115 protein-coding genes (2 of these 115 cut by a window edge) are annotated in these 112,722 nt (G+C 65.8%); 62 read left to right on the top strand and 53 right to left on the bottom strand.

The genetic code is table 11. The annotated features are described in order from the left end of the window. Positions 1 to 652 carry the 5' portion of an acyl-CoA dehydrogenase family protein gene (locus tag SLQ30_RS19235; protein ID WP_319447789.1) on the bottom strand. The gene continues 287 nt to the left of window position 1, outside the view, so the window shows 652 of its 939 coding nt (coding positions 1-652); its start codon is at positions 650 to 652; the stop codon falls past the left edge of the window. Then, a complete protein-coding gene (locus tag SLQ30_RS19230) occupies positions 649 to 1,815 on the bottom strand; it encodes an acyl-CoA dehydrogenase family protein (RefSeq protein ID WP_319447790.1) in 1,167 nt (388 codons plus the stop codon). Before SLQ30_RS19230 ends, SLQ30_RS19235 begins: the two co-directional genes overlap by 4 nt. 46 nt (positions 1,816 to 1,861) lie before the next feature. Here SLQ30_RS19230 and SLQ30_RS19225 point away from each other — a divergent pair, with 46 nt between their 5' ends. Beyond that, positions 1,862 to 2,644 carry a FadR/GntR family transcriptional regulator gene (locus SLQ30_RS19225; RefSeq protein ID WP_319447791.1) on the top strand — a complete coding sequence of 261 codons (783 nt, stop codon included), beginning with the start codon at positions 1,862 to 1,864 and terminating at the stop codon, positions 2,642 to 2,644. On the opposite strand, the gene SLQ30_RS19220 is transcribed toward SLQ30_RS19225, so the two are convergent. Beyond that, complete coding sequence (locus SLQ30_RS19220; RefSeq protein WP_319447792.1) at positions 2,641 to 3,294, bottom strand: DedA family protein; 654 nt, start codon at positions 3,292 to 3,294, stop codon at positions 2,641 to 2,643. The genes SLQ30_RS19225 and SLQ30_RS19220 overlap by 4 nt on opposite strands. A gap of 124 nt (positions 3,295 to 3,418) precedes the next feature. Here SLQ30_RS19220 and SLQ30_RS19215 point away from each other — a divergent pair, with 124 nt between their 5' ends. After that, the gene (locus SLQ30_RS19215; RefSeq protein WP_319447793.1) at positions 3,419 to 4,063 is read left to right on the top strand and encodes a dihydrofolate reductase family protein; all 645 of its coding nucleotides are present in this window, start codon (positions 3,419 to 3,421) and stop codon (positions 4,061 to 4,063) included. Between the two features lie 18 nt (positions 4,064 to 4,081). On the opposite strand, the gene SLQ30_RS19210 is transcribed toward SLQ30_RS19215, so the two are convergent. Genes SLQ30_RS19210 through SLQ30_RS19200 form a run of 3 tightly spaced genes read right to left on the bottom strand, consistent with a single transcriptional unit; the run spans position 4,082 to position 6,710 of the window. Continuing rightward, positions 4,082 to 4,384, bottom strand: a complete 303-nt coding sequence (locus SLQ30_RS19210) for a hypothetical protein (protein WP_319447794.1) — start codon at positions 4,382 to 4,384, stop codon at positions 4,082 to 4,084. After that, positions 4,381 to 5,883 (bottom strand): fatty acid--CoA ligase family protein, encoded by a 1,503-nt coding sequence (locus tag SLQ30_RS19205; RefSeq protein ID WP_319447795.1) that lies wholly within the window; start codon positions 5,881 to 5,883, stop codon positions 4,381 to 4,383. The genes SLQ30_RS19210 and SLQ30_RS19205 overlap by 4 nt, the downstream gene beginning before the upstream one ends. Next, a complete protein-coding gene (locus SLQ30_RS19200) occupies positions 5,880 to 6,710 on the bottom strand; it encodes an NAD(P)-dependent oxidoreductase (RefSeq protein ID WP_319447796.1) in 831 nt (276 codons plus the stop codon). Before SLQ30_RS19200 ends, SLQ30_RS19205 begins: the two co-directional genes overlap by 4 nt. Positions 6,711 to 6,926: 216 nt before the next feature. Between SLQ30_RS19200 and SLQ30_RS19195 the strand changes: the two genes are divergently transcribed. The 4 genes from SLQ30_RS19195 to SLQ30_RS19180 all read left to right on the top strand — a co-directional run bounded on the left by SLQ30_RS19195 (position 6,927) and on the right by SLQ30_RS19180 (position 11,011). Beyond that, positions 6,927 to 8,516, top strand: coding sequence for a methylmalonyl-CoA mutase family protein (locus SLQ30_RS19195; protein WP_319447797.1), 1,590 nt, complete (start codon positions 6,927 to 6,929; stop codon positions 8,514 to 8,516). Beyond that, entirely contained in the window at positions 8,516 to 8,914 is a 399-nt protein-coding gene (locus SLQ30_RS19190; RefSeq protein ID WP_319447798.1) for a cobalamin B12-binding domain-containing protein, read from the top strand. The genes SLQ30_RS19195 and SLQ30_RS19190 overlap by 1 nt, the downstream gene beginning before the upstream one ends. A 91-nt stretch (positions 8,915 to 9,005) precedes the next feature. Next, entirely contained in the window at positions 9,006 to 9,962 is a 957-nt protein-coding gene (locus SLQ30_RS19185; protein ID WP_319447799.1) for an LLM class F420-dependent oxidoreductase, read from the top strand. Then, positions 9,959 to 11,011, top strand: a complete 1,053-nt coding sequence (locus SLQ30_RS19180) for a CoA transferase (RefSeq protein ID WP_319447800.1) — start codon at positions 9,959 to 9,961, stop codon at positions 11,009 to 11,011. The genes SLQ30_RS19185 and SLQ30_RS19180 overlap by 4 nt, the downstream gene beginning before the upstream one ends. Here the strand turns inward: SLQ30_RS19180 and SLQ30_RS19175 are convergent. After that, complete coding sequence (locus SLQ30_RS19175; RefSeq protein ID WP_319447801.1) at positions 10,999 to 11,307, bottom strand: 2Fe-2S iron-sulfur cluster-binding protein; 309 nt, start codon at positions 11,305 to 11,307, stop codon at positions 10,999 to 11,001. The genes SLQ30_RS19180 and SLQ30_RS19175 overlap by 13 nt on opposite strands. A 115-nt stretch (positions 11,308 to 11,422) precedes the next feature. Here SLQ30_RS19175 and SLQ30_RS19170 point away from each other — a divergent pair, with 115 nt between their 5' ends. The 9 genes from SLQ30_RS19170 to SLQ30_RS19130 all read left to right on the top strand — a co-directional run bounded on the left by SLQ30_RS19170 (position 11,423) and on the right by SLQ30_RS19130 (position 20,213). Continuing rightward, positions 11,423 to 12,838: a class I adenylate-forming enzyme family protein gene (locus tag SLQ30_RS19170; protein WP_319447802.1), complete on the top strand. Its 1,416-nt coding sequence runs from the start codon at positions 11,423 to 11,425 to the stop codon at positions 12,836 to 12,838. Then, positions 12,838 to 13,653, top strand: a complete 816-nt coding sequence (locus SLQ30_RS19165) for an acyl-CoA dehydrogenase family protein (protein ID WP_319447803.1) — start codon at positions 12,838 to 12,840, stop codon at positions 13,651 to 13,653. The genes SLQ30_RS19170 and SLQ30_RS19165 overlap by 1 nt, the downstream gene beginning before the upstream one ends. Beyond that, positions 13,640 to 14,731, top strand: coding sequence for an acyl-CoA dehydrogenase family protein (locus SLQ30_RS19160; RefSeq protein ID WP_319447804.1), 1,092 nt, complete (start codon positions 13,640 to 13,642; stop codon positions 14,729 to 14,731). Before SLQ30_RS19165 ends, SLQ30_RS19160 begins: the two co-directional genes overlap by 14 nt. Positions 14,732 to 14,761: 30 nt before the next feature. Continuing rightward, positions 14,762 to 15,526, top strand: coding sequence for an enoyl-CoA hydratase/isomerase family protein (locus tag SLQ30_RS19155; RefSeq protein WP_319447805.1), 765 nt, complete (start codon positions 14,762 to 14,764; stop codon positions 15,524 to 15,526). Between the two features lie 131 nt (positions 15,527 to 15,657). Further along, positions 15,658 to 16,596 carry a TauD/TfdA dioxygenase family protein gene (locus tag SLQ30_RS19150; RefSeq protein WP_319447806.1) on the top strand — a complete coding sequence of 313 codons (939 nt, stop codon included), beginning with the start codon at positions 15,658 to 15,660 and terminating at the stop codon, positions 16,594 to 16,596. Next, complete coding sequence (locus tag SLQ30_RS19145) at positions 16,571 to 17,461, top strand: ABC transporter permease (RefSeq protein ID WP_319447807.1); 891 nt, start codon at positions 16,571 to 16,573, stop codon at positions 17,459 to 17,461. The genes SLQ30_RS19150 and SLQ30_RS19145 overlap by 26 nt, the downstream gene beginning before the upstream one ends. Beyond that, positions 17,448 to 18,179, top strand: coding sequence for an ABC transporter ATP-binding protein (locus SLQ30_RS19140; RefSeq protein ID WP_319447808.1), 732 nt, complete (start codon positions 17,448 to 17,450; stop codon positions 18,177 to 18,179). Before SLQ30_RS19145 ends, SLQ30_RS19140 begins: the two co-directional genes overlap by 14 nt. A 35-nt stretch (positions 18,180 to 18,214) precedes the next feature. Continuing rightward, positions 18,215 to 19,276, top strand: coding sequence for a PhnD/SsuA/transferrin family substrate-binding protein (locus SLQ30_RS19135; protein ID WP_319447809.1), 1,062 nt, complete (start codon positions 18,215 to 18,217; stop codon positions 19,274 to 19,276). Positions 19,277 to 19,295: 19 nt separating this feature from the next. Next, positions 19,296 to 20,213, top strand: coding sequence for a TauD/TfdA dioxygenase family protein (locus tag SLQ30_RS19130; RefSeq protein WP_319447810.1), 918 nt, complete (start codon positions 19,296 to 19,298; stop codon positions 20,211 to 20,213). A gap of 146 nt (positions 20,214 to 20,359) precedes the next feature. Here SLQ30_RS19130 and SLQ30_RS19125 read toward each other — a convergent pair whose 3' ends face one another. The 3 genes from SLQ30_RS19125 to SLQ30_RS19115 form a co-directional block, all read right to left on the bottom strand. Then, a complete protein-coding gene (locus tag SLQ30_RS19125) occupies positions 20,360 to 20,593 on the bottom strand; it encodes a hypothetical protein (protein WP_319447811.1) in 234 nt (77 codons plus the stop codon). Between the two features lie 236 nt (positions 20,594 to 20,829). Next, on the bottom strand, positions 20,830 to 21,579 hold the full coding sequence (locus SLQ30_RS19120) for an SDR family NAD(P)-dependent oxidoreductase (protein ID WP_319447812.1): 750 nt from the start codon (positions 21,577 to 21,579) through the stop codon (positions 20,830 to 20,832). Next, positions 21,576 to 22,340, bottom strand: a complete 765-nt coding sequence (locus SLQ30_RS19115) for an SDR family NAD(P)-dependent oxidoreductase (protein ID WP_319447813.1) — start codon at positions 22,338 to 22,340, stop codon at positions 21,576 to 21,578. Before SLQ30_RS19115 ends, SLQ30_RS19120 begins: the two co-directional genes overlap by 4 nt. A 78-nt stretch (positions 22,341 to 22,418) precedes the next feature. Between SLQ30_RS19115 and SLQ30_RS19110 the strand changes: the two genes are divergently transcribed. From SLQ30_RS19110 to SLQ30_RS19090, 5 genes are all read left to right on the top strand, one after another. After that, the gene (locus SLQ30_RS19110; RefSeq protein WP_319447814.1) at positions 22,419 to 23,594 is read left to right on the top strand and encodes a thiolase family protein; all 1,176 of its coding nucleotides are present in this window, start codon (positions 22,419 to 22,421) and stop codon (positions 23,592 to 23,594) included. Positions 23,595 to 23,615: 21 nt separating this feature from the next. Further along, positions 23,616 to 24,512 carry a methylmalonyl Co-A mutase-associated GTPase MeaB gene (meaB, locus tag SLQ30_RS19105; protein WP_319447815.1) on the top strand — a complete coding sequence of 299 codons (897 nt, stop codon included), beginning with the start codon at positions 23,616 to 23,618 and terminating at the stop codon, positions 24,510 to 24,512. A gap of 61 nt (positions 24,513 to 24,573) precedes the next feature. Next, positions 24,574 to 24,987: a Zn-ribbon domain-containing OB-fold protein gene (locus tag SLQ30_RS19100; protein ID WP_319447816.1), complete on the top strand. Its 414-nt coding sequence runs from the start codon at positions 24,574 to 24,576 to the stop codon at positions 24,985 to 24,987. Positions 24,988 to 25,000: 13 nt separating this feature from the next. Then, entirely contained in the window at positions 25,001 to 26,146 is a 1,146-nt protein-coding gene (locus SLQ30_RS19095) for a thiolase family protein (RefSeq protein ID WP_319447817.1), read from the top strand. A gap of 57 nt (positions 26,147 to 26,203) precedes the next feature. Beyond that, complete coding sequence (locus SLQ30_RS19090) at positions 26,204 to 27,112, top strand: enoyl-CoA hydratase (protein WP_319447818.1); 909 nt, start codon at positions 26,204 to 26,206, stop codon at positions 27,110 to 27,112. Positions 27,113 to 27,128: 16 nt separating this feature from the next. On the opposite strand, the gene SLQ30_RS19085 is transcribed toward SLQ30_RS19090, so the two are convergent. Together SLQ30_RS19085 and SLQ30_RS19080 are read right to left on the bottom strand one after the other, a co-directional pair. After that, entirely contained in the window at positions 27,129 to 28,742 is a 1,614-nt protein-coding gene (locus SLQ30_RS19085; protein ID WP_319447819.1) for an FAD-dependent oxidoreductase, read from the bottom strand. A 17-nt stretch (positions 28,743 to 28,759) separates the two neighbouring features. Next, complete coding sequence (locus SLQ30_RS19080) at positions 28,760 to 29,479, bottom strand: IclR family transcriptional regulator (protein ID WP_319447820.1); 720 nt, start codon at positions 29,477 to 29,479, stop codon at positions 28,760 to 28,762. Positions 29,480 to 29,587: 108 nt separating this feature from the next. On the opposite strand from SLQ30_RS19080, the gene SLQ30_RS19075 reads away from it, so the two are divergent. The 8 genes from SLQ30_RS19075 to SLQ30_RS19040 are packed head-to-tail and all read left to right on the top strand — an operon-like array spanning position 29,588 to position 38,530. Beyond that, positions 29,588 to 30,466 (top strand): alpha/beta hydrolase, encoded by an 879-nt coding sequence (locus SLQ30_RS19075; protein WP_319447821.1) that lies wholly within the window; start codon positions 29,588 to 29,590, stop codon positions 30,464 to 30,466. Next, entirely contained in the window at positions 30,466 to 32,178 is a 1,713-nt protein-coding gene (locus tag SLQ30_RS19070) for a bifunctional 3-(3-hydroxy-phenyl)propionate/3-hydroxycinnamic acid hydroxylase (RefSeq protein ID WP_319447822.1), read from the top strand. Before SLQ30_RS19075 ends, SLQ30_RS19070 begins: the two co-directional genes overlap by 1 nt. Then, on the top strand, positions 32,126 to 33,043 hold the full coding sequence (locus SLQ30_RS19065) for a 3-carboxyethylcatechol 2,3-dioxygenase (protein WP_319447992.1): 918 nt from the start codon (positions 32,126 to 32,128) through the stop codon (positions 33,041 to 33,043). The genes SLQ30_RS19070 and SLQ30_RS19065 overlap by 53 nt, the downstream gene beginning before the upstream one ends. Continuing rightward, positions 33,040 to 34,800: an FAD-binding protein gene (locus tag SLQ30_RS19060; RefSeq protein WP_319447823.1), complete on the top strand. Its 1,761-nt coding sequence runs from the start codon at positions 33,040 to 33,042 to the stop codon at positions 34,798 to 34,800. The genes SLQ30_RS19065 and SLQ30_RS19060 overlap by 4 nt, the downstream gene beginning before the upstream one ends. Further along, entirely contained in the window at positions 34,800 to 36,134 is a 1,335-nt protein-coding gene (locus tag SLQ30_RS19055; RefSeq protein WP_319447824.1) for an LLM class flavin-dependent oxidoreductase, read from the top strand. Before SLQ30_RS19060 ends, SLQ30_RS19055 begins: the two co-directional genes overlap by 1 nt. Before the next feature lie 4 nt (positions 36,135 to 36,138). After that, positions 36,139 to 36,966 carry a coniferyl-alcohol dehydrogenase gene (locus SLQ30_RS19050; protein WP_319447825.1) on the top strand — a complete coding sequence of 276 codons (828 nt, stop codon included), beginning with the start codon at positions 36,139 to 36,141 and terminating at the stop codon, positions 36,964 to 36,966. After that, positions 36,963 to 37,949, top strand: coding sequence for a cyclase family protein (locus SLQ30_RS19045; RefSeq protein ID WP_319447826.1), 987 nt, complete (start codon positions 36,963 to 36,965; stop codon positions 37,947 to 37,949). The genes SLQ30_RS19050 and SLQ30_RS19045 overlap by 4 nt, the downstream gene beginning before the upstream one ends. After that, complete coding sequence (locus tag SLQ30_RS19040; RefSeq protein ID WP_319447827.1) at positions 37,946 to 38,530, top strand: NADPH-dependent FMN reductase; 585 nt, start codon at positions 37,946 to 37,948, stop codon at positions 38,528 to 38,530. Before SLQ30_RS19045 ends, SLQ30_RS19040 begins: the two co-directional genes overlap by 4 nt. A gap of 12 nt (positions 38,531 to 38,542) precedes the next feature. Here SLQ30_RS19040 and SLQ30_RS19035 read toward each other — a convergent pair whose 3' ends face one another. Further along, positions 38,543 to 39,295 carry an SDR family NAD(P)-dependent oxidoreductase gene (locus SLQ30_RS19035; protein WP_319447828.1) on the bottom strand — a complete coding sequence of 251 codons (753 nt, stop codon included), beginning with the start codon at positions 39,293 to 39,295 and terminating at the stop codon, positions 38,543 to 38,545. A gap of 99 nt (positions 39,296 to 39,394) precedes the next feature. Here SLQ30_RS19035 and SLQ30_RS19030 point away from each other — a divergent pair, with 99 nt between their 5' ends. Further along, complete coding sequence (locus tag SLQ30_RS19030) at positions 39,395 to 39,688, top strand: hypothetical protein (RefSeq protein ID WP_319447829.1); 294 nt, start codon at positions 39,395 to 39,397, stop codon at positions 39,686 to 39,688. Between the two features lie 155 nt (positions 39,689 to 39,843). Here SLQ30_RS19030 and SLQ30_RS19025 read toward each other — a convergent pair whose 3' ends face one another. The 3 genes from SLQ30_RS19025 to SLQ30_RS19015 are packed head-to-tail and all read right to left on the bottom strand — an operon-like array spanning position 39,844 to position 42,488. After that, on the bottom strand, positions 39,844 to 40,806 hold the full coding sequence (locus SLQ30_RS19025; RefSeq protein ID WP_319447830.1) for a TIGR03564 family F420-dependent LLM class oxidoreductase: 963 nt from the start codon (positions 40,804 to 40,806) through the stop codon (positions 39,844 to 39,846). 12 nt (positions 40,807 to 40,818) lie between these two features. Then, positions 40,819 to 41,562: a hypothetical protein gene (locus SLQ30_RS19020; protein WP_319447831.1), complete on the bottom strand. Its 744-nt coding sequence runs from the start codon at positions 41,560 to 41,562 to the stop codon at positions 40,819 to 40,821. Next, positions 41,562 to 42,488, bottom strand: coding sequence for an NAD(P)-dependent oxidoreductase (locus SLQ30_RS19015; RefSeq protein ID WP_319447832.1), 927 nt, complete (start codon positions 42,486 to 42,488; stop codon positions 41,562 to 41,564). Before SLQ30_RS19015 ends, SLQ30_RS19020 begins: the two co-directional genes overlap by 1 nt. 76 nt (positions 42,489 to 42,564) lie before the next feature. On the opposite strand from SLQ30_RS19015, the gene SLQ30_RS19010 reads away from it, so the two are divergent. The 11 genes from SLQ30_RS19010 (at position 42,565) to SLQ30_RS18960 (ending at position 54,693) form a co-directional block, all read left to right on the top strand. Beyond that, complete coding sequence (locus tag SLQ30_RS19010; RefSeq protein ID WP_319447833.1) at positions 42,565 to 43,737, top strand: acyl-CoA dehydrogenase family protein; 1,173 nt, start codon at positions 42,565 to 42,567, stop codon at positions 43,735 to 43,737. Positions 43,738 to 43,794: 57 nt separating this feature from the next. After that, positions 43,795 to 44,625 carry an alpha/beta fold hydrolase gene (locus tag SLQ30_RS19005; protein WP_319447834.1) on the top strand — a complete coding sequence of 277 codons (831 nt, stop codon included), beginning with the start codon at positions 43,795 to 43,797 and terminating at the stop codon, positions 44,623 to 44,625. Further along, entirely contained in the window at positions 44,622 to 45,428 is an 807-nt protein-coding gene (locus SLQ30_RS19000) for an SDR family oxidoreductase (RefSeq protein WP_319447835.1), read from the top strand. The genes SLQ30_RS19005 and SLQ30_RS19000 overlap by 4 nt, the downstream gene beginning before the upstream one ends. Positions 45,429 to 45,489: 61 nt before the next feature. Then, positions 45,490 to 46,161, top strand: coding sequence for a TetR family transcriptional regulator (locus SLQ30_RS18995; protein WP_413468085.1), 672 nt, complete (start codon positions 45,490 to 45,492; stop codon positions 46,159 to 46,161). After that, positions 46,158 to 46,352 (top strand): ferredoxin, encoded by a 195-nt coding sequence (locus SLQ30_RS18990; protein WP_319447836.1) that lies wholly within the window; start codon positions 46,158 to 46,160, stop codon positions 46,350 to 46,352. The genes SLQ30_RS18995 and SLQ30_RS18990 overlap by 4 nt, the downstream gene beginning before the upstream one ends. A gap of 10 nt (positions 46,353 to 46,362) precedes the next feature. After that, positions 46,363 to 47,598, top strand: a complete 1,236-nt coding sequence (locus SLQ30_RS18985; RefSeq protein ID WP_319447837.1) for a cytochrome P450 — start codon at positions 46,363 to 46,365, stop codon at positions 47,596 to 47,598. A 74-nt stretch (positions 47,599 to 47,672) separates the two neighbouring features. Further along, complete coding sequence (locus SLQ30_RS18980) at positions 47,673 to 48,878, top strand: amidohydrolase family protein (RefSeq protein ID WP_319447838.1); 1,206 nt, start codon at positions 47,673 to 47,675, stop codon at positions 48,876 to 48,878. Beyond that, entirely contained in the window at positions 48,875 to 50,119 is a 1,245-nt protein-coding gene (locus SLQ30_RS18975) for a Xaa-Pro peptidase family protein (protein WP_319447839.1), read from the top strand. The genes SLQ30_RS18980 and SLQ30_RS18975 overlap by 4 nt, the downstream gene beginning before the upstream one ends. Further along, positions 50,119 to 51,267, top strand: a complete 1,149-nt coding sequence (locus SLQ30_RS18970) for a M24 family metallopeptidase (RefSeq protein ID WP_319447840.1) — start codon at positions 50,119 to 50,121, stop codon at positions 51,265 to 51,267. Before SLQ30_RS18975 ends, SLQ30_RS18970 begins: the two co-directional genes overlap by 1 nt. 10 nt (positions 51,268 to 51,277) lie before the next feature. After that, complete coding sequence (locus tag SLQ30_RS18965; RefSeq protein ID WP_319447841.1) at positions 51,278 to 52,252, top strand: enoyl-CoA hydratase/isomerase family protein; 975 nt, start codon at positions 51,278 to 51,280, stop codon at positions 52,250 to 52,252. Beyond that, complete coding sequence (locus SLQ30_RS18960; RefSeq protein WP_319447842.1) at positions 52,252 to 54,693, top strand: CoA transferase; 2,442 nt, start codon at positions 52,252 to 52,254, stop codon at positions 54,691 to 54,693. The genes SLQ30_RS18965 and SLQ30_RS18960 overlap by 1 nt, the downstream gene beginning before the upstream one ends. A gap of 20 nt (positions 54,694 to 54,713) precedes the next feature. Here the strand turns inward: SLQ30_RS18960 and SLQ30_RS18955 are convergent, their stop codons facing one another. Continuing rightward, on the bottom strand, positions 54,714 to 55,667 hold the full coding sequence (locus SLQ30_RS18955; RefSeq protein ID WP_319447994.1) for a LysR family transcriptional regulator: 954 nt from the start codon (positions 55,665 to 55,667) through the stop codon (positions 54,714 to 54,716). Positions 55,668 to 55,803: 136 nt separating this feature from the next. Here SLQ30_RS18955 and SLQ30_RS18950 point away from each other — a divergent pair, with 136 nt between their 5' ends. Genes SLQ30_RS18950 through SLQ30_RS18930 form a run of 5 tightly spaced genes read left to right on the top strand, consistent with a single transcriptional unit; the run spans position 55,804 to position 60,565 of the window. After that, the gene (locus SLQ30_RS18950; protein WP_319447843.1) at positions 55,804 to 56,682 is read left to right on the top strand and encodes an SDR family NAD(P)-dependent oxidoreductase; all 879 of its coding nucleotides are present in this window, start codon (positions 55,804 to 55,806) and stop codon (positions 56,680 to 56,682) included. Continuing rightward, the gene (locus SLQ30_RS18945; protein ID WP_319447995.1) at positions 56,679 to 57,809 is read left to right on the top strand and encodes a sulfotransferase; all 1,131 of its coding nucleotides are present in this window, start codon (positions 56,679 to 56,681) and stop codon (positions 57,807 to 57,809) included. Before SLQ30_RS18950 ends, SLQ30_RS18945 begins: the two co-directional genes overlap by 4 nt. A gap of 17 nt (positions 57,810 to 57,826) precedes the next feature. Further along, positions 57,827 to 58,894 (top strand): hypothetical protein, encoded by a 1,068-nt coding sequence (locus SLQ30_RS18940; RefSeq protein ID WP_319447844.1) that lies wholly within the window; start codon positions 57,827 to 57,829, stop codon positions 58,892 to 58,894. A gap of 42 nt (positions 58,895 to 58,936) precedes the next feature. Further along, positions 58,937 to 59,758: a mycofactocin-coupled SDR family oxidoreductase gene (locus SLQ30_RS18935; RefSeq protein WP_319447845.1), complete on the top strand. Its 822-nt coding sequence runs from the start codon at positions 58,937 to 58,939 to the stop codon at positions 59,756 to 59,758. A gap of 36 nt (positions 59,759 to 59,794) precedes the next feature. Next, positions 59,795 to 60,565 carry an SDR family oxidoreductase gene (locus SLQ30_RS18930; RefSeq protein ID WP_319447846.1) on the top strand — a complete coding sequence of 257 codons (771 nt, stop codon included), beginning with the start codon at positions 59,795 to 59,797 and terminating at the stop codon, positions 60,563 to 60,565. Here SLQ30_RS18930 and SLQ30_RS18925 read toward each other — a convergent pair whose 3' ends face one another. From SLQ30_RS18925 to SLQ30_RS18905, 5 genes are all read right to left on the bottom strand, one after another. Next, positions 60,566 to 61,870, bottom strand: coding sequence for a hypothetical protein (locus SLQ30_RS18925; RefSeq protein WP_319447996.1), 1,305 nt, complete (start codon positions 61,868 to 61,870; stop codon positions 60,566 to 60,568). Beyond that, a complete protein-coding gene (locus SLQ30_RS18920; protein ID WP_319447847.1) occupies positions 61,858 to 62,697 on the bottom strand; it encodes a mycofactocin-coupled SDR family oxidoreductase in 840 nt (279 codons plus the stop codon). The genes SLQ30_RS18925 and SLQ30_RS18920 overlap by 13 nt, the downstream gene beginning before the upstream one ends. A 132-nt stretch (positions 62,698 to 62,829) precedes the next feature. After that, positions 62,830 to 63,885 carry a dihydrodipicolinate reductase gene (locus tag SLQ30_RS18915; protein WP_319447848.1) on the bottom strand — a complete coding sequence of 352 codons (1,056 nt, stop codon included), beginning with the start codon at positions 63,883 to 63,885 and terminating at the stop codon, positions 62,830 to 62,832. A 3-nt stretch (positions 63,886 to 63,888) separates the two neighbouring features. Further along, positions 63,889 to 64,689 carry an acyl-CoA thioesterase gene (locus SLQ30_RS18910; protein ID WP_319447849.1) on the bottom strand — a complete coding sequence of 267 codons (801 nt, stop codon included), beginning with the start codon at positions 64,687 to 64,689 and terminating at the stop codon, positions 63,889 to 63,891. Between the two features lie 48 nt (positions 64,690 to 64,737). After that, entirely contained in the window at positions 64,738 to 65,454 is a 717-nt protein-coding gene (locus tag SLQ30_RS18905) for a TetR/AcrR family transcriptional regulator (protein ID WP_319447850.1), read from the bottom strand. 163 nt (positions 65,455 to 65,617) lie between these two features. On the opposite strand from SLQ30_RS18905, the gene SLQ30_RS18900 reads away from it, so the two are divergent. Beyond that, positions 65,618 to 66,793 carry an acyl-CoA dehydrogenase family protein gene (locus SLQ30_RS18900; RefSeq protein WP_319447851.1) on the top strand — a complete coding sequence of 392 codons (1,176 nt, stop codon included), beginning with the start codon at positions 65,618 to 65,620 and terminating at the stop codon, positions 66,791 to 66,793. Between the two features lie 16 nt (positions 66,794 to 66,809). Here SLQ30_RS18900 and SLQ30_RS18895 read toward each other — a convergent pair whose 3' ends face one another. From SLQ30_RS18895 to SLQ30_RS18865, 7 genes are read right to left on the bottom strand one after another with little or no spacing between them, the layout of a single operon-like run. Beyond that, positions 66,810 to 67,607: an acyl-CoA dehydrogenase family protein gene (locus SLQ30_RS18895; protein ID WP_319447852.1), complete on the bottom strand. Its 798-nt coding sequence runs from the start codon at positions 67,605 to 67,607 to the stop codon at positions 66,810 to 66,812. Next, complete coding sequence (locus SLQ30_RS18890) at positions 67,604 to 68,722, bottom strand: acyl-CoA dehydrogenase family protein (protein WP_319447853.1); 1,119 nt, start codon at positions 68,720 to 68,722, stop codon at positions 67,604 to 67,606. Before SLQ30_RS18890 ends, SLQ30_RS18895 begins: the two co-directional genes overlap by 4 nt. Next, the gene (locus tag SLQ30_RS18885) at positions 68,719 to 69,150 is read right to left on the bottom strand and encodes a nuclear transport factor 2 family protein (RefSeq protein WP_319447854.1); all 432 of its coding nucleotides are present in this window, start codon (positions 69,148 to 69,150) and stop codon (positions 68,719 to 68,721) included. Before SLQ30_RS18885 ends, SLQ30_RS18890 begins: the two co-directional genes overlap by 4 nt. Then, on the bottom strand, positions 69,134 to 70,366 hold the full coding sequence (locus tag SLQ30_RS18880; protein ID WP_319447855.1) for a metal-dependent hydrolase family protein: 1,233 nt from the start codon (positions 70,364 to 70,366) through the stop codon (positions 69,134 to 69,136). The genes SLQ30_RS18885 and SLQ30_RS18880 overlap by 17 nt, the downstream gene beginning before the upstream one ends. 2 nt (positions 70,367 to 70,368) lie before the next feature. Continuing rightward, the gene (locus SLQ30_RS18875; protein ID WP_319447856.1) at positions 70,369 to 70,698 is read right to left on the bottom strand and encodes a hypothetical protein; all 330 of its coding nucleotides are present in this window, start codon (positions 70,696 to 70,698) and stop codon (positions 70,369 to 70,371) included. Continuing rightward, entirely contained in the window at positions 70,691 to 72,046 is a 1,356-nt protein-coding gene (locus SLQ30_RS18870) for an aromatic ring-hydroxylating dioxygenase subunit alpha (RefSeq protein ID WP_319447857.1), read from the bottom strand. The genes SLQ30_RS18875 and SLQ30_RS18870 overlap by 8 nt, the downstream gene beginning before the upstream one ends. Before the next feature lie 4 nt (positions 72,047 to 72,050). Further along, the gene (locus SLQ30_RS18865; protein WP_319447858.1) at positions 72,051 to 72,578 is read right to left on the bottom strand and encodes a carboxymuconolactone decarboxylase family protein; all 528 of its coding nucleotides are present in this window, start codon (positions 72,576 to 72,578) and stop codon (positions 72,051 to 72,053) included. A gap of 297 nt (positions 72,579 to 72,875) precedes the next feature. Between SLQ30_RS18865 and SLQ30_RS18860 the strand changes: the two genes are divergently transcribed. From SLQ30_RS18860 to SLQ30_RS18835, 6 genes are all read left to right on the top strand, one after another. Continuing rightward, positions 72,876 to 74,168, top strand: a complete 1,293-nt coding sequence (locus SLQ30_RS18860) for an amidohydrolase family protein (protein WP_319447859.1) — start codon at positions 72,876 to 72,878, stop codon at positions 74,166 to 74,168. A 116-nt stretch (positions 74,169 to 74,284) separates the two neighbouring features. After that, on the top strand, positions 74,285 to 75,451 hold the full coding sequence (locus tag SLQ30_RS18855) for an acyl-CoA dehydrogenase family protein (protein ID WP_319447997.1): 1,167 nt from the start codon (positions 74,285 to 74,287) through the stop codon (positions 75,449 to 75,451). Beyond that, entirely contained in the window at positions 75,451 to 76,668 is a 1,218-nt protein-coding gene (locus SLQ30_RS18850) for a CaiB/BaiF CoA-transferase family protein (RefSeq protein WP_319447860.1), read from the top strand. The genes SLQ30_RS18855 and SLQ30_RS18850 overlap by 1 nt, the downstream gene beginning before the upstream one ends. After that, positions 76,665 to 77,483 (top strand): enoyl-CoA hydratase/isomerase family protein, encoded by an 819-nt coding sequence (locus tag SLQ30_RS18845; protein WP_319447861.1) that lies wholly within the window; start codon positions 76,665 to 76,667, stop codon positions 77,481 to 77,483. The genes SLQ30_RS18850 and SLQ30_RS18845 overlap by 4 nt, the downstream gene beginning before the upstream one ends. Continuing rightward, a complete protein-coding gene (locus SLQ30_RS18840) occupies positions 77,483 to 78,628 on the top strand; it encodes a thiolase family protein (RefSeq protein ID WP_319447862.1) in 1,146 nt (381 codons plus the stop codon). The genes SLQ30_RS18845 and SLQ30_RS18840 overlap by 1 nt, the downstream gene beginning before the upstream one ends. Positions 78,629 to 78,643: 15 nt before the next feature. Then, the gene (locus SLQ30_RS18835; RefSeq protein WP_319447863.1) at positions 78,644 to 79,792 is read left to right on the top strand and encodes an acyl-CoA dehydrogenase family protein; all 1,149 of its coding nucleotides are present in this window, start codon (positions 78,644 to 78,646) and stop codon (positions 79,790 to 79,792) included. Here the strand turns inward: SLQ30_RS18835 and SLQ30_RS18830 are convergent. The 3 genes from SLQ30_RS18830 to SLQ30_RS18820 all read right to left on the bottom strand — a co-directional run bounded on the left by SLQ30_RS18830 (position 79,755) and on the right by SLQ30_RS18820 (position 83,467). Then, positions 79,755 to 81,218 carry an NtaA/DmoA family FMN-dependent monooxygenase gene (locus SLQ30_RS18830; protein ID WP_319447864.1) on the bottom strand — a complete coding sequence of 488 codons (1,464 nt, stop codon included), beginning with the start codon at positions 81,216 to 81,218 and terminating at the stop codon, positions 79,755 to 79,757. The two genes, SLQ30_RS18835 and SLQ30_RS18830, sit on opposite strands and share 38 nt — an antisense overlap. Positions 81,219 to 81,345: 127 nt before the next feature. Continuing rightward, entirely contained in the window at positions 81,346 to 82,260 is a 915-nt protein-coding gene (locus SLQ30_RS18825) for a LysR family transcriptional regulator (RefSeq protein WP_319447865.1), read from the bottom strand. Between the two features lie 259 nt (positions 82,261 to 82,519). Then, a complete protein-coding gene (locus SLQ30_RS18820; RefSeq protein ID WP_319447866.1) occupies positions 82,520 to 83,467 on the bottom strand; it encodes an aldo/keto reductase in 948 nt (315 codons plus the stop codon). 242 nt (positions 83,468 to 83,709) lie between these two features. Here SLQ30_RS18820 and SLQ30_RS18815 point away from each other — a divergent pair, with 242 nt between their 5' ends. Both SLQ30_RS18815 and SLQ30_RS18810 read left to right on the top strand, forming a co-directional pair. Further along, the gene (locus SLQ30_RS18815) at positions 83,710 to 84,717 is read left to right on the top strand and encodes an aldo/keto reductase (RefSeq protein ID WP_319447867.1); all 1,008 of its coding nucleotides are present in this window, start codon (positions 83,710 to 83,712) and stop codon (positions 84,715 to 84,717) included. Further along, positions 84,714 to 84,971 (top strand): hypothetical protein, encoded by a 258-nt coding sequence (locus tag SLQ30_RS18810; RefSeq protein ID WP_319447868.1) that lies wholly within the window; start codon positions 84,714 to 84,716, stop codon positions 84,969 to 84,971. The genes SLQ30_RS18815 and SLQ30_RS18810 overlap by 4 nt, the downstream gene beginning before the upstream one ends. Here SLQ30_RS18810 and SLQ30_RS18805 read toward each other — a convergent pair. The 5 genes from SLQ30_RS18805 to SLQ30_RS18785 are packed head-to-tail and all read right to left on the bottom strand — an operon-like array spanning position 84,902 to position 91,212. Then, positions 84,902 to 86,110 (bottom strand): acyl-CoA dehydrogenase, encoded by a 1,209-nt coding sequence (locus SLQ30_RS18805; RefSeq protein WP_319447998.1) that lies wholly within the window; start codon positions 86,108 to 86,110, stop codon positions 84,902 to 84,904. The genes SLQ30_RS18810 and SLQ30_RS18805 overlap by 70 nt on opposite strands. A 12-nt stretch (positions 86,111 to 86,122) precedes the next feature. Beyond that, positions 86,123 to 87,760, bottom strand: coding sequence for an ABC transporter substrate-binding protein (locus SLQ30_RS18800; RefSeq protein ID WP_319447869.1), 1,638 nt, complete (start codon positions 87,758 to 87,760; stop codon positions 86,123 to 86,125). After that, positions 87,757 to 89,379: an ABC transporter ATP-binding protein gene (locus SLQ30_RS18795; protein WP_319447870.1), complete on the bottom strand. Its 1,623-nt coding sequence runs from the start codon at positions 89,377 to 89,379 to the stop codon at positions 87,757 to 87,759. Before SLQ30_RS18795 ends, SLQ30_RS18800 begins: the two co-directional genes overlap by 4 nt. Position 89,380: 1 nt before the next feature. Then, on the bottom strand, positions 89,381 to 90,229 hold the full coding sequence (locus SLQ30_RS18790) for an ABC transporter permease (protein WP_319447871.1): 849 nt from the start codon (positions 90,227 to 90,229) through the stop codon (positions 89,381 to 89,383). Further along, on the bottom strand, positions 90,226 to 91,212 hold the full coding sequence (locus tag SLQ30_RS18785; protein ID WP_319447872.1) for an ABC transporter permease: 987 nt from the start codon (positions 91,210 to 91,212) through the stop codon (positions 90,226 to 90,228). Before SLQ30_RS18785 ends, SLQ30_RS18790 begins: the two co-directional genes overlap by 4 nt. Before the next feature lie 163 nt (positions 91,213 to 91,375). Here SLQ30_RS18785 and SLQ30_RS18780 point away from each other — a divergent pair, with 163 nt between their 5' ends. Both SLQ30_RS18780 and SLQ30_RS18775 read left to right on the top strand, forming a co-directional pair. Next, entirely contained in the window at positions 91,376 to 92,347 is a 972-nt protein-coding gene (locus SLQ30_RS18780) for an LLM class flavin-dependent oxidoreductase (protein ID WP_319447873.1), read from the top strand. A 35-nt stretch (positions 92,348 to 92,382) separates the two neighbouring features. Continuing rightward, positions 92,383 to 93,648: an NtaA/DmoA family FMN-dependent monooxygenase gene (locus SLQ30_RS18775; RefSeq protein WP_319447999.1), complete on the top strand. Its 1,266-nt coding sequence runs from the start codon at positions 92,383 to 92,385 to the stop codon at positions 93,646 to 93,648. 80 nt (positions 93,649 to 93,728) lie between these two features. Here SLQ30_RS18775 and SLQ30_RS18770 read toward each other — a convergent pair whose 3' ends face one another. Genes SLQ30_RS18770 through SLQ30_RS18760 form a run of 3 tightly spaced genes read right to left on the bottom strand, consistent with a single transcriptional unit; the run spans position 93,729 to position 97,400 of the window. Then, positions 93,729 to 95,411 carry a nitric oxide reductase activation protein NorD gene (locus SLQ30_RS18770; RefSeq protein ID WP_319447874.1) on the bottom strand — a complete coding sequence of 561 codons (1,683 nt, stop codon included), beginning with the start codon at positions 95,409 to 95,411 and terminating at the stop codon, positions 93,729 to 93,731. Further along, on the bottom strand, positions 95,411 to 96,226 hold the full coding sequence (locus SLQ30_RS18765; RefSeq protein ID WP_319447875.1) for a CbbQ/NirQ/NorQ/GpvN family protein: 816 nt from the start codon (positions 96,224 to 96,226) through the stop codon (positions 95,411 to 95,413). Before SLQ30_RS18765 ends, SLQ30_RS18770 begins: the two co-directional genes overlap by 1 nt. A 4-nt stretch (positions 96,227 to 96,230) precedes the next feature. After that, positions 96,231 to 97,400 (bottom strand): spirocyclase AveC family protein, encoded by a 1,170-nt coding sequence (locus SLQ30_RS18760; protein ID WP_319447876.1) that lies wholly within the window; start codon positions 97,398 to 97,400, stop codon positions 96,231 to 96,233. A gap of 97 nt (positions 97,401 to 97,497) precedes the next feature. Between SLQ30_RS18760 and SLQ30_RS18755 the strand changes: the two genes are divergently transcribed. The 3 genes from SLQ30_RS18755 (at position 97,498) to SLQ30_RS18745 (ending at position 99,396) form a co-directional block, all read left to right on the top strand. Further along, on the top strand, positions 97,498 to 98,100 hold the full coding sequence (locus SLQ30_RS18755) for a helix-turn-helix domain-containing protein (RefSeq protein WP_319447877.1): 603 nt from the start codon (positions 97,498 to 97,500) through the stop codon (positions 98,098 to 98,100). A 151-nt stretch (positions 98,101 to 98,251) separates the two neighbouring features. After that, entirely contained in the window at positions 98,252 to 98,890 is a 639-nt protein-coding gene (locus tag SLQ30_RS18750) for a TetR/AcrR family transcriptional regulator (RefSeq protein ID WP_319447878.1), read from the top strand. After that, positions 98,887 to 99,396, top strand: a complete 510-nt coding sequence (locus SLQ30_RS18745) for a hypothetical protein (protein ID WP_319447879.1) — start codon at positions 98,887 to 98,889, stop codon at positions 99,394 to 99,396. Before SLQ30_RS18750 ends, SLQ30_RS18745 begins: the two co-directional genes overlap by 4 nt. On the opposite strand, the gene SLQ30_RS18740 is transcribed toward SLQ30_RS18745, so the two are convergent. From SLQ30_RS18740 to SLQ30_RS18720, 5 genes are read right to left on the bottom strand one after another with little or no spacing between them, the layout of a single operon-like run. Further along, positions 99,389 to 100,354, bottom strand: coding sequence for an NADPH:quinone oxidoreductase family protein (locus SLQ30_RS18740; protein WP_319447880.1), 966 nt, complete (start codon positions 100,352 to 100,354; stop codon positions 99,389 to 99,391). The genes SLQ30_RS18745 and SLQ30_RS18740 overlap by 8 nt on opposite strands. 7 nt (positions 100,355 to 100,361) lie before the next feature. After that, positions 100,362 to 101,354: a phosphotransferase family protein gene (locus SLQ30_RS18735; RefSeq protein ID WP_319448000.1), complete on the bottom strand. Its 993-nt coding sequence runs from the start codon at positions 101,352 to 101,354 to the stop codon at positions 100,362 to 100,364. A 35-nt stretch (positions 101,355 to 101,389) separates the two neighbouring features. Further along, positions 101,390 to 102,688 carry an acyl-CoA dehydrogenase family protein gene (locus tag SLQ30_RS18730; RefSeq protein WP_319447881.1) on the bottom strand — a complete coding sequence of 433 codons (1,299 nt, stop codon included), beginning with the start codon at positions 102,686 to 102,688 and terminating at the stop codon, positions 101,390 to 101,392. A 14-nt stretch (positions 102,689 to 102,702) separates the two neighbouring features. Further along, on the bottom strand, positions 102,703 to 103,350 hold the full coding sequence (locus SLQ30_RS18725) for a TetR/AcrR family transcriptional regulator (RefSeq protein WP_413468081.1): 648 nt from the start codon (positions 103,348 to 103,350) through the stop codon (positions 102,703 to 102,705). A 49-nt stretch (positions 103,351 to 103,399) separates the two neighbouring features. Further along, positions 103,400 to 104,185 carry an emopamil-binding protein gene (locus tag SLQ30_RS18720; RefSeq protein ID WP_319447882.1) on the bottom strand — a complete coding sequence of 262 codons (786 nt, stop codon included), beginning with the start codon at positions 104,183 to 104,185 and terminating at the stop codon, positions 103,400 to 103,402. A gap of 227 nt (positions 104,186 to 104,412) precedes the next feature. On the opposite strand from SLQ30_RS18720, the gene SLQ30_RS18715 reads away from it, so the two are divergent. The 3 genes from SLQ30_RS18715 to SLQ30_RS18705 are packed head-to-tail and all read left to right on the top strand — an operon-like array spanning position 104,413 to position 106,208. After that, positions 104,413 to 105,702, top strand: coding sequence for a cytochrome P450 (locus SLQ30_RS18715; protein WP_319447883.1), 1,290 nt, complete (start codon positions 104,413 to 104,415; stop codon positions 105,700 to 105,702). Then, positions 105,702 to 105,890 carry a ferredoxin gene (locus tag SLQ30_RS18710; protein WP_319447884.1) on the top strand — a complete coding sequence of 63 codons (189 nt, stop codon included), beginning with the start codon at positions 105,702 to 105,704 and terminating at the stop codon, positions 105,888 to 105,890. Before SLQ30_RS18715 ends, SLQ30_RS18710 begins: the two co-directional genes overlap by 1 nt. Positions 105,891 to 105,923: 33 nt before the next feature. Next, a complete protein-coding gene (locus SLQ30_RS18705) occupies positions 105,924 to 106,208 on the top strand; it encodes a DUF1330 domain-containing protein (protein ID WP_319447885.1) in 285 nt (94 codons plus the stop codon). 17 nt (positions 106,209 to 106,225) lie between these two features. Here SLQ30_RS18705 and SLQ30_RS18700 read toward each other — a convergent pair whose 3' ends face one another. From SLQ30_RS18700 to SLQ30_RS18665, 8 genes are all read right to left on the bottom strand, one after another. Further along, positions 106,226 to 106,690, bottom strand: coding sequence for a hypothetical protein (locus tag SLQ30_RS18700; protein ID WP_319448002.1), 465 nt, complete (start codon positions 106,688 to 106,690; stop codon positions 106,226 to 106,228). 74 nt (positions 106,691 to 106,764) lie between these two features. Beyond that, positions 106,765 to 107,532 (bottom strand): alpha/beta fold hydrolase, encoded by a 768-nt coding sequence (locus SLQ30_RS18695; protein WP_319447886.1) that lies wholly within the window; start codon positions 107,530 to 107,532, stop codon positions 106,765 to 106,767. Between the two features lie 10 nt (positions 107,533 to 107,542). Then, on the bottom strand, positions 107,543 to 107,743 hold the full coding sequence (locus tag SLQ30_RS18690; protein ID WP_319447887.1) for a ferredoxin: 201 nt from the start codon (positions 107,741 to 107,743) through the stop codon (positions 107,543 to 107,545). A 31-nt stretch (positions 107,744 to 107,774) separates the two neighbouring features. Beyond that, positions 107,775 to 108,977: a cytochrome P450 gene (locus SLQ30_RS18685; RefSeq protein WP_319447888.1), complete on the bottom strand. Its 1,203-nt coding sequence runs from the start codon at positions 108,975 to 108,977 to the stop codon at positions 107,775 to 107,777. 113 nt (positions 108,978 to 109,090) lie between these two features. Continuing rightward, entirely contained in the window at positions 109,091 to 109,879 is a 789-nt protein-coding gene (locus SLQ30_RS18680; RefSeq protein WP_319447889.1) for an NAD(P)-dependent oxidoreductase, read from the bottom strand. Then, the gene (locus tag SLQ30_RS18675; RefSeq protein WP_319447890.1) at positions 109,876 to 110,694 is read right to left on the bottom strand and encodes an NAD(P)-dependent oxidoreductase; all 819 of its coding nucleotides are present in this window, start codon (positions 110,692 to 110,694) and stop codon (positions 109,876 to 109,878) included. Before SLQ30_RS18675 ends, SLQ30_RS18680 begins: the two co-directional genes overlap by 4 nt. Beyond that, positions 110,694 to 111,581 (bottom strand): alpha/beta hydrolase, encoded by an 888-nt coding sequence (locus SLQ30_RS18670; protein WP_319447891.1) that lies wholly within the window; start codon positions 111,579 to 111,581, stop codon positions 110,694 to 110,696. The genes SLQ30_RS18675 and SLQ30_RS18670 overlap by 1 nt, the downstream gene beginning before the upstream one ends. Beyond that, positions 111,578 to 112,722 carry the 3' portion of a thiolase C-terminal domain-containing protein gene (locus SLQ30_RS18665; protein ID WP_319447892.1) on the bottom strand. The gene runs 502 nt beyond the window's last position, so only the last 1,145 of its 1,647 coding nucleotides appear in the window; its start codon lies off the right edge, out of view; it ends in the stop codon at positions 111,578 to 111,580. The genes SLQ30_RS18670 and SLQ30_RS18665 overlap by 4 nt, the downstream gene beginning before the upstream one ends.

The raw sequence follows: 112,722 nt of genomic DNA, 5'->3' as shown, positions 1-112,722 counted from the left end.
ATTTGGCGAGCATCTCGAGTCCTGCGCGCTCGACCTCGCCGTCGGTCAGCTGGAATTGCACGCTTTGGAACCCCGACAGCGGCTGCCCGAACTGGTGGCGGGACTGGACGTGAGCGATGGTGAGTGCCAGCGCCCGGTCGAGCATGCCGAGCAATGTCCAGCAGGGCAGTACCAGGGCGAGCGCGAGGTCGGGACCACCGCTCTGGTCGAGCGGCGCTAGCTCGAGTTGTGAGACGAACGCAGGCCCGGCGCTGGCCAGACCCGATACCGTGCTACGCCGTCCATCCAAGGTGACTGCGGCCCAGTCGATGTCGATACCGCTGATGGCCGCTGCCGGTCGGGTGTCGGCGACGACGACCAACCCGTCGGCAGCCGTGTCGGCCGGCCGGGACAGCCGCTCGGCGACGGGGTAGGGCAATGCCCAATAACCCGCGCTGCGGCACAGCACCGCCGCGGCCTCGAGCGAGTCGGTGTCACTGCGCGGTTCGAGCTCCCACGCGCCGAGCTCGGCCAGCACCTTGCCCGTCAGCGCCTCCCGTGCTGCCGGGTCGGCTTCGGCGCGCTGTATCAGATCGTCGCCGCCGGCCGCCTCGAACGCCCGAAGGGCTTGCTGTCCATACTCCTTGGCTTCGGCGGAGAACTCGGTGATCATCGTGCCGCCAACATCGAGCGTGACAGCAGGATGCGCTGCATCTCGATGCTGCCCGACGAGACCGTCGCGGCCTGGGAGTAGCGCCAGTGGTCCTCCACCTCGCGGCGAAACAATGCTCCAGCATCGGTTTCGGCGTCGGGTAACTCGGCCGCGAGTTCCATGAGCACCTCCGCGCTGTCCTGGTCGAGCTTGGTGACCGCGATCCGGTACGCGGCGACGTCGGTGGGCGTAACCCTGCCCTCGCTTTGCAGCGACACCAGCCGGTAGGCCAGCAGCCGTGCCCGCCGACAGTGCACGAGCATGCGGGCCCAGCGCCCACGCAGTTCCGCCGGTAGGTCGTCCCACCGCGCTCCGAGCACGGCGGTAGCCATGTGCAGCAACCGTTCACAGCGCGCGTAGCGGGCGATGCCCAGCCGCTCGAACGACAGCACGTCGGCCACGATGGACCAGCCGTCATCGACGGTGCCGAGTACGTCGGCCTCGGTGACGCGAAGGTCGTCGAAGAAGACCTCGTTGAGGTGGTGCGGCCCCATCATGCAGCGGATCGGGCGCACGGTGATGGCGGGATCGTCCATCGGCACCAGGAAGATCGTCAGGCCTTGTTGTTTTCTTTGAGTTGCACCCTGTCCCACCTTGGTGGTTCGCGCCAGCAGGAAGCACCACTGCGCCATCGTCGCGTAGGACGTCCAGATCTTCTGGCCGTTGATGAGCCAACCGTCGTCGTCGGGGGTAGCCGTGGTGCGAAGCGACGCGAGGTCCGACCCCGCCTCCGGTTCGCTGAAGCCCTGACACCAGATCACCTCACCGCGCGCGATGGGCGGTAGGTGCTTGCGCTGTTGCTCGGGCGTGCCGTGGCGCATGATCGTCGGCCCGACCCAATTCACGCCCATGTACTGCGCGCCGCGCGGCTCGTGGTGGGCCCACATCTCCTCGCGCACGACGGTCTGCTCCCACGCCGACGACGCGCGGCCGCCGAACTCCTCCGGCCACGACATGCACAGCAGGCCCTGCTCGGCGAGCAGCCGACAGAACGACTGGGCCAACTCGAGGTCGGCCGGGTCGTCGGTGAAGGCCCCGAGAAATTCGTCGGGCACGTTCGCCTTCACCAGTTCACGAAGCTCCTGGCGCAGCGCGGTGGCCGCTCTTCCCAACTCGAAGTCCACCACCCGATCCTAGAACAATCCTTATAAGGATTGCTAGTATTGATTCATGAATGCGGTGCCTGGCGGACGCGTGCCACAGCGTCGCATCGCCGAGACGGTCGCCGCGGAATTGCGCCAGCGCATTCTCGGAGCTGGCTTCGACCGGCTGCCCACGCAGGACCAGCTGGTTAAGGAGTTTGGCGTCAGCTATCCGTCCGTGCGCGAAGCGCTGCGCATCCTGGAGACCGAGGGGCTGGTGACGGTACGCCGCGGCAGCGTCGGCGGCGCCGAGGTGCACCGGCCGGATCAGTCCTCGGGCGCCTATCACCTCGGCCTGGTGTTACAGGGCGCAGGCGTGACACTCGGCGATCTCGCCGAGGGGCTGCGGCAGCTCGAACCGCTGTGCGCCGGTGAGGTGGCCCGCCGCGCCGACCGCATGACGGCCGTCGTCCCAGCGCTCATCGCAAACGTCGACGCGGCCGCCGAAGCGGTGTCCGATGGCGTCACCTTCACCCGCATCGCGCGCGAATTCCACGACCTGGTTGTCGTTTTCACGCCCAACGACACCATCCGGCACGTGGTGCGCAGTCTCGTCGCGCTGTGGTCGGCGCAGGAACAGCAGTGGGCTGCGGCGGTCACCAGGCGCGGGGAGTACCCGTCCGCGACCGACGCCAGAGCCGCGGTGCGGACGCACCGCAGGCTCGTCGACGAAATCGCCGCAGGGCGAGCCGAGGAAGCCGAGCGCATCGCCCGCCGTCACTTGGCCGCTACGCAGGGCCTCTTACTCGAACGGTTCACCGACGATGTCGTCAACGCCGCGCCTGCGCGGGCCGGGTGGGGCGCCGGCTAGGCCTCTCGCAGTGTGTCCCAATCGTGTTCGCCCTCCAACTTGGCGATTGCGTGGGCGGTGCGTTCCCTCATCACCAGCGTGAAGATCACGCCGATCACCACGGCGACGACGAGGGCGATCCAGGAGAACCGGGACAACCACTTCTCGGCGGCGAGCCCGAGGTAGTAGACGACGGCGGTGGTGCCGCCCGCCCAGAACACTGCCCCAGTTGCGTTGGCGGCCAAGAAGTGTCGATATGGCATCTTCAGGGCGCCCGCGAGTGGTCCCGCGAAGATGCGCAGCAGCGCGATGAACCGGCCGAAGAACACCGCCCACACGCCCCACCGGGAGAAGATCTGCTTCGCCAAGGCAACGTGGCCGGTGCCGAAGTGCTTCGGGAATCGCCTACCCAGACGTTCGAACAGCCCCATGCCATAGCGGTGGCCGATGCTGTACCCGATGGTGTCGCCGACGATGGCCCCGATGGTGGCCGCGGCGCCGACGCCCACCGGGCTGATGTCCAGGGTGTGGCGCGAGGCCAGCAACGCAGCGGCGACGAGCGCGATCTCGCCGGGTAACGGAATGCCCAGGCTCTCCAAGCCGATGATTACACCGACCACGAGATACACCGCCCACGGCGGAATGGTCTGCAGCAGGGATTCCACGTTCACGCGCTAAGAATGCCTGATGGATTCGGCGGTGTGGGTACTGGGATGGGTCGCGATGAGTTCCGTCGGCGCGCGAAGTCCAATCATCAAGTCCAATCATCATTAGTCGGCGAACCAGGAGGAACGAATGGCCCAGATGCTCCGAGTCCAGAACTTCAACGTCTCGCGGGACGGTTTCGGCGCCGGTGAGAACCAGAGTTTCGAGCGCCCGTTCGGTCACGCCGAGCCCGCTGAGATGTTCGCGTGGGCGGGAGCCACTGCCAGCTGGCCCAATCGGACCGACCCCGGCGGGACTCGCGGCCTCGACGACTACCTCACCCGCGACTTCGCCAACAATATCGGGGCGGAGATCATGGGCCGCAACAAGTTCGGCCCGCAGCGAGGTCCTTGGCGTGACCACGAATGGCAGGGCTGGTGGGGCGACGAGCCACCGTTCCACACCCCGGTGTTCGTCATGACCCACCATGTGCGTCCGTCGTTCACCTTGTCCGACACCACGTTCCACTTCGTCGACGACGATCCCGCCGCAGTCGCCGAGCAGGCCAAGAGCGCCGCCGAGGGCAAGGACGTCAGGCTGGGTGGCGGGGCGACCGTCATCCGACAGTTCCTCGACGCCAACCTCGTCGACGCCCTCCACGTGGCGGTCTCCCCGTTGGAGCTCGGAGCCGGATCGCGCCTGTGGGAGTCGCCAGACGAGCTACACGATCGATTTCACTGTGACGTCGTGCCCAGCCCGAGCGGGGTGACCCACCACTTGTTCTGGCGGCGATGACGAGGCGGTGCGCAGGCGTCAGTCGCTGGCAGGCAGCGGCTTGGCTTCCTTGATCTCCAGCGGCGTCGATCCGACGGACAGCGAGCCCTTGCCGGCCTTGGTTACCAACACCTCGGCGCCCGCGTCGTCGACGTAGCGCTTGCCCATCAGGGTGCCGCCGGAGAAGGCGTCGTCCAGCGCCAGGCTGGCGTCCGGATCGGTGCCGACGGGCACCATCGGCGCGCCGCCGGCCCGCAGGTCGTCGAGGCTGTCCGCGCTGCGCACCACGATGACCTGGGTGTCGCAGACCTGGCTCTGCAGGCGGGTCCCGTTCTTGATCATGCTGGCTCCTTCGTGGCGTTCAGCTCGCTGACGAGTTCGCGGCGCAGCACCTTGCCGGTCGCGTTGGTGGGGAGTTCGGTGCGGAACACCACCTGGTCGGGGGTGCGGGATCCGCGCAACTGCGCGCGCACGAAGCTGCGGAGGTCCTCGGGGTCGGGTTCGGTGCCCGCGGCGGGCACGACGACCGCGACGATGATCTGGCCCCACTCGGGGTCCTCGGCGCCGACGACCGCGCAGTCGTGCACGTGCGGGTGCTCGACGAGCACGTCCTCGATCTCGGCGGGGGCGATGTTCTCGCCGCCCCGGATGATGGTGTCGTCCGAGCGGCCGCCGATGAAGAGGTAACCCTCGTCGTCGAGGAACGCGACGTCCTTGGTGGGGAACCAGCCCTCGGCGTCGAGCACCGAGCCGATGCCGGTGTACTTGCCGGACACCTGTTCGCCGCGGACGAAGAGCTCACCGGTTTCGTTCGGGCCGAGCACCTTTCCGTCGTCGGCGCGGATCTGTACCTCGATGCTCGGCACCGGCTGGCCCACGGATCCGAGTCTGCGGGTGACGGCCTCGTCGTCCGCGCTCAGCGCGACCCGATGATCGTCGGGGGTGAGCACGGCGATGGTGGAACTGGTCTCGGTGAGCCCGTACGCGTTGACGAAACCGACATCGGGCAGCAGCGACAGGGCCTTGCGCACCAGAGGTAGCGCCACTTTCGACCCGCCGTAGGCCAGTGTGCGCAACGTCGGCAGCGCGGTCCCGGCAGTCTCGAGCACCGCGACGATGCGGTCGAGCATCGTCGGTACCACGGTGGCCGAGGTGACACCTTCGGCTTCGATGAGGCGCACCCACTCGGCCGCGTCGAAACTGGTCAGGTAGACCATCTTTCGACCTGCATACAGGTTCGACATGGCGGCCGAGAGCCCGGCTATGTGGTACGGCGGAACGCAGATCAGCGCCGCGTCACCCGGATCGGCGGAGTCGAACTCGACCGTGCCGGTGATGTAACTGGTGAGGTTGTTGTGCGTCAGCTCAACGGCTTTCGGCGCAGAGGTGGTGCCGGAGGTGAACAGCACCACCGCCACCGCGTCGGGATCGGCGAATGCTGGAATGTCAGGGGCGGGTTCGATTACTCGTGCCGCCTCGATGAACTCACGCGACCCGAGCACCCGGTAGCCGTCACCGACGGCGTCCCGATACTCGTCGTCGACGACGACAAGCGGGTCGGGCAATCGGTCGATCAAGGCGCGCAAGCCGTCGGTGCTCAATCGGTAGTTCAGCGGCGTGAACGCTACGTCGGCGCGGGCGGACGAGAACAGCAGCAGCGGGAGCATCGCTCCACCGGTGCCGACATACGCGACGTGCTGTGCGCCGGACGCGGCGATGACGCCTGCGCCGCCGTCGGCCAGTGTGCTCAGTTCGCCTGCCGTGAGCCGCAGCTCGCCAGACACGATGGCCGTCCGGTCCGGGTTGGCGGACGCCATCTCCAGCAGCAGCGAGATACTCATGATTTGTCCACGAAGATATCCCACATCGGGTCGTCGCCACCTCCATAGCGCGACAGGTCGGTGACCCCTGCCGCGATCAGGACGTCGGAGTCGATGTAGGTCTTTCCGTTGGCCTCCGCGGCGGGCCGGGTCAGGATCTGTGCCGCAGCGTCGGCCATGATGTCGGTGCTGCGCGACCTTTGTACGAGGTCGCCGCCCGCGGCCAAGTTGGTGACCGCCGACGTCGCGATGTAGGTCTCGGGCCACAGGCAGCTGAATCCGATTCCGGCGTCGGCATATTCCGCGGCCCAGCCCAGGGACAACAGCGTCATCCCGTACTTGGACAAGGTGTAGGACGGGTGCGCCCCGAGCCAGTGGGGATTCATGTTCAGCGGCGGCGCGAGGGTGATGACGTGTGCGTTCGACGACTCACGCAGGTGGGGCAGGGCTGCCTTGGTGAGCAAGAACGTGCCGCGCACGTTGATGTCCATCATGAGGTCGAACTTCTTGGCCGACAGCTGCTCGGTCGGATCGGTCGCGATGGCGCTGGCGTTGTTCACGACGATGTCGATTCCGCCGAAGCGCTCGACGGCCGCGTCGACCGCGCGCTGCACGTCCTCTTCCTTGCGGACGTCGCCGACCACGGCTAGCCCCTTGCCCCCGGCGGCTTCGACCTCGGCGACCGCGGTGTGCACGGTGCCGGGCAGCTTCGGGTGTGGCTCGCTGGTCTTGGCGAGCAGGACGGCGTTGGCGCCGAGCCTGGCTGCGCCGAGCGCGATGGCCAGGCCGATGCCACGGCTACCGCCCGACACCACCAGGGTGCGGTTGGCGAGCGGGTGCTGGGACATGAGCCTCCTAGGTCAGTGGCGTCGATGGTAGCCGAATGGTAGGGACGTTCTCATTTTCTGCAAGTCTCATGCTCCCATACTGCGGGGGTGGCCTGGCTAGGTGTAATGAGCTGCGCAGCCATCAGCCCGCTGACCGGCTACGGCAGGCCGTGCCCGTCCGCCATTTCCGCCCGGCGGTATTGGCATTCTCATTTTTAGCAAGTACGTTATCCCTCGATGAGTGACCAAGCCATACCCCGCGTAGAGACCCCGTCTGGGCTCCCGCTGGAGCCTGTGTACGGCCCGGGTGACCGCGCGGGGGACCCGCCTGCACCGGGCGAGTACCCGTTCACCCGTGGCAACTTTGCGTCCGGCTATCGCGGCAAGACGTGGACCTTCCGGCAGTATTCGGGATTCGGCACCGCTGAGGAGTCCAACCAGCGGTATCGGTATCTGCTCGGCCAGGGCGGCACCGGGCTGTCGGTCGCACTCGACCTGCCCACCCAGTGCGGCTACGACTCCGACGACATCGAGTACGGCGAGGAGGTCGGCCGCGTCGGGGTCGCCGTCGACACCCTGGCCGACGCCGAGGTGCTCTTCGACGGCATCCCGTTGGACAAGATCAGCACCAGCTTCACCATCAACGGCACTGCCGCGATCCTGCTGGCGTTCTACGTCGCCGCCGCCGAGAAGAAGGGTGTGCCGCGCGAGAAGCTGACCGGCACCATCCAGAACGACATCCTCAAGGAGTACGCGTCGCGCGGCACCTGGATCTGGCCGCCGGAGCCGTCGCTTCGGCTGATCGCGGACACCATCGAGTTCTGCGCCGCTGAGGTGCCGCGGTTCAATGCCATCTCGGTGGCCGGTGCGCATTTCCGTGACGCCGGTGCCAACGCGGTGCAGGAAATGGCGTTCACCCTCGCCGACGGCGTCACCTACTGCGACACCGTCGTCGAACGCGGCCGCATGAGCATCGACAAGTTCGCCCCGCAGATCTCGTTCTTCTTCTACACGCACGGCGACTTCTTCGAGGAGATCGCGAAGTATCGGGCCGGCCGCCGCCGGTGGGCGACCATCGTGCGCGAACGCTACGGCGCCACCACCGACAAGGCGTCGATGTTCCGCTTCGGCTGCGTGGCGGGAGGTGCGTCGCTGTACGCGCCGCAGGCCCAGAACAACCTCGTCCGGGTGGCCTACGAGTCGTTGGCCGCGGTGCTCGGCGGCGTTCAGTCGATGTTCACCGCTGCGTGGGACGAGCCGTTCGCCCTGCCCAGTGAGGAGTCGGCCACGCTGGCGCTGCGTACCCAGCAGATCCTCGCCTACGAGACGGGCGTGACGAAGGTGGCTGATCCGCTTGGCGGTTCGTACTTCGTCGAAGCGCTCACCGATGCCACCGAGGCCAAAATCATCGAGATCATGGACGACCTCGAGAAGCACGGCGGCATGGTGCGCTGCATCGAGGACGGCTACCTCCAGGGCCTGATTGCCGACGAGGCGTTCAAGATCCACCACGAGGTGGAATCCGGGGAACGGCCCGTCGTCGGCGTGAACAGGTTCGTCACCGACGAGCCGCCACCCGACATCGCCACCTACGAGCTAGACGCCCAGGGGCGCGACCTTCAGCTGAAGCGACTGGCCAAGGTGAAGGCCGAACGCAGTGACGTGGCTGTTAAAGAGGCTTTGGCAGCCCTGTCGAAAGCGGCGGAGGGCGATGACAATCTCATGCACAAGCTGATCGACTGCGCAGGAGCGTACTGCACCGTGGGCGAGATGGTGTCGACGCTGAAGTCGGTATGGGGCGAGTTCCAGCAACCGGTGGTGTTCTGATGGCGACGCGCGTATTGGTGGCCAAGCCGGGCCTCGATGGACATGACCGCGGTGCCAAGATCGTCGCGCGCACCCTGCGCGATGCGGGCTTCGAGGTCATCTACACCGGTATCCGTCAGCGCATCGAGGACATCGTGTCGATTGCGTTGCAGGAAGACGTTGCCCTGGTGGGGCTTTCGATACTCTCCGGCGCGCATCTGGGGCTGACGGCTCGGGTGGTGGACGGACTGCGGGCCGCCGACGCCGGGGACATCGCCGTCGTCGTCGGTGGCACCATCCCCGAGTCCGACGTGCAGAAGTTGTTGGATGCGGGCGCCGCTGCGGTGTTCCCGACCGGTACGCCGCTGGACACCCTTGTCCGCGACGTCCGCGCGCTGACCGAGAAGGTGGGGGAGTGACCCCGGGTTCACCGAACGTGAGTCCACTGCGAGGATTCGACGGTTTTCTCGCAGTGGCTGCACGCTCGGCGATTAAGCGACTGGAGTGCGCATGAGGTTAGGCGTGATGATCGGGGCCGAGCGCGGCGACATGGCGCGCAAGGTTTCGAAGTTGGTGTCCGACATCGAGTGGGCCGAGTCGGCCGGCATGGACACCGCCTGGATGCCGCAGGTGCCCAACGACTTCGACTGTCTCACCATGGTGGCGCTGATGGCGGCGCACACCTCGCGCATCGAACTCGGCACGGCAGTGGTTCCGCTTCAGGCGCAGCATCCCATTGCGCTTGCTCGCCAAGCACTTTCGGTGCACGCGATGTCGGGTGGGCGCTTGGCGCTCGGCGTCGGCCCTTCGCACCACTGGATCGTCCGCGACATGCTCGGGCTGCCTTACGAGAAGCCTGCCGGATACACCCGCGACTACCTCGAGGTGCTCAACGCCGCGCTCGGCGGGCCCGGTGACGTCGACGTGGAGAACGACACGTTCACCGTGCACAACCCCACCGTGCTGGGCGCTGAGCCGCCGATGCCGGTGCTCGTTGCCGCGCTCGGTCCGGTGATGCTGCAGATCGCAGGCGAGCGCGCCGACGGGACGGTGCTCTGGATGGCCGACGAGAAGGCCATCGGCGACCACATCGCGCCGAAGCTCAACAAGGCCGCCGCCGAGGCGGGCCGGCCTGCGCCGCGCATCGTCGCAGGCATCCCGGTGTGCGTATGCGCCAACTCCGAGATCGACGCGGCCAAGGATCGGGCGAACCGGATCCTGGCCGAAGCCGAGACCTCGCCCAACTACCAGAAGCTGCTGGACCGCGGCGATGCGCGCAGCGTCGGCGACCTGTGTGCGGCGGGTGATGAGGACTCGATCCTGGCGCGGTTCAAGCAGTTTGCCGATGCAGGCGTGACCGATCTGTCCGTGCGGTTGCTGCCCATCGGGGATACCCGTGACGAACTCATCGCGTCCAAGTACCGCACGCGCGAGGTGATCGCGGAGCTCGGTAGGCGCCTGCGATGAGCGAGGGCCCACTTGCAGGCATCCGCATCCTCGAGGTCGGCGTCATGCTGGCCGGCCCGTACGCCACGATGCTGCTGGCCGATCTCGGCGCCGAGGTCATCAAAATCGAGCCGCCGACCGGCGAGATCTCCCGCCAGGTCGCCGACAGCTACTTCGCCAGCCTGAACCGCAACAAGCGCAGTCTGTGTCTGGACCTGAACTCCGAAGCCGGGCAACGCAGGCTCGGAGAGCTCGTCGCGAATTCCCATGCGCTGCTGGTGAACATGAAGCCGTCGGTCATCCGCAAGCTCGGGCTCACCTACGAGGCCTTGCGGATTCACAACGAGAAGATCGTGTGCGTGGCGCTGACGGGCTACGGGCTCGACGGGGGCGACGATCCGTCGTTCGACTACGTGGTTCAGGCTGCCACCGGCGTTGCCGCGATGACGGGCGACCCCGCCGGCCCGCCAACGCTGCCTGGATACTCATCGGCCGACAACTCCACCGGACTGACGGCGGCGCTGGGGTTGCTTGCGCAGATCGTCTCGGGACGGGGCGGCCAGGTCGAGGTATCGCTGAGCGACGTCATGCTGTCGCAGCTGAATTACCGAGCGTCGGCATACCTCAACGACGGCACCGAGCCGAAGCGGCATCCATTCGGCGCCCACTCGTACTACGTTCCCGCGCAGTTGTTTTCGACGGCTGACGGCTACCTGGCGCTGTTCATCACGCATGACGGCTTCTGGCGATCCTTCGCGGGGGAGGCAGGCATCGACGGGTTCGAGACCATGGCCGAGCGCGCCGCGCGCCGTACCGAAGTGCTCGACCTGGTCGCGGCGAAGCTGTCCACCGACTCCGCGGCGGGTTGGGAGGCGCGACTGCGTCCGCTCGGCATTCCCGCGGCGGCGGTCCGGTCACTGCCCGAGGCCCTTGAGGCGACGCCGGAGGCGATCGTCACTGCAGGCGATCAACGCTTGATCGGCAGCCCCATCAAGATCGCGGGCTACCAACCGTCATATCGCGCGGCGCCGCAACTCGACGAGTACGCGCGCGACCCTCACTCCTCGTAGTCGACGGTGACGTTCTCCTCATCCGGCACGGCCTGACACGTCAGCACATAGCCGTCTGCGACCTCGTCGTCGTCGAGTGCATCGTTGACCCGCATCTTGGCGCTGCCCTCGGTGAGTTTGGCCATGCAGGTGCCACAGTTGCCGGCTTCACAGGAGAACGGCGGGGTCAGGCCTGCCCGTCGCGCTGTCTCGAGCAGGGTTTCGCCGGGCCTGCGCGGGACCGTCGTCTTCTTTCGGTCGAGGAGGATCGTCACCTCGCCACCGGCCGCTTCGGTCGGTACGGGGGCTGCGGTCATCGGGCTGCTCCTGGCATTGAGATTCTGTCTGTACGAGAATACTATTCTCCATTATCGATAGGGTATTCTCAACATGCATCGTAGGGCAGTCTGAGCAGCCAGGAGGGGTCGAGACGTGACTGATCCCGTCCGGCTCGCGTACGCCGATCGGCAGTACACCCTGGCTGAACTCGACGCACTGACCAGCGGTATGGCGACCTCGCTCGAGCAGCGCGGAGTGCGGCCCGGAGACCGCATCGCGCTGATGTCGTCCAACCGCCCCGAGTTCGTCATCGCGCTGCGCGCAACCTGGAACGTGGGCGCCGCCGTCGTCCTGCTGAGCTCGGCATGGAAGCGGGGCGAAGTCGAGCACGCCCTCGCGGTGACCAAACCCAGCCACGCCGTCGGTGACCATCCAGTGCTCGCCGAAGCGATGCCCATGCTGCACCTGGACGAACCGATTACGCCCAGCGCCCGCGAGTTCGCGGCGCCGGACCCCGACGCAGACGCGCTGTTCGTCTTCAGTTCCGGTACGACGGGCCTGCCGAAGGCGGCCAGGCACACCCATCGCGCCTTCGCGGTGGCAGTCGCCCACTGGCGGGCCGCACTGGAGCTGTCCTCGACCGACCGCATGCAGATCATGACGCCGCCCTCGCACATCCTCGGGCTGCTGAACATCGCGACCGCACTTGACGCCGGAGCATGGATCCGGCTGCATCCCAGGTTCGACATCGACACGATGCTGCGTCACGTCGAGTCGGACCGCATCACCGTCGAGATGGCCGTCGCGCCCATCGCGCTGGCGCTGGCCGCGCACCCCACGCTGGAGTCCTACGACCTGTCGTCACTGCGCTACGTCATGTGGTGCGCGACGCCCGTTGCGCAGACCGTCGCGGAAACGGTCACCCGACGGGCAGGCGTGCGTTGGGTAACTGCTTACGGGGCAAGTGAATTGCCCGTCATCGCGTGTTGCCCGATCGATGATGCGAGGCTGGATACCGTGGGTCGCCCAGTGCCCGGGGTGGACGTGCGGATCGCGTCGCTCGAGGACGGCCGACCGGTCGGGCCAGGCGCGGACGGCGAAATCCAGGTGCGCTCGGACTCGGTGATGACCGGCTATCTGCCCGACGACGCGACGGCCGAGGTGTTCAACGACGGGTACTACTGCACCGGCGACGTTGGAAACCTCGACGCCGATGGCTATCTGCGGATCACCGACCGGTCCAAGGAGATGATCAAGGTACGTGGCTTCCAAGTGGCGCCCGCCGAGGTCGAGGCGGTGCTCCACGGACATCCGGCGGTGGCTGACTGTGCAGTGTTCGGCGTGCCCGATGCGGCCGACGGCGAGGCGATCATCGCAGCCGTCGCCCGCGTGGGCCCCGTCGACGAGGCCGAACTGATCGCGCTGGTAGGCGATCGGCTTGCGTCCTACAAGCGTCCTCGCCAGGTCGCATTCGTCGAGGAGATCCCAAGGCTCCCTTCTGGAAAGGTGTTACGTCGAGTGTTGAAGGAGCAAGTGATGAGCGCCTGCGCGAAGAGCAGAGCACTCTAGTGGACGTCCGTCTGACCGCCGAACAACGGGAATTGCGGGACGCCGCCGCGCGGTTGGCGTCTGACCTCGGACCTGGGTCGGTTGCCGACCTGGACGACGACGGCCGCATCGCCCGGCTGGAGAAGACGGTCGATGCGACTGGCTGGCGCGCGCTGCGCTCGGACGAAGCGTCCGGAGTCGAAGTCGCCATCGTCGCAGAGGAATTCGCTCGCGGACTGGTAGACGTGCCGTTCACCGGCCCGGTGCTCGTCGACGATCTCGCGCGCCGACTCGGGCGTGCCGTGCCTGCGCCGACGTCGGAGCCCGAGACCGTGGATCTGACGAGAAGCCTTGCGGGAGTGGTCGAGTCGCTGGCTGAACTTGCTGAGCTCGGCGACGAGGACGCGAGCCGCTGGTACGCGCTGGCGCTGACTGCAACGACTGCGGAGCTGGTCGGTTCGGCCCGCGGCACGCTCGCGCTGGCTACGGAGTACGCGAAGGTGCGCGAACAGTACGGTGCGACCATCGGGTCCTACCAAGCCGTCGGGCACTTGCTGGCCGAGAGTCTGGCCTTGATCGAGGGCTGTGTCAGCGTGCTGCGCCATGCCGCGTGGGCCGTCGACGAGCTCCCCGTCAAGGAAGCCGTCGAGGCCGCCCGAGTGGCCAAGATCTACTGTGCGCGTTCGGCACTGACCGTCTGTGAGACGTCGATTCAGGTACACGGTGGGATCGGCAACACATGGGAATGCCTCGCGCACGTGTACCTGCGCCGGGTGCTGGCCGCCACGGAGCGGTGGCCGGTGAAGCTGGAGGAGTTGAGCATTGGACTTTCGTGATTCCCCGGAGGAAGCCGCGTTTCGGGACAAGCTGCGCGGCTGGCTGACCGAACAGAAGGGCAAGTTCCCGACCTCGGGTGACGAGTACTGGGCCAAGGCCGGTGAGTGGCACGTCGCGCTGTACGAGGCCGGCTTCTTCGGCACCTCGTGGCCGAAGGCCTATGGCGGCCAGGAGTTGCCGCCCGTGTATGACGTCATCGTGGACGAGGAGATCGCGAAGGCCGGTGCGCCTGCCCGACCCGGGTTGGGTTACCTCGTCGTCGGCCTGAGTCATCACGGCGATGAGGAACTGCGGCAACGCTTTTTGCCGGGCATGATCAACGGCACCGAGCGTTGGTGCCAGGGGTTCAGCGAGCCCGGTGCCGGTTCGGACCTTGCGTCGTTGACCACCACCGCCACCCGCGACGGGGACGAATGGGTCATTCACGGACACAAGATCTGGACAAGCTACTCCGACGTCGCCGACTGGTGTCTGGTGCTGGCGCGCACGGACAAGGACGTCCCGAAACACAAGGGCATCTCGGCGTTCATCATCTCGATGCATCAACCGGGCATCGTGCAGCGCCCGCTGAAGATGATCAGCGGCGTCACGAAGGAGTTCGGTCAGGTCGAGTTCGACGGCGCCCGCGTTCCGGTCGAGAACATGGTCGGTGCGCCTGGTGACGGTTGGAAGCTCGCGATGACGGTGGTCAGCCATGAGCGCGAACCGTCGACGCTGGGCTTCTCGGCTCGCTACGGAAAGCTGGTGCGCCAGTTGGCCGGTCGCGTCGACGGTCCTGCACCCGATGAGTTGTCGTGGGCGTGGGTGCAAACGGAGATGCTGCGACTACACGTGCGTAGGCGGCTGTCCGAGCAGCTTGACGGCATCACGCACGGGCCTCAGGGTTCGTTGGACAAGCTGCTGATGACGTGGGTCGAGCAGTCCGTAGGACACGCGACGCTGGCTACGCTCGGCACCAAGGATCCCGAGTTGTTCGGGGCGTACATGTACAGCCGCGCGCAGAGCGTGATGGGCGGTACCAGCCAGATTCAGAAGAACATCATTGCGCAGCGGATTTTGGGATTGGGCGGGCGATGAGCGCCTGCGCGAAGAGCAGAAGGATCTGAAATGTACGACATGCCAGCGGAAATCGACGTCAAGGCCGAGGGCGACCTGCGCATTATCACGCTCAACCGCCCCGACGAGCTCAACGCGGTCAACGACAACCTGCACGTCGGGCTGGCCAAGATCTGGGATGCCCTGAACGAGGACCCCGGAGCGCGGGCGGCAGTGATCACCGGGGCTGGCCGGGCGTTCTCCGCCGGCGGTGACTTCAACTACCTCGACGAATTGCGTAACGACGAAGCTCTGCGTCAGAAGACGATCAAGCATGGTCGCGACCTCGTCATCGGCATGGTGCGGTGCCGCATCCCGGTGGTGGCCGCCGTCAACGGTCCGGCCGTCGGACTCGGCTGCAGCCTGGCCGCACTCTCGGACATCGTCTACATCGCCGAGACCGCGTTCTTCGCCGACCCGCACGTGTCGATCGGCCTGGTGGCCGCCGATGGTGGGCCGCTGGTGTGGGGCTCGCAGATCAGCTTGTTGCAGGCCAAAGAGTTCGCGCTGACCGGGGTGCGCATCAAAGCTCAGCGGGCCGTCGAATTGGGGCTGGCCAACCACGTCGTCGAGGATCCGCTGGCCGAGGCCATCGCGTGCGCCAACAAGCTGCTGACGCTGCCCCAACAGGCGGTCGAAGCCACCAAGCGATTGATGAACATCCAACTCGAGAAGTCGGTCATGGCGTCGTTGGATTACGCGAATCTTGCGGAGTACGTGTCCTTCGGGACCGCCGACTTCAACAAGATCGTGGACGGGCTGATCTCCAAGAGCTGACCCCACCCCCGCCGCTCACCCCCGCGAGGTCGCGTCGTTCTTTTCACGCCGATTCAAACGGGTAACTCGTAGCTGATTCGCAGTTAGCGTCGAAAGACCGATACTGCAATCACTTTCGAGGGGGCGTGTTGATGACCGCTGCGACCAGCACCGAATTGCACGTACAGCCGCTGTCCGGGTGGACCGGGGCGTTGATCACCGGCGTGGACCTGTCCGCGCCGCTGTCCGAAGCCGACCAGGCGGTGATCCGCGCGGCGTTGCACCAGTGGAAGGTGGTGTTCTTCCGCGATCAGACGCTCGATCACGCCGCCCAAATCGCCTTCGGGGCCCAGTTCGGCGACGTCACCCCGGGCCACCCCTACGAAGGGGACTCGGCACCACCCGAATTCCCGCAGATCCATACCGTCTCACCTGCGGCGTACGACCACCGCTACGGCACCAAGTACCGGAAGAAGCAGAGCCCGAACGGTCCAGGCTGGCACGCGGACGTGACCCCGCTGATCAATCCGCCGTCGCACTCGATTCTGCGCGCGGACGTGGTGCCGCCCTATGGCGGGGACACGCAGTTCGTCAACGTCGCCGCGGTCTACCAGGGCTTGTCGGCATCGATACGGGCCTTCATCGACGACCTGCGCGCCGAACACCGTTTCGGGGCCAGCGTTTCCGCCGATCGCAGCTCGGAGAAGATCGGCGACCTGGTTCGCGCCAACCCGCTGGCCTCGGTGCATCCGGTGGTCCGGATCCATCCGGAGACCAAGGAACGGGTGGTGTACGTCAATCCGTCGTTCACGCGCGAGATCGTCGACCTCTCGCCTCGCGAGAGCCGGCACGTGCTCGACCTGCTGTTCGAGGAGATCGCGCGTCCCGAGTACGCCGTGCGGTTCAAGTGGGAACCGGGCAGCGTGGCGTTCTGGGACAACCGTGCTGCCCTGCACCTCGCACCACGCGATTTCGAACACCTTGACGGAGACCGGGTACTGCATCGCATCACCCTGGTCGGCGACGTCCCGGTAGGCCCGGACGGTCGCGAATCCGACTCGCTCGATGGCGATTTCTTCGGGCGCGCCTGACATGGCCACCGTGCTCTCCCGCGCGCGGGCGGAGGCTCGGGTCACACCGAGCACCGCCCTCGTCGACCCGCGTGCGCTCGCGGGCAAGCGGGAGCGCAGGCAGTTCGTCCCGCGCCCGTTGCAGCGTCTGCTCGGCCCGGTGCTGCTCGTTGCGCTGTGGCAGTTGCTCTCCAGCACTGGGGTATTCAACGACCGGACGGTGCCGCCTCCGACCAGAGTCGTCCAAGCAGCGGTCCACCTGATCGCCGACGGGTCGCTGCAGGAGCACCTGCTCACCAGCTTGTTGCGGGTGGGGTACGGGGCGACGTTCGGGATCGCATTGGGCCTGGTGCTGGCGTTGGTGTCGGGGCTGTCGCGGGTGGGTGAGAACTTCGTCGACGCGAACATGGAAGTGCTGCGTGCGGTTCCGAACTTCGCACTGGTGCCGTTGCTGATCGTCTGGTTCGGCATCAGCGAGGTACCCAAGATCACGCTGATCACGCTCGCGGTGGCGGTGGCGATCTACATCAACACCTTCAGCGCAATCCGCAGCGTCGACGCCGGTCTCGTCGAAGCGGCGCGGTCGTTCGGAGTCGGCCGCGCCGAGCTCATTTACCGGGTGATCATCCCCGGCTCGTTGCCTGGCTTCCTAGTGGGGCTGCGCCTCGCGCTGACCGCGTCGTGGCTGTCGCTGATCTTCGCCGAGACCATCAATGCGAAGCGAGGGCTCGGCCGGATGATGACCGACGCCCGCGAGTACTTCCAGATCGACGTGGTCTTCGTGCTGATCGGGGTCTACGCGATCCTCGGGCTCACATCGGTGCTCATCGTGCGGTTCCTGGAAGGCCGGCTGCTCACCTGGAGGCGGTCCTATGACGGTGACTGAGACGGCGACCGACACCGTCGTCGTAGCGCGAGGAGTACGAAAGACATTCGGCGACAACGTCGTTATTAACGAGCTGAACCTCGAGATCCGCAGCGGCGAGTTCGTTGCGCTGCTGGGCCGGAGCGGCTCGGGCAAGAGCACGTTCCTGCGTGCGCTGGGGGCACTCGACGGTGACTTCGAAGGCTACGTCCGGGTGCCGGAGCGGCGCGCCATCGTGTTTCAGGAGCCCCGGCTGTTGCCGTGGCAGCGGGTGTTGACCAACGTGACCGTCGGCCTGCCCGCGACCGCCGCGGTGCGGGAGCAGGGGCGTGCCGCACTGGGCGAGGTCAACCTCGCCGCGAAGGCCAAGGCATGGCCAAGGACCCTGTCCGGGGGAGAAGCGCAGCGGGTGGCGCTCGCAAGGGCGCTGGTGCGTGAGCCCGAACTGCTGCTGCTCGACGAGCCGTTCGGTGCGCTCGACGCGCTCACCCGCATCAAGATGCACGGGCTGCTGGTGGCGCTGTGCCGTCGACACGAACCCGCCGTTCTACTGGTGACCCACGACGTCGACGAGGCAATTCTGTTGGCCGACAGGGTGATCGTCCTAACCGATGGCGTCATATCGCTAGACGTCGAGGTGGAGGTGGCCAAGCCGCGGGCCAGGGATTCGCACGACTTCGCGACGTTGCGGCGCCGACTCCTTGCCGAACTGGGCGTCACCGGCGAACTCGAGCTCTGAACCGTGTCCACGGACACTTGACGAAGGACCTGAACATGTTCACTGCATCACGGTGGAAAGTCGTTGCACTGCTGATGAGTTCGCTGGTGTTGGCCGCCTGTGGGCTGTCCGACGACGAGGCGAGCACCGCGATCGACTCCGTGAAGATCGCCAACAAGGTCGACGTGCCAGCCGGTACGAAGCTCGTCATTGCGGAGCAGAACGGCACGCAGTCGCTGCCGTGGAACCTTGCCAACGCGGGGAAGGACACGCCGTATTCGGTGGAGTTCGCCGACTTCAGCGGCGGGTCCGCCGTCATCGAGGCGCTGCGCTCGGGGGCGGCCGACGTGGGGTCAATCGGCGAGGCGCCGGTGCCCATCGCGGTCGACAGCGGCGTCACGGATCTGGTGACGATCGGCCTGCAAGCCAATCCGGGCACCAGCGGCGGCTACTTCCTGGTGGCCAAGCCCGGTGGCGTCACGAAGATCGAGGACCTTCGTGGCAAGCGTGTCGCCTACCCACCGGGTTCCGGACGCCACATGATCACTGCGGCGCTGCTCAAGCAGCACGGCCTGGATCTGAAGACCGACGTGCAACCCGTGGAACTTGCTGGGGCCGAGGTGGTTCCGACGTTTGCAGCCGGCGCGGTCGACGCTGCCATCGTACTTGGCAACCAGTACTACCAGTTGGGCTCGCCGCCGATCCTCGGTGACGGCACCGGGATCAACACGGGTATCCAGAGCCTGATCGTGCGCAAGGAGATCCTCGACGATCCGGTCAAGGCGGCGGCCATCGGCGACTACGTCGGTCGGGCCATCGCTGCCAACAACTGGAAGGACAGCCACGCCGAGCAATGGATCAACGAGTACTACGTCAAACAGCAGGGCATCACGGCCGAACAGGGCAAGAAACTCTACGACGAGGACGGCCTCGCCGCCTACTATCCGATCGACCCGGCTTCGACGAAGTTGTTCCAGAGCGTCGCGGACGGCCTTTACGGCACCGGGACGACCAAGACGCACGTCGACCTCAAACCGTACGTCGACGGCCGCTACAACGACATCGTCACCGCCCAGAACCAACTCGACGGTGTGACACCAAAGCCCATCAATTCCTGACGAGAAAGGAAGTACCGCAATGACACAGGTAGTTCAGGCGATCGACGTGCGGCCGCAATCGGGCTGGACCGGAGCCGAAATTCACGGCGCCGACCTGACCAAGCCGCTGGATGGGCAGCAGGTCGCCGAAATCCGTGCGGCACTGTTGAAGTGGAAGGTGGTGTTCTTCCGCGACCAGTTCATCGACCACGACGACCACCTGCGGTTCGCCTCGGCGTTCGGGGCGCCGACGCCCGCCCACCCGCTCTTCGACTCGATCGCGGATCCGAACTACCCGACGATCTATCCGATCTTTCGCGACCGGTTCAAGGCGCGGTACGCCGACAGCCGCGGCTTTGACAAGCCGAACTGGCATGCCGACGTCACGGCCGCCGTCAACCCGCCAGCGGCTTCCATCCTGCGCGCCGAGGTGATTCCGCCGTACGGCGGTGACACCCACTGGTCGAACACCGTCGCCGCGTACGCCGGTCTGTCTGCGCCGTTGCAACGATTGGCCGACGGACTCCGTGCGGTGCACCGTTTCTCGCCACCGGAGGGCACCGCCGCCACCGAGGACTACGAGCGGAGAGTACGCCGACGGCCGCTGATCACCGAACACCCCGTCGTCCGCGTGCACCCAGAGACCGGCGAGAAGGCGCTCTACGTCAACCCGGGATTCACCACGCACATCGAGGGCGTGTCAGCACACGAGAGCCGGCGGCTGCTCGGGCTGTTCTACGACGAACTGACCCGCCCCGAGTACACCGTGCGCTTCAAGTGGGAGCCGGGCAGCATCGCTTTCTGGGACAACCGTTCCACTGTGCACCTGGCACCTACCGACCTGACCACCGATCATGACCGACGGTTGTATCGCGTGACGCTGGTGGGCGACGTTCCGCAGGGACCCGATGGCAGGCCGTCCGTCGCGCTCGACGGCGAGCCCTTCGAGGCGATCTGACCCCGGTCCCGTCGACATAGCGCTCATGGCGAGGGTCACTCGCAACTTCTCGCCGTGAGTGCTACCTCAACGGTTGGTAGATCGGCCCACGACGAACACCAGGCCCTCCCCGGGGATGTTCGGGAGAGCCTGGTGGGTTCGTGGGGTCAGCGACCCATTTGGCGATTCAGGTCGGCGATGTGGTGGGCGCCGTGGTGCGCACGCCAGCCCGGGGTGGCCGACGGGGCCGGGTGCGCCTTGACCTGCGGGCTGTACGAGTAGCCGGGGCCGGTGGGCGCCTGGGCAGCGGCGTTGGCGGTGCCAGCCAGTCCGAGGGCGGCGCCGCCGATGATGCCTGCGGAGATGATGGGCAGTGCGAATAGCCGGGTGGTCTTGGTCATTTCTTCAATCCTTCTGTCTGAGTTTGCGTTTCGTTTCTCTGCCGGGTGCGTTCCGGCGATGAGATAACTATGTCGCGAATCCAAAAGGACGTCTGTCGGGTAACTGGTGGAGCGACCGGGTGAATCCGTTGTCCACCGATCGGGGGATGCCAGGCGAGGGACTCGCGAGTGCTACACCAGCGTCGTGGTTACGGTCGCGCGAACGACACCGGTGTAGAACTCGTGAACCGTCGGCGTCAGCGGGCGATGAGCTCTTCGGAGCGCTGGACGGTGCCGGTGATCCCACTCGCGTCCTGCTGGGCCAGCAGTACCGCGGCGTTGCCCATGGCTTCGGGTGGCTCGACCATTTCCGGTGGAATCTCGAAGCCACCGCCGCCGGCCTGCCAACCCTCGGTGAGTACCACCCGCGACGGGCTGAGGCAGTTGACCGCGATGTTGTCGGGCTTCAAGTCGGCGGCGAGTCCGAGGTATAGCCGCTCGGCGGCGGCCTTGGACACCCAGTACGCGTTAGCGCCCTGGTCGATCATCGTGACGCCAGTGGTGGTGATGGCCATCAGCGAGCCGCCGCCGCGCGCCCGGACGTGGGGGATGACGGCCTTGGTGACGAGAAAGACGCCGGTGAGGTTCACGTCGAGGCAGAGCTGCCAGCGCTTCAACGGGGTGGATTCGATTGGGCCGAGCCACAATACGCCCGCGTTCGCAACGAGGATGTCGATGCCGCCGAACTCGGCGACCCCCGCCTCAACGGCCGCGTTGACCGATTCCTCACTGGTCACGTCGCACGCCACCGGCAGCGCTCGTCCGCCCGCGGCGGTGATGGCATCGGCGACCGATCCGATGGTGCCTGGCAACTTGCCCTGCTGCTCGGACCGGGCCGCGACGACGACGTCTGCGCCCGCACCAGCAAGCGACGCGGCGACCGTTGCCCCGATGCCGCGGCTGGCCCCTGCGACGAAGGCGACCTTCCCCTTCAGCGAGGCGGTCACTTGGGCGGGAACCGCAGTGCGCCATCCAGGCGGATGATCTCGCCGTTGAGGTAATCGTTTTCGATGATGCTCTGGGCGAGTTGGGCGTACTCGGTAGACCGGCCCATGCGCTTGGGGAATGGCACCTGCGGGCCCCAGTACTGCTCAAGTTGGTCGCCGGCCTTGCCGTAGGCCGGGGTGTTGATGGTGCCGGGAGCGATGGTGCATACGCGGATGCCCAACGGCGACAGGTCGCGCGCCGCGACCAGCGTCATGCCGAGCACCCCGCCCTTGGCCGCAGAGTAGGGCAGCTGGCCGATCTGCCCTTCGTAGCCAGCAATCGAAGCAGTGTTGACGATGACGCCGCGGCCGCCCTCTTCGAGCGGCTCGCTCTTGGCGATGGCGGCGGCAGAGAGTCGCATGACGTTGAACACCGCGGTCAGGTAGAACTCGATGGTCTTCTTGAAGCCGTCGAGATCCAGTGGCGACCCATCCTTGCCGATCAGTCGGCCGCCGCTTGCGGGACCGCCGTGGGTGTCCACCGAAATCCGCAGCGGCGCAAGGGCAACCGCTTCAGCTATCGCAGCGTTGACGGACTCCTCGGACGTCGCATCGGTGGGCACGTAGCGCACGCCGAGCTCGCTCTCGAGCGCCTTGCCCTTGTCGTCGGCCAGATCGGCGACGACGACCTTCGCGCCCGCATCGTGCAGCCGGCGAACGGTCGCTTCGCCCAACCCGCCCGCTCCGCCGACGACGATCGCTGAGCTTCCCGCAATCTGCATGTTGTTCCCCTTCTTGCAACTGACGCTCTCTGACTGAGAGAATAGCATTCTCATATCTGGTTGAAATGGAGTCCGCCCATGCCCGAAGCCGTCATCGTCTCCGCACTGCGCACGCCGATCGGTACCGCCAACAAGGGCACGTTGCGAGACACCGATGCCTACACGCTGGCCGACCACGTAGTTGGGGCGGCCGCTGCCGACCTGGACGTACCGGCGGGCAGGAGCGCAGCGACCGGGGAATCAACCCTGCGCGTCGACGACGTCATCCTCGGGGAGGGGTTGTACGGCGGCGGCGTCGTCGCCCGTCATGCCGCGATCACCGCCGGGCTGCAGACCGTGCCCGGCCTCGCCGTGAACCGGCACTGCGCAGCGGGTCAATCGGCAGTGCAGAGCGCGGCGGCCAGCATCCGGGCAGGCATGGACCAGCTGATCATCGCCGGTGGGGTGAATTCCGCGTCGACGTCACCACGGTTCTCCCGCATCGTCGACGGCGAGCCGGTGGGCTGGTTCCCGCCCACGCACCCCAACACCGCCGAGGCGCCGAACATGGACATGTCGATCACCGTGGGCTGGAACGCTGCGGTCACGGCGGGCGTGACGCGCGAAGAGATGGACGAGTGGGCGCTCGGGTCGCACCGCAAGGCCATCGCCGCCATCGACGAGGGTCGCTTCAAGGAGGAGCTCGTCCCCATCGAGACGCCGCACGGACTCTTCGACACCGACGAACATCCGCGCCGCGACACCACGATCGAGAAGCTCGCGTCACTGAAGGTCCTGCACCCGGAGATCGAGGGGTTCTCGATCACCGCGGGCAACGCGTGCGGCGCCAACGACGGGGCCGCAGTGCTGACCATCGCCAGTGATCGGCTCGGACTGCCCGCGCTCGGGACCGTCAAGGCCTGGGCATCGGTCGGCGTCGATCCCGCATTCACGGGGCTCGCCCCGGTCGAGGCCATCCCGAAAGCGCTAAAGCGGGCCGGTCTTTCGGTGTCCGACGTCGACCTCTTCGAAATCAACGAGGCGTTCGCGGCGATGTGCGTGGCGACCGTCAAGCTGTTGAACATCAATCCCGACATCGTCAACGTCAGCGGAAGCGGTTGCTCGCTCGGCCACCCCGTCGCTGCCAGCGGTGCGCGCATGCTGGTCACGCTGGTGCACGAATTGCGTCGCCGCGGAGGCGGAATCGGCGTCGCGGCCATGTGCGCGGGCGGCGGAATGGGCTCAGCCACGGTCATCGAGGTTCCGGCCCCATAAGCCGTAGACTCAGCGCACCTGATGACCATCGAAGAGCTCATAACCGCGGCGCGCAACGGTTCTACCCGGGCCGCCGGTCGGCTGCTGAGCCTGGCCGAGAGTGCGCGCCGCAGTGAGGTGCTGGCCGCCCTCGGCACCGACACGGCCCGCGTCATCGGCATCACCGGCCCTCCTGGGGCGGGGAAGTCGACCACGATTGCGGTGCTCGTCACGGCCTATCGGGAGCGTGGGCTACGCGTGGCGGTGCTCGCCGTCGACCCGTCCTCGCCGTACAGCGGAGGCGCACTGCTCGGTGACCGCATCCGGATGGCCGCCCACATCAACGATGACGACGTGCTCATTCGATCGGTCGCCACCCGCGGCCACCTCGGGGGATTGGCCGAGGCGGTGCCCGCCGCCATCCGGGTACTCGCGGCGCTGCGTTATGACGTCGTGCTGATCGAGACCGTCGGCGTCGGGCAGTCCGAGATCGAGATCGCCGCCGTCGCCGACCCGACCATCGTCGTGCTCAATCCCGGTGCGGGCGACGCGATTCAGGCGGCCAAGGCGGGGTTGTTGGAAGTCGCCGACATCGTTGCGATCAACAAGGCGGATCGCGACGGCGCCGACCAGACGATGCGTGACCTGCACGCGGAGACGAATGCCCCGATCCTGAAGATCGTGGCCGCGCGGAACGAAGGCATCGGCGAACTGGTGGATGCGATCGAGGCGCATCACCGCGCCGACGGCCCGGAACGGCGCGCAGCAAGGGCGCGCGCCCAGATCCTGTCGTTGGCCCAGAGCGTGCTGCGCACGCGGCCGGAGCTGGGCGCCCTCGCCGCGGAGGTGGCAGAAGGCCGGCTCGACGTCTATGCCGCGGCCGCATCCCTGTTCACCAGCACCGATGAAAAAGAGAATCACCTTTCCACTTTCCAGTAATGATGTTGTACGATTCCGTGAACGTATTCTTGTGTGTTTCAACGCTGCCTGAGGAGCCTCAATGCAGAAGGCCATCGACCCCGCAATCTCCACGTGGCCCGAGGAGAATCCCCAGCTGATCGGCAGTGGCTGCGCCGCATGCGGAGCCACGGTGTTTCCCGTGCAGTCGCACTGCCCCAAATGCAGCAAGGCCGAGATGAGTGACGTGCTCTTGCCGCGGCGCGGCACGGTGATCGCCTGGACGACGCAAGGTTTCCCGCCAGGGGCGCCCTACGCCGGACCCACCGGCAAGGACTTCGTCCCATTCGGAGTCGGGCTCGTTCAGCTAGGTGACGTGGTGCGCGTCGAGGGTCGACTCACCGAGAATGATCCTGAGAAGCTGAAGTTCGGCATGGAGGTCGAGCTCACCATGATTCCGTTCACCACCGATGCCGAAGGCAACGAGATCGTCACCTTCGCCTTCCAGCCGGTCTAGAAAGGGCTGTCCAATGAGCAATGACGTAGCCATCATCGGTGTCGGACTGCACCCATTCGGCCGGTTCGAAAAGTCGGCCGTCGAGATGGGCGCCGATGCCATTCAGCTGGCGCTCACTGACGCCGGATTGAGTTGGCAGGACATCCAATTCGGTTTTGGTGGCAGCTACGAGGTGTCCAACCCCGACTCGGTGACGCGGCTCGTCGGGCTCACCGGCATCACGTTCACCAACGTGTTCAACGCGTGCGCCACATCGGCCAGTGCCATCCAGCAGACGGCCGACACCATCCGGCTTGGCAAGTACGACATCGGCATCGCCATCGGACTCGACAAGCACCCCCGCGGCGCCTTCACCGACGACCCGGCCAAGCTGGCGCTTCCGCAGTGGTACGCGGAGAACGGACAGTTCGTCACCACCAAGTTCTTCGGCATCAAGGCCAACCACTACCTGCACGAGCACGGGATCTCAGAGGAGACGTTGGCACGGGTAGCCAACAAGAACTTCCGCAACGGCGCGAAGAACCCGAATGCGTTCCGCCGCAAGGAAATATCCGTCGAAGACATCATGGCGTCGCCGGTGCTGAACTACCCGTTGCGGCAATTCATGTTCTGCGCGCCCGACGAGGGCGCGGCAGCTGTCATCATGTGTCGCGCCGACCTGGCACACAAGTACACCGACAAGCCGGTCTACGTGCGGGCCAGCGAGATTCGGACGCGGACGTTCGGAGCGTACGAGGTGCACGCGACGTCGGCGCCGCCCGAAGCGGACGTGTCTCCAACCGTGTACGCCGCCAAGGCCGCGTACGAGGTGGCCGGCATCGGACCCGAGGACGTCGACATCGCGCAGTTGCAGGACACCGACGCGGGCGCCGAGGTCATCCACATGGCCGAGACCGGTCTGTGCGCCGACGGCGACCAGGAGAAGCTGATCGCCGACGGCGCCACCGAGATCGGCGGCGAATTGCCGATCAACACCGACGGCGGGTTGATCGCCAACGGCGAGCCCATCGGGGCGTCCGGCCTTCGCCAGATGCACGAACTGGTGCGGCAGCTGCGGGGCGAGGCAGGCGACCGTCAGGTTCCCGGCGCCCCGCGGGTCGGATTGGCACAGGTCTACGGCGCGCCGGGCACTGCGTCGGCGACCATCCTGTCGCTGTAATCACCGCGGCAGTACCCGCTGCGGTAATGCCATTCTCATGGGAATAGAGTGCGATTCATGGCTGACTTCCGCTTCGTGACGTACGAGACCCTCGACGAGGGCACGATCGCCCGCATCATGCTGAACCGACCGAACCAGCGCAACGCCCAGCAGCGCGGACTGCTCGTCGAGTTGAACGAGGCCTTCCTCAAGGCGGAGGCCGACGACAACGTCCGCGTCGTCATCCTCGGCGGAAACGGGCCGATGTTCTCCTCCGGCCACGACCTCGGGTCGAAGGACATGATGGCGGAGTACACGCCCGGACCCGACCAGCACCCGAGCTTCCGGGAGAACGGTGCGACGCGCGAAGGCGCCGAGAAACTCATCCTCCAGGAGTGGCACTACTTCTTCGAGAACACCCGCCGCTGGCGCAACCTGCGCAAGATCACCGTCGCCCAGGTGCACGGTGACGTGTACGCCGCGGCGCTCATGCTGATGTGGGCCTGCGACTTGATCGTGGCCGCGGACAACACCACGTTCGCCGACGTCGTCGGCACCCGGCTCGGCATGTGTGGTGTCGAATACTTCGCTCATCCATGGGAATTCGGGGCGCGCAAGACCAAGGAGCTCATGCTCACCGGCGACTCGCTCTCCGTCGAGGAGGCCCATGCGCTCGGCATGGTCTCCAAGATCTTCCCCGCCGACGAGTTGGCCGACAAGACGCTGGAGTTCGCCCGCCGCATCGCCAAGGTGCCGACGATGGCCGCGCTGCTGATCAAGGAATCGGTCAACCAGACGCAGGACAACCAGGGCTTCTACAACTCGCTGAACGCGTGCTTCACCATGCACCAGCTCAACCACAGCCACTGGGCCTGGGTGCACCAGGGTGGCTTCCCGGTCGCCAACGAGACTGACGGGCTTCCGAATTGGCGCGAGGCGCCGCCGGTGGTGCCCGCCGTCAAGGACAAGGTCCACTTCAACGACTGACGTCGTTCGGCGAGGGTTAAGCCTTCGTGAGCGCTCGGCCTGCACGATAGCCGAAGACCATTGCGGGGCCTAGGGTTCCGCCCGCTCCGCCGTAGGCCTTGCCGGTCACGCCCGCCATGGCGTTGCCCGCCGCGTAGAGCCCGGGGATTGGCTCACCGCTGACGTGCAATACCTGCCCGTCGGCATCGGTGCGAGGTCCACCCTTGGTACCCATCGCCCCGACGGTGACCGGGACGGCGTAGTACGGTGCCGTGTCGATGGGCCCCAGCGTCTGCAAGGCCGGGGTGGCCGCGTTGGGGTCGCCCCAGTATCCGTCGTAAGCGCTTGCGCCACGGTCGAAGTCGGGATCGACCTCGTGCTCGACGTTGTGGTTCCACGCTTCGACGGTGCGCGCCAGACCCTCGGTGTCGATGCCGGTCTGCGCGCTCAGTTCGGCGAGGTCGGCCGACCTGCGGTACCAATCGGGCGCGGGGCCGTCGGGTTCGACGCCGAGGAACCCGTACTTCTTGAGGTGTAGGGAATCGAAGACGATCCACGCCGGATCGTTGAGATAGCCGAAGCGGGGATCGAGGTGGTGGAACGGACCCGCCATCGAGTTGTACTCACCGGCCTCGTTGAGAAATCGCTTGCCCGCCCTGTTGACGATGATGCTGCGCGGACGGGTGCGCTCGAGGCGCACGCTGCGGCTGCGTTGATGCCCGTCGATGGTGTCGCCTGGCAACTGCACGATGGGTACCCACCACGCCTCGCCCATGTTCGCGAGATCGGCGCCGTGTGCCATCGCCATCCGCAGTCCGTCGCCTGTGTTGTTCGGTGGCGAGACGGGACCGTGCATGGGTCCGCGCAGGTACGCCTCGACGAGCGCCGGGTCCCATTCGAAGCCGCCGGTGCCGAGCACCACGCCGCGCCGGGCACGCACCCGGACATCCTTGCCGCCGTGGCTTATTCGGACGCCCACGATCCGGCCGTCAGCGGCGATCAGTTCGAGCGCGCGAGCCTCGGTGGTCGGCACCACGCCGAGGTCCAGCAGCCCCTTGAGTAGTCCGGCGACGAGCGCGGTGCCCGCCACGCAGTAGTCACCGTCCATGTCGTCGACGGATGCGTGGATGCGCGCCCTGGTCTCGGCGTCGATGCCGACGTTGCTGAAGTCCACTGGGAACGAGGTGATCCGGTCGCTCCACTCGCCGAGTCGCGCCAGGTCGAATGGCTTGGCGTTGTGCGAGCGCCCGCCGCTGGGCCGTCCGCCGGGCAGTTCGGGCTTGTAATCGGGGAAGCCGGCAGCAATTTCGAATTGCAGTTCACTGTGCGCCTCGACGAACTCCAACACCTCCGGCCCGGTGCGGACGAACGTCTCGACGAGTTCGGTATCCATCGCACCGAGCGACTGCGCCTCGAGGTAGCGCATGGCGTCGGCGACGGTGAGCTCGCCGTCGGGGGAGCGGTGATGTGCAGGGATCCACACGATGCCACCGGATACCGCGGTGGTCCCGCCCACCGTCTCGGCCTTCTCGTAGACCGCCACCGAGGCGCCGCCGACCGCTGCGGTGAGCGCTGCGGTAAGCCCCGCTCCTCCAGTTCCGAGCACGACGACGTCGACTTCTTCGTCCCATTCGTCGACCGAATTGACCACGCTGTCAGTCCCTTTCGCTAGCCGAGGATGTCGGACAGCCGCTTGGCCGCCGCGATGACCGCATCGCGACCGTCGAGCAGCGCGTCCTTGCGGTGTGAGATGAGGTTGATGCACGTGGGTGGCGATGGCGCCTTGCGCCGCACCGGCGCCGCCAGACCGTAGGTGTCCGGCTCGATCTCGCCGTGAGTGATCACCCAGCCCTGTTCGCGGGTGAGTGGCACCAGGTCCCGCTCTCCGGGGCGCGGCGGCATGCTGGCCAGCAGCGCGATGCCCGCCGAACCCCGCTCCAGCGGGTACCGGCTGCCCTCGTGGAAAGACAACTGATAGAAGACGAGCGTCGGCACGATCACCGCGATCGCCACCTGCTGATCGCCCTCGGCGACGAGCAGTGACACCGTCGCGCCGAGGTCGTCGGCCAACGTGCGCAGCGTCGGCACGCTGAGTGCCCGCAGGTTGTTGTCGAACGAGGCGCCGAGTACCGCCAGCGCGGCGGCCGGCCGGTACTTGCCATCCTCGCCCTTCACCACGTAGCGGGCCTGCGCGAGCGTCGACAGCAGTCGATACGCAATGGTGCGATGCACTCCGACGTGGTCGGCGACCTGTTGGGCGGTCATGCCGGACGGGGAAGCCGACACGGCCTGCAGCGCCGACAACCCCCTGGCCAGCGTCTGTGAGCCCGCCGCGAGCCGGTCGGGGGTGGGATCGACGGGGCTGCCGTTCTCCTTGACAGACGTCATCGCGAGAGTGATGCTCTATACATAGTGCACATTAGTGTGCGATATTAGCACACATTGCTTGCATGGAAAGAGAATGAGATTTCCATCACCGACGGGAAAAGGGAACGAATGGCAGCGTCATCCCCCGTGTTCGAGAGCGTCTGGAGTGACCTCCAGGGCGTCCCGTGCTCGCAGGGCTATCTCGACGTGGGCGGAGTGCGCACGCGGTACCTGCACGCCGGCGATACGAGCAAGCCGACGCTGGTTTTGCTCCATGGCTCCGGCGGTCATGCCGAGGCCTACGTCCGCAATCTCGAGTCGCACGCCGAGCACTTCTCGACGTGGTCCATCGACATGCTCGGCCACGGTTACACCGACAAGCCCGGCCATCCGCTCGAGATCGCGCACTACCTCGACCATCTGCTCGCCTTCTTCGACACGATCGGCGTCGACCGCGTGCACCTGTCCGGCGAGTCACTCGGCGGCTGGGTGGCCGCGCGGGCCGCGTCCGACCACCCCGACCGCATCGACCGACTGGTGCTCAACACCGCTGGTGGATCGCAGGCCGACCCCGAGGTGATGAAACGCATCATCGCGCTGTCCATGGCAGCCGCCGAGGACCCGACCTGGGAGACCGTCCAGGCCCGCATCAAGTGGCTGATGGCCGACAAGTCCAAGGACTACGACGACATCGTCGCCAGCCGTCAACGCATCTACCGCCAGCCCGGCTTCGTCGCGGCGATGAGCGACATCATGGCGCTGCAGGATCCCGAGATACGCGCCCGAAACCTACTGGGGCCAAAGGAATACGGAGCGATCAAGGCGCCGACGCTGGTGCTGTGGACCAGTGACGACCCCACCGCCGACGTCAGCGAGGGCAGCCGCATCGCATCGATGATCCCCGGTGCGCGCTTCGAGGTGATGCCCGACTGCGGGCACTGGCCGCAGTACGAGGACGCCAAGACGTTCAACGCCTTGCACATCGACTTCCTGCTGGGCCGCGTGTGATGGAGTCGTCGTCGAAGGGCACGGTAGACGTGTTGATCGTCGGCGCGGGTCCGGTCGGTCTCACACTGGCGAATATCCTTGGACAGCAAGGAATCCGCACGCTCGTCGTCGACGAACGCGAATCGTTGATCGACTATCCCCGCGGAGTCGGGCTCGACGACGAGGCGTTGCGAACGTTCCAGTCGATCGGTGTGGTGGAGCACGTGCTGCCGCACACCGTGCCCAATCAGATTCTGCGGTTCTATGACGGCAATCGGCGCCTGCTCGCCGAGATGGCCCCGCCCGACGCACGATTCGGCTGGCCCAAGCGCAACGGGTTCGTCCAGCCGATGGTCGACGCCGAACTGCTACGCGGCCTCGAGCGGTTCGACTGCGTCGACGTCAACTGGAACGCCCGGATGGAATCCTGCCAACAGACCGCCGACGGCGTCACCGTCGACATCGCGGACGGGCCGTCCGTCACCGCCAGGTACGTGGTCGGCTGCGACGGTGGGCGTAGCGCGACGCGCGGCCTGATGGGCGTGTCCTTCGAAGGAACGACGTCCGCTACGCGCTGGTTGGTCATCGACGTCGCGACGGATCCGTTGGGTCACCCCAACAGCGAGGTCGGCGCCGATCCCGCCCGCCCGTACGCGTCGATCTCGATCGCCCACGGAATTCGGCGCTTCGAGTTCATGATTCATGCCGACGAGACCGATGAGCAGGTCGAGCAACCCGACTTCATCGCGGCGATGTTGAAGCCCTTCGTGCCGCACCCCGACCGCGTCGAGGTCATCCGCCACCGCGTCTACACCCACCACTCCCGGATCGCAGGCGCATTCCGCAAGGGCCGGATGTTCGTCGCCGGTGACGCCGCGCACCTGATGCCGGTCTGGCAGGGCCAGGGCTACAACAGCGGTATCCGCGACTCGGCCAACCTCGGATGGAAGCTCGCCGCGGTCGTCACCGGTCAGGCGGGTGACGCGCTGCTGGACACCTACGACGTCGAACGCCGCAAGCACGCCAGGGCGATGATCGATCTTTCGACGATGGTCGGCCGGGTCATATCGCCGACCAACCGCCGAGTCGCGACGTTGCGCGACGGGCTCATTCGAGCCGCCTCGGTGGTACCCACTTTGAAGCGCTACGTGTTGGAGATGCGTTTCAAGCCGATGCCACGCTACGACCAAGGTGCGATCGCCCGGCTCGGAAACGATGTGGCGCCGCGCTCCGCGACGTCGCCGACCGGCACGCTGTTCATCCAGCCACGCATCGACACCAGGGCGGCTCAGAACGTCCTGCTCGATGACGCCATCGGCACCGGCTTCGCGGTGTTGGCGTGGAACAACAACCCGCGCAAGCTGCTTGGCGACGTCGCGTTCGCCCGGTGGAAGGCGTTGGGTGCCACATTCGTGTCTTTGCGACCGCTGACCCAGCTGAACTGGACCGGGCACGATGACGAAGAGGTCGTCATCGTTGGCGACCGTACCGGCGCGTTGAAGGCTTTCTTCGACGCTCACACCGAGTCCGTGCTGTTCGTGCGGCCGGACCGATGCATCGCGGGCGCGTGCATCGCGCAACTCGCACCCGAGTTGAGCGCCGCGCTGTTCGACGTGCTCTGTCTGACGGAAGGAGGAGACGCTACCCATGACGGCGAAAGCAACACTGGCGCTGTGCTGCATGTCGCACAGTCCGCTGCTGAATCTGCCGGGGCCATCACCAGAGCTCCTTGAAGACATCGACTCTGCGCTGACCGACGCGCGCGAATTCGTGCGCGACTTCGACCCCGAACTCGTGGTGATCTTCTCGCCCGATCACTACAACGGATTCTTCTACCGGCTGATGCCGCCCTTCTGCATCGGCACTGCGGCGACCGGCGTCGGCGACTACGGCACCCATGCCGGCCCGCTCACCGTGCCCGCCGACCTTGCGACAGCATGCGCGGAAGCGGTGTGGGAAGCCGGCGTCGACGTGTCGATCTCCGCGAGCATGGACGTCGATCACGGCACGGTACAACCACTGGAAGTCATTTTCGGGGCGGCGGATTCGATTCCGGTGATCCCGATCTTCATCAACTCGGTGGCTACCCCGTTGGGTCCGATCAAGCGCTCGAGGGCGCTCGGCGGTGCCGTCGGCGACTTCCTGGCGACGCTCGGCAAGCGCGTGCTGGTGATGGGATCCGGTGGGCTGTCCCATGATCCACCCGTGCCGACGTTGGCGACCGCGCCTGCTGCGGCACTCGGCCGCATCGTGCACGGCGAGGCGATGTCCGCCGAGCAACGCGCCGCCCGCCAGAGCGCGGTGATGACCGCTGCGCACGACTTCGCGCACGGCGCCAGTCCGTTGCAGCCGCTCAACCCCGATTGGGATCACGCGCTGCTGGAACTGCTCGACACCAACCGCATCGCCGACGTCGACGCGTGGTCGAACGAATGGATTGCCGCGCAAGCGGGCAATTCCGCCCACGAGGTACGCACGTGGATAGCGGCTTTCGCCGCGCTGGCCACGCAGGGTCGATACGAGACGGGACAGCGCTACTACCGGGCTGCGCCCGAGTTGATCGCGGGCTTCGCGATCAGGACGGCGGTGTTGACATGAACGAGTTCACCTTCGACCACGAGGTCGACGTGCTGGTGGTCGGGTCCGGCGGCGGCGGGATGACCGCCGCACTCAAGGCCGACGCCGAAGGCCTCGACACCCTGGTCGTCGAGAAGTCGGCCCAGTTCGGAGGCTCCACGGCGTTGTCTGGCGGCGGCATCTGGGTACCCGGCGCGCCGTCGCAACGCCGTGCCGGTTACGTGCCCGACCCGGACGACACGTTCGAATACCTGAAGCAGATCACCGACGGGCTGGTCAGCGACGCACGGCTGCGGCAATACGTCGACGCCGCACCGGAGATGATGGACTTCCTGGAGAAGTCGAGTTCGTGGTTCGAGTTCGTCTGGAAGCCCGGCTACGCCGACTACTACCCCGAACTGCCCGGCGGTTCGGAGCGCGGGAGCACCATCAACGTCCCCGAGATCGACCTGCGCAAGCTGGGCGCCGAGGAGCGAAACCTGCTCACTCCGTTGGCGCTCGCTCCCAAGGGAATCTGGTTCGCACCCAAGGATCTGCGGCTCTTCTACCAAGTGCGCCAGAACTGGCGGGGCAAGGCCATCCTGGTCAAGCTCATCTGGCGGATGTTCCGCGCGCGGGCGTTCGGCGAGCGGATGGCCGCCATCGGGCAGTCTTTGACGGCCCGGATGCGGCTGGCGCTCAAGGACCACGACATCCCCCTGTGGCTGAACGCACCCCTGACCGAGTTGCTGACCGACGTGGACGGGCAGGTCGTCGGCGCGGTGGTCGAACGCGACGGGGTAGCTCAGCGCATCGGGACGCGCCGCGGGGTGATCTTGGCCGCCGGTGGCTTCGACCATGACATGGAGTGGCGGCGCCAGCATCTTCCCGAGCTCGAGAAGGATTGGAGCTTCGGCAATCCCGCCGCCATGGGCGACGGTATTCGCGCGGGGGAGAAGGTGGGCGCAGCCACCGACCTGCTCGACGAGGCGTGGTGGTTCCCCGCGATGTGCTGGCCCGACGGCAGGCTGCAGTTCATGCTCAACGAGCGAATGATGCCGTCGCAGTTCGTCGTGAACGGTGACGGCAAGCGTTTCATCAACGAGGCGGCGCCGTACATGGACTTCGCCCACGCGATGATCGAAGGGCAGCGCTCCGGCATCTCCCACATTCCGTGCTGGCTCGTCACCGACATCCGTTCGTTCCATCGTTACGTCGTCGGTGGACACCTGCCGATTCCGAAGATTCCGTTCGCTCCCGTCCCGACCGGGTGGAAGGTTCCCAAGGCTTGGTTGGAGTCCGGGATCGTCAAGGAGGGCAACACCTTCGAGGAGCTGGCCGCGGCCATCGGGGTGCCTGCGTCCAATTTGCGCCAGACCGCCGAGCGGTTCAACGAGTTGGCCAGGGGCGGCCACGACGACGACTTCGACCGCGGTGACAGCGCGTACGACAACTACTACGGCGATCCCACGTTGCCGAACCCGAACCTGTATCCCATCGGCGAGCCGCCCTACTACGCGTTTCAGATCATCCTCGGCGATTTGGGCACCTCGGGCGGGTTGCGCACCGACGAGTACGCCAGAGTGCTTCGGGAAGACGACTCCGTCATCGCGGGCCTGTACGCGACGGGCAACGTGACCGCTGCCGTCATGGGCCGCAGCTACGCGGGCGCGGGTGCCACCATCGGACCCGCCATGGCCTTCGGCTATGTGGCCGCCAAGCACCTCGCTCAGACTCGAATAACCAGCCCTACTACAGATTCCGACGAACCGACGCTCAACACCACCGGAGGTAATTGATGAAGATTTCGCTGTTCTACGAGTTCGCCCTGCCCCGGCCGTGGTCCGACGGTGACGAGCACGAGTTGTTCCAGGACGGCCTCGACGAGGTCGAGTTGGCCGACAAGGCCGGCTTCTCGACGGTCTGGTTGACCGAGCACCACTTCCTCGAAGAGTACTGTCACTCGACCGCGCCCGAGATGTTCCTGGCCGCAGCGAGCCAGCGTACCAAGGACATTCGGCTCGGATTCGGCATCATGCACCTGCCGCCCGCCGTCAACCATCCGGCCCGCGTCGCCGAGCGCATCTCAACCCTTGACCTGATCTCCAACGGGCGCGTCGAGTTCGGCACGGGTGAGTCGTCGTCGGTCGGCGAGCTCGGTGGGTTCAACATCGACCCTGCCGACAAGCGCGGCCAATGGGAAGAAGCACTCGAGGTCGCCATCCGCTGCATGATTGAAGAGCCCTTCACCGGTTTCAAGGGCCAGCACATCGAGATGCCTGCGCGCAACGTCATTCCGAAGCCGATGCAGCGGCCGCATCCTCCGGTCTGGGTGGCCTGCACGCGACCGTCTTCGGTGCAGATGGCAGCCCAGAAGGCAATCGGCGCACTGAGTTTCGCCTACACCGGCCCCGGGCCGCTGAAGGAGCGCGTCGACGGTTACTACAAGGAGCTCGAGGAGAACGGTTCGCCGGTCACCCCGGTGATGAACCCCAACATCCTCGCGATCGGTGGCGACCTGTCGATGATGGTGGCCAAGACCGATGAGCAGGCCGTGCAACGGCTGGGCGTCGGCGGCGGGTTCTTCTCGTTCGGCATCATGCACTACTACATGACCGGGATGCACACGCCGGGTCGTACCGGGGTCTGGGACCGTTACCTCGAAGAGGTCGACGCCGACCCGACGCTGGCGTACGGCCCGGGCCGCGGCGCCATCGGGTCGCCCGACACCGTGCGAGAGTTCCTGCGCGGCTACGAGGAGAGCGGCGTCGACGAGATCATCCTGCTGCTCAACCCGCGTAGCCACGAAGGCACCATGGAGTCCATCGAGTTGATGGGCAAGGAGGTGCTGCCCGAGTTCATCGAGCGTGACGAGAAGCACGTTGCGGCCAAGAACAAGCGCTTGGAGCCCGTGCTCGAGAAGTTGGAGAAGCGCCGGGAGGCGTCGTTGGCCCCCGGGTTCGACGAGAGCTACTCGTTCGGCGGACTGCCGACCGGCCAGGGCGGCAAATTCACGTCGAGCGAGATCCCCGAGGCCATGGCCGAGATCAACGAGGGCCGCGTTCAAGCGGCGCAGTTGGAGAAGGAGCAGCGGGCTTTGAAGGACGGTGAAGCTGAGAAGACCGGAGCCTGAGCCGGTGACTCGATTCGGCGAGCTGGTCGACTACACCGGTCGTCGGGTGGTGGTGACCGGCTGCGCGTCGGGAATCGGCGCGGCGCTGGTGGGTCAATTGGCAGACCTGGGCGCCGACGTCGTCGGTCTGGATGTGCGTCCACCCCCGTTTGGGCTCAACGACTTTCACGAACTCGACCTCTCCGATCCGGCATCGATTGATGCCGCCGTCGCATCGGTCGATGGGCAGGTCGATGCGGTGTTCAACGTAGCCGGTGTGTCGTCTGGGATCGGCAACCCGCTGTTGGTCGTCAAGATCAACTTCCTCGGCACGCGACACCTGACCGAGGCATTGGCACCGCGCATGCCGTCGGGGTCGTCGATCGTCAGTGTGTCGTCATTGGCGGCATCGAACTACTTGGAGAACATGGGCGAGGTGGCCGGCCTGCTCAACACCCGGACCTTTGCCGAGGGAGAAAAATGGTGCGGTGAACACCCCGATGCGCTCGCCGACGGTGGCTACCGATTGTCCAAGGAGGCGATCATCCTGTACGGCATGAAGAACGCCGTGCCCTTGGGCGCCCGCGGAATCCGCATCAACTGCACCGGACCCGGTGTCACGGAGACGCCGATCCTCGACCAGTTGAGGAGCAAGTACGGGCAGGCCTATCTCGACGACATCCCCAAACCTCTCGGGCGGGTGTCGACCCCCGAGGAGCAGGCCGCCGTGTTGGTGTTCCTCAACTCCTCGGCCGCGGGCTACCTCACCGGACAGGTGCTGTGGGTCGACGGCGGAAACCTGGCCAGTCGGGTCGCCGCCACTCTGGAAGGATCCGCATTGTGGCCAGCATGAACGACTTTCGCCGCGTCGCCGACGACGTGCGCAACTGGGGCCGATGGGGTGACGACGACGAGATCGGGACCTTGAACTTCATCACCGCGGAGAATGTCGCGACGGCCGCCGGATGCGTCAAGAAGGGGAAGGTCATCCCACTCGGCGGCGACTTCGGGTCCGCGGGCCCGCAAGGGGCCTTCCAATTCCGGCAGAACCCGGTGCACGTGATGACGGTGGACGGTGGCGATGCCAACACCCTCAGCCGGTATGCGCCGCAGTGGCTGCGCAATTCCGTGGCGCAGGAACTCAGTTCGTTCTTTGTCGACAACATCTTCCGGTTCAACGACGACATGATCGTCATGCCGTTGCAGGCTGCCACTCAATGGGATGCGCTGTCGCACGTGTACTACGAGGACAAGCTGTACAACGGATTTCCTGCGGACTCGGTGACCAGTTTTGGAGCCTTCCACTGCGGCATCGACAAGGTCGACGTCAAGGGCATCGTCTCCCGCGGCGTGCTGCTCGACGTGGTGGCGCACCGCGGTGAAGAGGTCTTCTGCAGACCCGGAAACCCCATCACACCAGCCGAACTCGACGAGATCGCCGCCAAGCAGGGTGTGACGATTGGTCGCGGTGACATCGTCGTCGTGCACACCGGATGGTGGACGCGGTTCCTGTCCGCTGGCGACGGTGCCGAGCCCGGTTCGGGGCTGGACTGGACGTGCGCCTCTTGGCTGCACGACCACGAAGTGGCCGCGGTCGCGGCCGACAACCTCATGGTGGAGGACCCCGACCCGGCCAACGGCATCGACGGCACGTTCCTGCCGATGCACATGCTGTGTCTGCGCGACATGGGTCTGATGCTCGGCGAGTACTGGGACCTTGGCCGCCTCGCCGCCGACTGTGCCGAAGACGGCGTCTACGAATTCCAGCTGATCGCGCCTCCACTGAAGGTGGTCGGCGCGGTCGGAGCCCCTGTCAGCCCCATCGCGATCAAGTGAGCAACCCCGTGACCCCCAACAAGTCCCAACCGCTCGTCGTCGGGCTAGGCGGCACGCTCCGCTCCAATTCCTCGACGGAACGGGCACTGCGACATTGCCTTTCGGCCGTGGAGCGCCAAGGTGGGCGCACGATGCTGTTCTGTGGCGAAGACATCGACCTGCCGATGTACAACCCGCACGAAGCGAGCCGCACCGACAAGGCCGCCGCGTTGGTCGCGGCGTTGCGCGACGCCGACGCGGTCGTCGTCGCGTCACCCGGCTACCACGGTGGAGTGTCTGGCTTGGTCAAGAATGCGGTGGACTACATCGAAGACCTCCGCGAGGACCCGCGCGTCTACCTCGACAACACGCCATGGGGCTGCATCAGCTGTGCGTATGGGTGGCAGGCCGCCGTCGGCACGCTCGGGCAGTTGCGGGTCATCGGCCATGCGTTGCGCGCGTGGCCGACTCCGCTTGGCGTGGCGATCAATTCGGCCGACAAGATCTGGGATGAGGGTGGTGCGCTGGTGGACACCGCCGTCCAGGGGCAGTTGGAGATGCTGGCCACCCAGTTGTTGACGGGTGCGCTGCGCGCGGCCTAGCGACTCCCGCGCTCAGGCTCCGAGCATCATCAAGCCACCGTCGACGGCGAGCAGTTGACCGGTGATGAACCTGGACCCGTCGCCGGCCAGGAACACCAGCATCGGACCGACGTCGCTCACCGGGTCACCCAGCTTGCCGCCGATGGGGATGCTCATCTGTAGCTGTTGTTCGATGACGGGCATCAAGTCCGGGCCGAGGAAGTCGCGAAGTCGCTGCGCACCTGGTGTTTCCACGGCAGGTGCTAGCGCGTTGACCGTGATGCCCTGTGAGGCCCAGCACTTGGCCGCCGACCGTGTCCACGACGCCACCGCGGACTTCGAAGCGGCGTAAATCGCCGACATCGGACTTCCCATCACACCCTCGCTGGAGCCGAAGTTGATGATCCGTCCGCCTGCGGGCCCCATGGCGGCCGCCGCGGCCTGATTGGTGAGCACCGTCGAGGTGAAGTTGGTGTCCATGACGTGGCGGATGTCGTTGATGCCCAGCTGTCCTGGCACGCCGGGATGCCACAGTCCGGCAGCGTGGACCAGCACGTCCAGGCCATGGAGCGCGTCGGCGGCAGCGCGCGTGGTCTCGTCGACCGAGGCGGGGTCGGTTGCGTCGCACTGCAGCCACGTCAGATCGGAGTGGGCAGGGGGAGCGGTGTGGTGAAACGTCGCGGCGACGCTGGCACCCGCCGCATGCAGCACCTGGACGGCGGCCGCCCCAATGCCGGTGGCGCCGCCGGTCACCAGGATCCGCTTGCCCTTCAGTTCTCCAGTCATGCCAGGGAACCTTACGACGCCGAGTTAAGTTGAAGGGCGCCGTTGCTCGAACGGTGTCCGTTCATGCGGTGGTGAGCCCACCGACGAGGAGGCCTTGACGTGTCGAGCCAACTGCACCACCACGTGGTGATGCGGAGTCACTCGGCGGAGCAGTTCATCAAATTCCTCACCGATGTCGCAGGCATGAGCGTGCAGGCGGCGTTCCGCGTGCCCGGCGAAGTGCTGGAGACGACGCTGAAGTGGCCGCCGTCGGACGGTGCGGACATCACCATTCTCGGCAGCGGTACGGCCGGCTTGGTCGAAGTGATCGACGTGCCAGAACATCTGCGCACCGTGGCACCGGAGGGGTTGGCCGCGCTGTCTTTCATGACGGACGACTTCGCGAGCACGTAGGACAAGGCCCGCGCGTTTGCCAACGACGTCACCGTCTTCGACGCCGGAGGCTCGGGCGTCGACCTCTTCTTTTGCACCATGGAGGGCGTACCCATCGAGTTCATGGGCGGTTACGCGGTGGATGCCGCTACCGGCGAAAAGGGTTGATACCGAGGTCAAGTGCCGAGTTCGGAGCCGATCGACGCGAGGAATTCCTGCGTCCGGCGCAGTGAGGCTGCGCGGGCCTGCGCGTCGACGCCGAGCGGGACGACTCGCGCAGCGAGGTCGGTGACACCCGCGTCGCGGTAGCGGCGCAGCCGCTCGGTGATGGCCGCTTCGTCGCCCGCAGCCATGGTGTCGCCGACGTCCTCGGCGTCGCCGTGCTCGAGCAGACGCACGTAGTTGGGGGAGAAGTCGGCGTGCCCAAGCACCTCGCTGGCATGGGTGCGGGCGTGGTCGACCTCACTGGCTTGGCACAGGGCGACTGGCACACCGGCGACGACACGCGGCGCCGGTCGCCCCGCGGCCTCGGCCGCGGTGGTGAGGCGGGGCACGACGTGTGCGTCGATGGCCTTCTCGTCCGCCATCCAGAGAATGGTGCCCGATGCCTGCTCACCCGCGATGCGCAGCATCGTCGGCCCAAGCGCCGCAAGGAGAATGGGCACCGAGCCGTGGTCGGCGACATCCATCGGGCTGTGCACCCGGTAGGTGTCGTTCTCCACGTCGACCGGCCCTGGCCCGGCGAACGCCTCATTCAGAACTTCGAGATAGTCGCGCACCAGGCGGGCCGGCCGGTCATACGCGAGGCCGAGTTGACCGTCGATGATCCAGTGGTGCGACGGTCCAACGCCGAGCGCGAAGCGGCCCCCACTTGCCGCGTTCGTCGTGACGGCCTGCTGGGCGAGTGCGATCGGATGTCGAGGCTGGAGCGGCACGATGGCGGTCCCGAGCTCGATCCGTTCGGTGACCGCTCCGATGAGCGCGACGGCTGTCATGGCGTCGAGGTAGCCCGGCACCTGCGGGATCCAGAACGACGCGAAGCCGGCCCGTTCGGCGGCCTTGCCGTCGGCGATCAGCCCCGACAGCCGGTCCGCGCGCGCCCGCTCCTTGTCCGTACCGACCATCAATCCGATTCGCACATGGCCTCCTGGCTACGGAACATAGCGATCCCACTCGTGCGGGGCTATCGGATGGAAGGGAGCGGCCAGCAGTGGTTCGATACCGGTTGCTTCCCAACGCTTTTCGAGTGCAGGACGCAGGCGTGCCGCCGTCGCCACCGGATCGTCGTCGAGAAAGCAGTAGGTCAGCTGCTGGCCCGCGCGGGCCGACGCCAGCCGCGCATCGACGTCGAGTGCCGTCGTCGACCACACCCCGGCGACGCCGTCGACTTCGACGAGGTCTGCCGCTGAACCTTCGCGATCTTCCAGCAGCAGATAGCACCCGCGAACCGGCCACCAGGGCAGCACGTCGGCGCCCACCTTGACGCGCGGCGCAGCGACCTTGCCGCGCACCCCGTAGACACCGCGTTCGACGTGCGGAAGCAGCGGCAGCTTGCGGCCCGCCCCGCCGAGCGCCTTGGACAGCGTCAGGAATCCATCCATGCCCGCGACGTCGGAGAAGAAGTACGTCATCACGTGGTCGATCGCATCGAACGATCCGGTGCTAGCCGCCCGCGCCGACCGGCATGCCGGCGTCGACACCAGCCGCAACGAGGCGCGCACCGCCGATAACCGATGCTGCTCGGGACGGTGGTCGAGCGTATGCCATTGCAGGTAGTCGGCATCCGTCCCGTCGGGATGGCGAGTCGCCATCGACACGAACAATGTCGTGACGTCGCCCCGTCCGGTAGCGAGCACGTCGGGGACGTCGTCTGAAGGGGTGCCGGGCAGTAGCATCAGCGGGGCTCCGTCGTCGAATGTCGTTCGGCCAGCCTGAGTTCGGGATGACGGGCCTCGACCATGCGCCTAAAGCCCTCGCGCCACGGCACTTTCGTACGGCCGAGCACCTCGTGCATGTGGGTGACGTCGGGCCACAGCGGAGTATGGGCGGCCGAGGTGTACTCGAAGATGGGCTCGATGCCGACGAGTTCGCCCAAGTAGGCGCAGTAGTCCTCGACGCTGACCGTCTCGCTGCCCGCCCAGTTCACCACCACCGGCGGTACGCCTGCCACTTCCATGGCGCGGATGCCGAGTTCGACGTAGTCATCCTCGTAGATGGGGTTGTAGTTGTTCGGTTTGTCGGGGTGCAGTCGAATGGCCTTGCGCGCCAATATCAGATCCAACCTGTCGGCCGGTGTCCCACCCTCGGGTCCGTACGTGGAGCAGATCCGGATGATGGTGAGCGGAATTCGGTGCTGCCTGGCGATCCAGGTGCAGACGGCCTCGGCGGCCACCTTCGAGAAGCTGTAGTTCGGGCGCAGTGGTACACCGGGAGGGTCTGTCTCGGTCAACGGCCGCTGCCCTTGATAACCGTAGATCGAGCCCGTCGAGCAGAACACGAATCCGCTTGCGGTGCGGCAGTGAAAGAGCAGTTGCCCGGAGTTCTGCGCGTTCGTCTCGACGCAGCTTGCCCAGTCGCCCGAACCGGGATCCACCGCCGCGTGGAAGACGTAGGTGAAGTCGTCCGGAAGCTCGGAGAAGTCGCCCCTACTGACGTCGAGCGCCACCGGTTTGATTCCGGCGGACGCGAGCTTCGCTTCGTCGCCTGGCCGTTGCAGCCTGGCGGCGCCCCAGACTTCGTTGCGTTCGGCCAGCGTGCGTGCGATCGGAAACGCGATCTTCCCCGTCGCACCGGTGATCAGAATCTTCTCTCCGTCGAGCACCGTTACAGTGAATATCAATAACTTGATATCTTCAAGTAGGCCGCTGATAGGCCGACACCGTCACGCGAGGAGTGCCGTGCAACTCACCTTCGACGCGGACGTCGAGGACTTCCGGAAAGAGTTCATCGCGTTCCTGGACGAACACCTGCCAGTTCAGGCCGCTGCACAGGAGCGCTCTCGGTCCACCTCCCATGTGCCCGAATGGGCGCGGCACTGGCAGCAGTTGCAGTTCGACCACGGTTGGCTGTTGCCAGGCAATCCACCCGAGTTCGGCGGTCGCAACGCAGGTGTACTGCAGCAGTACGTGCACCGCGAGGAATTGTCGCGACGGCGGATCTATCACTGCTTCAACCCGCAGGGCGTGGGGATCATCGCGGCGTCGCTGCTGAGCTTCGGAACCGTCGAGCAGAAACAGCGCTGGGCGGTACCGATCCTGCGCGCGGAGCTCACGGCTTCGCTCGGGATGAGCGAACCCGGCGCGGGTTCGGATCTGGCCGGGCTGCGCACCCAGGCGGTGCTTGAGGACGGCCATTTCGTGGTCAACGGGCAGAAAGTCTGGACGTCGGGCGCCCACGACGCGGACGTCGTGCTCACGTTCGTCCGTACCGACTCCGACGAAAAGCACGGGGGCATCAGCGCGTTGCTGATCCCGACCGACACCCCTGGGGTCTCTTGCCGGCCGTTTCCCGTGGTCTACGACCGCCATCACTTCGACTTCAACGAGGTCTTCTTCACCGACGTGCGAGTGCCCGCCGAGAACCTTGTCGGCCCGCTTGGCGGCGGCTGGACGGTGGCCAACGGTTCGCTGGGCCACGAACGCGCCATGATGTGGACGAGTTTCGCCAACCGGTTGGAGGACCTCCTAGAGGATTTTGCCCCCGTCGGCCCGATCGACCGTGACCACTACGCCACGATCGCGATGGACTCCCAGGCGTTGCGACTGCTGGGCTCGGCGGCACTCGCCCGCGCCGCACGCGGGGAGACCGATGCCGCCGCGATCTCAGTGCTGAAGGTGCTGGGTTCCGAAGCCGAGCAGAACGCCGCGAGGCATGCGCTGAATGCAGCGGGGGGCGACGGGCTCGTTGACCCGGCATTCACCGCCCCGTTCAACCCGTACAGTCCAGATCTGTTCGCCGCCAGCTGGTTTGCCCGATATCTTGGGACGTTTGCCGGCACCATCGCAGGCGGAACATCGGAGATCCAGCGCAACATCATCGCCCAGCGCGCGCTCGGGCTGCCCCGACGCTGACGCCGTCGTTGCACGCTAAGCACTTTGGCTATTCGGACACATCTATCGTTGGCTCCCATGCAGTTCGAACGGAAGTCCGTTGTCGTGGATGGGCTCGCCACTGGATATCTGGACGCGGGCCACGGTGACCCCGTCGTGCTCCTGCACGGTGGTGAGTTCGGCGCAGGTGCTGAGCTTGGCTGGGAGCGGACCATCGGCGCGCTCTCCGCGCACTACAGAGTGCTGGCCCCGGACATGCTCGGGTACGGAGACTCCGCGAAGGTCGTGGACTTCGTCGACGGGCGCGGCTTGCGGATCAGGCACGTCGCGCACTTCTGCGACGTCATGGGAATCGGCTCGGCACACTTCGTCGGCAACTCGATGGGGGCCATCAACCTGCTCGTCGACACCACCTCCGATGCGCCGGTGCTGCCGGTCCGAAGCCTTGTGTTGATCTGCGGTGGCGGCGAAATCCAACGCAATGAGCACGCCGACGCGCTCTACGACTACGACGGCAGCGTCGAGGCGATGCGCCGCATCGTCACGGCATTGTTCTTCGACTCTGTCTACCCGGACGACGACGAGTACGTGAATCGGCGCCACGCCTCGAGCACGGCGCCCGGCGCGTGGGAGGCGATCGCCGCAGCGCGTTTCCGTCGGCCCGGCGCGACCCCGCCCGCGGCTCCGTCGGCGCAGCGGGCCTACGAACGCATCACCGTACCGACCTTGGTCATCGAGGGGGCGGGCGACAAACTTCTGCCCGCGGGGTGGGCCGCCGACATCGCGGGCCGGGTCGCGGTCGGCCGGTCGGCCGTCGTGGAGGATGCAGGGCACTGCCCACAGCTGGAGCGACCCGAAGTCGTGAACGAACTACTGCTGAATTTCTTCGAAGGGATTGCTGCGCAATGAGCTACGAACTCGAAGGCAAGGTCGCGATCGTCACCGGCGGTGCGTCCGGCATCGGTCGCGGCATCGTGGAGCGATTCGTCGCCGAGGGCGCCAAAGTCGTGATCGCCGACGTGCAGGACGAACTCGGCGCGACGTTCGCCGCGGACCTGGGTTCCGACGCGCGCTTTCTCCACACGGATGTCAGTGACCAGGCCCAGGTCGGTCAACTGGTCGCCGCGGCCATCGAGACGTTCGGCGGCCTGCACGTCATGGTCAACAATGCCGGTAGGTCCAGCCCGATGAAGAAGGGTCTGTTCCACGACGACTTCGCCGAATTCGACAGCGTCATGCGGACCAACCTGCTCGGCGTGATGGCGGGTACGCGCGATGCGGGACGCCACATGGCCGAGCACGGCGGCGGCGCGATCATCAACATCTCGTCGATCGGTGGGATCCTGGCCGGCGGTGGGGTCGCCACCTACCGCGCGTCGAAGGCGGCCGTCATCCAGTTCACGAAGTCGGCGGCGATCGAGCTGGCACAGTACGAGGTGCGCGTGAACTGCATTGCGCCAGGGAGCATTCCGACGCCGATCCTCAAATCGTCCGCCAGCGACGAAGACCGGGAGAAGTTGGAGAAGTTCGAGGCCAGAATCCGTCAGCAGATGCGTGACGACCGTCCGTTGAAGCGCGAGGGCACCCCCGGCGACGTCGCCGAAGCGGTGCTGTACTTCGCCACCGACCGGTCGCGCTACGTAACGGGCACCGTGCTGCCGGTTGACGGCGGCACCGTCGCGGGCAAGGTCATCGCGCCCCGCAAGCCGTAGGCGTGGTCATGAATTAAATCAATCGCTTGACTTAATTGACCCGGCCGCGTTGACTGAGCGAGTGACCGCGGCCAGACCCCTGCGGACCGACCGGGCGAGCACCACCCGCGAGGCCATCCTTACCGCCGCCGAACGGCTATACGCCGAACACGGCGTCTTCGCCGTGTCCAACCGCCAGGTCAGTGAGGCCGCGGGGCAGGGCAACAACGCCGCCGTCGGCTACCACTTCGGCACCAAGACCGACCTGGTTCGGGCCATCGAGGAGCGCAGGCGAGCACCCATCGAAGAACTCCGCGAGCGGATGGTGACCCAGACCGACGAGTCCACCGATCTGCGCGGGTGGGTGTCGTGCCTGGTGCGACCGTTGACCGATCACCTGGCCGAGCTCGGCAACCCGACCTGGTATGCGCGTTTCGCCGCCCAGGCCATGACCGACCCTGCGTACCACGGGTTCGTGGTCAAGGACGCCCTGAGCTCGCCGTCGCTGGTCGAGGTCGTCGACGGCATCAACCGGTGCCTGCCCGACCTGCCGCTGGACAACCGTTACGACCGGAACATCATGGCCCGCAACCTGTTGATGCACAGCTGCGCGGATCGTGAACGGGCGCTCGCCAAGGGGGTAGGCCCGGCGACCCGAACGTCGTGGCAGGCGGCGGGCACGGGCCTGATCGATGCGATCGTCGGAATGTGGTTGGCGCCCGTGACGCCCGTACCCGGTGGGGGTGCGCCGTGAAGGTGACCGTCGACCAGGACAAGTGCGTGTCGTCGGGAATGTGCGTGATGAATGCCGCGGACGTATTCGACCAGCGGGATGACGACGGTGTCGTCGAGTTACTGGTCGAAAACCCCGGCCCCGATCAGGCCGAAGAAGCACGTAAGGCCGCGGCCGCCTGCCCAGCCCTGGCCATCCACCTCGAGGAATGACGGAGTATTGATGTCAGAAACGCTTGCCGCCGAGAAGGTTTCGGCCGATGTGCCCGAGTACCCGATGGAGCGCGCCGCCCGGTGCCCGTTCGCCCCGCCACCGCAGATGCTGGAAATGGGCGAGGTCAAGCCGCTGTCGCGGGTACGGATCTGGAACGGGAGCACGCCGTGGCTGATCACCGGCCACGAGGTCGCGCGGGCACTGTTCGCTGACTCGAGGGTCAGCGTCGACGATCGCATCGACGGATTTCCGCACTGGAATGAGCACATGCTCTCCACGGTCGACAAGCGGCCGCGTTCGGTGTTCACCTCAGATGCCGAGGAGCACACCCGCTTTCGCCGGATGCTGTCCAAGCCGTTCACGTTCAAGCGCGTCGAGGCCCTGCGTACGACCATCCAGCAGGTCACCGACGAGTGCATCGACGCGATCCTGGCCGGACCGCAGCCTGCCGACATCGTGTCGAAGCTGGCCCTGCCGGTGCCGACCAAGGTGATCAGCGACATGCTGGGCGTGCCCTACGAGGATCACGAGTTCTTCCAGCACCACGCGAACGTCGGCCTCGCCCGCTACGCGTCAGCGGAGGAAGGCCAGAAGGGGGCGATGAGTCTGCACAAGTACCTCATCAACCTCGTCGAGCAGAAGATGGCCAACCCGGCGGAGGACGCGGTGTCCGACCTCGCCGAGCGCGTCACCGCCGGTGAGATCAGCGTGAAGGAGGCCGCGCAGCTGGGCACCGGGTTGCTCATCGCGGGCCATGAGACCACGGCGAACATGATCGGCATCGGCGTGCTGGCTCTGCTCGAGAATCCCGAACAGGCTGCGCTGCTTCGTGATTCCGATGATCCCAAGTTCGTCGCCAACGCGGCCGAGGAACTGATGCGCTATCTGTCGATCATCCAGAACGGGCAGCGCCGGGTCGCCATCGACGACATCGAGATCGGCGGCGAGACCATCCGTGCCGGCGAGGGCATCATCATCGACCTCGCGCCCGCGAACTGGGACGCCGCGGCGTACCCGAATCCCGACAAGCTCGACTTCACGCGCGACGCCAGCCAGGAACTCGGCTTCGGATACGGCCGCCACCAGTGCGTCGGCCAGCAGCTTGCCCGTGCCGAACTGCAGATCGTCTTCCAGACGCTGCTCAAGCGCATCCCGACGTTAAAACTGGCGATCCCGTTCGACGAGGTGCCGTTCAAGCACGACCGGCTCGCCTACGGAGTCTACGAACTTCCGGTGACCTGGTAACCCAACGACTCAACACCCCGCGTGGCCGGAGGCCACCAGAAGACCCAAGCCACAGCCCGATTGGAGTGCCACCGATGTCAACCCCAACGACAACATCAGCGACCCTATATCCGCCCGAAGGGTGGGGCGCGCCGAAGGACCGCCACGGTCACGCTTCTGCGGACGCAAAGAGCAAAGGCGGGGTGGCGGCGGCCGTGGGACTCCCTGCCGGAACCGAGGTCTTCTCGGCCGACAACCACATCTCGGTGGCAGAGGACATCTTCTTCGAACGCTTCCCCGACGACCTCAAGGGCGCTGCCCCGCGGATCTGGTACGAGGACGGCGCTTACATGGTGGGCGTCAACGGCCGCTCCTTCGTCGCGGGTGACTTCGGCCGCGTGCTCATGCAGTACGACGACCTGGCCGGGGCCGCCACCAACAACATCGAGGCCCGCATCCGCGAGCTCGGCGAGGATGGCATCGACAGGGAGCTGGCGTTCCCGAACGCCGTGCTCGCCCTGTTCCACTATCCGGACAAGGCGCTGCGCGAGCGGGTCTTTCGCATCTACAACGAGCACATCGCCGATCTGCAGGAACAGAGCAACGGTCGCTTCTACGGGGTCGGGCTGATCAACTGGTGGGACCCCAAGGGCACCAGGAGCACGTTGGCTGAACTGAAGTCGTTGGGGCTCAAGACGTTCCTGATGCCGCTCAACCCCGGCAAGGACGACGAGGGCAAGATCTACGACTACGGCAGCGCGGCGATGGATCCGGTATGGGACGAGATCGAGGAGGCCGGCCTGCCGGTCACCCACCACATCGGCGAAACGCCACCGAAGACGCCGTGCGAGAACAACAGCGTGGTGGTCGGCATGATGATCAACGTCGACTCGTTCCGCGAGCAGTTCGCCAAGTACGTGTTCTCGGGCATCCTGGACCGGCACCCGACATTGCGCGTCGGCTGGTTCGAAGGCGGCATCGCTTGGGTCCCAACGGCATTGCAGGACGCCGAGCACCTGCTGGCCTCCTACCGGCACATGTTCAACCACCAACTCTCCCATGACGTCCGCTACTACTGGGACAACCACATGTCCGCGTCGTTCATGGTGGATCCACTTGGGCTGCGGCTCATCGACCAGATCGGCGTCGACAAGGTGATGTGGTCGTCGGACTACCCGCACAACGAGAGTACGTTCGGCTACTCCGAGAAGTCGTTGGCCGCCGTCGTCGAGGCCGTCGGGCCCGAGGACGCGGTGAAGATCGTCAGCACCAACATCAAGAAGTTCCTGGGCATCTCATGACGACGTTTGCGACTGCTTCCGGGTCAGCGCTGCTCGACATCCCGGACACTCCCGACCGCGCGCGGATGTACCGCGAGTGCAGCGCGCGCCTGCGGGCCTCCATGAAGGACAAGGGCGTTGACGCTCTGGTGCTGCTGGGCAATGGCAACGTCGTGTACGCCACCGGCGCGAGTTGGCCGCTGCTCGACGCTGGGCTGTCGCACGTCGAGCGCCCGGTGGCCGTGGTGCTCGCCGACGATGAACATCCCCACCTGTACATGCCGTTCAGCGAGGGCAGCGCCTTCGATTCGGAGCTGCCCGCGGACCACGTCCACGGGCCGCTGTATCTCGAATTCGACGAAGGGGTAGAGCATTTCGGCAAGGTGCTGTTCGGTCTGGTGCGCTCGGATGCCAAGGTGGCGGTCGACGAACTGACGGGCGCGATGCGGCGGGCGGCGGGTCAGCTGTTTCCCGGCGGACCGCCGTCGGACGCGGCACTGGTGATCGGTCCGGCCAAGCTGGTGAAGACGGTAGACCAGATCTCCTGCGTCCGAAAGGCTTGTCGCATCACCGAACAGGCCGTCGTCGAGGTCCAGAAGTCGCTGGCCCCCGGCGTGCGGCAGATCGACCTGTCGGCCGCATTCGTCCGGCGCGCCTTCGAGCTTGGCGCCACCACGAACATGATCGAGGCCATCTGGCAGGTGATGCCAACGACCAGGAGCAGCGGTGCGGTCTGGACGACCACCGGCGACCTTGCGCTGCCGCTGCTGCCCACGGAGAAGGAGCTGAACAAGGGCGACGTGCTGTGGACGGACGTCAGCATCACCTACGAGGGGTACTGCTCGGACTTCGGTCGGACGTGGCTGGTCGGCGAGCAGCCGACGTCACGGCAGGAAGCCCAGTTTGCGAAATGGCGTCAGATCCTCGACGCCGTGCTCGCGGTCACTAAGGCCGGGGCCACCAGCGGTGATCTGGCCCGAGCGGCCATCGCCGCGAACGGCGGCACCAAACCCTGGCTGCCGCACTTCTATCTTGGTCACGGCATCGGCACCAATGCGGCCGAGATGCCGATGATCGGAACGGATCTGGGTCAGGAGTTCGACGACAACTTCGTGTTCCCGGCTGGCATGCTGCTCGTGCTCGAACCCGTCGTCTGGGAGGACGGCACCGGCGGATACCGCAGCGAGGAGATCGTGATCATCACCGAAGACGGCTATCAATCGATAACCGATTACCCCTACGCGCCGTACGGGAGCATCTAGTGGCTGAAGAGATCGTCCCCGACGACTTGGTGCTGCGCACCGGGCGGCGTGAGCGGGTGCTCGCGCAGATGGAGGCCGCCGACCTCGACGTCCTGGTACTCGGGCGCCAGGCCAACGTCCGCTATGTCACTGGGGCACCGCAACTCTGGGTCGCGGGTACCCGCCCGTTCGCACCGATCTGCGTATTGGTCCGCGCCACCGGTGAGATTCACCTCAACAGCAGCTGGGACGAGGGCATCCCCGAGGAGATCGGGCACGACCACCTCTACGGGTTGGCGTGGAACCCGGTGACGAACATCGAGGTGCTCAAGCACATCAATGGTGCAGCTGGCGCTAAACGCGTCGGTACCGACGCCATGTCGCCGTCGTTCGCACAATTGCTACCCGTGGCGTTCCCCAACGCGGAGCTCGTCGACGGTGAGGTGGCGATGAAGGCGGCGCGCCGTACCAAGACCGCCGATGAGCTACGGATACTTCGCGGCGCGCTCGGGGTCGCCGAGCGCGGACTCGCCGCGGCGGTGTCCGAACTCGCGGTCGGTACCACCGAGCAGGCGTTGAACGGCGTACTGATGGAGGCGATGGCCGCCGGTGGGTTCAGTACCTCAGCCACCCAGGACGGGGCGTGGATCACCTCCCGCGAGCATTCGTGGCGGGTCGGACGCCGAGACGGTCGGATCGCCGAGGGCGATCTCGTCGCCTTCGCCGCCGGTGCCCTGGCCGACGGCTACGTGGGTGAGGTGGGCCGCACCTGGCCGGTTGGCGATGTGAGCGGTGCCCCGAAAGTCGAAGCGCTGTACCGTCGCTCGAATGACCTGTGGGAGCGGCTCGTTGACGCGTGCCGCCCTGGCGTGGCGGGCAGCGACCTGCTCACCGCCTACGAAGCCGCTGGGGAGCCATTGCCGCCGGTGCCGGTGGCCCACGGGCTCGGGCTTGGCTTCGATCCGCCGGTGATCTCGCCGGAGCTACCGAAGACCTCTGCCGAAGAGCGGCTCGATCCCGGCACGGTGCTGGCCGTCACGGCGTACGTGTGGGAGCCCGGCGTCGGCGCGGTGTTCAGCCGTGACGCCGTATTGATCACCGACGACGGGCCAGAGGTCCTGACGTCGAGTCCGTCATTCCGCGGCAGCGCTGCCGTCGGATCCAACTGAGAGCGCGGGAATGTCGAAGAAGAAGCGGCCAGCAAGACCCGGGCCCGAGGAGATCATCCGCTACGAGAAGGACAAGAAGACCAAGATCGCGACGATCACCTTCGACCGCCCCGACTTCCTCAATGCGCCGACGTCGGACGCCCGGTTGCGGTACGCGGACGTGGTGCGGGCGGCGAGCGTCGACAACGACGTGAAGGTCGTCATCATCCGCGGGGTCGGCGACAATCTCGGCAGTGGTGCCGACCTCCCGGAGTTCATGGAGGGCGTCGACGAGCCGGAGAAGCGGCTGCGCGAGTTGAAGGTTGACGACCCGAGCCTCGGTGACGTCAGCTACCCGCCGAAGGGCACGTTCCGCAACGGCGCGACCATCAGCGGCTGGTACGCCAACGTGCAGGCAGGCAACCGGCCGTTGCAGGAACTGAAGAAGATCAGCATCGTCGAAGCCAAGGGCTATTGCTACGGCTGGCACTTCTATCAGTGCGCCGATGCGGATCTGGTGATCTCGTCCGACGATGCGCTGTTCGGGCACCCGTCGTTCCGCTACTACGGATGGGGTCCGCGCATGTGGACCTGGGTGCAGATGATGGGGCTGCGCAAGTTCCAGGAGATGGTCTTCACGGGTCGCCCGTTCACCGCCGAGGACATGGACAAATGCAACTTCCTCAACAAGGTGGTGCCTCGGGATCAGCTGGAAGCCGAGACGCAGAAGTACGCGTTGGCCTGTGCGCGCAACCGGCCCGTCGACACGGTGTTCATGCAGAAGCTCTTCTTCGAGGTGTACAAGCAGCATCAGGGTGAGTACATGGGCAGCCTGTTGTCGGCGTTCTTCGAGTCGATGGGCAGTGGCGTCCAGAACGACAGCAACGACGACCTCGACATGGGCGAGGCCATCGACAGCGGCCTCGCTGCCGCAGTCAACGACAACGACGACAAGTTCCCTCCCGACTTCAGATTGAGCAAGAAGAACCGGGCGAAGAAGAACTGATGGAGCCCAGCCCGCCACCGTTGGACGGGTACGTCGTCGTCGACCTGTCGAGCGGCATCGCAGGCGCCTACTGCACCAAGCTGCTCGCCGACGGCGGCGCCGACGTGATCAAAGCCGAGTCCCCCGAAGGTGATTCACTACGTCGCTGGTCGGCGTCGGGTGCCACCATCGAAGCAGGCGACGACGGCGCGCTGTTCAGCTTCCTGGCCTGTTCCAAGCGCAGCGTCGTGGTGGACACAGATCGAGCCGCTGACGGCGAACACCTCGAGCGGCTCTTGGCTTCTGCGGACGCCGTCGTCTGGTCGCGCGGTTCGACGGTCGCCGAGATGGAAACGCTTGCCCCAGAGGAGCTTCACCGGCGGTACCCGCACCTGATCATTACCGCGATCACACCGTTCGGACTCGATGGAGCGTGGCACGACCGACCGGCGACCGAGTTCACCCTGCAAGCCTGGTCGGGTGGGGCCATCGGCATCGGGCGTGGCACGCAGGACCGCGCGCCAGTACACGTCGGTGGCCGGGTGGGGGACTGGGTGTCCGGCGCTTACGCGGCCGCGATGACACTGGCCTTTCGTGGCCGTGCGCTCCGCGACGGCTTCGGTGAACTCATCGACCTGTCGATGTTGGAAGCGCAGATCCTCTGTCTCACTTACTATCCCGTCACTTACTTCGAGATGTTGGGCAGGCCGTGGCGCACGGAGCGCAAGCCCACCGTGCCCGGGGTTGCGCAGGCCGCCGATGGTCTGGTCGCGCTCGGATGTGGTACCGCCCAACAGTGGTTCGACCTGTGCGCGATGTCGGGCCATGACGAGTGGATCGACGAGCAGTCGACGCTCACCATCACCGAGCAGGCTAACTTGCACGCCGAAGAGCTCTACGAATGGCTGCGCGACCAGCGGGTCGACGACGTTCGCGACCTGGCGTCGGCGTTCCGGATACCGAATTCGCCAGTGGGCAACGGGGAGAACGTCACGGCGATGGACCACTTCGTCGAGCGCGGGGTCTTCGTCCAAAATCCGCGCGACGGATTCACCCAACCCGGTCATCCGTACCGGCTGAGCGGCGTCTCGCTGCGCGCCCCCGCCGCGGCGCCGCGGCTGGGTGAACACACCGACCTACTGCGCAGCGCCGCACTGCCCCCGCGGCCCAGCCCGGCCGGGTCGGCGGACCGTGATCGGTTGCCCTTCAGCGGTCTTCGCGTGCTCGACATGACGACGTTCTGGGCGGGACCGTCGTGCACGCACGTGCTCGCGATGCTTGGCGCCGAACTCATCCACCTCGAGTCGACCCCGCGTCCGGATGGCACCCGGCTGATCGCAGGCATTCCCGCCACGGAGCCTCAGTGGTGGGAACGTTCACCGATCTTCTCGGCGCTGAACACCAACAAGAAGAGCTTGACGCTGGACTTCCAGACCGAGCGCGGGCGCGAACTGCTGCGTCAGCTGATCCCCACGTGCGACGTCATCGTCGAGAATTTCACCCCACGCGTGATCGACCAACTCGGGTTGGACTTCGCCACCGTGCAGGGGTTGCGCGAAGACATCGTCATGCTGCGGATGCCGGGCTTCGGGCTGGACGGCCCGTGGCGCGACAACCCGGCCTTCGCCTACATCATCGAGGATGCCTCCGGATTGAGTTGGCTCACCGGCTATCCCGACCGCAACCCGTATGAGCCGTATTCGGTCGGCGATCCCAACGCGGGTGTGCACGCACTCAACGCGCTGCTCCTCGCGCTTGAGCACCGGCGCCAGACCGGCCAGGGCGTGCGGGTGGAGGCAGCGATGGTCGACGCGGCGCTGAACATCGCTGCCGAGCAGGTGCTCGAGCACTCCGCCTACGGGACTCTGTTGCAGCGCAACGGAAACCGTGGACCGACCGCCGCGCCTCAGAACATCTACCGATGTGAAGGGCTCGACGAGTTCGGCCGCGCCGACTGTTGGGTGGCGCTCGCTGTCGAGAACGATCAGCAGTGGGCGGCGTTGCGCGAGGCCCTGGGCGGCCCGGCCTGGGCATTGGATCCGCAATTGGCGACCGAGCAGGGGCGCAGAGCTCAGCACGACCTCATCGACGAACATCTGAGTCAGTGGTGCGCCGCGCGCACGGGCGACCAGGTCGTTGAATTGCTATGGACGGCTGGTGTTCCCGTCGCCAAGGTGATGCAACCTCACCGCCAGATGGAGCTGGACCAGTTGCGCTACCGGGGTTTCTTCGAGCAGGTGGACCACCCCGTGAACATCGCGGCGCCGCACAGCACGCTGCCCGTCCGATTGGCCACCGGCCCGGAGACGTTCCACCGAACCCCGGCGCCGATGCTGGGGCAGCACAACCACGAACTGCTTAGTTCACTTGGCCTTACCGACGACGAAATCGCCGCGCTGGAGCACGATGGCGTCATTGGTACGGCGCCGGCGATGGGCGGCCGCAAGAAGGCCACTCGCTGACGCGTAGGCCCGGTATCAGATCAGGCAAGACTCGGGTTCCATGGTTCCGCAGATAGGAATCTTGCCGGCCAGCGGCCTGACCTGGTCAGCCGAGACACTTCCTCGCGCAACGTGTTTCCCACCGTAGCAACGAACTCCCGCGGGAGGTCCAGCTGCGCGGTCGCGGCCACGCCAAGCTGCTGAGTCAGCACTGGGTCCGTCGATGGGGCGTACCGTAACCGGCCGTCCTCTATCTCGTTGCGGCAGGACGACAAAGGCAGGACGGCATAAGCGAGATCAGCGCCGATGAGGCTCTTGGTGACCTGAAGGGAGTCGGTCGTCGTCCGGAAATCGATGTTGACCTTCTTGCGCAGCGCGGCGTTCTCGAGCGCTTTGCCGATGCCGGTGGGCGAACGCGGGACGACGAGCGGCAAGTCGACTAGTTCGAGGAACGTCATGGGCCGATGCGGTTCCAGGGCGGAGGTCGGTCCTCCCACGACGACCAGATCCTCGGCAACGAGCTCGCGGTAGAACACCCGGTCGTCGGGTATCGGATTGATTAGGGCGACATCCACTTCGCCCTTGAGCATGGCTGCGACCAACTGATCCGTACTCCCCACGGTCACTGAGAATCCCACATTGGGGAACACCGCGGCCAGACTGCTGATCAGCGGCGCGGCCAGGACTTCGACTGCGCTTTCCGGCATGCCAAGAAGCATGTTGCGGTCCAACCGCGCCAACGGGGACGCCACGTATTGAACGGCGAGTTCGAGCTGACGCAGCGGCGCGGCCGTCGAGCCACGCAGCCGTTCGCCTTCGTCGGTGAGCTCCACCCCGCGTCGCGTCCGGCGAAAGAGCGCGACGCCGAGATCCTCTTCGAGCAGCTGGATCTGTCTGCTCAAAGCGGGCTGGGCGATGCTCAGCACCTTGGCCGCGCGGGTGATCGAACCTTCCTCTGCGACGCGGAGGAAGTACTTGAGCCGGTGGGTGTCCATCGCTGCCCACATATACCAGCCATATCGAATAAGCATGACTGAACCCCGAGATCGGCATTACCTCCCAGGTCGCGACGCGCCATAGTGTCGAAATTCGATGGCTGACGTTGTGGCCGTGAAACATGAGGAGAGTTTGATGACTCTGCAGCAGGACGACGAGGCCGCAATAAGGGCACTCAACTTGGATCGGCTGCCCACCCACATCGTGGACAAACGGCTCAGTGAGCTCCTGGATCTGACCGGCAAGAAGGCGTTCGTCACCGGCGCGGGCGGCGACGGTCTTGGCCATGCGATCGCCAACCGACTGGCCGGCTCCGGTGCCGACATCGCGTTGGTCGGTCGGACGTTGGAGCCGCTCGAGCGCCGAGCGAAGGAGATCGCGGCGCGCTGGGGTGTCGCCACGGTGCCGGTCCAAGCGGACATGTCGGACTGGGATCAGATTCATCGGGCGGTCGGCGAAGCGCACGCGACACTGGGTGGGCTGGACATCATGATCAACAACCCGGTGATGGTGGCAGCCGGGCCGTTCGAGAAGCACACCAAGGACGAGATCGATCTCACCGTCCTCGGCAGTCTCACCATGATGATGTACGGCGCGCACGCTGCGCTGGAGTACCTGCTGCCGCAGGCCTCGGGAACGATCATCAACATCGGGTCCGTCGGAGGCCGCGTTCAGCAGCGCGGGCTGGTCGCCTACAACGCGTGCAAGTCGGGCGTTATCGGGTTCACCCGCAACCTCGCGCACGAGGTGGCGCCGCGCGGGGTGAACGTATTCTGCGTCGCGCCCGGCATCATGATCAAAGAGCAGATGAAGCAGTACCTCTTCGATCCGCAGACTCCCGCGCACCACGCAGGCCGCAACGCCATCATCGAATCGATCACCCACCAAGTGCAGCTTGGCCGCGCCTCGCTCCCAGAGGAGGCCGCTAACATGGTCGCCTACTTGGCCTCCGAAGCCGCGAGCTACATGTGCGGTCAGACCATCGACGTGGCCGGTGGCCAGTGGATGGGTTGATCGAGGCCGCGCTCGAGAAAGCGGTCGCCCAAACGGGATTGACCGACTTCGGCGACGACTCATTCCGTGAAGGCCTCGGGATCTTGCTGGCGTCCTTGCGAGACGAGGCACGTTTGAACGCCCGCGGCGAGGGATTCGTCGTGCACCGCATCGTCGGGCATCTGGCGCAGCGGCTGCATGTGGAGGATTGGTACCGCCGCCATCCGGAGATCGCCGACGTGCCAACTGACGCGCCGCTGATCGCGATGGGGCTACCCCGCACCGGGTCGACGGCACTGTCGATGCTGCTCGCTCAGGATCCGGATGTACGGTACCTGCGCCAGTGGGAGTCGAATCAGCCGTGTCCGCCACCGTCGACGGTAGCGGGGCCCGACCCACGCATTCCGCAGGACAAGGGCGAGCAAGTCGGCACTCGCCGCCACGTACCCGGCGACATCCACGGTCCGATGGAGTGCCACGAATTGATGGCGTTGGACTTCAAGTCCCACATCTTCCAGGCGTACGCCCAAATCCCCTCGTACTCCACGTGGTTGGTGGATCAAGCCGACCTGACCTCGACCTACGAGTATGAGCGCCGCGTCTTGAAACTGCTGCAATGGGGCGAGCCCACGAAGCCCTGGCGGCTAAAGTGTCCGTCCCACGTACTGTTCCTCGAACACCTCGACAACGTATTTCCTGACGCGCGGTACGTCATGACGCATCGAGACCCCACAGACGTCATCCTCTCGGTGGCGGAACTGTACGCCGACATCATCGGCGGGTTCACCGATGATGTCGACCGCTCGTACATCGGGAAGCTCAACGTCGAGCACTGGTCGCTGGGCATGGATCGCGCGCTCCAATTTCGCGCGGGTGCGGCCGACGATCGGTTCTACGACATCGACTTTCGTGCCATGCAGGCCGACCCCATCGGCGAGGTTACAGGGCTGTATTCCTGGCTGGGCGAGCCGGTCGGTGAGGAGTTCGAGACCCGGATGGACGCCTGGTGGACACGGGCGGCCGCCGAACGCGAACCCAGCCTGCGCGCCGATCCGGCGGAGTATGGGATCGACCTCGACCGGGTGCGGCCGTTGTTTGTGCGGTATGTCGACAGCGCGGCCCGGTGGACCGCGCATCAGAATGCCTAGTAGACAAGGAGATCGGCATGACCATTGACCTCACTGGTGATATCGATCCGTCGCGCGAGTACGTGTTCGCTTCGCGGCCCGAAGACCCCGAGATGCGAGACTCGGTGAGCTTCTGGACCGTCGACGACAGCGGCGAAGTCGGACTTCCCCGCATCGGCATCGAAGCGGTCGCCGCCAACTGGGACAACCACGACATCCAGGTCAATGTCGCCTTTCCCGACGGCCGCGTGTACCGGCTACGGGCGAACGGCCCGTCGCTGCCCGCGGAGGGGCCCGACGGGGAGCCCACGGTGCTGGGTGCGGGTGGCTTGGTGTTCCGATGCATCAACCCCTTCGACACGTGGACGATGACCTACGACGGGAAGGCCGTGCAGACCTCGTCCGCAGACCTCGTAGCGGGCACCAAGGGCGGTCCGCTCGTCGACGTCAGCTTCAACGTCGAAGCGACGATGGCCGTGCCGCCATGGGTGCAGGGTGCGCTCCAGGCCGACGCCGCCACCCAATTGAAGACGTCGGTCGAGGGTGACCTCATGGGCGGACCCCGCTACGAACAGCTTTACCGTGCAAAGGGATCGATCACGATCGACGGTGGCACGACACACGACTTCACCGGCAGCGGACTTCGAATCCGCAGGCAGGGTGTCCGCAAGCTCGCGGGATTCTGGGGCCACTGCTGGCAATCGGCAGTGTTCCCCAGCGGGAAGGGTTTTGGGTACATCGCCTATCCGCCCCGGCCCGACGGGCAGCCCACCTTCAACGAGGGCTACGTATTCACCGGCGACGGTGGGCTGATTCCGGCCCGCGTGGTGGAGGCGCCGTGGCTGACGCGACTTCAGGCGCTCGGGGAGGACGTGTCCCTTGTCCTCGAAACCGTGGACGGCGCAGTGCGCATCGCGGGGGAGACGGTGTTCTCGACCCACGACATTCACCACGACGACGACATGTATTCCATGCACGCGCTCAGGAAGGAGATGCCCAGTTTCCCCGCGCTTCAGCAGGCGGGCGTGCGCTATCGCTGGGACGGTGAGCAGACGTACGGGATGCTCGAACGCTCGAACCCACTCGACAAGATAACCAGAGCCTAAGCGCGCGAAAGCACGCTCTTGGGAAAGGATTTCGACACAGTCATGATTTCAGGTCTGTCGGGCAAGGTCGCCCTGGTGACGGGTGCGGCCCGGGGACAGGGCCGAGCGCACGCGGTCCGACTTTCCGCCGAGGGCGCCGACATCATCGCCGTAGACATAGCGGGTCCGCTACCAGCGAGCGTGCCCTACGATTCGCCGACGCCCGCCGAACTCGCCGAAACGGCCAGGATGGTGCTCGCCAACGGGAGGCAGGTCGTCGCCGTAGCGGTCGACGTCCGCAATCGCGAGGCCCTGACCGCGGCCGTCGATGCCGGTGTCGCGGAACTCGGAAGGCTCGACGTCGTCGTCGCCAACGCCGGGATCTGTTGCCCGTCGCCCTGGGACCGGATCACCTCTCAGGCCTTCCGAGACACCATCGACACCAACGTGATCGGCACATGGAACACGGTGATGGCGGGTGCACAGCACGTGATCGACGGAGCCCGCGGCGGCTCGATCATTCTGGTGGGGTCGGCGGCCGGGGTGAAGATGCAGGCCTTTATGGTGCACTACACCGCCAGCAAGCACGCCATCACCGGAATGGCGCGGGCCTTTGCCGCCGAACTGGGCAGACACCACATCCGGGTCAACAGCCTGCACCCGGGCGCGGTCGCCACGCCGATGGGGACCGGACGCATGCGCGACGCTCTGCAGGCTGGCGACGCCAGCTACCCATACCTCGCCGGAAGGAACAAGCCGCTGCTCCCCGAGGGTATCGCGCAGCCAGAGGACATCGCGGACGCGGTGGCCTGGTTGGCCTCGGACCAATCGAAATTCGTTACCGGAACCGAGATCTCAGTGGACCTCGGCGTCGCGCACTGCTGACCCATACGGACGTCGACACGAAAGAGGAGCACACCCATGCGCGGACTTCACGGCAAGGTAATCATCGTCGCGGGCGGAGCTACCGGCATCGGAGCCGGAACGGCGGCGCGGCTCTCCGAGGAAGGCGCGCTCGTCGCGGTCGGCGACGTCAACGTGTCAGGAGCGCAGGCCATCGTCGAACAGATCAGCGCTTCGGGCGGTCGGGCCATTGCCATCGAATTCGATCTCGCAGAGGACAATTCGGTGCGTCACTTGGTTGACCGAACGATCGCCGAGTTCGGCGCGGTACACGGGCTGTTCAATGTCGGCGCCGACCTGTCAGACGACAATCTGGGCCGCGACACCACGCTGCTTGACACCGACATGAGCGTCTGGCAGCGGACTCTGGACGTCAACCTGCTCGGCTACGTGCGTACGTGCCGCGCCGTGCTTCCCCACCTGCTCGAGCAGGGCGGCGGCAGCATCGTCAACACTTCGTCCGGAGGGTCGCTGGGAACCGATCCCATGCACGTCGCCTACAACGCGGTCAAGGCTGCCGTCAATCAACTAACCCGGCACATCGCGAACAACTGGGGCGGCAAGGGCATCCGGTGCAACTGTGTGATGCCGGGGCTGGTGATGGGTGAGACCCAGGAGCGGCAGGACGACCAAGCCATGCAGCAGATGTTCGTCCAGGCGGCGCGCACCACGCGCCTTGGTAGGCCGGCGGACCTCGCCGCCATCACGGCCTTCCTCCTGTCGGACGACGCGGAGTGGATCAACGGGCAGACGTGGTACATCGGTGGCGCCGCGCACATGCGTCAGTGATCACGCCGAAATCGCGGTTAGCAGCCCGTCGACATCGCTTGTCTCCCAGAGGTTGAGCGCGTTCGTCATCATCTGCAATCGGCAGCGCACACTTTCTACGCTCTGAACGCCGGGGTCCATCCTAGTGGTCTTCGAGTCGAGGTTTGCCACCTGCTTGGTGACGTAGGACGGCACGTCCAGCAGCCAGGTCATCGCCATCACCGCGGCGTAGAGCACGACCTGGTCCCGCAGGCGCGCAACGTCGAGCCTGGGCCCGCCGCAGGCGTGGAACACGTCGACGAAAAGCGTGAGGAGTCCGTCGAGCTCGTCGTTCCAGAGCGCCGTTTCGGCGCTGCACATGGCTCCCCAGATGGCCATCGCGACGTTCATCTGCCCGACACAGCCCCAATCCATCAGCCCGCAACGGAGCACCCCGTCGGCGTCGGGCCAGAACCATGCGTTGTCGATGTTCGCGTTCCAGTGGCACAGCGCTACGTAATCGTGTTGTGCGCGAAGGTGATCCCAGATGAGCGGCTCGAGCGCGAGCAGTCGGGGTAGTTCGCCGCGCAGCCGGGAGTGGAAGGCGGGCGAGCGGACGTTGGCGTGCAGGAGCGCCGGATGGGCCGCCGTGAAATCCGCGAGCCGAGCCACGCGACGGATCAGCCGGTCGGCCGTCAGCGGAACGCGTTCGCCCACTGACAGTTCTTCGATGTTAGTGGCGAAGGCCGACGACGAGCAACGCAACCGGCCCGCCTTCTGCGTGCCCGCCAGCGTGGCGACGGCGGTGAGCAGGGCGCGGTAGTGCGAAAGCTGGTCGGACATCACGTAGTCCATGCACTTCTCGTGCTGCGGTTCGATGCCGCCGACACCGAACGGAATGCATGCGGTGATCAGTACGCCGGTGCCGGACCCGCGGTGATAGTCGGCGAACATCGCGGTCGGGACGACGATCGGGAAGTCCGCGGTGCTCGACAAGGCCGCGAAGCGGATCTCCGACTCCATCTGGGTTCGGCCGTGATCACGGGTGGGGTCGTCGAGGTCGCGGGAGAACTTCACGAACAAGGCCCGGCTTGGCCCTGGTCGTCGATACTCGACGCCGAGCCTGAGCTTGCGGCCGGTGCTGCCGCCGGACACCTCGGCGTACTCGGTGATGTCGGTGACCCGATTGTCGGGGTCCAGTGCGCCGAAACGACGAAACGCGTTGGTGAGGAAGTCGGCGCCACCTTCGCGCAGCGCCCGCGCATCCGCCGGGATGGACAGGCCGGTGGCGTCGCCGACTACCCAGCGCTCGTCGCTCGGCGTACGGGTCCGGCCTACTTCAGGCAGCTGCCACCGTCGACGGGCAGCGTGACACCCGTGATGTAGCGGGCCTCGTCGGAGGCAAGGAACAGCACCGCGTTGGCGATGTCTTCCGGCTCGACCCAGCCGATCGGCAGCGTGTGCATCAGCTGGCCGATGACCTTCATGTCTTCGGGGCCCGGGTTCTCCAAGTCGGGCCGGAACAGCTTCATCGTGCCTTCGTTCATGAAGAGCGGCGTGTTGACGTTGGTCGGGTGCACCGAGTTCACCCTGACGTTCTGCGCGCCGAGTTCGACGGCGAAGGTGCGCATGAGCCCGACAACGCCGTGCTTGGCCGCGACGTAGTGCCCGGTATGGGGGTACGCCTTCAGGCCGCCGACCGAACTGGTCAGAATGATCGAGCCGCCACGCCCGCCCGCAAGTATGTGGGGCACACCGGCCTTGACGCTCTTCCAGACCCCGGTGAGGTTGATGTCGATCATTGCGGTCCAGTCGGTTTCGCTGGTCTTGTCCAGCGTCTGGCCGCCGTTGCCGATACCTGCGTTGGCCACGATGATGTCGAGGCGTCCCAACTGCTCGACACCGCTGTCCACTGCGGCCTTGAGCGCGTCGTAGTCGCGTACGTCGACCTCGGCAGTGACGATCCTGCGATTGTGTCCCTTGACGAGATCCGCGGTTTCGGCCAAGTCTTCCGGCGTGGAGGCGGCGATCAGGTCGACCGTGTCGATCTTCTTGCAGATGTCGACGGCAATGATGTCGGCACCCTCTTCGGCCAGACGTACCGCGTGCGCACGACCCTGACCACGCGCCGCTCCGGTAACGAATGCGACCTTGCCTTCTACGCGCCCTGCCATGTGAACTCGACTCCCTGTTTCGCGAATATGCTGTGCACTTGCCCAGCACTCTTACATTCAAGCTACATTGTGTCAACGCCCGCCGGCCCACCGGAGCGTTTGTACTGAGTGCTTACTAGCGGGGCTGTCTCATCAAAGGGCTGGCGATCCGAGGGCGGGTACGAACGGCGGCAGGTCGACCGTCGTCACGATGCCCGGCGGGGCGGCACACACGTAGGACACGGCGTTGACCGCTCGGTTGGCGGTGTACGCGGGGGAGATCTCGGCCATCCGCTCGAGCGGGATCGGCATCCGTAGGTCGACCTCCAACGGCGCATCGCCTGCGACCGAGATGTGCCATCCGGTGTCCAGCAGCTCCCACGCGGGTTCGAGGTCGGCGGTGCAGTACCAGCTGGCCCGGAAGCGGATCAGTGGCTCGCCGTTTCGGATTCCAGCGACGGTGATCCGTTGTGCGGCAACGGTGCCCGCGCGCAGCTCGCCCGCGGCGATGGTGGTGTCGCGCGCGGCGGCGGCCAACTCGCCACTGGCCACGACGGAATCCAGCGGAAGCCCGACGGCTTCGGCGACGAGTCGCAACGACGGACCGAAGCTGGCGCCCAGGTAATCCGCGCGGAAGTCCTCGAACGGACCCATCGGCCTGCCGAACCCCATCAGGTCGAACAGCAATTCCGGAGAGGGTCGGCGTGACAGGTCCGCGTACTCGTCGATGGCGAGGAAGTCCAGCCTGCGCTGAATGGACGTCAACACCAGTGGGACGGCCTCGGTGATGAATCCTGGGCTGCTGCCGGTGCTGTGGATGGATGCGCCGCCATCCAGGCAAGCCGCCTGAATGCGTTGTCGGACAGCCGGGTCCATCGAATCGAGATGGTGGAAGAGCCCGCACGTGGTGACGACGTTGACGCCCGCCGTCAGCAGTGCGACCAGGGTGTCGACGTCCGGTGCGCCCGGCATGTAGAGCACGCAGTCGGCGTCGGAGCCGACGACGTCCTCGACGCGGTTGGTGGCGACCACGCCAACGGATGGCAAGTCGCAGAGCTCGCCGGCATCGCGGCCGGCCTTGTCCTCGCCGTGGACGTAAACCCCGGCTAGCTCGAGCTCCGGGTGTTCGATGACGGCGCGCAATGCGCGCACGCCGATGGTGCCGGTCGACCACTGGACAACACGGTATGACGGATCGGTAAGTGCCACAGGTTAGTTCGCAATTCGGAGTAGGGCCTCTTGGGCGTAGGACGCGACAAGGGTGCCGTCGGCGGTGAGCAGATCGCCACGGCCGAAGCACCGACCGTGCGCGAGTATGGGGCTGTGCTGACGGAGCAGCAGCCACTGGTCGGTTGTGAACGGCCGATGAAACCACATGGTGTGACTGGTGACCGCTGAGGTGAACTGCGTGCCGTTGCCGCGCTGACTCAGGCCTTCCATGGGCCGCACTGCGGTGCCGATGAGCGTGAGGTCGGTCGCGTATGCGGCCAGCGCGGGCGCCAGCGCTGGATCGATCGCCGGGGTGCGCATCCACACTTCGCTCTCCGGGGGGCCGACGGTGGGCTCGTTGAGGTCGACGACCGACCGGGTGTCCCACGGAATGATGTCGAGTCCGACGGTGAATTCGGGACCGAGCGGCGCGCCGACGGGTGCGGTCGTCTGTAGCGCCGGCCCGTCCTCGGCAACGTGCATGGATACCGATGCGGTGCCGATGGGCCCCTTGCTCTGCGCGGCGGTCATCGACAGCGTGGCGAAGGACCGACCTTCGTAGTGAACGGTGACGTCGTACTCGACGGGCTCCTCGGCCCGGCCCTCCCTGGGGAAGACCGCGTGCAGCGACTTGATCGTCTTCTCCGGGCAAACGAGCGCCGCCGCACGGATGAACTGGGCGAGGAGTTGGCCACCGAACACTCGGTGGTATTCGAGGTGTTGATTGCGGGCGGTGAAGTGGTTTCCAGACCGCGTGGTGCCGATGTCCAGGCACGCGAGCAAGTCGGACCAGAGCTCGGACACCCGCTCAGTGTAAGCGAAATTCTACCGCGCTGAGAATGTAATTCTCATCTAGTCGGCGGCGAATCCGTTGGCGCAGAAGTCCCATACTTCTTCGGCCGAAATCGGCTTGATCGCGATGTCGTCCGACCCGCTGGACTGTGCGACGAACATCACCGTTTGCATGGTCATGGCGGCCATCCGCCGAGGGTTGAGGCCGGCGCGAAGCACGCCTGCCTCAGACGCCTCCTCCATGAGTTCGGTGAGCAGCGCCACAAGCGGAGCGTGCGCAATCTTCACCTCGGACGGATGCGAGACCAGCAGGCGGGGGGCGAAATCGGTGAAGAGCGGTCGCTTCGCGGTGGGGTCGGGGCGCGACGACTCGAAGAGCAACTGCACGGCGACCTTCAGAGCCTCCAACGGATCCGACTGGCTGGCCGTGGCCGCGCGGATCTGGTCAGCGGACCGGCTGAGCGCATCTTCGAAGAGCGCGAGCAAAAGCTCGTGCTTACCGTCGAACTGCAGATAGAAGCTCCGCAACGACTGGCGGGAGCGGTCGACGACCTCTTGCACGGTGAAGTCTGTGCTGCCCTTTTCGATGATGATTGCCTGGGCGGCATCGAGGAACCGTTGCACACGCTGAGCGGCCCGCAATTTGGCCGTCTTGATGGAGCGTTCAACCGCGCGCTGCTTCCACGCCGGCTCTTCGCTCGGACTGGTCACCGGCACCTCGGAGACCGGCCGATCAGGGAGAACATGGATGAACTGTACCGGAGTTCGCCTGGGCATTGTGGTCCTAGACCCCCTCGCGGCCAACGTGTCTGAGATTGTAACTTTCTCATGGCGAGAATAGTATTCTCATTCCTGGCTTTTCAACAGCCTTACCTGGAAAGTCGGCGTTCCCACCCCGGACGCGACCAGCAAACGGTAATGAACTTCGGACGGGAGTCCAATGCAACTGACGTTCGATGACGACGTCGAATCCTTCCGTGCCGAGTTCGTGGCATTTCTCGATGAGCACCTGCCGACTGCCGCCGAAGCGGCACAGCGCTCGCAGTCGTCGTCGGACCTCCCGGTGTGGGCACGCCGCTGGCAACGATTGCTGTTCGACAACGGCTGGCTGGCACCAGGCAACGGCCCGGAGTTCGGCGGCCGCAACGCGTCGATTCTCCAGCAGTACGTCTACTTCGACGAGCTCTCGCGACGGCGCATGGTGCACAGCTTCAACATCGCGGGGGTAGGCATCATCGCCGCGTCGCTGCTCACTTTCGGTACGCCCGAACAGAAGGCCAAGTGGGCGGCACCCATCCTGCGCGCGGACATCACGGCCGCCCTGGGCATGAGCGAGCCAGCGGCGGGATCCGACTTGGCAGGCCTGCGCACCAGAGCGGTGCGGGACGGGGATCACTTCGTCGTGAACGGGCAGAAGGTCTGGACTTCCGGTGCTCATCACGCAGACGTCCTGCTCACTTTCGTGCGCACTGACCCGGATGCGCCGAAGCACAAGGGAATTAGTGTGCTGGTGATCCCGACCGACTCACCTGGCTTGGTGCGCAGGCCGTTCGCGTCGGCGTGGGATCGCGACGACAAGGACTTCAACGAGGTCTTCTTCTCCGACGTACGCGTGCCCGCCGAGAACCTCGTAGGACCGCTCAACGACGGTTGGCGGGTCGCCAACGGATCGCTCGGTCACGAACGCACGATGCTCTGGATGAGCTACGCCGACCGGCTGAGGGACATGCTCGAGGACTTCAGCCCGGTGTCCGCGCTCGACCGAGATCACTACGCCACCTTGGCGATGGACAATCAGGCGCTGCGACTGCTTGGTTCGGCCGCGCTGGCCCGCGCGGCGCGGGGCGAGGAGGACGTGCCAGGAATGGCGGTGCTCAAGCTGCTCGGCGCGGAGGCCGGGCAGACCGCCTCGGAGCACGCGCTGGCCGCGGCAGGAGGCGATGGCTTGTCGCACCCCTGTGCCACGACTCCGTTCGTGCACATGAATCATGACGGGTACGCGGGCAGTTGGTTCGACCGGTATGGGCGCTCGTTTGCGGGCACCATCGCGGGCGGGACGTCGGAGATCCAGCGCAACATCATCGCGCAGCGCGTGCTCGGACTGCCGCGGGGCTGACGCTCGAGGGCCCCAGTTACAGGTTGGCGAGCCGCGGCGCCGAGCCACGGGCACGCAACCCCGCTCCGGCCCGCTTCGTGAGTTCGCGTGAGCTGCCGAGCAATCCGTCGAGGACCAGGATCCGATTCACGTGGTGGTGTAGGTCGTGCTCGGCGGTGAAGCCGATGCCTGCGAGCACCTGCTGACAATGTCTTGCTGCGGTCAGCGCGGCCTTGCCCGCGGCGGCCTTGGCCAGGAGCGCGGTCAGATCGGGATTGTCGTTGCCTGGCAGGTCCAGCGTCGCCTCGGCGCCTTCGATGGCCACCAGCGTCTCGGCCAACCGGTGTCGGACCGCTTGGAATCCGGCGATCGGCTTGCCGAACTGCACCCGGTCGAGCGCATGTTGACGGGCCAACGCAAGCATTGCGCGCGAGCTACCGACCAGCCACCAGCCAAGGGCCCGGCGGGCGTCCGGCAGCCGAAGGTGCCCACCCTCGTCGACCCGGCGCAGCGGCAGGCCCCCGAGCGCGGAACTGTCGCTCGCCGTCTGGTAATCCCACACCACCCAGCCGCCGCCCGCGTAGGGCAGCGCGGGGGTCAAACCCTCCTCGCGGCCTGCGGTCAGAAGTACCACGTCGTTGAGCACCGAAGCGTGCGAACCCGTTTCGCCCAACAGTCGGAACACCAGCGGTATCGCGAGCTCGGAGGCCTCCGACAGCATGTCGGCCCAGCCCATGTCGGCAAGTGCCGCGTCGAGCTCGGGCCCGGACGAGCTCAGCATGGTCTTGCGTAAACCATCCTCGAGTAGCTCCAGGGAGTCGGGGTCCACGGTCATTCCTTCCCGAGCTCGAGCAGGCGGCGGGCGACGATATTGCGTTGAACTTCCGCGGTGCCGCCGTAGATGGTGGCCGCTCGCGAGTACAAGAACTCGGTGCGCCAACGGCTTTCATCGAGCTCGACGACGCCCGGCAGCAGCTCGCGTGCGGTGTCGAACAGCTGCTGTTCGGCGGTGGCCAGCAATATCTTGTCGATCGAGGTGTCAGCGCCCAGCTTTTGGCCGTCCGCCAGTCGCAGCTGGGTGGCCCGGGACCGGCAGCGCAGCGTGTGCAGGGCCAGGTACGTGGCGCCCATTTCCGCGTCGGCGGCCTGGCCGAGCTCGACTTCGGCGATCAGCGCGTCGAATCGCGAATAAAGGTAGGCGATGCGCTGCCAAAAGCATGTGGACCGTTCGTAAGGTAGTAGGTCCATCGCGAGTTGCCAACCGTCGCCGGGTTTTCCGAGCATGCGGTCTCCCGGCACGACGACGTCGTCGAAGTACACCTCGCAGAACTCGTCGACACCGTGCATCGTGCGCAGCGGGCGCACGTCGATTCCCGGGCTGTCCATGTCGACGAAGAACGCGGTGATACCAGCGTGCCCAGGTCCGGTACGGGTCAGGAGTATGCACCGCTTGGCGTACTGCGCGAAGCTGGTCCACACCTTCTGGCCGTTGATGACCCACTCGTCGCCGCGCTGCTCGGCCTTGGTGGTCAACGATGCCAGGTCACTGCCCGAGCCGGGTTCGGAGAAGCCCTGGCACCAGGTTTCTCGGCCGGACAGCAGCAGCGGCACCAGCTCCGCCGCCAGTTCCGGGCGTGCGTAGTCGATCATCGTCGGGGTCAGTACTTCGAGCATCGAATAGGGGCCAGGGTCGTCCAGTCCACGACCGACGACCTCCTCGCCGACGATGGCGCGCAGGATCATCGGTCCGCCGAGCCCGCCGGCCGATTCGGGCCAGCCCCATCGCATCCAGCCCGCGTCGTAGAGCGCGCCCAGCACTCGGGAGTGTTGCGCGTGATGCGCGTCCAGTGAGTGATCACCCGGCGGGGGAGTCAGGTCGTGCTCGTCGAGCCACGCCACCAACTGTGACCGGAACTCGGCCGTCGATGAAAACTGGGCTGGAACGGTCATCCGGCTTCGGGCCGCCCGATTGCATGCGGACGGCCGGAGTCGTGCTCACCGTTGCGCCGGATGAACGTCATGGCACGCGTTTTCAGCCGCCACCCGTCGTCGGTGCGGACGTAGGTGTCCTTGTAGTACCCGATGCGCATGTCGTGCTTGGAGTGTTCGACGAAGCACAGTGGCTGCGTGCCGGTGGCCTTGTCGGGATCGCCACCGTCGAGGTCCACCAGCGACGTGCCGGTCATGAACAATCCGCTTGGCGCCGCGGCCACCAGTTCGGGGAAGCGCGCCAACGTATAGGTGGAGCCGAATGCGCTGTAGGTGCCATCGGGGGTGAAGACCGTCACCAGCCCTTCGACGTCGCCCTGCGTGATCGTCACCGCGTACTTCGCGAGCAGCTGTTGAATCTCGACGAGGTCGTCAGTTCTTGTTGACATAAACCTTGCCCCCTTTCATTACAAAACTTACTTCTTTTGTAACGCTGATGTCCAGTAGCGGGTCGCCGGGGACCGCGATCACGTCGGCCACCTGACCTTCCGCCAGGCGTCCCCGGTCGGTGACGTTAATGAGGTCGGCCGCCACGACCGTGGCCGCCCGCAGCACCGCCGCCGGTGGCATGCCCCAGTCGACGAGGGTGACGAGTTCGTCGGCGTTCTTGCCGTGCGGAATGGCAGGGGCGTCGGTGCCGACGGCGATCTTCACGCCGGCCTCGTAGGCTGCCTTGAGTGAAGTCTTGGCCATCGGAAACATGACAGCGGCCTTGTCCTGCAACTCCTTTGGAGCTCGCGAGACGTCCATCGCCTCGGCCAGCCGACGGGTGGTCACCAGGAAGCGGTCGTTGTCGACGAGCATCTGGATGGCCTCGTCGTCCATGAGGAACCCGTGTTCGATGCAGTCGATACCGCATGCCACGGCGTGCTTGACGGCCTCGGCGCCGTGGGTGTGAGCCGCCACCCGCAACCCACGCCGGTGCGCCTCGTCGACGATCGCGCGCAGTTCTTCGTCCGAATAGTGTTGCGCGCCAGCCTCTCCGGTCAGTGACATCACTCCGCCGGAAACGCACACCTTGATCAGCTGGGCGCCGTGCTTGATCTGGTAGCGCACCGCCTTACGGATTTCGTCGACTCCGTTGGCGATGCCTTCCTCGACCGTCAACTCCAGGGCGCCAGGCATGAACGCGGCGAACATCGTCGGGTCCAGGTGCCCGCCGGTCGGCGTGATCGCGTGGCCCGCAGGGACGATTCGCGGGCCTTCGATCCAGCCCGCGTCGATGGCCTTGCCGAGTGCCACGTCCAGCAGGTAGCCACCGGTCTTGACGAACAGGCCGAGGTTGCGGACGGTCGTGAACCCCGCACGAAGCGTCCGGCGGGCGTTGCCGACCGCACGCAGTACGCGCGTCGGGGGATCGTCCTGAACCTGCGACAGCCCGGGATTCTCACCCCGCCCTCCCATGAGCAGGTTGACCTCCATGTCCATCAGGCCGGGCAACAGAATCGAGTCGCCAAGATCAATGACGGTGTCTTCTGGGCCGTCCGGGATGGAGCCACCCACCCCGACGATTCGGTCGTCGGAGATCTTGAGGATCCCCGGCCGAATGATTTCGCCCGCGTCGACGTCGAGATAACCCGCTGCTTTGAGGGTCAGGACTGGCACGGTCAGACCACCGGCTCCTTGATGAGTTGGATGTACGCGGCGCCACTGTCGAGCACGCGCGGCTGCTTCCACACCTCGATGGGAAAGCTCACCATGACGACCGACTGTCCCAGATGCACCAGTGCTTTGGCGTCATCGGGCATCCCCTCGAGCGGGAAGCGAGCGTCGACGTAGACCATGATCTCCTCGAGCCGCGCCATGCCGGCGTCGTAGAGCTCCTGCATCTCGTCCATCGTCGAGGCCAGGCGCTTGGCGTAGCGCTCTTCCTCAGTCGGTAGGCACCAATCGGTGAACCGTTCGAGGTCGGCGAACTCTGCTGGCAACTTAGACATGTGCTGCATCCTTCTCGTCCTTGGTGGCGTGCTTGCCGTCGCCGTTCGCCTGGTTTGCTTCGAGGCCGGCCGTGTATCTGTCCACGTACTGGTGTGCGGTCATGTGCAGGTGGCGGAGCAGGATCTCCTGATCGCACAGCGGGAAGTCGGTCACGACCCGCGTGTTGATCATGCTCTGCGTGGCCTCGAGGGTGTTGGCGTCCTGGAACGCGTACTCCTTGAAGGTCACCGCGGCCAGTTCCTGAGAAAGGCGCTCACGCAGGTTCTTCGGAGGCACGAAGTAGAGGTCGGCCTCGAAGATGTGCTTGTCCACCGCGGTCGGCCAGTAGTTGTACGTGAGGTACCAGCCCGGTGCCCAGAACAGCAGCGTGAAGTTGGGGAAGAACTCGAATGAGTCTGTGCCCCAGGTCTTGTGACGGCCCGGGTTGATCGCCGGCGGCAGTTCGTCGGGCAGGATGCCCTTGATGTCGGGGCGATCCCACGGCCCGAACAGCCCGCTGTGCAGGATCTGCTCGATGGGCTTGACCATGCTGATGTCCTTCGGCGGCGACATTCCGCCCCAGGAGGACACCATGGAGTGGTCGCCCTTGATGTCGTAGGCCAGCGCCTCGAAGCCGAACTTGGCCAGCTTCTCGGCCTCCTCCTTCTCTGCCTGCTTCATGTGCAGGATCGGCGCGTGATAGAACTCGGTGAAGGCGTCGATGAACAGCTTCCAGTTGGCGTTGATCTCCGAGCGGTAGCTGTAGTGCTCGGTCATCTCGTGGAATGGGTAACCCTCGAGCCCCGTGGCGAAGTCGCCGAGGTATTCGGCGAGCGGTGCGGCGTCGTCGTCGAAGTTGATGAAGATGAACCCTTCCCACAACTCGCAGCGCACGCCCTTCAGGCCGTAGTCCGACTTCTCGAGGTCGAAGAACTCGCCTTCCTGCTGCACGAAGGTCAAGTCGCCGTTGAGCGCATAGCGCCAGGCGTGGTACTTGCAGGTGAACTGCCGGCAGGTGCCCGACACCTCTTCCCCTGGATAGTCGGCCCACACCAGCTTGTTGCCGCGGTGCCTGCACATGTTGTGGAATGCTCTAATGGCACCGCCGACGTTGTCTTTACCTCGGTCCTTCACGATGATGACCGACGTGCCCGGTCCGACGGACGGCATCTCCCTGGTGAAGTAGCTGCCGGTCTTGGGTAGCTGCTCAACGCGGCCGACCTTGAGCCAGGTCTTCTTGAAGATCGCCTGCTGTTCGAGCAGGTAGTGCTCCGGGTCGATCGAGTCGTTGTAATTGACCGGGGCGGTGCCGAGTTCGGGCCAGTGCTCGGTCCAGCTGCCCGCCGCGGGCTTGGGGAAGAATGCCATCCGTTCAGTTCTCCTTCTTGGGTTCGACGCCAAACGTGTTCAGGGCCATCGCCAGCATGTGATAGCCGCCGACGGTGAAGACAAAGTCCATGAGCTCTCGCTTGTCCAGACGCTCGCCGAGCGCGGCCCAGGTCGCGTCGGTGATGCGGGTCTTTTCGACGAGTTCGTCGACGGCGGCCAGCACCACTGCGTCGAACTCGTCGGCTGCGTCGCCACGTTGAAGCGCCGCGATTTCGTCGTCGGTCAGCCCTTCCCGCTTGCCGATCGTGACGTGTTCGTCCCACTCGTACGCGCAGGACGTGAGGTGAGCGATCCGCAGCACGGCCAACTCGCGCAGTCGCGGCGCCAACGTCGAGCGCGTCAGAAGATAGAAGCTGAAGGTCAGGTACGAGCGGGTCAGGTCGGGGTGGTTGACGAACGTCGCGATGGCGTTGCCCGCAGCCACCGGATTCCGGCGCTCCTCAGGCATCGCCTTGAGCGCGCCCAACACGGCGTCATCCCAGTCTTCGAGCGGCAACGGGGCGACTCGCACGGGCGTACTCCTGTCAAGATCGGTGGGTGGCTCTCGGCTATGAGAATCATATTCTCATATTCTGACCAACAGATTTCCACTTCTTGCGTGAATCGTCAATGGAAGCGACCCGATCAGGACCACGTCCAGGCCTTCGAAATCGGCGAGCGACGGCCAAAGACGCTGGTTCGAGCGGCTTTGACTGGGCTGCGGACATTGATTCTCGTAACGTGAGAGGCTAGTTTCCCTAAGTAGAGAACAAGGTCGGAACTAGGCTGGTTCCCAAGGGTGTCACGCAGTCATACGAAAGGAACGCCTGTGAACAAGGACGACATGATCCTGATCAGCGTCGATGACCACATTGTCGAGCCGCCTGACATGTTCAAGAATCACCTGTCCAAGAAGTACATCGACGACGCCCCGCAGTTGGTGCACAACGCCGATGGTTCGGATACCTGGCAGTTCCGCGACATCGTCATTCCCAACGTCGCGCTCAATGCGGTGGCCGGTCGTCCGAAGGAGGAGTACGGCATCGAGCCTCAGGGGCTCGACGAGATCCGCCCCGGCTGTTACAAGGTCGACGAGCGGGTCAAGGACATGAATGCCGGCGGCATCCTGGGCTCGATGTGCTTTCCGTCGTTCCCGGGGTTCGCGGGCCGGTTGTTCGCCACCGAGGATCACGAGTTCTCGCTGGCGTTGGTGCAGGCCTACAACGACTGGCACGTCGAGGAGTGGTGTGGGGCTTACCCGGCCCGGTTCATCCCGATGACGTTGCCGGTGATCTGGGATGCCGAGGCGTGTGCGGCCGAGGTGCGGCGCAACGCCAAGCGCGGGGTGCATTCGCTGACGTTCAGTGAGAACCCGTCGGCGATGGGGTATCCGAGCTTCCACAACGAGTACTGGGATCCGCTGTGGAAGGCGCTGGTGGACACCGACACCGTGCTCAACGTGCACATCGGCTCGTCGGGCCGGTTGGCCATCACCGCCCCGGATGCGCCGATGGACGTGATGATCACGCTGCAGCCGATGAACATCGTGCAGGCCGCGGCGGATCTGTTGTGGTCGGCGCCGATCAAGAAGTACAAGGACCTCAAGATCGCGTTGTCCGAGGGCGGCACCGGCTGGATCCCGTACTTCCTCGATCGTGCGGACCGGACCTACGAGATGCACTCCACGTGGACCGGTCAGGACTTCGGCAAGCAGAAGCCCAGCGAGGTGTTCCGTGATCACTTCCTGACCTGTTTCATCTCCGATCCGGTCGGGGTGGAACTGCGCGATCAGATCGGTACCGACAACATCTGCTGGGAGGCGGACTACCCGCACAGCGACTCGATGTGGCCGGATGCGCCCGAGGAACTCGACGCGGTGCTCAAGAAGTACGACGTGCCCGATGCCGACATCAACAAGATGACCTACGAGAACGCCATGCGCTGGTACCACTGGGACCCGTTCACCCACATCACCAAGGAACAGGCCACCATCGGTTCGCTGCGCAAGTCCGCCGAAGGTCACGACGTATCCATCCAAGCCCTGTCCAAGCACGACCACGCCAAGGCCAATTTCTCGGACTTCGCGGCTGCTGCCAAGGAACTGACCGGCAACAAAGACTGACAAGTAAGTTAGTACGGCGGTTCGAGGGCGCCGGTGCGTAGGCATGTGAGCGCACCGGCGAACTCGGCTGTCTACGAGTGTTTTTCGACGTGTAGGAGAGTGCAGTGACGGGCGGGATGAACTTCGAGCTGACCGAGGATCAAGAGCTGATCCGCAAATCCGTCGCCGAGTTGGCGTCGAAGTTCGACGACCAGTACTGGATGGAGAAGGATCAGGCGCACGAATTCCCGCAGGAGTTCTACGACGCCATCGCATCCGGCGGCTGGCTCGGCATGACCATCCCCGAGGAGTACGGCGGCCACGGGCTGGGCATCACCGAGGCGACCATCCTGGCCGAGGAGGTCGCTCGCTCGGGTGGTGCCATGAACGCGGCCAGCGCCATCCACTTGTCGATCTTCGGCATGCAGCCGGTGGTGGTGTTCGGCTCCGACGAGATGAAGGCGGCGACGCTGCCGCGGATCGTCGACGGAAGCCTGCACGTCTGCTTCGGTGTCACCGAACCCGGTGCCGGACTTGATACTTCGCGGATCACCACCTTCGCCAAGCGGGACGGCGACCACTACGTGGTGAACGGCCGCAAGGTGTGGATCTCCAAGGCGCTCGAGTCCGAGAAGATCCTGCTGCTGACCCGAACGACCCCCTACGACGAAGTCACCAAGAAGACCGATGGGTTGTCGCTGTTCCTCACCGACCTCGACCGCGCTCACGTCGACATCCGCCCGATCAAGAAGATGGGGCGCAACGCGGTGAGCTCCAACGAGTTGTTCATCGATGACCTGCGGGTGCCCGTCGAAGACCGAATCGGCGAGGAGGGCAAGGGTTTCAGCTACATCCTGCACGGCCTGAACCCGGAGCGGATGCTGATTGCCGCCGAGGCGCTGGGCATCGGTCGGGTGGCGTTGGACCGGGCGGTCAAGTACGCCAACGAACGCGTGGTGTTCGACCGGCCCATCGGCAAGAATCAGGGCATCCAGTTCCCGCTGGCCGACTCGTTGGCCCGCCTCGACGCCGCCGAGTTGATCCTGCGCAAGGCCACCTGGCTGTACGACAACGGCAAGGCCTGCGGACGCGAGGCCAACATGGCCAAATACCTCTGTGCCGACGCTGGATTCGACGCTGCCGACCGGGCCCTCCAGACGCACGGAGGCATGGGGTATTCCGAGGAGTACAACATCTCCCGGTTCTTCCGCGAGTCGCGGCTGATGAAGATCGCGCCCGTGAGCCAGGAGATGATCCTCAACTTCCTCGGCAGCCACGTGCTCGGCCTGCCAAGGAGTTACTGATGGCCGGTCCGGCACCACTTGCCGGAATCACCATCGTCGCAATGGAGCAGGCGGTGGCCGCCCCGATGTGCACCAGGGTGCTCGGCGACCTCGGGGCCCGCGTGATCAAGGTGGAGCATCCCAACGGTGGCGACTTCGCCCGCGACTACGACGACGTCGTCAACGGACCGGGTGGCCTTGCCGCACACTTCGTGTGGTGCAACCGCGGCAAGGAATCGGTCACGCTCAACACCAAGGCTCCGGCAGGCCTCGAGCTGTTGCACCGACTGCTCGACGGGGCCGACGCGTTCGTGTCGAATCTCGCACCGGGAGCGACGGCGCGCATGGGGCTCGCCCCCGCCGACCTCGCCGAGCGCCATCCGACCGTGATCCCCGTCGAGATCGACGGATACGGACCCGGGGGACCGATCTCGCACAAGCGTGCGTATGACCTTCTGGTGCAAGCGGAGTCGGGGTCCTGCGCAATTACCGGCTATCCCGGCATGCCCGCGAAGCCCGGGCCTGCGATGGCCGATTTCACTACGGGGTTGTATGCGGCGATCTCGATCCTCGCTTTGCTCGTCGCACGGGGTGGCCGCACCGACTTCACGGCACCGGCCGTCGAGCTCAGCCTTTTCGATGTCATGACCGACGTCATGGGTTACGCGCTGACCTACACCCAACATTCGGGCATCGACCAGCAACCGCTCGGCGTGAGTTCACCCGCCGTCGCCCCCTACGGGGCGTTTCCGACCCGCGATGGTCAGACGGTGGTGCTCGGCACGACCAACGATCGTGAATGGCAACGGGTGGCCAGGGAGATCATCGACCGGCCCGACCTGGCCGACGACCCACGGCTGAGTACCAACGCCGACCGCTGTGCGCACCGCGACGTGCTCGACGAAGCCATCGGATCCTGGTGTGCTCGGCACGATCTCGCGCACATTCAGAAGACCGCTGACGACGCCGGGATCGGCAACTCCCGGTACAACCGACCGAGCGAGGTCGTCGTACACCCGCAGCTCACGGCGAGGGACCGCTGGCGCACCGTCGGCTCGACGAAGGGCGACATCCCCGCGTTGCTGCCGCCTCCGGTGATCGCCGGATACGAGGCGCCCATGGGTGACGTCCCCGGGCTGGGCCAGCACACCGACAAGGTGCTCGGCGAGTTGGGGCTCGGCGCAACCGAACTCGCCCAGCTGCGTGCGGACGGCGTGATCGGCCCGGCCTACCGATGACCGAGCCACAGGTGCTGTTGTCGTCCGATTCCGACGGCGTGCGCACGCTGACCTTGAACCGGCCCCACCGCAAGAACGCGCTCGATGCGCAGCTGTGGGTGGAACTGGCTGACGCGTTGCGAACCGCCAAGCGCGACCACGAACTTCGCGCGCTCGTCATCACCGGAGCTGGCGGCGCGTTCTGCTCGGGCGCCGACATCGGCACCGGCGAGCAGGTTCACCCGCGGTACAAACTGGACAGGCTCACCGACGTCGCGCTCGCCCTGCACGAGCTCGCCGTGCCGACCATCGCGAAGGTCACCGGCGTCGCCGTCGGTGCGGGCTGGAACCTTGCGCTGGGCTGCGACTTCGTGGTCGCGACTCCGGAAGCAAGGTTCTGCCAGATCTTCAGTAAGCGCGGGCTCTCCGTCGACCTCGGCGGGTCATGGCTGCTGCCCAAGCTAGTCGGACTCCAGCACGCCAAGCGCTTGGTCTTGCTGGCGGACATGATCGACGCCGCGGAAGCCCACGCGCTCGGCCTTGTCACGTGGATAAAGCCGGCCCAAGATGTCGACGCATTCGTCGACGACCTCGCAGGCCGACTGGCGGCGGGCCCGCCGTTCGCGCTGGCGCAGAGCAAGGCGCTGCTCAACGACGGCGCCGTGGCCACCCTCCGCGAAGCACTGGCCAACGAAGCCAGGGCGCAACCGGGCAACTTCGCCACCGCAGATTCCGCAGAGGCCTACGCCGCGTTCGCCGCCAAGCGCGATGCGGAGTTCACTGGGGCATGGGCCCTGTACACACCGTCAGCCCAGATCGATGAGGAGCAGAAGTAATGCGGGAGACCGTCATCGTCGGAGCCGTGCGCACGCCCGTCGGCAAGCGCAACGGCGGCTTGTCCGAGCAGCACGCCGCCGACCTTTCCGCGCTCGTGCTCAACGAGCTCGTCGAACGCACCGGCGTCGACCCGAATGTCGTCGACGACGTCGTGTGGGGATGCGTCTCCCAGGTCGGCGACCAGTCGAGCAACATCGGGCGGTATTCGGTGCTTGCCGCGGGCTGGCCCGAGCACATCCCCGGCACCACGGTGAACCGGGCATGCGGATCCAGTCAGCAGGCGCTCGACTTCGCCGTCCAAGCCGTGATGTCGGGTCAGCAGGACGTCGTGGTCGCTGGCGGCGTCGAGGTGATGAGCCGGGTTCCGCTGGGATCGGCGCGCGCCTCCGGCCAGCCTTACGGCCCGAAAGCTCTTGCGCGGTATGACGGTTTCGCGTTCAACCAGGGCATCTCCGCTGAGCTCATCTCGCAGAAGTGGGACTTCTCTCGCACTCGGCTGGACGAGTACTCCGCGCAGTCCCACGCGCGGGCCGCAGCTGCGCAGGACTCCGGTGCGTTCACCGACCAGATCATGCCGGTCTTCGTCGACGGTGGCATCGTGACCGATGACGAGGGCATCCGCAGGGGTACCACCGTCGAGAAGTTGGCCGGGCTGAAGCCGGCGTTCGCCGATGACGGTGTGATCCATGCTGGCAACTCGTCGCAGATCTCCGACGGGGCGGCGGCGTTGATGGTGATGACCGCGGCCCACGCCGTGCAACTCGGCCTGACCCCGCTGGTGCGGTATCGCGCAGGGGCGGTCACCGGCGCCGATCCGGTGCTCATGCTCACGGGGCCGATCCCCGCGACGGAGAAGGTGCTGCACAAGGCCGGCGTCGGCCTCGACGAGGTCGGCGTCTTCGAGGTCAACGAGGCGTTCGCACCGGTGCCACTCGCATGGCTGGCGGAGACGGGCGCTGACGAGGCGAAGCTCAACCCGCTCGGTGGTGCGATTGCGCTGGGTCATCCGCTGGGCGCTTCTGGCGCGGTGCTGATGACCCGAATGATTCATCACATGCGGGACAACGGAATTCGTTACGGACTGCAGACCATGTGTGAAGGCGGCGGGACCGCCAACGCCACGCTAGTCGAACTCATCGCTTAGAGCTAAGGAGGCGCCGTGCGCCGGGACCTGTTCACCGAAGATCACGAAGCGTTCCGCGAGTTGGCGCGCGACTTCATCGAGAAGGAAGTGGTCCCGCACTATCCCGAGTGGGAGAAGGGCGGCCGCATGCCCCGCGAGGTGTTCGAGCAGATGGGCTCGCTCGGCATGCTCGGGATGGCGATCCCCGAGGAGTACGGCGGCGGCGGTGCCCCCGACTACCGGTTCAACGTCGTGATGCAGGAGGAGGCGGCGCGCGCGCTGGTCACCCTGTCCACGGTGCGAACTCAACTCGAGGTAATCCTGCCGTACTTCCTCCACTACGCGAACTCCGAGCAACGGAAGCGCTGGTTCCCCGGACTTGCCGCGGGCACGCTGCTGACGGCCGTCGCGATGACCGAGCCGGGCACGGGCTCGGACCTGGCCGGGATGCGCACCACCGCGGTGCAGGACGGCGACGACTGGATCGTCAACGGCGCCAAGACATTCATCACCGGCGGCATGCAGGCCGACTTGGTGATCGTGGTGGCCCGCACGTCGACGGATCCGGACAACCGGCGCAAGGGACTGACGCTCTTCGTCGTGGAGGACGGCATGCCCGGCTTCACCCGCGGGCGGGAACTCGACAAGATGGGCTGCAAGGTCCAGGACACCGCCGAACTCTCGTTCGTCGACGTGCGCGTCCCTGCCGCCAACGTGTTGGGGGAGCAGGACGAGGCGTTCGGCTACCTCGGCCACAACCTGTCCCAGGAGCGGCTGACCGTGGCCGTCGGGTCGGTGGCACAGGCGCGTTCCGCGATCGCCGCCGCAATCGACTACACCAAGGACCGCAAGGCTTTTGGGACGCCTGTGGCGTCCTTCCAGAACACGAAGTTCGAACTCGCCGCGTGCTCGACCGACGTGGAGGCCGGCCAGGCGATGCTCGACCGCGCCATCGCGTTGCACGTCGACGGCGACCTGCCTGGCGCCGACGCCGCCCGCGTCAAGCTGTTCTGCACCGAGATGCAACAGCGGGTGGTGGACCGCTGCCTGCAGCTGTTCGGCGGGTACGGCTACATGATGGAGTACCCAATCGCCCGGTTGTACACCGATGCCCGGGTCGCTCGCATCTACGCGGGCACCAGCGAGGTCATGAAGGTGATGATCGCGAAATCGCTGGGCCTTTAGGGTTTTCGGCGTGCGGAGTTGCGTCCAGCGCCACTGAGCACGCCGAAATCACGGGGGAGCCGAACGCACCCCGCCACTGTCGCGCCGGATGCCGTTGCGGCAGATGAGCTTCCGCTCCCGATAACTTCTCGCGAAGGGTACCGGGCCGATATTCGCTCTGGGCTAGTCCGCGCCGCCGCAATTCGGGGACCACGTGTTCGATGAACTCGGCGAACGTGCCTGGTGTGGTGATGTAACGGATGTTCAGTCCGTCGACACCCGCGTCCTGCCAAAGCTCCAAGGCATCGGCGATCTGCTCCGGGGTACCGACGATCCGGGTGGCTTCCTGCTGCTGCCGGATCAGGTCTGCGATGGTCGGATTGGTTCCCGGCGGAGCGGCCGCAATGAGCGCCTCGATGGTGCTGCGCGTGCCCTGCACATGGGCTGCGAGGTCGCCGATAGGGGTTTCGTGATCGAGACCGCCGAGATCGATGCCGATGCCGCCGCTGCGGTGGGCGATGAGCCCGTCGATGCTCAGGTACTCGTCGTGTTCGGCTGCCTTCGCCCGTGCCTCCGCCTCAGTCGACCCGACCACGAACGAGAGCCCTTGGAAGAACTTGATGTCATCGCGGCGACGACCCGCGGCGACGGCCTTGGCCCTGGTGTCGTCGATGACCTTGCGGGCGCCTTCGGGTGACGCTGAGTTGATGAAGACGCCTTCGGCGTGACGTGCCGCGAAGGCCCTTCCCGCAGAGGAGCTTCCGGCTTGGAAGAGCACCGGTGTTCGTTGTGGCGATGGGAAGCTGAGATGCGGACCCTCGACCCGGTAGCGAGTGCCCACGTGATTGATCTTGTGTACTCGGTCTGGGTCGGCGTGGATGCCGCGCTCCCGATCCCTGACGAGCGCACCGTCGTCCCACGAGCCCTCCCACAACTTGTAGACCACTTCGGTGTATTCCTCGGCCCACACGTAGCGCTCGTCGTGCTCCTCCCGTTCGAGCAGGCCGAAGTTTCGCGCCGAGTTACTGAGCGCACTGGTGACGACGTTCCAGCCGATGCGTCCCTTCGAGGCGTGGTCCAACGTCGAGATCTTGCGTGCGAAGGAGAAGGGATGGTCTTGCAGGACGGAACTCGTGATGACGAGGCCTAGGTGTTCGGTGACAAGCGCCAGCGCCGACACGATCGCCGACGGGTCGTGGTTCGGTATCTGCAGTCCCTCGCGGAGGTAGGTGTCCCAGCCGCCGCGGTAATCGTCGTAGAGGCCGACGACGTCGGCGAAGAAGATGGAATCGAATTTTCCGCGTTCGAGCAGCTGCACCAGCTCGACCCACGCGTCGAGCTGGTCGAACTCGACGCTGCGCGTGTCCGGATTGCGCCACGATCCGTAAGAGACGTGCGTGGCGGTGTTCATCGTGAAGGCATTGAGGATCAGCCGGGGACGGGACACGTATTCACTCCTTGATGGGCTTGTCAGCGCACCATAAGCACGGGCACCCCATGGTCCAATGGTTTACCTTGCCATGAACCAAAGATCATGCCGCACATCGTGTTTATGACTGCCGACGCAGCACTTGCTACGACGCTACGCCGAGCGGTTCACCCGCCGCGACGGGTGCCGCCTCGGAGGCGATGGCGTGCAGAGTACGAAGGACCAGCGCGACGTTCGGGTCACTCTGTCGCCCGGCCCGCACCACGGCACTGATGGTGCGCCCACCGATGTTCGGGCCTTCGGCGATCAGGCCCTCGAGCCTGCGTGGCACGGACAACCGCGGCACGATCGCCGACGCCGTTTCGGCTGCGGCGAGGTCGCAAATGTTCTGTGCCCCGATCAAGCGATGCTTCACCTGCGGGGTGAAGCCGGCGTGCTCTCCTGCACGGACCAGCGCAGCGTCCAATCCCGAGTGCTGTGGCCCGGTGATCCACTGGCCCTCAGACAGGGCGGCGAGCCCGCCTGCCCGAATGCGCATGTGCGCCTGCGTCGGCGCGAGTAGGACCAAGGGCTCGAACAGCAATGGTTCGGCTGAGAGGCCGCCGAGTACCTCTTCGCCGAGAAAGTCGTATTGGCAGATGATCGCTACGTCGACCTCCGCCTGTCGGAGCAGTCGCAGTGAATCGGCACTGGTTTCCTGTTGAACCGCTATGCGAAGGTCCGGCTCCTCTGTGCTCAGTCGCTGCATCAAGGGGGCGGCCAATGTCGGGATGCCCATGTTGAAGGTGGCGATCGCGACTTGACCGGACGTGCGGTCCCGGGTGGCGGCGACAGCGCTCATTGCCTCATCGACGGCGGTCAGTACGCGCCGGACGTGGTCGACGAGCACGTGGCCGCTGCGGGTCAAGCCCAGGGTTCGCCCCTCGCGTCGAAAGAGGATTGCGCCGACTTCGTGCTCCAGCACTCGAAGCTGCTGTGAGACGGCCGAACTCGTTATCCCACGCCGCTCCGCCACGGCAGTCACCGAACCAAGGTCGGCCAAGTCCGCAAGGAGCGTCATTCGGCGAAAGTCGAGCATTACGCGCCTCCCACGGGCCGTGGCGTGACTATGAGCAGCATTCGCGACCTCATCCATTGGGCGGCGGCGGGTTGGAGGACCGTCAGCCGCAACAGCTCCGCGCTGCACGCACCCCAGGCGATGAGGTGCCGCTCCACGAGGAGTTCACGAGTCAACGCATCCAATGGTTCCACGGCGGCGCGCTGCGCACCGCCGACGCCGCGTTGCGGACGGTCGGCGAAACTCCCCGTGTACTGGCTTTTTAGTGCGCCACCGCTCCAGGAATCACCGCGGATGTAAGTCCGGCCACGTCCAGCCTGCGTCGGGCCTCGGCGTAGACGTCCGCTGGGAGCGGACCGCGACGGGCGGTCTGCGCGTTCGCGCGGAGATGGTCGGGGTTGGCAGTGCCTGCGATGACGGTCGTGACGCCCGGCGTCGTAATCGCGTATCGCAGGAGAAAGCCCTGCTGCGTTTCGCCGTCTCGCAAGTCATCCAACCCGGTGGCAGCCCAGGTGACCGGCCGACCGGCCGAGTCGTGCTTGTCGCGCTTGCCGCCTTGGGCCACCCCGCCGCGCACGATGACGCCGACACCGCGCCGCTCGGCCAATTCGATGCGGCTCTCCAGCTCTCGTTCCAGTGCGGAGTACGGCACCTGTAGCGCGGTGACCCCCTCTAGTTCCAGATGATCGTCGACGTTCGGCAGGGTCGAGGACACGCCGAATGCGAGGATCTTGCCTTCGGTGCGCAGCGCGAGGAGCGTCTCGACGACGTGCTCCCGGCGGATCACCTCCAGGGCCGGGCTGATGTGCAACTGCAGCAGGTCCAGTCGGTCGGTGCGCAGCCGTCGCAGGCTTTGTTCGACGCCCGCCCTGATGTTGGTGGCCGAGTAGTCGTGCGGCAGTGGACCTGGCGGAGCGTCGGGTCGAAAGTCCAAGGGACAGCCGGCCTTCGAGGCGAGCACGTACTCGTCGCGGCGTGATTGGAGATGACGACCGATGAGTTCTTCGCTCAGCGCGTAGTCGATGGAAGTGTCGATGAACGTGATGCCCTCGTCCAACACGGCGTGGAGCACGGCCGCGGCGACTTCTTCGTCGAGCGGCCGGGGATTGCGATGTGGCGTGCCGCGCAGCTCCATCGCGCCGAACCCCAGCACGGTCACCTGTGGCCCCGCGTGTCCGAGGCGCCTCGACTCCAGTTCGCTCGTCGTCATTCGACGATGGTCGGTCCGTTGGCTGGCGAGATCAAGCATCGACAGCTACGAGTTCGGTAAACGAAAACTGCGCGTTCACAGCCGAACCTGTCGATTAAGTAGGGCTGCAGCATCTTGGTAGCTCGACGGTGTTGTTCGCTGCCACCCATTCGCCGACGGTGGATGGACCAGGTTAGTCCGAGATGATCTCCGGCCAACCCTTCCTCGGTTCCTAACCACTACTGACAGAGCAGGATTGACACATGACACAGCTTCCCTCGCGCCGCCTCGGCGCGGCCGGGCCCGTCGTATCGGCCATCGGCCTCGGCTTCATGAGCTTCCGCGCGTCGGCCGAAGCCGATGATGAGAAGCAGGCAAGAGCCGTAGTCGATGCGGCAATCGACTCCGGGGTCACGCTGATCGATACCGCTGACATCTACGGACCCGAGTTCAGCGAACTGTTGCTGGGCCGCGCGATCCGTGGCCGTCGGGACGCACTGACCATCGCCACGAAGTTCGGCAACACCCTGGACAGGGACACCAATCCGCGCGCCTTGGACGGACGGCCGGAATACGTCCGGTCCGCCATCGAGGGTTCGCTTCGTCGGCTCGGAGTGGACCACGTCGACCTGTACTACCTTCACCGTGTCGACCCCGAAGTGCCCATCGAGGACACCGTCGGCGCGCTCGCCGAACTCGTCGAAGCGGGCAAGGTGCGGTTCATCGGACTGTCGGAGCCCGGGCTGGACACCGTGCGTCGGGCGCACGACGTCCATCCGATCACCGCGATCCAGAACGAATGGTCGTTGTTCACCAGGGACATCGAGGACGGGACGGTGGCGCTCGCCCGCGAGCTCGGCATCGGGATCGTTCCGTACTCACCGCTGGGGCGAGGCTGGTTGTCGGGGCGGATCCGAAGCCTTGACGACGTCAGCGCCACCCACCGAGCGCATCCCCGGTTCGCGGACGAAGCCTTCGAGCGGAACCGATTGTTGGCGGATGCGGTGGCGCTCGTCGCCGCCGAACTCGGCGTGCAGCCCGGCCAGGTGGCGCTGGCATGGGTGCTGTCGCGCGGTGACGACGTGGTGCCAATTCCAGGCACCCGCCATCCGGACTACGTGCGCGAGAACGTCGCCGCGGCAGGCGTCGAACTCGGCGCCACTCACCTGGAGCGGCTGGAGCGCATCGCTGCGGAGGTGGAAGGCCATCGGTCCATTCGACCCGAGAATCTGGGCACCGAGGCACCACTCGTAGGCGCCACTAGGTCGTGACGGTCATCAGTCGCTACGGCGACGTCGACGCAACGCTCGACGTGCGGTTGGCCGACTACAACACCCGCCACGGTTTGCCGGGCCGGTGGACCGACCGGGTGCTTGCCCGGCTGGCGGGGCCGCACTCGTTGTCGGGCAGACACGTGCTGCGGGCTCAGCTCGAGCGGCTCGGCTTGCCCTCGCGTCAAAAGAAGGACGAGTCGGGCAGCGTCGAACCGTTGACGGCCAGCTCGCCGAGCACCCGCGCCTTGTAGACCGTCGGGTTGTGGGAGAACAGCGTGCGTAGGTTGCGCCAGTGCCGGTCCAGGTGGGCCGACGCGCGCACCGACGACGCGCCGCCGACGTCGAAGATGCGCGTGGCGGCGGTCAGCGCGGTCGGTTCGAGTGCGACCTTCACCCGCGCAGCCGCGATGGACGCACGGGCTTCGAGTTCGGGGTCGATCCCCGTCGCTCGCGCGGCGTCGAGTGCCGGCGCGAGTTCGGCTGCCGCACCGCGGATCAGCGCGTGAGCCGCGAACGCGGTCGCGTCGAGCTCGCCGACGATAGCGAGCAACTGTGGGTCCGCCGCAGGCGAATCGGCCGTGGCGAACGTGTAAGAGCGGTGACGATTGCGCACCACCGCGGCGGCCTCCGCGGCGACGGAACGCAGGATGCCTGCGGCGATCGCGTGGAGGTACAGCTGGACCAGTGCGCCCCGCGCCCTGTCCACACCGATGCTGGTTCCCAGCGCGATCACTTCGTCGGCGCCCACGCGAACGTCGGTGAAGATGGTTGTGCCGCTTCCGGTATGGCGTTGCCCAACGCCGTCCCAGTCGTCGGCGTGCACGATTCCGGGCCGGTCCACGGGAATCACCGCAGCCACGGGCGATCCCGCGTCGTCCTGCGCACTGACGCGCAAGTAGTCGGAGAATTGCGCACCGGTGCTGTAGAACTTGCGCCCGTTCAACCGCAGCCCGTCAGTACCGGCGCGGAGTGTGGTGTCGTAGACCTGGCCGCCGACCTGCTTGCTGCTGAGCTCCGAACTCGTTCCACCGATCAAACTTCCTTCGGCGATCAACGCGATCAGCCGCGCGTTGATGGCGCGCGGAGGCACCCGCTGCACTTCCTCGGTCAATGAGAAGTGCACCCGCAGGATGTGGGCAAGGTCGGGGTCGGCTGTGGCAAGGGCGACGACGAAGTCGAAGAACTCGGACACCGAGTAGCCGGCGCCGCCGAGTTCGGAGGCGAGCCGGACGGCGCCCAGCCGGTGTTCGCGCACCAGCTGCAGACCCAGCCCGGGTGGTTCGGATCCACCGTCGTCCAGTCGACGCCGGTAGTCGGCCGCGAGCTGTGCGAGCACCTCGTCGAGCGAGCCGCCGGCGTGCTCGTGGAGCGGGGATGCGGGGGATTCGATGGTCACGTGGGTTCAGTCCCTTCCCGGTTGGGTGTCGTCGATCGAAGCGTCGTAAAACCATGGCACGGAGTTCGCGGCGTTGGCGAAGCCCTTCACCCGCGGGGCGACCGCGAAGATCTGCGTATCCTCAAGCAGTGGAACGGTATACGCGTTGTCGATGACGTAATCGTTGTACTGCGCCAAGATTCGCAGCCTTTCGGTCGGATCGGTAGCGCTGATCTGGGCATCCAGCAGCCGGTCGATTTCCGGATCCGCGCCGTGCAGGGCATACATGTCGCCGAACTTGCTGCCGTAGTTCTGCCATAGCCGGACGGGGTCGGCGGTCGGCCAACCGTTGCGGCGCAGGCCGACCGAGTCCTCGACGCTGGCCGACGGATAGTTCGCGAAGTCGGTCTGCCGGATCACCAGATCGATGCCGATCCGCCGGAGTTGACGCTGGATCAACTCATACATCGGCTTGGAGGTGTGGTCGTAGACGTCGACGTAGATCTTCACCGACAGCAGGTGGCCGTCCTTGACGCGAAAGCCGTCACCGTCGCGCTGAGTCCAGCCGGAGGCCTCGAGGAGCCGAACCGCCTCGGCCGGGTCGAAGCGCACGGCGTCGCTGCGGTCGGTGTAACCCGGAAAACCCCGCGTGACGATGTTCTGTGCCGGTTTCCAGTTGTCACTGTAAAGCGTGCTCAGGATCTCATCGCGATCGATGCCGAACCCGATTGCCTTGCGCACGTTGATATCTCGCATGAACGGCGCGGTCTGGCGAATGTCGAGCGTGTTGGACAAACCGGGGGTGCGGAGGCCGAGGACCTCGAAGCCCTCCCGCTGCAGTAGTCGCTCGTCGGGGGGCTGGGTGTACCGAATCGCGTCGGCTTGCCCGGCGCGCAGTGCGCCGACACGCACGCTGTCCTCCGTAACGGGAATGACGGTGATCGTGTCGAGATACGCCTCGCCCTGATGTGGCGCGGTGGCCGGCGCCCAGCCGTACCCGCGGCGCTTCGCAAGCACGATCTTCTTGTCCGGAACCTCCGATGCTGCGTAGAACGGGCCCGAACCGATGAGGTTGGTGACTACCGACTGCTGCTCCTTGGTGGCGTCGATGGTGGCGTCGGCGACCAGGCCCGAGGTGTTGAGTGAGAGCACGGCAAGAAATGGTGCGTACGGCTTGGCGAGCTTGACGCGCACGGTGCGGCGCGCTTCGTCGGCGGTGACGGACTCGACCTTGGGAAAGTAGACGTTGCGCGTAATGCCCTTGGGCTTGTCGCCGTTCGCTTCCCATTCGAGGTTTCGGCGCACCGACTCGGCGTCGAGACGCTGGCCGTTGCTGTACGTCACTCCGTCACGAATGGTGAACTCGTAGGCGGTCTTCGAATCGTCGACCGTCCACTTCTCCGCTATCCACGGTACGAATTCGAAGGTCTTTGGATCCTGGTAGATCAACCGATCGAGCAACTGGTCCTTCAACAGGCTGTTCTGCCAGTAACTCACCTGGATCTGCAGTGAAGCAGGGGCTTCTGCATCCAGGTAGACGAGATCGCCGCCGCGGTGGCCGTTTTCCGGCTGCGCTGTCACCGTGCGGTCGCTGCAGCTCACCAGCGTGCCGGTGACGACCACGACCGCCGCGAGTGCGGCGACGACCCTTCGTCTCGTGCTCACGCGGCCCGTACCGGTGCGCCGGGAACGGCGTCGAGCAACCGGCGGGTGTACGGCGCGGCCGGCGTGGCAAAGACTGTGGCCACTGGGCCCGTCTCCACCAGTCGTCCGTGCTCGAGCACGCTGACGTGATCGGCGATCTGACGCACCAGGCTCAAGTCATGCGAGATGAACAGGTAGGTCAATCCGAGGTCGCGCTGCAACTCGATGAGCAGGTCCACCACCTGGGACTGCACGGTGACGTCCAGCGCGGAGGTGGGCTCATCGAGCACGAGGATCGGTGGATGCAGAACCAGCGACCTGGCCAACACGACGCGCTGGCGCTGCCCGCCCGACACTTCTCCGGGTTTGCGCTCGCGTAACGCGAGCGGCAACCCGACCCGGTCGAGCGCGTGCTCGACCTCGGCGCGTTGTTCGCGTCGGGACCCGATGCCGTTGATCCGCAACGGTTCTCCGATGGCCTCGCCGACGGACATCCGGGGGTCCAGCGCAGCGAGCGGATTCTGGTGCACCATTTGCAGCGTTCGCGCCCGTACGCGTTGCTGCGCCACTCCAAACGGCGTGTGCGGGCCGCGCAGTTCTCCGTCGACGCGTACGGTTCCGGATTCGAAGTCAGTGAGTCCGGCGAGCACCCTTGCGGCGGTGGTCTTTCCGGAGCCGGACTCGCCGACCAGCGCGTGGATGCTGCCCCGCTTCACGTCGAACGAGACATCGTCGAGCGCGCGGGTGTCTCCGAAGGCCTTCACCAGTCCGCTGACCTGGAGGATCGGTACATCGAGTTCGGTGGGACTCGGTGGCTCCGACTGCAGGTACTTGTCTGGCGAGAGGGCTGGAGCGTCGTTGATTAACTGCCGGGTGTAGTCGTCACGCGGGGCGACGAGCACCGTCTTGGTCGGTCCCGATTCCCGGAGTTCACCGTCGCGCAGTACCACCACGTCGTCGCTGTGGTGCTCGGCCAGCGCGAGGTCGTGAGTGATGAAGACGACGCCAAGACCCCGCTCGCGGCGCAGCTCGTCGAGCAGTTCGAGGATGCGCTGCTGCACGGTGACGTCGAGGGCGCTCGTAGGTTCGTCGGCGATCAGCAGGTCGGGGTCGCCCGCGATGGCGGTCGCAATGAGTACGCGTTGCAGTTGGCCACCGGACAGTTGATGCGGGTAGTCATCGGCGCGTCGCCGTGGCTCGGAAATGCCGACGCGGTCGAGGAGTTCGATCGCGCGCTCGCGGGCGACTCGCCGATCGGCGATGCGGTGCACGGTGAGCACCTCGGCGACCTGATTCCCCACGCGCTGAAGCGGATCGAGCGAGCCAAGGGGGTCCTGCGGTACGAACCCGATCCGCGCGCCGCGCAGTCCGCGCCATTCCCGCTGGGGCAGGTGGGTCACCTCGTTGCCGTGTAACTCGATGCGGCCCGCGGTGACGTGACCGTTGTCGGGCAGCAGCCCTTGTAGCGCCCTGGCGATGGTGGACTTGCCGGAACCGGACTGACCGACGACCGCGAGCACTTTGCCGGACTGAACGTCGAAGGAAACACCGCGCACCACGGGCACGGTTACGGAGTTGTGGTGGACGGAACGGTACTCGATACTCAGTTTCGAAACCGACAGCAACGCTGGAGAACTCACGTCAACCGACCTTTCTACGGACGATGTGCGCCAACCTCGAGAGACTCATGACGGTCAGCACGATGGCGAGGGATGGGAACAGCACCAACCCAGGAGCCGAGTTGATGTAGTTGCGGCCTTCCGAGATCAACAGGCCCCACTCCGGTTCGGGTGGTTGTGCGCCGTAGCCGAGGAAGCTCAGCGACGCGATCGCCAGAATGGCCGTGCCGAACTGCAGCGCCGCTAGCGACAGCACGGCCGAATACGAGTTCGGGAGCACGTGACGAAAGAGCAGTCTCGAGTGACTGGCGCCGAGATGTGCGCTGGCCTCGACGAATGGAAGGTTGCGGGTGGCCAGCACCTCGGAACGGGCAAGTCGAGCGAACACCGCGATCGACGAGACCCCCACTGCGATCGCAGCGTTCACCGTTCCGAAGCCCAGCGCCACGATGATGGTGATGGACAGCAGCAGGGTGGGAACCGACAGCAACACGTCGACGATCCGGCTGATGATGCTGTCGGTGGCCCGCCCGAAGTAGGCGGCGATCAGCCCGAGCAGGGTACCCACGACGAGCCCGATGGTCACCGCGATGAACGAACCGGCGATGGTCGCCGCCGTACCCGCGATGACTCGGCTCAACAAGTCGCGCCCGATGTAGTCGGTGCCGAAGGGGTGCGCCAGAGTCGGCGAGGCCAGCGGAAGGTGCGGATTCTCCTGCAACGGATCGTATGGCGCGACGGTGCTCGGCGCGGCGATCATGGCGACCACCAGGACGAGAAACAACAGCGGAAGGAGATCCCACACGCTGATGCCGATACGGTGCCGAAATCGCGGAAGTGCAACTGCGGGAGCGGCACTGATGGCTGTCATGCGGGCACCGCCTCGACGTCGGATGGTGGTCGGGCGCCCAGCTTGGCCGTCGCGGCGGCGCGCCCGATGCGTGGATCGATGAGCGGATAGACCACGTCGACGATGAAGTTGATCGCGACGAAGGTGACCGAGACGGTGATCACCACGGCCTGGATGATCGGTGTGTCCTGGTTGCGTACCGCGGTCTCGGTGAGATAGCCGATGCCGGTCCGGTTGAAGATCGTCTCGGTGATGACCGAGCCAGCGAGCAGTTCTCCGACCGTGATCGCCACGATGGTCAGCGTCGGTATCGATCCGTTCTTGAGCAGGTGGCCGAAGATGATGCGATCTCCCGCGACACCCTTGGCGCGCAACACTTCGACGTAGGGTTGGCCCGCGGCCTTGCTCAGGCCCTGAATCAATACCTGCGCAATGGGCGCCGCCACCGGAAGGGCCAACGGAAGCGCGGCCAACGCGGTGGACCGCAACCCTTCGTCCTGCACCGCGGAAACCCATCCGAGGCTGAATGAGAACACTTGCAGGGCAACGAGTCCGGTGACGAATACCGGAACGGACAGGAAGGCGGGCGGCAGGGATCTGGCGATTTCGCGCACCGACGACCAGGGCGCGAAGACCGCAAGGAGGGCGATCACCAGGCCGAGCGCCGCGGCGACGATGAAGGCCACGGTCGTCAGCGACACCGTCGACGGCAGTGCGTGTGCCAACAGTCGAGACACCTTCTGGCCGCTGTTCAAGGAGTAGCCGAGATCTCCCGAGAAGAGCCGCTTGACCGAGACTCCGAACTGCACGACAGCGGGTGCGTCGAGCCGGTAGTAACTGCGCAACGCGGCGGCGTCGTCGTCGGAGATCGGATTCTCGGGGTTCGAGATCTGTTGTTCGATGGGGTCGCCGGGCAGCACGTTGAGCACGAAGAACACCGCCGTGTAGGCCAGCACGATCACGACGATCGACTGTCCGAGCCGACGCAACGCGAAGTTCACCACGGATCGGAACGCTATGTCCCTGCGTGCATGGCGTCGATGATTCCTAGCTTTAGGAGTTTTAAGCCGATAGTTCACTGCAACTTAACTGTTGGTGCCGAACGTATTTCAAGTTCCGGTGAGCGCAACCGTTGTGCAGCCGTGGTGGCGACGTAGCGTCGGAGCGATGGCTGCCCTCTCGGTCGGCGTCGAGCTCATCGGCGACGGCCTCGACGAGTCCGTGTTCGATCCCAGCCAGCCACGGCGGGGCGTGGCGCCGCTGGCCAGGCGGCTCGAGGCGGCGGGTGTCACGTACTGGGTGATCGGCGCCGAACGTGGTGAGCCGACCGACCCAACGACGGTCGCGCTCGATCCGTCGGTGCTGGCCACCGTCGCCGCGCGGCATACCGCCGAGCTCGGCCTGGTCGTCGCAGCAGCACCGCACCGCGACCACCCATACAACCTCGCAAGGCGGTTGGTGTCGGTCGACCACGCCGCCCGCGGCAGGGTCGGCTGGCTGGCGCTGGACTTCGATCACGCGATCGGCCTGAACGCCGCCTCGGACACGTGGACGGGCGCCGTGCCCGACCCGGTGCACACCGCGCACGCGGTCAACGCGGTCCGCACGTTGTGGCGGACGTGGCCGCTGGCGTCGATCGTGGGCGACCGTGCGACGGGAATGTTCGCTGACGTCAACCAGATTCGGCGGGCCGACGTCCGCAACGGATATGCGATCACCGGGCCACTGAACGTCCCTGGCTCGCGGCAGGGGGACCTGCCAGTGTGGCGGCTCGACGCGGGTGACGACACGTCGTCCTCGTCGAACGGTGCGGACTTGGTGATCGTCGAAGCAGGCGCCCGGATTCCCGCCGGGGTGCCCGTGGTGGTGAGGGTGCGTTCCACCGAATCCATTGCCGCGACGCTCGACCGGCTCGCGGGCACTTCCGGTGTCGTCGGTGTGATTCTTCGGCTCGACCCGGACGCCGTGGATGACGTGCTCGACGTGGTCCTTCCTGCGGCCCACCGTCGCGGCCTCCTGCAGTCACCGCACGGCGATACGTTGCGGGCTCGGCTGGACCTGCCACCACTGGCAGCTCCCGAGATGTCCGGCCACGCCCTCGCCTTCGACGGCGCCCCCAACCCAGGAGGACGACTGTGACCGCGAACGGCAAGCAGGTGGTGCTCAACGTCAACGTGCTCAACACGGGCATCCACACAGGTTCGTGGCGGCGCACTGACCAGCCGCCAACGGCGTTCGCGGATCCCGGTTACTACGTGCGAATGGCCAAGATTGCGGAACGGGGCACGCTCGACGCGCTCTTCCTCGCCGATGGCCCTGCGCTGCGGGATCACCCGGCGCTGCGGCCGTCGCAAGCGTTGGAGCCCAGCGTGATTCTTGCGTCGGTGGCTGCCGAGACTGACCACCTCGGGCTCATCGGCACGTTGTCATCCACCTTCAACGACCCGGTCGAACTCGCCCACCGCTTGCTCACGCTGGATCAGCTTTCTGGCGGGCGCTTCGCGTGGAACGTGGTCACCACGTACTCACCGGCCGCTGGCGGGAACTTCGGGCTGGCGGACTACCCGGATCGGCCGACTCGCTATCGGCGTGCGTCGGAGTTCGTCGACGTCGTGCAGGCGTTGTGGCGCGACGCGGCGGACGTGTCGACCCGCGGTGTTGACCACCACGGCGAATTCTTCACCGTGGTGGGCGCGCTGCCCCAGGGTCCCTCCGCGCAAGGCCATCCACTGCTGGTGCAGGCCGGAGGCTCGCCGGCAGGCAGGGAACTCGCGGGTCGAGCGGCCGACGCCGTCTTCAGCGCGGAGTTGGACCTGGGCGCAGGCATCGACCATGCCCGCCACGTCAAGGACGTCGCTGTCGCGCACGGGCGCCGCCGCCAGGACGTGTTGATCCTGCCGGGTTTGATCACCACGATCGGAAGTACGCGGGCCGAAGCCGAGCGCCGCTACGACGAGCAGAACGCGCTGCTGCCGATCGGCCACGATCTGCAGCGACTGTCGCAGGCACTCGGCGAAGACCTGTCGGCGCTCCCGCTCGACGAACCCGTCCCGGCCCGCCTGCTGGGCAGTGTCTCCGACCCTGCGGAATTCGCTGCGTCGCTGGGTTTTCGAGAATCGGTGGTGCGGCTCATCGAGAGCCAGGGGCTGACCCTGCGCGCGGCGCTCCGTGCATTCAGTGGCGCTGGGCATCGGGTCATCGTCGGCTCGCCCGTCGACGTCGCCGACACGATCGAGCGATGGTTCCTCGCCGGTGCGGCCGACGGTTTCAACCTGATGCCCGACGTGTTTCCCGATGGACTGGAGATATTCGTCGACGAGGTCGTTCCGATCCTGCGTGCGCGGGGACTGTTCCGCTCGGAGTACGCCGAATCCACTCTGCGTGAGCGGTTCACCGGTGACGCGCAATTGCGTGGCCATCCGCAGCTGGTCCGTGGCTGACTCCTGAGCGACTTCGGCGTGCGCAGTCGCGCTCTGCGCAACCAATCACGCCGAAATCGCGCGATGGGGCGGGCACCGATTCAGCCGCGTGGCACAGCGAGCTCCCGTAGGGCAGATACAAATAACTCGTCCATCCCCGGGCTCAAGTCGGCCAGCGTCGCGGCGCTGGCATAGCTGGCGGAGCCGAAGACGCGTTCGAGCGAGCCGGCGGCAGCAGTGGCGCCAATGGAGAGGCAGAGACAGGCCATGCCGTCCGCCCGCAGTTCTTCAATGGCCTTCATGGTGTCGGCTTCTGCATAACGCCCCTCGTAACCGTGATCGTAGGGAAAGCCGTCGGAGAGCACGACCAATAGCCGATTGGGTGTGCCTGCACTAGTTTTCAGTATTTCGCCTGCGCCGCGGATACCGGCGCCCAGGCGGGTGTAGTACGCCGGCTGCAGTTGGGTCAGCCGTGCCCGAGCGACGGAGCCGAAACGTTGCCCAAAGGTCTTGATCGCAGGCAGTTGGACGGCGTGCCGTCCGTCCGACCGGAATGCGTGGACGGCGACGCGATCGCCGAGTTCTTCGAGCGTCGCGGCGAGTACGGCTGCCGCCCGGCGCTGGTGTTCGTGGACGGCAAGGCCGGCGGGATCGTTGTCGGTGGCAGATCCAGAGGCGTCGAGCAGGATGAGCACACCAAGATTGCGCGCGAGCTTGCGGCGCTCCAGATAGACGTGCTCTGGCGGCGAATAGCCCGACCGGAGATCGACGGACACGTCGATGAGCGCCTCGATGTCGAGCTCGTCGCCATCGGCACGGCCGCGCAAGACTTTCGGCCCGAGCCCGACGCGGGCCAGGCGTCGCCGAAGAACGTTGTCCCGCGGGAAATCGCCGGTGGAGACGTCGGCGGTCACGGTCAATGGGAAGTCGATGACGCGGCACCAGTCGGGTCGATACCGCCCGTTGAACACGTCCCACTCGGGATGTAGGGCCCCGCCGACTCCCACTGCAGCGCCTGGCTTGCCGTCGTCGGTGAAGTGGATCCGCGTTGGTAGCGGGCGGGAATTCCTTCCAAGCGCGTCGGTTCGTCGAGTGGAGCTCACCCGCAACTCGCCACCGGGAGCATCGTTGCCCTGCGCGCGTGAATTGCCGAACAGCGTGCGAAGAAACTCAGCGAGGCCTCGTGAGTTGGCAAGCGGGGTTTCGAACAGTTTCAGGATCTTGCTCTCGGCGGAGTGCTCCGTGTCGTCATCGTCGTCGGGCTCGGGCGCGCTGGTCGGATCGAGCCGCAGGCGTAGTTCGCTGTCTGATGCCCGCGCGCCAGGGCCAGGTGTAGCCGGGCGCAGCTGGGACGGTCTGATGACACCGAACCACGCTGGCGGATCGGTCAATTTCGTTCGCCCTCTTGCTAGTTCGAGCGACTCGCCGGCCGTCGCGACGAGCGGTTGGTGTTCGAGCCGAAGTGCGGCGGCGAGCGGCATCCGAGGCGCGAGCTCGGCAAGCACTCGGTGCCCTTCGAGGGCGAGGTAGCGACGCGCGACCGACGGGCGCCCACGCAAGCGCTTCACCAGGTGGTCGTGCAGGCTTCCCGCGCCCAGCAGCGCACTCTGGACCAGCACCTCGCGGCGCTGCATCTCGATGGGACTGCCGGCCGAGACGAATATGACGTGACCGTTCGTATGAGCAGCTTTGCCGGCCGAACCCTGCGCGATCTCGATGGAGCGCCCGGCTACCAAACTGGCAAGGAAGCGAAACCTGCTGGGAGCCAACCGGTCATCATCCATCACTGTTGAGGCAACACCGCGTCGACGAGTTCGCCGAGCGCGCGCACGACATCCCGGTCGTCGGACAGCACCTGGACGATCGCCGACTGGACGGCACTACGTAGGCCGAGCCCTTCGGCGACGAGGCCGCCGGTGAGGATCAACATCCGTGTCGAGGCGACCTCGCCAAGCGGCGAGCCGTCAAGGTTGCGGATGGCGTTGCCTAGCTTCACCAGAACCGCCGCCGTCTCGAGCGACACCCCGGCTTCGTGGGAGACCACTTCCGTCTCGGTTGCGGCGGGTGGAAAGTCGAGCTCGATGGCGATGAAACGCTGACGGGTCGACTCCTTGATGTTCTTCAAGACACTCTGGTAGCCCGGGTTGTAGGAGATGACCAGCTGAAAGCCCGGTGCTGCAGGCAATGTCGTGCCGAGCCGATCCACCGGAAGCTCACGGCGGTGATCGGCGAGTGGATGAATGACCACGGTGGTGTCCTGGCGTGCCTCCACGATCTCGTCCAGATAGCAGATGGCACCGTTGCGCACCGCCCGCGTCAACGGTCCGTCGACCCAGACCGTCTCGCCGCCCTTGAGTAGGAATCGCCCGACCAGATCCGCCGACGTCATGTCCTCGTGGCCCGCGACCGTGATCAACTCGCGCCCCTGTTCGTGGGCCATCGCCTCCACGAAGCGCGTCTTCCCGCACCCCGTCGGACCCTTCAGCAGCACCGGTAGCCAGCGGCGCGCGGCCGCCCGAAACACGTCCACCTCGTCGCCCACCGCCCGGTAATACGGTACTTCGGAACGGGATTGGACGACCGGGTGACTGTTCGTCAAGGACTCAGTTCCCTCGTTCGAAGGGGACGGTCTTCGGTAGCTCTACGCCATCCGGCAGCACCAACTTGCCGTCGGTGTTGATGAAGCCCGAGTGCTTGGTCGGTATCGGCAGAGCGGGATCGGGGCACGGGACGTCGGTTCCGTCGCCGCAGATGCCTCCATTGAAATATGAACGCTTGAGGTGGTCCTCGGGCCAAGGGTCGGAGTGCATGGCGATCCACTGCGCGGGCACGTTGTAGAAGAAGAAGAAGCATCCGCTGACCGCGGCGAAGATCGCCAAGAACCGGACCAACTGCTGCTTTACCACTCCGCCTCGGACGTGATCGAGTCCGCGCTCGACGACGGTGCGCCCGCGATCGTCGGTGAAGAAGCGCAGGCAACTCAGGGCGGTCATGACGCCACCCCACATCAGTCCCTCGTAGATCGGCCACTGGTGATAGGTGCCTGCGAACACGGTCACCGAACGGATCGAGCCGGGGTAGGTGTAGAGCCCGAACGGCAGCATGAATCCGGCTTCCATGACGAAGTCGGCGACGAAGGCGGCGGCGTATGTGACCAGGATCAGCCGAACGTTGCTGATACCGGGCCAACGTGTCTTGATCTTGCGCATGAACCAGCAGCCGACGATGGCCAGTACCAGCACCATCCCGTAGCCGGTCGCATTGATCAGCAGTGGTTCTGCAACCTGACGGCCGGGGGACTCCGGAGACACCCAGCCGGGAATGTGCGATGACCAGGAGCCGCGATTCCACAGCCAGGTGTTGTAGGTACACCACGTGTTGAAGTAGTTCAGCAGTGGGTCCTGGAAGAAGAACAGCGCGCAGGAAACGAAGAGAATGCCGTCAAGCGTGATGCGCCGCTCGCGTACCCAGGGCCGAATGATGAACCACCAGATGACAAATGGCAGACCGACACACATGACGACCGCATTGGCGGTCAACATGACCTTCATGTACGTCGGAGGATCGGTCGGACCCCCCGGTACCCGGGTGAAGTAGGGCCCGGTGATCCACCGAATCCACACGTACATCTGGAGCGCCAAGACTGCGCCACCGACGGCGGCCCAGATCGTGACCGGCTTGACCTTCGCTTGTGCGTCGGCGCCGAATGCCGCCGCGCCGGCGAGTGCCTCGGTGACGGGCGGCGTGTTCTTGTCCGACAGTCCGCTGCTCATGAAACGGCCTCCTCCCGATGGGCGATGTCGCGAAAATATACCAGTCAGTATCTAAAAGGGGAATCGGTATCTAGGATTCCGTGACACAATCTGGTTCATGGTCGAGCGTTGGACGCGGGAGCGACGCCTCGAGCACACCCGTGCGCTTCTGCTGGACGCCGCGGAGGAGGTGTTCGCCGAAAAGGGCTTCACCGCAGCAACTCTCGATGACATCGCGCATGTGGCGGGTTACACGAAGGGCGCCATCTACAAACACTTCTCCGCGAAGGAAGACCTCTTCTTGGCCGTGAGTGATCGGTACTGGCGGCGCTACTTCGACAATTTCGCCGACGTGATGTCGACGGCTACCCGCATCGGAGCGCGCGAGCTGGACGAGGTGGCTGAGCGGTGGCGCCAACTGAGCCATGACCGCGGCGCCGAGCACGCCGCATTGGGGCACGAATTCACGCTCTATCTGCTTCGCAATCCGGATGCGCGAGAACGGGTGTCCGCTAAGCGAGCTGAGGTCGTCGAGGCGCTTGGCAAGTTCATTGCCGAGGGCATCGACCGGCTAGGCGGGACCCTGCAGATCCCCCCATTGACGTTCGCTCAAGTGCTCATCGCGACGAGCGACGCCGTCGTGCTGAGCAGCCAACTGGACGACGTCGATCTCTACCGGCCGATCGTGGACATGTACGTGTCGGCAATCAAACTGCCCTGACCTGCCACGCGCCCGCGCGACCAAACGCGCCGAAATCGCGGAGATGGCGCAGGTGAGTCGGGTGTCAAGAAATTAGTTCATTGAGACCCTTGTCACAGCGCCCAAACCTACCTACTGTGTGTTCACTAGGTTGGTTGAAAGAAGGGTCTCGGTGACAAGCCCACGTCCATACGCCACGCTCCTGGCCAAAGGTGAGGACCGCAAGCAGCGGATTCTCGAGGCCGCGGAGCGGCTCGTCGCACGCTACGGCTGGCGCAACACGTCGCTGGCGCAGATCGCGAAGGCGGCAGGGGTCAGCGCCGCCGGGCTGCTTCACCACTTCGAATCCAAGGAGCAGCTGCTCAACGCGGTGCTCGACGCGCGTGACGCCGACGACGACACGCATGCCGACCGCAGTGGCGACTTGATCGGGGAGATCCGTCGCGTCGCCGAGCGCTTCGCCCGTCAGCCCGAACTCGTCGGCACCTTCACCGTGCTGCTGATCGAGAACATCGCGCCCGACGCACCCCTGCACGACCGGCTGCTGACCAGACAGCGTGAGGGCGTCAACATCGTCGCCGGCCTGATCGAGAACGGTCAGCGGGCGGGGCGGTACCGCACAGACTTCGACCCGGCCATCAAGGCCGTCGAGATTCTCGCCTTCGTAAACGGAATGGAGACCGCATGGCTGCTCGATCCTTCGATTCCCCTCGCCGAGGTGTTCAAGGGGTACGCCGAGGCAGTGGCCCGCGACTTCACCCCGCCGGCGCAAGGGAACTCCGCAGCGCCCCAGAAGAGCACGCTGACATGAGGTACCGACTCGACGTCGTCGCCCGCAGTGTCCCCGAGGTGGTGAAGTTCGCAGGCGGCTGGCTGGTCGACCGCGTGATGGCCGGCTGGGACGTCACCGTGTTGATCTCGGCCGACGAAGACATCCGCCCACTCGAAATCCTCGGCGTCGAAACCTACGACCTCGAAGCGGCCCTTGCCGAGGGCGTCGACCGTCCGCACCCTCAGACCGTCGCCGTGGCCGCGGACCTATTCGCCAGTGACGAGCGGGTGCGCCGGGGCGTGCTCGGAGCGCTCGACTCCGGCGTGACCGAGGTGACGCTGTGGGGTGAGCACTGGCCCGAGGAACTCGACAGCACGATCGGGTCGGTGCACCACCGGCTGAGCGGGGCCGCGCGGGCATTCAAGGCCCAGGCGCTCGCCGCGACGGCGGACCCGGACGCCGGGATCGTCGGCGACACCGAAACATTCCGTTGCGGATTGGCCGCACTGCCCTCGGTCGCTGCGGATCTGACGCCCGCTAGCTGAGGTCGATCAGGACCTTGCCGACCGCACGCCCGTCGGCCACGAGGCGCAACGCGCTGGCCGTCTCGGCCAGTGGGTACACCGCGCCGATGTGGGGTGACACGCGGCCGGCCACCAGCAGGTCGCGCAGTTCGGCTTCGTTGCGCGCGAACTCGTCGGCGGGCACGTCCTGGAACTGGAAGCCGAGCACCTGGATTCCCTTGACCAGCACAAGATTCAAGGGAATACGGGGGATCACACCGGACGCATAGCCGATGGTGACGAACTTGCCGCCACGGCGCAGCGCCCGAAGGGCTGGCTCACTCAACTCGCCGCCGACGGGATCCAGCACGACGTCGGCACCGTCGGGCAGCGCCTCGCGCAACGCGGCCCTGAGCGAAGTGTCGCGGTGATTGATCAGCTTGGTGGCGCCGTATTCGGCTGCCGCGTCCAACTTCTCGGTTGACGACGCCACTGCGGTGACATTGGCGCCGAGTGCAACGCCGAGTTGCACCGCCGCCAGCCCGACGCCGCCGCCCGCGCCGAGCACGATGAGTTCATCCCCGGATTTCAGCCGCGCCATCGAGCGAAGCGTGTGATAGGCCGTGCGGTGGGCGACGCCGAACGCCGCTGCGGTGCGTGCGTCGACCCCGTCGGGAACGGGAGCCAGACTCGCGGGGTCGACGACAACCCATTCGGCGAATGCGCCGAACATCCCCGTTCCCGTCACCCGGTCACCGATGGCGAAACCAGTTGCCTCGCCGCCGACTTCGTCGATTGTGCCTGCGAACTCGCTTCCGGGAACGAACGGGGGAGGGACGCTGACCTGGTAGGAGTTGGCGATGATCAGGACGTCGGGGAAGTTGACCGCCGCCGCCTGCACTCGCACGCCGACCTGGCCCGGTTGCACCTCTGGCGCCGGATGCTCTTCGACGCGAACGACTTCCGGTGGCCCGTAGGCCGGGCAGAGCGCAGCACGCATCGGCCGGCTAGCCTCGGTAGTCCGTGGTCTCGGCGAGCTCCGCAGCCGACGCCATCAAGTCGCTGACGACCGGGCCGAACGCCAACAGCTTCTCGTCGTCGCCTGCGCGCTGGAAGCCCTGCTCCAGCACGATCGCCAGCTTCCACTTGGCCAGCACCAGGTAGTAATCCAGATCATCCACCTGCCGGCCGGACACCTCGGCATAGTGCGCGACGACCTTGTCGCGCGAAGGCATTCCACGCATGTCGACGTAGCTCATATCGGCACCCTCGGGGTTATTGGTGTCTTCCGGCCAGGACTGCACCATCCAGCCCAGGTCGAGCTTCGGATCGCCGACAGTGCCCATCTCCCAGTCCACCAGGGCGGCCAATTGGGCTGGCGCACCGTGCTTGTACATGACGTTCGCGAACTGGTAGTCGCCGTGCATCAATCCGGGAATGAAGTCCAGCGGCTTATGCGTCTTGAGCCAGTCGGTGGCCACGTCGAGTCCGGCCAGCTCGCGCTTCTTGATCCGTTCGAAGAACCCGATCCAGCGGTCGACCTGACGCTCGTGGAAGCCGTCTGGCCGGCCCAGATCGGCCAGCCCCTTCGCCTTCCAGTCCACCTTCGACAGCAACGCAATACCTTCGGCCAGTTGGTAACTCAGTCCGGCACGGGTGGCGAGGTCACTGTCGAACGGCTCGGGCCACTTGCCGTGGGTTTCCATCGGGGACCAACCGTCCACGAAGCCCATCAGGTAGAACGGGCGACCGAGCACGGCCGGGTCCTCGCACACGCCGATCGCCTTGGTGTGCGGCACCTCGGTGCCGTCGAGCGCCTCGATGATGCGCCACTCCCGCAGGATGCCCTTGTCGCGGTCAGGGGGTGCGCCCGGCGGGGGCATCCGGATGACGCACTGGGCGTCGCCGCGAGTCAGTGCGTAGATGACGTTCTGAGTGCCGCCCGATAGAAAGCGCGTCGTCAGCGGTTCGTTCTTGCCGGGTAGCGCCGCCTCGTCCATCCACGCCGCGAGCCGTTCGGTGTCCAGAGGCTCGCTCACTGGTTGCCCACCTCGAGTTCGAGGTACTCGGCGAACCTGGCCTTTGCGGCATCGCGTTTGCGCGGTATCCATTCGGTCGGCCACACGTCGTCGCTGGCCTTGTAGTCGCGCAGCACCTGCTTGGCCACGGTCGTCTTGTGGACCTCAGTGGGCCCGTCGGCCAGCCCCATCACCGCCGCACCGGTGACCATGCCAAGGAACGGCATCTCGTTGGTGACACCGAGCGCACCATGGACTTGCATTGCCCGCCAAGCGATGTCGTGCAACACGGTCGGCATGACGACCTTGGCGGTGGCGATGTCCTTGCGCACCTTCTTGTAGTCGTTGTACTTGTCGATCTCCCACGCGGTGTACAGCACGAACAACCGGAATTGTTTGAGTTGGGCGTAGGAGTCGGCGATGTAGCCCTGCACGGTCTGCTTGTCGGCCAGCAGGCTGCCGGCAGTCTCGCGACTCAGCACGCGCTCGCACATCATGTCGATGGCCTTCTGCGCCAACCCGATGGTGCGCATGGCGTGGTGAATCCGCCCGCCACCGAGCCGGGTCTGCGCGATGACGAACGCCTGCCCCTCGCCGCCGAGCAGCGCCGTATCCGGCACGCGCACGTTCTCGTAGTGGATCAGCGCGTGGCTGCCCTCGTTGTCGCGTTCGCCGTGCAGCCCGACGTTCCTGACGATGTTCACGCCGGGAGTGTCGGTGGGCAACAGGAACATCGACATGCCCTGATAGGCGCTGACGTCCGGGTTCGTCACCACCATCACGATGAGGAACGACGCCGTATTGGCGTTGGAGGAGAAGTACTTCCACCCGTTGATGACCCAGTCGTCACCGTCGCGTACTGCGCTGGTCTTGAACTGGGTGGGGTCTGCGCCGCCCTGAGGTTCGGTCATCGAATAGCTGGAGAACAGTTCGCCGTCGAGCAGCGGACGCAGGTAGCGCTCCTTCTGCTCCGGCGTGCCGTAGTGGGCGATGATCTCGGCGTTGCCGGTGTCGGGGGCCTGGCAGCCGAAGATGATGGGCGCCCACTGCGAACGCCCGAGGATCTCGTTGAGTAGCGCCAGCTTCAGCTGGCCGTAGCCCTGTCCGCCGAACTCGGGACCGAGATGCGTTGCCCACAAGCCCTTCTGACGCACTTGCTCCTTGAGCGGATCGACGACCTTGCGTCTGGTGTCCGTCAGCGGCGTGAACTGCAGGTGCGGCCAGATCAAGTCGAGCGGTTCGACCTCGTCGCGCACGAACGCATCCGCCCAGTCCAGCAGTTCCTGGTATTCGGGGTCGGTTTCAAAGTCCCACATGTTGGCCTCCTTGCCTAACGGGGTGCGTATCCATTGATGAGTGTGGTGATGTCAGCGGTGACGACGTCGGCGAACGACCGCTCGCCGAAAGCCCCTGCCGCCCAATGCCTCGCGCCTTCGCTGACCATCGTCTGCGCGACATAGGCGAGGTGTGCGACGTCGACCCCCTTGCCGAGCTTGCCGTCGGCCCGTGCGCGCGTGAAGAGCTCGGTGAACATGTCGGCGTCGACGTCCGGGGGAGTGCCTTCGGAGAGGATGCGGTGCTCGTGGCGATAACCCTCGAGGATGGTTTCGATGACGAGTTCTTTGGGGTTGCGGGCCATCGACTTCTCGAATGTGGTCAAGGCCGCGGCGATGACTGCTTCGATCTCGTACGGCTTTTCCAGCAAGTCGTGAATCGTGTGGTGCGCGGATTGCGTCGACATGACGCCGACCTCGAAGAGCACGTCTTCCTTGCGGGGGAAGTAGAAGTAGAACAGCGCCTTGGAGACGCCCGCCGCGGTGCAGATGTCGGCGACCGTCGTCGTGGCGTAGCCCTTGGTGCGCCACAGGGCCATGGCGGCCTGCACCAGCATGCGCTTGGTCTCATGGGACTTCGCCCGTTGGAAGGTCGCCCGGCGCTGACCGCGGTCAGCGCTAGCTGATTCGGCGACTTCGGGCACTTTCGCAGGCTAGCAGATCACAGTGCGATATAAAATAGCTGACCAGTGTCTAACTAACCTTGGGGCCGGCGCGCCTGGTGAGGTAGTCGACCTGCAGGTAGATCGCATAGAGCACGAAGAACGGCAAAATCGCGAACGGGACGTTCTCGGCAACGAACTTGAACCAGAAGCCGAAGGCGCCCTGTCCGACGTCGCTGAAGCCAGCCCGCACCTCGGACAGGAAGTACACACCGGTGCTGCTGATCAAGATGGCGCATCCCGCGAAGGCGAGCCACAGACAACGGATGCGCGATTCCGTAGGGAGCCCTGGACGGAGCAACCGGGTCCACAGCACGAAAAGTGTTATGCCGGTGGCGACGCCGACCAGTTCGAGGCCGAAGATCCAGTTGTTTCCGCTGTTGTAGCGCGTGTCGGCCAAACCCCATTGCCACCACAGCCATTTCCAGCCCGGATCGGTGGTGGGGGTCCACAGGTTGAAGGGGTGACCGATCAGGAAGATGAGTTCGTAGCCGAGTTGACTGCCTGCGGTGTACGGCAGGTAGATCATCGTCAGCTCGGCCGCCCGCTCCAGCCGAGGGCGATGCTCGCCGCGCCCCGTCCAGAAGTAGACCAGCGGCAGCAGGATCACCGGGATTCCGAACAGCAGGTTGGCGATGACGTCCACGGTGAAATTCGGCGGCAGCCAACCCAGGCCGACTCCGACGACGACCCCGACGAAGGCCACGCTGGTGACCGCGGTGAGTGCCAGGTAGGCCCGCCGGCGATGCGGCGCCCACGGGCGGGCGAGCTCCGGCTCGCCGTCCAACGCGGCATTTGTCACGACGTCCGACGTCATCTGGTCAACATTCCCATCTTCAGACTCACGGCTGATTGAGGTGCCCAAGGCGGAGGTTAGGCGGTTCCCGCTACGGTGTTGGGCGAACGCTCAACATTTCGCTGGGTCGGCCTTCTGAACTGCGGGGTCGTGCCGTCGTTGACGGCGCTGGCCCGGTGTGGAAATCTAATACCCACATCTGAGAATCGCATTCTCGTAGATCGAAACGTCAAAAACAGGAGTGGTACATGGCGATCGACCCCGCCGGCATCGACTGGTTCAGGGATCCGCGGCTGGTCGCCGACCCTTACCCGTACTTCAACGCGCTGCGCGACAAGTGCCCCGTCGAGCCCGAAGACCACTACGGCGTGACGATGGTGACCGGCTGGGAGGAAGCCGTCGCCGTCTACAACGACGAGAAGACGTTCTCCTCGTGCACCTCGGTGACCGGGCCGTTCCCCGGTTTTCCCGTCCCGCTGGAGGGTGACGACGTCACTGACCTGATCGAGAAGCACCGCGACGAGTTGCCGTTCAGCGACCAGCTGCCGACGCTGGACCCACCGGTTCACACCAACCATCGCTCGCTGATGATGCGGCTGATCACGCCCAAGCGCCTCAAGGAGAACGAGGACGCGATGTGGCAGCTCGCCGACGAGGTGCTCGACACCTTCTTGGCGCCGGGCAAGGGTGAATTCATCAAGGGTTTCGCAAGCCCGTTCACGCTGTTGGTGATCGCCGATCTGCTCGGCATCCCACCGGAGGATCGCAACGCCTTCGTCGACGGCATCTCCCAGAACTCCGGCGGCGGCGTGGGCAGCACCAGCAAGGAGTCGCTATCGCATTCCCCGCTCGAGTTCCTCTACGGCCAGTTCGAGGATTACGTGCAGGACCGGCGGGCCAACCCCCGCGACGACATTCTGTCCGGGTTGGCCAACGCGCTGTTCCCCGACGGCACCACGCCCAGCCCCGGCGACGTTGCGCGGGTTGCCACCAACGTCTTCTCGGCGGGCCAGGAGACGACGGTCCGGCTGCTCGGCACCGCGCTGAAGGTGCTCGGCGATCGGCCGGACATCCAGGCGCAGGTGCGTGCCGACCGCAGTCTCCTTCCGAACTTCATCGAGGAGGCATTGCGCTACGAGAGCCCGGTCAAGGGGGACTTCCGGCTGTCGCGCACGCCCGTTACCATCGGCGACCACGAGTTGAGCGCGGGCACCACCGTCATGGTGGTCAACGGCGCCGCCAACCGTGACCCCCGCCGCTTCGACGAACCCGACGAGTTCGACACCACGCGCAAGAACGCCCGCCAGCACCTGGCATTCGGCCGCGGCATCCACAGCTGCCCCGGTGCGCCGCTGGCCCGCGCCGAGACGCGCGTCGGCCTGGAGCGGCTGCTCGACCGGACCTCGGACATCAGGATCTCCGAAGAGAAGCATGGTCCGGCGGGAAACCGTGACTACCACTACATCCCGACGTTCATCCTGCGCGGCATCATCGATCTGCACCTCGAGTTCGACGTCGTCGAGTCGAGCGGGGCCTGATGAAGGTCGCCGTCGATGAGGACACCTGCCGCGGCCATGGCATGTGCTTGACGTTCTGCCCCGAAGTCTTCGAGATGACCGACGACGGCTGGGCCGTCGCCGACCCCGGAGAAGTTCCTGCCGAGCTCGAGGGCGCGGTCCGCGAGGCCGTCGAGAACTGCCCCGAGCGCGCGATCCATGAGGTTTGATTCAATCCGCTTCAACAACAAGGAGATTCAGTCGTGGCCAAGGGCTATGTGATCATCACCGAGGACATCAAGGATCCAGCAGGCATGGCCGAGTACGGCAAGCTGGCCAGCCAGACGATGGGCAACGCGAAGGTGCTGGCGTTCGGCCCCGCCGCCGAGGCACTCGAGGGGCAGTGGCACGGCACCCAGACCGTGCTCCTGGAATTCGAATCCGTCGAAGCGGCCAAGGAGTGGTACTACTCCGACGAATATCAGGCGGCGGCGAAGCTGCGCCAGGCGGCGGCTGACTGCAACGGGGTCATCGTCTCAGGCTTCTAGTTTCCCCGTGAGCACCGTCACCCCGATAGCTCGACACCCTCGTAACCCTTGAGCAGGTCGGGGTCTGGGAGGGCCATCTGCAGGTACACGTCGATGTGGCGAATCTTGCCTGCACCGTTGAATTCGTAGACCGACAGCGAGTTCACCACACTGCTGAATTCTGCTACTTGGCTGCGTTCCTCAAGCTCGAGGAACACCAGGTTCGGGAACTCGCTGATCCGCTTGAACGAGCCGTCCCAGTCCGACGACGTCGCCCAGTTGGTGAGGAATGCGACGTACTCGGCCCAGTCCATGACTTCCTTGAACGGCCCCACCCTGTCGAACTCGTCGACGGCGACCAATTCGGCAAGCGGGGCCCAACTCTCGACGGAGAAGCCCGGTTGCTTGGCGCTATCGACGAGCCGCTTCATGAGGAGGCCGTACTCCAGTACGGTGCGCGAAAGTCCTGCATGCTCACTGACCACGTCAGTCAATTCACGCAACACGGCATGACTTCCTCTCCCACAGGCTGATCCGGCTCTTCGAACAGTACGAGCAGAAGTGCGTCGCCACTGGACTAGTTCGGGGCGAGTGGGCCGACGGGCTTGGTGGACGTGGCGTGCACCAGTAGCTCGGCAAGCTCGCGGGGTCGCGACAGGAACGGCGAGTGCGACGCGTCGATGGTCAATTGCTCGACGCCGAGCCGACGGGCCACCGTGTCTGCCAGCCAGCGCGGCATCGACCGGTCCTGCTCGCACACGATGAAGCTGCGCGGCAGCTCGGCCGCCCAGAAATCCGGCACAGATACCGGGGTGACGGTGGTGTCGCCGAACCGTTCGGGATCCAACCGGTCGAACGCCCAGCGCGCGGTCTGCTCGTCGCAGTCGTGGTAGAAGTACTTCCACGCGCCCTCGAAGTCGGCGAACGTCATCGCGCCTTCTTCGTCGAAGGCCAAGTAGCTCAACATCTCTCCGACGTCGCCGTCGAACTCCTCGCCCAACTCGTCATCGGCGTCGCGCATCACCATCGCCTCGGGATACGTCTTGCCTTCGCGGGGGAGCGCCGCCGCGATATAGACGATGTGGCTGACCAGATCCGGTCGAGCATCGGCCGCCAGCGTCGCGTCGAAGCCTCCGCCGGAATGGCCGACGAGCACGTCACCGGGTTGCATGAGCGCCACGATCGCATCCCGACGATTGGCCAGCGTCGACTCCTGATCGATGAGCGCCCCATGCCCGGGCAGGTCGACGGCGACGCCGTCATGGCCCAACTCCTGCAGTTCGGCGATGGTGCGCTCCCAGCACCAACTGGCGTGAAATCCGCCGTGTACGAACAGGAATCGCACTAGCCGCGCGTCACTTGTCGACGATCGCGATGGCCTGGCGCGGGCATTGGCGCACGGATTCCTTGATCTGCTGCTCGTTCTCCGGGGTCACTTCGTCGGACAGCACGTGCAGGTAGTCCTGGTCGTCCAAGTCGAATACCTCGGGGATGATGCCCATGCACACCCCGTTGCTCTCACACAGGCCGAAGTCGACCTCGATCTTCTGAGTCATGCGCGATCCCGCTTCGCTTCTCGCTTGGCCGTCACTTCAAAACCTTCACGGGGACATGGTGATAGCCGGCGACGTTCTGCATGTTGACGCGCTGCAGACCGTCGAAGTCGACCTCGTAGCGCGGCATGAAGTCCAACAGGCGTTCGAGCGCGATCGCACTCTCCATGCGGGCCAGCGCGGCACCGAGGCAGCTGTGGATGCCATAGCCGAGCCCGAGGTTCTGCGCCTCGTTCCGGTCGCGGTCGATGTCGAAGGTCTCGCCGTCGGCGAAGGCGCGCGGATCGCGGTTGGCGGCGGCGCCCATCAGGAACACCGGCTTGTTCGCCGGAATCGTGCCGCTGGGCACCTCGACGTCCCTGACGCTGTACCGCACGTTGTACTGCACGGGGCCGACCCAGCGGAGCAGTTCCTCCACGGCAGCGGGGACCTTGCTGCGGTCGTCGAGCAGCTTCTGCCACTGTTCGGGATGGCGGGCGAACTCCACCACCGCGCTGCCGATCAGCTTGGTGACGGTCTCTGCCCCAGCACCGCCCAAAAGCGTGGTGAAGCCGGTGATCTCGATGTCGTCCAGCTTGCGCATGTTGCCGTGCTCGTCGGGGATCTCGGCGGCGATCAGCCGGCTGATCATGTCGTCTTGCGGATTCTGCCTGCGCTCGACGACCAGGCCGTAGTAGTAGATGCCGGAGTCGATGTTCGCCTGCATGTTGTCGTCGTCCAGGTCGATCTGACCGGGCTTGCGATGCAGGCTGGTGTCGATCCAGTGCCGGACCTGCTGGCGGAATTCCTCGGGCACGCCGGCCATGCGGGTGATGACCTCGACGGGGAACGGCCCGGAGAAGTCCTGCACGACGTCGAAGTTGTCCGGATCGGCCTTGCCGAGGTAGTGGTCGATCAACTCGACGACGGTCTCGCGCTGCGACTGGATGTTTCGCGGTGTGAACGCCTTGTTGAGCAGGCTGCGCATGTGCCGGTGATCGGGCGGGTCCATGAAGATGATCGACTTCTGGGGCACTTCGCCGGAGCGCACCATCCCGAGGTCGCAGCCGCGCGCCGACGAGAAGCCCTCGTGGTCCTTGAACGCCGCGGCCACGTCCTCGTGGCGCGTCAGCGCGTAGAAGTCCTCCTCCTCGTCGTAGTACAGCGGTGCGTCGTCGCGCATCCGCTTGTACACCTCATAGGGGTTTTCGAAGTACTCCTGCGAGACCGGGCTGAATACGACCTTGGGCTTGGTCATGGGCTCCTCTTTCACGACGGCCTGGCGACCGGTTACGTTACGCGAGACCGTTTATCTGTAACGCACATAGTATGCCTTACTAGATGCTTTCGAAATGGTGAATCCGTCCCATTTCACGCCCGATTTCCCGCGTTGATGAGGACGTCGAGGACGCCGAGGTCACCACCCAGTTCCGCGACGGTTTTTCGGACGACGGCGACGTCCTTGCCGATGAATTCGCCGACGGCGGAGATGAACGTGTCGGCGGAGCCTGCCCCTGCGATGAGGCTCAGCACTCTGCTCTGGGCGCTGCCGTGCGTCAACGCGCTGAGCAGCGGGCCTTCCTCGATGCCAAGTCGTGCGCCGAGCCGAACCCCCTCGGAGACCAGCCCGATCTGGGCCGCGAACAACGAGTTGTTGACGAGCTTCACCAGCTGACCCGAGCCGGTGGCGCCGGCGTGGAGGATCGGGTCGCCGTACGCCCCGAGTATGGGTTGGACGCCGGCGACGACTTCGGTGTCACCGCCGACGAACAGCGTGACCCGGCCCGCGGCAATGTCGTGCGGACCGCCACTGACCGGCGCGTCGATCACGCCGATGGTTCCGAAGCGCGCGGCGATCGCCTGGGCGGTACGCGGGCTGCCGGTGGTGTGCAGGATCAGCGTTGCGCCCGGTCGCATCTGCTCGACGAGCGGACCGTCGAGGCAGAGTTGCTTGACCTGATCGTCGGTGAAGACGCACACGATCACGACGTCGGCGTCGGTCGCGGTGAGGTCGGACACCGGCGTGGCGCCCAACTCGGCGACGGCCCGACGCTTCTCGTCGGTGCGGCCAATGGCCGCGACGTCATGGCCCGCCTCAACGAGACGTTTGACCATCGGGGCGCCCATTCGGCCCGCGCCGACGAACCCGACGCGCGTCACCTGCTGTGGTCCATCGCCGCCAACGCCGCATCTGCCGCCACGAACACCGCACCCTCCTTTGCCCCTGCGTCATCGGCGAGGCTGGCGGCGTGCCGAACGTCCTTCTGCAGCAGGCCTCCGGCGATCGGGGCGAGCACTTCCAGGGTGCCTCCGAAGGCGGCGACGCTGTTGACGGCCTTGCTGGTGGCGGACCCGCGGTCGAGCACCTGGCACAACCGGTCGCGCGGAATGCCGAGCGAGTCGCCCAACTCCAGGGTGGTGACCGCGCTGCCGAGATTGGCGCTGAACAACAGGTTGTTGAGGATCTTCGCGACCTGTCCGCTGCCCAGTGGGCCGAGGTGGACGATCGCGTCGGAGAACGTCGCGAAGACCGGGCGGCACTTCTCGACGTCGGCCTCCTCACCCCCGACCATGACCATGAGCGTGCCGGCATCGGCCGCCGGTTGACCGCCGCTCACCGGGGCATCGATGACCGAGACGCCTTGTTTCGCAGCGGCTTCCGCGAGTTCACGGCACGTGTCGGGGTGCACGGTGCTGTGAATGGCGACGATGCCGCCTGGCGCCAGGCCCGCCAACACTCCGGTGTCGCCGTGCAGCACTTGCCGGACGTCGTCGTCGCCGACGACACACAGGCACACCAGATCGCTGGCCGCACCCAGTTCGGCGGGGGTGGCCGCGACCTTCGCCGCGGTGTCGGCGTAGGGCTCCAACGACTCGGGTCTGCGCGCCCACAGCGTGAGCTCGACACCGCCGTCGACGATCCGGCGCGCCATCGGCGCCCCTTGGCTGCCCAGCCCGATGAACCCAACGCGCATCAGCTCGCCTCCACTTCACTATCCGTGCCCTGGTGGGCATCGATGCATTCTTCGATGAACGACAACACTTTTCGGTGATATGCGTCGGCGGTCAAGCTCACGCTGACGTTGTGTCCGCTGTCGGCCACGTGGTTGACGACGACGCGGGGCGAAGCGGTGAACGAGGCCGCAATCTGAGCAAGCGCGGCGGGCGTGGTCTCCCACACGCTCTCGTGGTCGGCCGCACTGAACTCGACGGGCACCCGAACATTGGCGGCGATGGCAGCGAAATCGCGACGCGGCCAGTTCGCCGTCGCCTCGGCCTCGTACGCGACGCCCGGCGCTGATAGCGCTCCGGTCAGTACCTCGGCTGGGTAGAGCTCGACGGGCTGCCACAACAGATCTCGCAGACCTGCCGGACGGTGGGTCGCTGTGGTTTGCCGCAGAATGTCCTTGGTCGTGGCGCTGTAGTTCATGCCCGTACCGGCCAACTCGACGCCGATCACGTCGCTCCTGGCCGGCGTCACGGCCATCCGCAGCGCGAGTTCACAGCCCGCGGAATGTGCGAGCAGGAAAACGCCCGCACCGCGGGGTCCGTCGGCGAGGATGCTGTCCACCGCTCCGTACGCCAGGGCCACCCGCCGGTCGGGATCGTGCATTTCGTCGGCGTACAGCGCCGATGCGCCGTAGCCCGGCCGATCGAGGGCAATCGCCGTGACACCGTGCGTTGCGGCCAAGCGCAGCAACGACAATCGTGGATGTCCCGGGCAGTCGAAGTATGCCGCCGAGGTGGCTCCGCCATGTATTGCCACGATGACCGCACGGGGGTCGGGCACCGCTGCGACGAGCGCCGACATCGGCACGCCGTCGACCATGACGACGCGCCTGCCTGGTTCGGCTCCGGTCACGAATCGGTCCGGAGCAGCATCACGCCACTCGGGGTAAGGCCTCCGCTGCTGGTGACCGCGACGCGGGCACCGGCAACCTGGCGCTCACCTGCGTCGCCGCGCAGCTGGGTGACGGCCTCGTGGACCAGGCCCATGCCGTGGGTGCGGCCATGCGACAGCTGCCCACCGTGGGTGTTCAAGGGGATGATGCCGTCCCGCGCGATGTTCTTGCCGCCGTCGAGAAAGTCCTTCGCCTCGCCGATCCCGCAGAAGCCGAGCCCCTCGAGCCATGACAGGCAGTTGAAGGAGAAGCCGTCGTAGAGCTCCGCAACGTGGACATCGCTGGGCCGCAACGACGTTCGCGACCACATGTGCGCGCTCTGGCCCAGCACCTGCGGTTCGTGCGTGAGCGTGGTCTGGTCCCAATCGAGCCGTTCGATGATCTGGGTACCCACCGCCTCGAAGTACACCGGCTTCTTGGGCATGTCGCGCGCGACGTCCGCAGCCGAGACGATGACGGCCACGGCGCCGTCACACGGGACGTCGCAGTCGTAGAGGCCAAACGGAGTGGTGATCATCCGTGCCGACAGATAGTCGTCCATCGTCATCGGATCGCGGTAGATCGCGGTCGGATTGAGTGCAGCGTTCGCACGCTGGTTCAGCGCGATCCACCCCAGCGTCTCGCGTGTGGTGCCATACCTGTCGAAGTGGCGACTCGCGTTCTGCGCCAACACGTGCGCCGCGGACGTGGCACCAAAGGGATGTTGAAAGCTCGTGGTGCGGGCGCCCATCGGAGGGGACATCTTGCCCTCCTTGACCAGCTGGCCGAACGTGGCCTCCCACAGCGTGCGGAAGCACAGCACGTGGCGCGCCATCCCGGTGGCGACGGCCATCATCGCCGCGATCACCGAACCGCCGGGCCCGAAGGTGTCCATGCCGCCGTTGATCCACGTCGGTCGAAGGCCAAGCGCACCCTCCAGCGCGCTCACACCGCCTTCGCCCATGCCCATCATGTCGAGCCCCGGGTACGTGGACAGCCCGTCGATGTCGTCGAAGGTCAGGCCAGCGTCCGCAACGGCCTGCTCGCACGCGTCGATCGTCAACGACAGCGGCGGGACCATCTGTCGACGGCCGATGGTCGACATCCCGATGCCAGTGATCG

The organism is Mycobacterium sp. RTGN4, from assembly GCF_033804635.1.
GTDB lineage: Bacteria > Actinomycetota > Actinomycetes > Mycobacteriales > Mycobacteriaceae > Mycobacterium.
The sequence above is the reverse complement of the archived record's forward strand: the minus strand, read 5'-3'. Positions and strand labels throughout refer to the sequence as shown.

Coding starts and splice junctions, on each gene's coding strand:
- SLQ30_RS19225 (WP_319447791.1), top strand. CDS start 1,862: ATGAATGCGGTGCCTGGCGGACGCGTGCCACAGCGTCGCATCGCCGAG.
- SLQ30_RS19215 (WP_319447793.1), top strand. CDS start 3,419: ATGGCCCAGATGCTCCGAGTCCAGAACTTCAACGTCTCGCGGGACGGT.
- SLQ30_RS19210 (WP_319447794.1), bottom strand. CDS start 4,384: ATGATCAAGAACGGGACCCGCCTGCAGAGCCAGGTCTGCGACACCCAG.
- SLQ30_RS19205 (WP_319447795.1), bottom strand. CDS start 5,883: ATGAGTATCTCGCTGCTGCTGGAGATGGCGTCCGCCAACCCGGACCGG.
- SLQ30_RS19200 (WP_319447796.1), bottom strand. CDS start 6,710: ATGTCCCAGCACCCGCTCGCCAACCGCACCCTGGTGGTGTCGGGCGGT.
- SLQ30_RS19195 (WP_319447797.1), top strand. CDS start 6,927: ATGAGTGACCAAGCCATACCCCGCGTAGAGACCCCGTCTGGGCTCCCG.
- SLQ30_RS19190 (WP_319447798.1), top strand. CDS start 8,516: ATGGCGACGCGCGTATTGGTGGCCAAGCCGGGCCTCGATGGACATGAC.
- SLQ30_RS19185 (WP_319447799.1), top strand. CDS start 9,006: ATGAGGTTAGGCGTGATGATCGGGGCCGAGCGCGGCGACATGGCGCGC.
- SLQ30_RS19180 (WP_319447800.1), top strand. CDS start 9,959: ATGAGCGAGGGCCCACTTGCAGGCATCCGCATCCTCGAGGTCGGCGTC.
- SLQ30_RS19175 (WP_319447801.1), bottom strand. CDS start 11,307: ATGACCGCAGCCCCCGTACCGACCGAAGCGGCCGGTGGCGAGGTGACG.
- SLQ30_RS19155 (WP_319447805.1), top strand. CDS start 14,762: ATGTACGACATGCCAGCGGAAATCGACGTCAAGGCCGAGGGCGACCTG.
- SLQ30_RS19150 (WP_319447806.1), top strand. CDS start 15,658: ATGACCGCTGCGACCAGCACCGAATTGCACGTACAGCCGCTGTCCGGG.
- SLQ30_RS19145 (WP_319447807.1), top strand. CDS start 16,571: ATGGCGATTTCTTCGGGCGCGCCTGACATGGCCACCGTGCTCTCCCGC.
- SLQ30_RS19140 (WP_319447808.1), top strand. CDS start 17,448: ATGACGGTGACTGAGACGGCGACCGACACCGTCGTCGTAGCGCGAGGA.
- SLQ30_RS19135 (WP_319447809.1), top strand. CDS start 18,215: ATGTTCACTGCATCACGGTGGAAAGTCGTTGCACTGCTGATGAGTTCG.
- SLQ30_RS19130 (WP_319447810.1), top strand. CDS start 19,296: ATGACACAGGTAGTTCAGGCGATCGACGTGCGGCCGCAATCGGGCTGG.
- SLQ30_RS19125 (WP_319447811.1), bottom strand. CDS start 20,593: ATGACCAAGACCACCCGGCTATTCGCACTGCCCATCATCTCCGCAGGC.
- SLQ30_RS19115 (WP_319447813.1), bottom strand. CDS start 22,340: ATGCAGATTGCGGGAAGCTCAGCGATCGTCGTCGGCGGAGCGGGCGGG.
- SLQ30_RS19110 (WP_319447814.1), top strand. CDS start 22,419: ATGCCCGAAGCCGTCATCGTCTCCGCACTGCGCACGCCGATCGGTACC.
- meaB (WP_319447815.1), top strand. CDS start 23,616: ATGACCATCGAAGAGCTCATAACCGCGGCGCGCAACGGTTCTACCCGG.
- SLQ30_RS19100 (WP_319447816.1), top strand. CDS start 24,574: ATGCAGAAGGCCATCGACCCCGCAATCTCCACGTGGCCCGAGGAGAAT.
- SLQ30_RS19095 (WP_319447817.1), top strand. CDS start 25,001: ATGAGCAATGACGTAGCCATCATCGGTGTCGGACTGCACCCATTCGGC.
- SLQ30_RS19090 (WP_319447818.1), top strand. CDS start 26,204: ATGGCTGACTTCCGCTTCGTGACGTACGAGACCCTCGACGAGGGCACG.
- SLQ30_RS19080 (WP_319447820.1), bottom strand. CDS start 29,479: ATGACGTCTGTCAAGGAGAACGGCAGCCCCGTCGATCCCACCCCCGAC.
- SLQ30_RS19075 (WP_319447821.1), top strand. CDS start 29,588: ATGGCAGCGTCATCCCCCGTGTTCGAGAGCGTCTGGAGTGACCTCCAG.
- SLQ30_RS19070 (WP_319447822.1), top strand. CDS start 30,466: ATGGAGTCGTCGTCGAAGGGCACGGTAGACGTGTTGATCGTCGGCGCG.
- SLQ30_RS19065 (WP_319447992.1), top strand. CDS start 32,126: ATGTCGCACAGTCCGCTGCTGAATCTGCCGGGGCCATCACCAGAGCTC.
- SLQ30_RS19060 (WP_319447823.1), top strand. CDS start 33,040: ATGAACGAGTTCACCTTCGACCACGAGGTCGACGTGCTGGTGGTCGGG.
- SLQ30_RS19055 (WP_319447824.1), top strand. CDS start 34,800: ATGAAGATTTCGCTGTTCTACGAGTTCGCCCTGCCCCGGCCGTGGTCC.
- SLQ30_RS19045 (WP_319447826.1), top strand. CDS start 36,963: ATGAACGACTTTCGCCGCGTCGCCGACGACGTGCGCAACTGGGGCCGA.
- SLQ30_RS19035 (WP_319447828.1), bottom strand. CDS start 39,295: ATGACTGGAGAACTGAAGGGCAAGCGGATCCTGGTGACCGGCGGCGCC.
- SLQ30_RS19020 (WP_319447831.1), bottom strand. CDS start 41,562: ATGCTACTGCCCGGCACCCCTTCAGACGACGTCCCCGACGTGCTCGCT.
- SLQ30_RS19005 (WP_319447834.1), top strand. CDS start 43,795: ATGCAGTTCGAACGGAAGTCCGTTGTCGTGGATGGGCTCGCCACTGGA.
- SLQ30_RS19000 (WP_319447835.1), top strand. CDS start 44,622: ATGAGCTACGAACTCGAAGGCAAGGTCGCGATCGTCACCGGCGGTGCG.
- SLQ30_RS18985 (WP_319447837.1), top strand. CDS start 46,363: ATGTCAGAAACGCTTGCCGCCGAGAAGGTTTCGGCCGATGTGCCCGAG.
- SLQ30_RS18980 (WP_319447838.1), top strand. CDS start 47,673: ATGTCAACCCCAACGACAACATCAGCGACCCTATATCCGCCCGAAGGG.
- SLQ30_RS18975 (WP_319447839.1), top strand. CDS start 48,875: ATGACGACGTTTGCGACTGCTTCCGGGTCAGCGCTGCTCGACATCCCG.
- SLQ30_RS18965 (WP_319447841.1), top strand. CDS start 51,278: ATGTCGAAGAAGAAGCGGCCAGCAAGACCCGGGCCCGAGGAGATCATC.
- SLQ30_RS18960 (WP_319447842.1), top strand. CDS start 52,252: ATGGAGCCCAGCCCGCCACCGTTGGACGGGTACGTCGTCGTCGACCTG.
- SLQ30_RS18955 (WP_319447994.1), bottom strand. CDS start 55,667: ATGGACACCCACCGGCTCAAGTACTTCCTCCGCGTCGCAGAGGAAGGT.
- SLQ30_RS18950 (WP_319447843.1), top strand. CDS start 55,804: ATGACTCTGCAGCAGGACGACGAGGCCGCAATAAGGGCACTCAACTTG.
- SLQ30_RS18940 (WP_319447844.1), top strand. CDS start 57,827: ATGACCATTGACCTCACTGGTGATATCGATCCGTCGCGCGAGTACGTG.
- SLQ30_RS18935 (WP_319447845.1), top strand. CDS start 58,937: ATGATTTCAGGTCTGTCGGGCAAGGTCGCCCTGGTGACGGGTGCGGCC.
- SLQ30_RS18930 (WP_319447846.1), top strand. CDS start 59,795: ATGCGCGGACTTCACGGCAAGGTAATCATCGTCGCGGGCGGAGCTACC.
- SLQ30_RS18920 (WP_319447847.1), bottom strand. CDS start 62,697: ATGGCAGGGCGCGTAGAAGGCAAGGTCGCATTCGTTACCGGAGCGGCG.
- SLQ30_RS18905 (WP_319447850.1), bottom strand. CDS start 65,454: ATGCCCAGGCGAACTCCGGTACAGTTCATCCATGTTCTCCCTGATCGG.
- SLQ30_RS18900 (WP_319447851.1), top strand. CDS start 65,618: ATGCAACTGACGTTCGATGACGACGTCGAATCCTTCCGTGCCGAGTTC.
- SLQ30_RS18895 (WP_319447852.1), bottom strand. CDS start 67,607: ATGACCGTGGACCCCGACTCCCTGGAGCTACTCGAGGATGGTTTACGC.
- SLQ30_RS18890 (WP_319447853.1), bottom strand. CDS start 68,722: ATGACCGTTCCAGCCCAGTTTTCATCGACGGCCGAGTTCCGGTCACAG.
- SLQ30_RS18885 (WP_319447854.1), bottom strand. CDS start 69,150: ATGTCAACAAGAACTGACGACCTCGTCGAGATTCAACAGCTGCTCGCG.
- SLQ30_RS18875 (WP_319447856.1), bottom strand. CDS start 70,698: ATGTCTAAGTTGCCAGCAGAGTTCGCCGACCTCGAACGGTTCACCGAT.
- SLQ30_RS18870 (WP_319447857.1), bottom strand. CDS start 72,046: ATGGCATTCTTCCCCAAGCCCGCGGCGGGCAGCTGGACCGAGCACTGG.
- SLQ30_RS18855 (WP_319447997.1), top strand. CDS start 74,285: ATGAACTTCGAGCTGACCGAGGATCAAGAGCTGATCCGCAAATCCGTC.
- SLQ30_RS18850 (WP_319447860.1), top strand. CDS start 75,451: ATGGCCGGTCCGGCACCACTTGCCGGAATCACCATCGTCGCAATGGAG.
- SLQ30_RS18845 (WP_319447861.1), top strand. CDS start 76,665: ATGACCGAGCCACAGGTGCTGTTGTCGTCCGATTCCGACGGCGTGCGC.
- SLQ30_RS18840 (WP_319447862.1), top strand. CDS start 77,483: ATGCGGGAGACCGTCATCGTCGGAGCCGTGCGCACGCCCGTCGGCAAG.
- SLQ30_RS18825 (WP_319447865.1), bottom strand. CDS start 82,260: ATGACGCTCCTTGCGGACTTGGCCGACCTTGGTTCGGTGACTGCCGTG.
- SLQ30_RS18820 (WP_319447866.1), bottom strand. CDS start 83,467: ATGACGACGAGCGAACTGGAGTCGAGGCGCCTCGGACACGCGGGGCCA.
- SLQ30_RS18815 (WP_319447867.1), top strand. CDS start 83,710: ATGACACAGCTTCCCTCGCGCCGCCTCGGCGCGGCCGGGCCCGTCGTA.
- SLQ30_RS18790 (WP_319447871.1), bottom strand. CDS start 90,229: ATGACAGCCATCAGTGCCGCTCCCGCAGTTGCACTTCCGCGATTTCGG.
- SLQ30_RS18780 (WP_319447873.1), top strand. CDS start 91,376: ATGGCTGCCCTCTCGGTCGGCGTCGAGCTCATCGGCGACGGCCTCGAC.
- SLQ30_RS18770 (WP_319447874.1), bottom strand. CDS start 95,411: ATGGATGATGACCGGTTGGCTCCCAGCAGGTTTCGCTTCCTTGCCAGT.
- SLQ30_RS18760 (WP_319447876.1), bottom strand. CDS start 97,400: ATGAGCAGCGGACTGTCGGACAAGAACACGCCGCCCGTCACCGAGGCA.
- SLQ30_RS18755 (WP_319447877.1), top strand. CDS start 97,498: ATGGTCGAGCGTTGGACGCGGGAGCGACGCCTCGAGCACACCCGTGCG.
- SLQ30_RS18745 (WP_319447879.1), top strand. CDS start 98,887: ATGAGGTACCGACTCGACGTCGTCGCCCGCAGTGTCCCCGAGGTGGTG.
- SLQ30_RS18740 (WP_319447880.1), bottom strand. CDS start 100,354: ATGCGTGCTGCGCTCTGCCCGGCCTACGGGCCACCGGAAGTCGTTCGC.
- SLQ30_RS18735 (WP_319448000.1), bottom strand. CDS start 101,354: ATGGACGAGGCGGCGCTACCCGGCAAGAACGAACCGCTGACGACGCGC.
- SLQ30_RS18730 (WP_319447881.1), bottom strand. CDS start 102,688: ATGTGGGACTTTGAAACCGACCCCGAATACCAGGAACTGCTGGACTGG.
- SLQ30_RS18720 (WP_319447882.1), bottom strand. CDS start 104,185: ATGACGTCGGACGTCGTGACAAATGCCGCGTTGGACGGCGAGCCGGAG.
- SLQ30_RS18715 (WP_319447883.1), top strand. CDS start 104,413: ATGGCGATCGACCCCGCCGGCATCGACTGGTTCAGGGATCCGCGGCTG.
- SLQ30_RS18710 (WP_319447884.1), top strand. CDS start 105,702: ATGAAGGTCGCCGTCGATGAGGACACCTGCCGCGGCCATGGCATGTGC.
- SLQ30_RS18690 (WP_319447887.1), bottom strand. CDS start 107,743: ATGACTCAGAAGATCGAGGTCGACTTCGGCCTGTGTGAGAGCAACGGG.
- SLQ30_RS18685 (WP_319447888.1), bottom strand. CDS start 108,977: ATGACCAAGCCCAAGGTCGTATTCAGCCCGGTCTCGCAGGAGTACTTC.
- SLQ30_RS18675 (WP_319447890.1), bottom strand. CDS start 110,694: ATGCGCGTTGGGTTCATCGGGCTGGGCAGCCAAGGGGCGCCGATGGCG.